This window comes from Cryobacterium sp. Hh38 (assembly GCF_004403235.1).
Lineage (GTDB): Bacteria > Actinomycetota > Actinomycetes > Actinomycetales > Microbacteriaceae > Cryobacterium > Cryobacterium levicorallinum.
The window spans coordinates 1-114469 of record NZ_SOHD01000008.1; the positions used below are offsets into that span (position 1 = coordinate 1).

111 protein-coding genes and 2 pseudogenes (1 of these 113 cut by a window edge) are annotated in these 114469 nt (G+C 65.2%); 88 read left to right on the top strand and 25 right to left on the bottom strand.

Annotated features, from left to right (window positions below; genetic code table 11):
• From E3T41_RS03370 to csrA, 17 genes are all read left to right on the top strand, one after another.
• Window positions 1–709 (top strand): flagellar hook-length control protein FliK (locus E3T41_RS03370; RefSeq protein WP_134477358.1); only part of this gene is annotated, 709 nt, incomplete at its 5' end.
• Window positions 710–724: 15 nt separating this feature from the next.
• Window positions 725–1150 (top strand): flagellar hook assembly protein FlgD, encoded by a 426-nt coding sequence (locus E3T41_RS03375; protein ID WP_134477359.1) that lies wholly within the window; start codon window positions 725–727, stop codon window positions 1148–1150.
• Between the two features lie 56 nt (window positions 1151–1206).
• Window positions 1207–2400 carry a flagellar hook protein FlgE gene (locus tag E3T41_RS03380; RefSeq protein WP_134477361.1) on the top strand — a complete coding sequence of 398 codons (1194 nt, stop codon included), beginning with the start codon at window positions 1207–1209 and terminating at the stop codon, window positions 2398–2400.
• A 297-nt stretch (window positions 2401–2697) separates the two neighbouring features.
• Window positions 2698–3624, top strand: coding sequence for a hypothetical protein (locus E3T41_RS03385; protein WP_134477363.1), 927 nt, complete (start codon window positions 2698–2700; stop codon window positions 3622–3624).
• A gap of 160 nt (window positions 3625–3784) precedes the next feature.
• A complete protein-coding gene (locus E3T41_RS03390) occupies window positions 3785–4018 on the top strand; it encodes a flagellar FlbD family protein (protein WP_092450621.1) in 234 nt (77 codons plus the stop codon).
• Window positions 4018–4887: a motility protein A gene (locus tag E3T41_RS03395; protein ID WP_092450619.1), complete on the top strand. Its 870-nt coding sequence runs from the start codon at window positions 4018–4020 to the stop codon at window positions 4885–4887. The genes E3T41_RS03390 and E3T41_RS03395 overlap by 1 nt, the downstream gene beginning before the upstream one ends.
• Window positions 4884–5771 (top strand): flagellar motor protein MotB, encoded by an 888-nt coding sequence (locus E3T41_RS03400; protein ID WP_092450617.1) that lies wholly within the window; start codon window positions 4884–4886, stop codon window positions 5769–5771. The genes E3T41_RS03395 and E3T41_RS03400 overlap by 4 nt, the downstream gene beginning before the upstream one ends.
• A gap of 44 nt (window positions 5772–5815) precedes the next feature.
• Entirely contained in the window at window positions 5816–6745 is a 930-nt protein-coding gene (locus E3T41_RS03405) for a flagellar motor switch protein FliM (RefSeq protein ID WP_134477365.1), read from the top strand.
• Complete coding sequence (gene fliN / locus E3T41_RS03410) at window positions 6742–7446, top strand: flagellar motor switch protein FliN (protein ID WP_092450613.1); 705 nt, start codon at window positions 6742–6744, stop codon at window positions 7444–7446. The genes E3T41_RS03405 and fliN overlap by 4 nt, the downstream gene beginning before the upstream one ends.
• A gap of 3 nt (window positions 7447–7449) precedes the next feature.
• Window positions 7450–7971 carry a flagellar biosynthetic protein FliO gene (locus E3T41_RS03415; RefSeq protein WP_134477367.1) on the top strand — a complete coding sequence of 174 codons (522 nt, stop codon included), beginning with the start codon at window positions 7450–7452 and terminating at the stop codon, window positions 7969–7971.
• Window positions 7972–8021: 50 nt separating this feature from the next.
• Complete coding sequence (fliP, locus tag E3T41_RS03420; protein ID WP_134477576.1) at window positions 8022–8834, top strand: flagellar type III secretion system pore protein FliP; 813 nt, start codon at window positions 8022–8024, stop codon at window positions 8832–8834.
• Window positions 8831–9106, top strand: a complete 276-nt coding sequence (gene fliQ, locus E3T41_RS03425; protein WP_092450609.1) for a flagellar biosynthesis protein FliQ — start codon at window positions 8831–8833, stop codon at window positions 9104–9106. Before fliP ends, fliQ begins: the two co-directional genes overlap by 4 nt.
• Window positions 9107–9865: a flagellar biosynthetic protein FliR gene (locus E3T41_RS03430; protein WP_092450607.1), complete on the top strand. Its 759-nt coding sequence runs from the start codon at window positions 9107–9109 to the stop codon at window positions 9863–9865. It abuts the gene before it with no gap.
• Window positions 9866–11041 (top strand): flagellar biosynthesis protein FlhB, encoded by a 1176-nt coding sequence (locus E3T41_RS03435; protein ID WP_134477369.1) that lies wholly within the window; start codon window positions 9866–9868, stop codon window positions 11039–11041.
• 1 nt (window position 11042) lies between these two features.
• Complete coding sequence (locus E3T41_RS03440) at window positions 11043–13094, top strand: flagellar biosynthesis protein FlhA (RefSeq protein WP_092450603.1); 2052 nt, start codon at window positions 11043–11045, stop codon at window positions 13092–13094.
• The gene (locus tag E3T41_RS03445; protein ID WP_134477371.1) at window positions 13069–14016 is read left to right on the top strand and encodes a hypothetical protein; all 948 of its coding nucleotides are present in this window, start codon (window positions 13069–13071) and stop codon (window positions 14014–14016) included. Before E3T41_RS03440 ends, E3T41_RS03445 begins: the two co-directional genes overlap by 26 nt.
• Before the next feature lie 16 nt (window positions 14017–14032).
• Window positions 14033–14386 carry a carbon storage regulator CsrA gene (gene csrA, locus E3T41_RS18895; protein WP_134477373.1) on the top strand — a complete coding sequence of 118 codons (354 nt, stop codon included), beginning with the start codon at window positions 14033–14035 and terminating at the stop codon, window positions 14384–14386.
• 16 nt (window positions 14387–14402) lie between these two features.
• Here the strand turns inward: csrA and E3T41_RS03455 are convergent, their stop codons facing one another.
• Genes E3T41_RS03455 through E3T41_RS03485 form a run of 7 tightly spaced genes read right to left on the bottom strand, consistent with a single transcriptional unit; the run spans window position 14403 to window position 19936 of the window.
• Window positions 14403–14780: an RNA-binding S4 domain-containing protein gene (locus E3T41_RS03455; RefSeq protein WP_134477374.1), complete on the bottom strand. Its 378-nt coding sequence runs from the start codon at window positions 14778–14780 to the stop codon at window positions 14403–14405.
• Window positions 14781–14809: 29 nt separating this feature from the next.
• Window positions 14810–15709: a prenyltransferase gene (locus E3T41_RS03460; protein WP_134477376.1), complete on the bottom strand. Its 900-nt coding sequence runs from the start codon at window positions 15707–15709 to the stop codon at window positions 14810–14812.
• On the bottom strand, window positions 15702–16022 hold the full coding sequence (locus tag E3T41_RS03465; protein ID WP_104132870.1) for a lycopene cyclase domain-containing protein: 321 nt from the start codon (window positions 16020–16022) through the stop codon (window positions 15702–15704). The genes E3T41_RS03460 and E3T41_RS03465 overlap by 8 nt, the downstream gene beginning before the upstream one ends.
• Window positions 16019–16342, bottom strand: coding sequence for a lycopene cyclase domain-containing protein (locus E3T41_RS03470; RefSeq protein WP_092450590.1), 324 nt, complete (start codon window positions 16340–16342; stop codon window positions 16019–16021). The genes E3T41_RS03465 and E3T41_RS03470 overlap by 4 nt, the downstream gene beginning before the upstream one ends.
• On the bottom strand, window positions 16339–17985 hold the full coding sequence (crtI, locus tag E3T41_RS03475; protein WP_134477378.1) for a phytoene desaturase family protein: 1647 nt from the start codon (window positions 17983–17985) through the stop codon (window positions 16339–16341). The genes E3T41_RS03470 and crtI overlap by 4 nt, the downstream gene beginning before the upstream one ends.
• On the bottom strand, window positions 17982–18890 hold the full coding sequence (locus tag E3T41_RS03480) for a squalene/phytoene synthase family protein (protein WP_104132868.1): 909 nt from the start codon (window positions 18888–18890) through the stop codon (window positions 17982–17984). Before E3T41_RS03480 ends, crtI begins: the two co-directional genes overlap by 4 nt.
• Complete coding sequence (locus E3T41_RS03485) at window positions 18890–19936, bottom strand: polyprenyl synthetase family protein (RefSeq protein WP_158251660.1); 1047 nt, start codon at window positions 19934–19936, stop codon at window positions 18890–18892. Before E3T41_RS03485 ends, E3T41_RS03480 begins: the two co-directional genes overlap by 1 nt.
• 212 nt (window positions 19937–20148) lie before the next feature.
• Here E3T41_RS03485 and E3T41_RS03490 point away from each other — a divergent pair, with 212 nt between their 5' ends.
• The 7 genes from E3T41_RS03490 to E3T41_RS03520 all read left to right on the top strand — a co-directional run bounded on the left by E3T41_RS03490 (window position 20149) and on the right by E3T41_RS03520 (window position 24834).
• A complete protein-coding gene (locus E3T41_RS03490) occupies window positions 20149–20703 on the top strand; it encodes a MarR family winged helix-turn-helix transcriptional regulator (protein ID WP_092450586.1) in 555 nt (184 codons plus the stop codon).
• Window positions 20704–20757: 54 nt separating this feature from the next.
• On the top strand, window positions 20758–21309 hold the full coding sequence (locus E3T41_RS03495) for an adenine phosphoribosyltransferase (protein WP_092450584.1): 552 nt from the start codon (window positions 20758–20760) through the stop codon (window positions 21307–21309).
• 79 nt (window positions 21310–21388) lie between these two features.
• Entirely contained in the window at window positions 21389–21898 is a 510-nt protein-coding gene (locus E3T41_RS03500; RefSeq protein ID WP_092450581.1) for an NUDIX domain-containing protein, read from the top strand.
• 65 nt (window positions 21899–21963) lie between these two features.
• Complete coding sequence (locus tag E3T41_RS03505; RefSeq protein WP_370256991.1) at window positions 21964–22581, top strand: CDP-alcohol phosphatidyltransferase family protein; 618 nt, start codon at window positions 21964–21966, stop codon at window positions 22579–22581.
• Between the two features lie 220 nt (window positions 22582–22801).
• A complete protein-coding gene (locus E3T41_RS03510) occupies window positions 22802–23236 on the top strand; it encodes an FHA domain-containing protein (RefSeq protein WP_134477580.1) in 435 nt (144 codons plus the stop codon).
• A 29-nt stretch (window positions 23237–23265) separates the two neighbouring features.
• Window positions 23266–23958, top strand: a complete 693-nt coding sequence (locus E3T41_RS03515; RefSeq protein WP_166791490.1) for a MerR family transcriptional regulator — start codon at window positions 23266–23268, stop codon at window positions 23956–23958.
• 324 nt (window positions 23959–24282) lie between these two features.
• On the top strand, window positions 24283–24834 hold the full coding sequence (locus E3T41_RS03520) for a MerR family transcriptional regulator (RefSeq protein ID WP_092450577.1): 552 nt from the start codon (window positions 24283–24285) through the stop codon (window positions 24832–24834).
• 377 nt (window positions 24835–25211) lie between these two features.
• On the opposite strand, the gene E3T41_RS03525 is transcribed toward E3T41_RS03520, so the two are convergent.
• Entirely contained in the window at window positions 25212–26024 is an 813-nt protein-coding gene (locus E3T41_RS03525; RefSeq protein ID WP_134477582.1) for a ParA family protein, read from the bottom strand.
• Between the two features lie 77 nt (window positions 26025–26101).
• On the opposite strand from E3T41_RS03525, the gene E3T41_RS03530 reads away from it, so the two are divergent.
• From E3T41_RS03530 to E3T41_RS03540, 3 genes are all read left to right on the top strand, one after another.
• Window positions 26102–29506 (top strand): pyruvate carboxylase, encoded by a 3405-nt coding sequence (locus tag E3T41_RS03530; protein ID WP_104132866.1) that lies wholly within the window; start codon window positions 26102–26104, stop codon window positions 29504–29506.
• 35 nt (window positions 29507–29541) lie between these two features.
• Complete coding sequence (locus tag E3T41_RS03535; protein ID WP_241991015.1) at window positions 29542–30891, top strand: MinD/ParA family protein; 1350 nt, start codon at window positions 29542–29544, stop codon at window positions 30889–30891.
• A 93-nt stretch (window positions 30892–30984) separates the two neighbouring features.
• Window positions 30985–31476 carry a peptide deformylase gene (locus E3T41_RS03540; protein ID WP_092450571.1) on the top strand — a complete coding sequence of 164 codons (492 nt, stop codon included), beginning with the start codon at window positions 30985–30987 and terminating at the stop codon, window positions 31474–31476.
• Between the two features lie 209 nt (window positions 31477–31685).
• Here E3T41_RS03540 and E3T41_RS03545 read toward each other — a convergent pair whose 3' ends face one another.
• Window positions 31686–33518 (bottom strand): long-chain fatty acid--CoA ligase, encoded by a 1833-nt coding sequence (locus E3T41_RS03545; protein ID WP_092450569.1) that lies wholly within the window; start codon window positions 33516–33518, stop codon window positions 31686–31688.
• A 174-nt stretch (window positions 33519–33692) separates the two neighbouring features.
• Here E3T41_RS03545 and E3T41_RS03550 point away from each other — a divergent pair, with 174 nt between their 5' ends.
• From E3T41_RS03550 to E3T41_RS03560, 3 genes are all read left to right on the top strand, one after another.
• Complete coding sequence (locus E3T41_RS03550) at window positions 33693–34637, top strand: ROK family glucokinase (protein ID WP_092450567.1); 945 nt, start codon at window positions 33693–33695, stop codon at window positions 34635–34637.
• Between the two features lie 142 nt (window positions 34638–34779).
• A complete protein-coding gene (locus E3T41_RS03555; protein ID WP_092450565.1) occupies window positions 34780–35469 on the top strand; it encodes a 1-acyl-sn-glycerol-3-phosphate acyltransferase in 690 nt (229 codons plus the stop codon).
• Between the two features lie 100 nt (window positions 35470–35569).
• Window positions 35570–36940, top strand: a complete 1371-nt coding sequence (locus tag E3T41_RS03560; RefSeq protein ID WP_092450563.1) for a class II 3-deoxy-7-phosphoheptulonate synthase — start codon at window positions 35570–35572, stop codon at window positions 36938–36940.
• Window positions 36941–37022: 82 nt separating this feature from the next.
• Here the strand turns inward: E3T41_RS03560 and pknB are convergent, their stop codons facing one another.
• Both pknB and E3T41_RS03570 read right to left on the bottom strand, forming a co-directional pair.
• On the bottom strand, window positions 37023–39005 hold the full coding sequence (pknB, locus tag E3T41_RS03565) for a Stk1 family PASTA domain-containing Ser/Thr kinase (RefSeq protein WP_092450561.1): 1983 nt from the start codon (window positions 39003–39005) through the stop codon (window positions 37023–37025).
• An 88-nt stretch (window positions 39006–39093) separates the two neighbouring features.
• Window positions 39094–40446, bottom strand: coding sequence for a LysM peptidoglycan-binding domain-containing protein (locus E3T41_RS03570; RefSeq protein WP_134477382.1), 1353 nt, complete (start codon window positions 40444–40446; stop codon window positions 39094–39096).
• A 201-nt stretch (window positions 40447–40647) separates the two neighbouring features.
• Between E3T41_RS03570 and E3T41_RS03575 the strand changes: the two genes are divergently transcribed.
• Window positions 40648–40989, top strand: coding sequence for an Rv2175c family DNA-binding protein (locus tag E3T41_RS03575; protein WP_092450557.1), 342 nt, complete (start codon window positions 40648–40650; stop codon window positions 40987–40989).
• A 90-nt stretch (window positions 40990–41079) separates the two neighbouring features.
• On the opposite strand, the gene E3T41_RS03580 is transcribed toward E3T41_RS03575, so the two are convergent.
• On the bottom strand, window positions 41080–42246 hold the full coding sequence (locus tag E3T41_RS03580) for a polyprenyl synthetase family protein (RefSeq protein ID WP_134477384.1): 1167 nt from the start codon (window positions 42244–42246) through the stop codon (window positions 41080–41082).
• A gap of 120 nt (window positions 42247–42366) precedes the next feature.
• Here E3T41_RS03580 and E3T41_RS03585 point away from each other — a divergent pair, with 120 nt between their 5' ends.
• From E3T41_RS03585 to murC, 12 genes and pseudogenes are all read left to right on the top strand, one after another.
• Window positions 42367–42744 carry a DUF3040 domain-containing protein gene (locus tag E3T41_RS03585; RefSeq protein WP_092450553.1) on the top strand — a complete coding sequence of 126 codons (378 nt, stop codon included), beginning with the start codon at window positions 42367–42369 and terminating at the stop codon, window positions 42742–42744.
• Between the two features lie 307 nt (window positions 42745–43051).
• Window positions 43052–43483 carry a division/cell wall cluster transcriptional repressor MraZ gene (gene mraZ, locus E3T41_RS03590; RefSeq protein ID WP_134477386.1) on the top strand — a complete coding sequence of 144 codons (432 nt, stop codon included), beginning with the start codon at window positions 43052–43054 and terminating at the stop codon, window positions 43481–43483.
• Window positions 43484–43582: 99 nt separating this feature from the next.
• Window positions 43583–44554 carry a 16S rRNA (cytosine(1402)-N(4))-methyltransferase RsmH gene (gene rsmH / locus E3T41_RS03595; RefSeq protein ID WP_092450552.1) on the top strand — a complete coding sequence of 324 codons (972 nt, stop codon included), beginning with the start codon at window positions 43583–43585 and terminating at the stop codon, window positions 44552–44554.
• Window positions 44551–45114, top strand: coding sequence for a hypothetical protein (locus tag E3T41_RS03600; RefSeq protein WP_092450550.1), 564 nt, complete (start codon window positions 44551–44553; stop codon window positions 45112–45114). Before rsmH ends, E3T41_RS03600 begins: the two co-directional genes overlap by 4 nt.
• A 27-nt stretch (window positions 45115–45141) precedes the next feature.
• Window positions 45142–46950, top strand: coding sequence for a penicillin-binding protein 2 (locus E3T41_RS03605; RefSeq protein WP_134477388.1), 1809 nt, complete (start codon window positions 45142–45144; stop codon window positions 46948–46950).
• 15 nt (window positions 46951–46965) lie between these two features.
• Window positions 46966–48510, top strand: a complete 1545-nt coding sequence (locus tag E3T41_RS03610) for a Mur ligase family protein (RefSeq protein WP_134477390.1) — start codon at window positions 46966–46968, stop codon at window positions 48508–48510.
• Window positions 48511–49920, top strand: a complete 1410-nt coding sequence (gene murF / locus E3T41_RS03615) for a UDP-N-acetylmuramoyl-tripeptide--D-alanyl-D-alanine ligase (protein WP_104132860.1) — start codon at window positions 48511–48513, stop codon at window positions 49918–49920.
• Window positions 49917–51008, top strand: a complete 1092-nt coding sequence (gene mraY, locus E3T41_RS03620; RefSeq protein ID WP_092450543.1) for a phospho-N-acetylmuramoyl-pentapeptide-transferase — start codon at window positions 49917–49919, stop codon at window positions 51006–51008. Before murF ends, mraY begins: the two co-directional genes overlap by 4 nt.
• Window positions 51008–52522, top strand: coding sequence for a UDP-N-acetylmuramoyl-L-alanine--D-glutamate ligase (gene murD / locus E3T41_RS03625; protein ID WP_241991016.1), 1515 nt, complete (start codon window positions 51008–51010; stop codon window positions 52520–52522). The genes mraY and murD overlap by 1 nt, the downstream gene beginning before the upstream one ends.
• A gap of 5 nt (window positions 52523–52527) precedes the next feature.
• Window positions 52528–53868, top strand: a complete 1341-nt coding sequence (gene ftsW, locus E3T41_RS03630; protein WP_104132910.1) for a putative lipid II flippase FtsW — start codon at window positions 52528–52530, stop codon at window positions 53866–53868.
• Window positions 53865–54938, top strand: coding sequence for a glycosyltransferase (locus E3T41_RS03635; protein WP_134477394.1), 1074 nt, complete (start codon window positions 53865–53867; stop codon window positions 54936–54938). Before ftsW ends, E3T41_RS03635 begins: the two co-directional genes overlap by 4 nt.
• Before the next feature lie 74 nt (window positions 54939–55012).
• Window positions 55013–56427 (top strand): annotated as a pseudogene (gene murC, locus E3T41_RS03640) (UDP-N-acetylmuramate--L-alanine ligase).
• A gap of 147 nt (window positions 56428–56574) precedes the next feature.
• Here the strand turns inward: murC and E3T41_RS03645 are convergent.
• On the bottom strand, window positions 56575–56850 hold the full coding sequence (locus E3T41_RS03645; protein ID WP_134477396.1) for a hypothetical protein: 276 nt from the start codon (window positions 56848–56850) through the stop codon (window positions 56575–56577).
• Window positions 56851–56968: 118 nt separating this feature from the next.
• On the opposite strand from E3T41_RS03645, the gene E3T41_RS03650 reads away from it, so the two are divergent.
• From E3T41_RS03650 to E3T41_RS03695, 10 genes are all read left to right on the top strand, one after another.
• The gene (locus tag E3T41_RS03650) at window positions 56969–57802 is read left to right on the top strand and encodes an FtsQ-type POTRA domain-containing protein (protein WP_092450530.1); all 834 of its coding nucleotides are present in this window, start codon (window positions 56969–56971) and stop codon (window positions 57800–57802) included.
• A 274-nt stretch (window positions 57803–58076) separates the two neighbouring features.
• Window positions 58077–59279 (top strand): cell division protein FtsZ, encoded by a 1203-nt coding sequence (gene ftsZ / locus E3T41_RS03655; RefSeq protein ID WP_092450528.1) that lies wholly within the window; start codon window positions 58077–58079, stop codon window positions 59277–59279.
• An 84-nt stretch (window positions 59280–59363) separates the two neighbouring features.
• Entirely contained in the window at window positions 59364–60062 is a 699-nt protein-coding gene (locus E3T41_RS03660; RefSeq protein ID WP_092450526.1) for a YggS family pyridoxal phosphate-dependent enzyme, read from the top strand.
• 32 nt (window positions 60063–60094) lie between these two features.
• Window positions 60095–60628, top strand: coding sequence for a cell division protein SepF (locus tag E3T41_RS03665; protein WP_092450524.1), 534 nt, complete (start codon window positions 60095–60097; stop codon window positions 60626–60628).
• 8 nt (window positions 60629–60636) lie between these two features.
• On the top strand, window positions 60637–60930 hold the full coding sequence (locus tag E3T41_RS03670) for a YggT family protein (RefSeq protein ID WP_241977903.1): 294 nt from the start codon (window positions 60637–60639) through the stop codon (window positions 60928–60930).
• A gap of 190 nt (window positions 60931–61120) precedes the next feature.
• Window positions 61121–61741, top strand: a complete 621-nt coding sequence (locus E3T41_RS03675; RefSeq protein WP_092450522.1) for a DivIVA domain-containing protein — start codon at window positions 61121–61123, stop codon at window positions 61739–61741.
• Window positions 61731–62366 (top strand): signal peptidase II, encoded by a 636-nt coding sequence (gene lspA, locus E3T41_RS03680; RefSeq protein WP_092450520.1) that lies wholly within the window; start codon window positions 61731–61733, stop codon window positions 62364–62366. The genes E3T41_RS03675 and lspA overlap by 11 nt, the downstream gene beginning before the upstream one ends.
• The gene (locus E3T41_RS03685; RefSeq protein ID WP_092450518.1) at window positions 62363–63295 is read left to right on the top strand and encodes an RluA family pseudouridine synthase; all 933 of its coding nucleotides are present in this window, start codon (window positions 62363–62365) and stop codon (window positions 63293–63295) included. The genes lspA and E3T41_RS03685 overlap by 4 nt, the downstream gene beginning before the upstream one ends.
• A 142-nt stretch (window positions 63296–63437) precedes the next feature.
• Complete coding sequence (gene dnaE, locus E3T41_RS03690; RefSeq protein WP_233195394.1) at window positions 63438–66905, top strand: DNA polymerase III subunit alpha; 3468 nt, start codon at window positions 63438–63440, stop codon at window positions 66903–66905.
• Window positions 66906–66958: 53 nt separating this feature from the next.
• Window positions 66959–67741, top strand: coding sequence for a 1-acyl-sn-glycerol-3-phosphate acyltransferase (locus tag E3T41_RS03695; RefSeq protein ID WP_092450513.1), 783 nt, complete (start codon window positions 66959–66961; stop codon window positions 67739–67741).
• 80 nt (window positions 67742–67821) lie between these two features.
• Here E3T41_RS03695 and E3T41_RS03700 read toward each other — a convergent pair whose 3' ends face one another.
• Window positions 67822–68391 (bottom strand): flavin reductase family protein, encoded by a 570-nt coding sequence (locus E3T41_RS03700; RefSeq protein WP_092450511.1) that lies wholly within the window; start codon window positions 68389–68391, stop codon window positions 67822–67824.
• Window positions 68392–68512: 121 nt separating this feature from the next.
• On the opposite strand from E3T41_RS03700, the gene hisD reads away from it, so the two are divergent.
• From hisD to E3T41_RS03735, 7 genes are all read left to right on the top strand, one after another.
• The gene (hisD, locus tag E3T41_RS03705) at window positions 68513–69823 is read left to right on the top strand and encodes a histidinol dehydrogenase (protein ID WP_134477398.1); all 1311 of its coding nucleotides are present in this window, start codon (window positions 68513–68515) and stop codon (window positions 69821–69823) included.
• An 88-nt stretch (window positions 69824–69911) separates the two neighbouring features.
• Window positions 69912–70454 carry a transcriptional regulator NrdR gene (nrdR, locus tag E3T41_RS03710; RefSeq protein WP_092450508.1) on the top strand — a complete coding sequence of 181 codons (543 nt, stop codon included), beginning with the start codon at window positions 69912–69914 and terminating at the stop codon, window positions 70452–70454.
• A gap of 19 nt (window positions 70455–70473) precedes the next feature.
• Window positions 70474–71511 (top strand): quinone-dependent dihydroorotate dehydrogenase, encoded by a 1038-nt coding sequence (locus tag E3T41_RS03715; protein ID WP_134477400.1) that lies wholly within the window; start codon window positions 70474–70476, stop codon window positions 71509–71511.
• A gap of 206 nt (window positions 71512–71717) precedes the next feature.
• Window positions 71718–72809, top strand: coding sequence for an ABC transporter substrate-binding protein (locus E3T41_RS03720; RefSeq protein WP_134477401.1), 1092 nt, complete (start codon window positions 71718–71720; stop codon window positions 72807–72809).
• Between the two features lie 149 nt (window positions 72810–72958).
• The gene (locus E3T41_RS03725; RefSeq protein ID WP_134477584.1) at window positions 72959–73771 is read left to right on the top strand and encodes an ABC transporter ATP-binding protein; all 813 of its coding nucleotides are present in this window, start codon (window positions 72959–72961) and stop codon (window positions 73769–73771) included.
• Window positions 73768–74580: an ABC transporter permease gene (locus tag E3T41_RS03730; RefSeq protein WP_241991017.1), complete on the top strand. Its 813-nt coding sequence runs from the start codon at window positions 73768–73770 to the stop codon at window positions 74578–74580. The genes E3T41_RS03725 and E3T41_RS03730 overlap by 4 nt, the downstream gene beginning before the upstream one ends.
• Window positions 74577–75386: an ABC transporter permease gene (locus E3T41_RS03735; RefSeq protein WP_134477403.1), complete on the top strand. Its 810-nt coding sequence runs from the start codon at window positions 74577–74579 to the stop codon at window positions 75384–75386. The genes E3T41_RS03730 and E3T41_RS03735 overlap by 4 nt, the downstream gene beginning before the upstream one ends.
• Before the next feature lie 54 nt (window positions 75387–75440).
• Here the strand turns inward: E3T41_RS03735 and E3T41_RS03740 are convergent, their stop codons facing one another.
• Complete coding sequence (locus E3T41_RS03740; RefSeq protein ID WP_134477586.1) at window positions 75441–76463, bottom strand: App1 family protein; 1023 nt, start codon at window positions 76461–76463, stop codon at window positions 75441–75443.
• A 148-nt stretch (window positions 76464–76611) separates the two neighbouring features.
• Here E3T41_RS03740 and E3T41_RS03745 point away from each other — a divergent pair, with 148 nt between their 5' ends.
• From E3T41_RS03745 to E3T41_RS03765, 5 genes are all read left to right on the top strand, one after another.
• Window positions 76612–77289, top strand: a complete 678-nt coding sequence (locus E3T41_RS03745; protein ID WP_092450497.1) for a TetR/AcrR family transcriptional regulator — start codon at window positions 76612–76614, stop codon at window positions 77287–77289.
• A gap of 200 nt (window positions 77290–77489) precedes the next feature.
• On the top strand, window positions 77490–78422 hold the full coding sequence (locus E3T41_RS03750) for an ABC transporter ATP-binding protein (protein ID WP_092450495.1): 933 nt from the start codon (window positions 77490–77492) through the stop codon (window positions 78420–78422).
• Window positions 78419–79102: an ABC transporter permease gene (locus tag E3T41_RS03755; RefSeq protein WP_092450492.1), complete on the top strand. Its 684-nt coding sequence runs from the start codon at window positions 78419–78421 to the stop codon at window positions 79100–79102. The genes E3T41_RS03750 and E3T41_RS03755 overlap by 4 nt, the downstream gene beginning before the upstream one ends.
• Entirely contained in the window at window positions 79099–79806 is a 708-nt protein-coding gene (locus E3T41_RS03760) for an ABC transporter permease (RefSeq protein WP_092450489.1), read from the top strand. The genes E3T41_RS03755 and E3T41_RS03760 overlap by 4 nt, the downstream gene beginning before the upstream one ends.
• A 29-nt stretch (window positions 79807–79835) precedes the next feature.
• Entirely contained in the window at window positions 79836–80762 is a 927-nt protein-coding gene (locus E3T41_RS03765) for an ABC transporter substrate-binding protein (protein ID WP_092450733.1), read from the top strand.
• Between the two features lie 64 nt (window positions 80763–80826).
• Here E3T41_RS03765 and E3T41_RS03770 read toward each other — a convergent pair whose 3' ends face one another.
• Window positions 80827–81777, bottom strand: a complete 951-nt coding sequence (locus E3T41_RS03770; protein WP_233195384.1) for a M56 family metallopeptidase — start codon at window positions 81775–81777, stop codon at window positions 80827–80829.
• A gap of 27 nt (window positions 81778–81804) precedes the next feature.
• Window positions 81805–82191, bottom strand: a complete 387-nt coding sequence (locus E3T41_RS03775; protein WP_092450731.1) for a BlaI/MecI/CopY family transcriptional regulator — start codon at window positions 82189–82191, stop codon at window positions 81805–81807.
• Window positions 82192–82359: 168 nt separating this feature from the next.
• Between E3T41_RS03775 and E3T41_RS03780 the strand changes: the two genes are divergently transcribed.
• The 4 genes from E3T41_RS03780 to cydC all read left to right on the top strand — a co-directional run bounded on the left by E3T41_RS03780 (window position 82360) and on the right by cydC (window position 88228).
• Window positions 82360–83772 (top strand): cytochrome ubiquinol oxidase subunit I, encoded by a 1413-nt coding sequence (locus E3T41_RS03780; protein WP_134471699.1) that lies wholly within the window; start codon window positions 82360–82362, stop codon window positions 83770–83772.
• Between the two features lie 22 nt (window positions 83773–83794).
• The gene (gene cydB, locus E3T41_RS03785; RefSeq protein ID WP_134477405.1) at window positions 83795–84799 is read left to right on the top strand and encodes a cytochrome d ubiquinol oxidase subunit II; all 1005 of its coding nucleotides are present in this window, start codon (window positions 83795–83797) and stop codon (window positions 84797–84799) included.
• Between the two features lie 65 nt (window positions 84800–84864).
• Window positions 84865–86535: a thiol reductant ABC exporter subunit CydD gene (gene cydD, locus E3T41_RS03790; protein ID WP_134477407.1), complete on the top strand. Its 1671-nt coding sequence runs from the start codon at window positions 84865–84867 to the stop codon at window positions 86533–86535.
• On the top strand, window positions 86528–88228 hold the full coding sequence (gene cydC / locus E3T41_RS03795) for a thiol reductant ABC exporter subunit CydC (protein ID WP_134477409.1): 1701 nt from the start codon (window positions 86528–86530) through the stop codon (window positions 88226–88228). Before cydD ends, cydC begins: the two co-directional genes overlap by 8 nt.
• On the opposite strand, the gene E3T41_RS03800 is transcribed toward cydC, so the two are convergent.
• Window positions 88216–88851, bottom strand: coding sequence for a DedA family protein (locus E3T41_RS03800; protein ID WP_092450475.1), 636 nt, complete (start codon window positions 88849–88851; stop codon window positions 88216–88218). The two genes, cydC and E3T41_RS03800, sit on opposite strands and share 13 nt — an antisense overlap.
• A 200-nt stretch (window positions 88852–89051) precedes the next feature.
• Between E3T41_RS03800 and leuS the strand changes: the two genes are divergently transcribed.
• The 4 genes from leuS (at window position 89052) to holA (ending at window position 96135) form a co-directional block, all read left to right on the top strand.
• Complete coding sequence (gene leuS, locus E3T41_RS03805) at window positions 89052–91637, top strand: leucine--tRNA ligase (protein WP_370257013.1); 2586 nt, start codon at window positions 89052–89054, stop codon at window positions 91635–91637.
• 137 nt (window positions 91638–91774) lie between these two features.
• The gene (locus E3T41_RS03810; RefSeq protein WP_134477411.1) at window positions 91775–92467 is read left to right on the top strand and encodes a helix-hairpin-helix domain-containing protein; all 693 of its coding nucleotides are present in this window, start codon (window positions 91775–91777) and stop codon (window positions 92465–92467) included.
• Window positions 92464–95040 (top strand): ComEC/Rec2 family competence protein, encoded by a 2577-nt coding sequence (locus E3T41_RS03815; RefSeq protein WP_134477413.1) that lies wholly within the window; start codon window positions 92464–92466, stop codon window positions 95038–95040. Before E3T41_RS03810 ends, E3T41_RS03815 begins: the two co-directional genes overlap by 4 nt.
• Before the next feature lie 39 nt (window positions 95041–95079).
• Entirely contained in the window at window positions 95080–96135 is a 1056-nt protein-coding gene (gene holA, locus E3T41_RS03820) for a DNA polymerase III subunit delta (protein ID WP_241978839.1), read from the top strand.
• Window positions 96136–96398: 263 nt separating this feature from the next.
• Here holA and rpsT read toward each other — a convergent pair whose 3' ends face one another.
• Window positions 96399–96662, bottom strand: a complete 264-nt coding sequence (gene rpsT, locus E3T41_RS03825; RefSeq protein WP_092448491.1) for a 30S ribosomal protein S20 — start codon at window positions 96660–96662, stop codon at window positions 96399–96401.
• A gap of 380 nt (window positions 96663–97042) precedes the next feature.
• The gene (locus E3T41_RS03830; RefSeq protein WP_092448492.1) at window positions 97043–97771 is read right to left on the bottom strand and encodes an alpha/beta fold hydrolase; all 729 of its coding nucleotides are present in this window, start codon (window positions 97769–97771) and stop codon (window positions 97043–97045) included.
• A gap of 50 nt (window positions 97772–97821) precedes the next feature.
• Here E3T41_RS03830 and E3T41_RS03835 point away from each other — a divergent pair.
• Window positions 97822–98746 (top strand): annotated as a pseudogene (locus tag E3T41_RS03835) (amidohydrolase family protein).
• Between the two features lie 89 nt (window positions 98747–98835).
• On the opposite strand, the gene E3T41_RS03845 reads toward E3T41_RS03835, so the two are convergent.
• Entirely contained in the window at window positions 98836–99057 is a 222-nt protein-coding gene (locus E3T41_RS03845) for a TraY domain-containing protein (protein ID WP_092448494.1), read from the bottom strand.
• A 102-nt stretch (window positions 99058–99159) separates the two neighbouring features.
• Between E3T41_RS03845 and lepA the strand changes: the two genes are divergently transcribed.
• Genes lepA through hemW form a run of 3 tightly spaced genes read left to right on the top strand, consistent with a single transcriptional unit; the run spans window position 99160 to window position 102910 of the window.
• Window positions 99160–101010 (top strand): translation elongation factor 4, encoded by a 1851-nt coding sequence (gene lepA, locus E3T41_RS03850; protein WP_092448495.1) that lies wholly within the window; start codon window positions 99160–99162, stop codon window positions 101008–101010.
• Window positions 101011–101015: 5 nt separating this feature from the next.
• A complete protein-coding gene (locus tag E3T41_RS03855; protein ID WP_092448496.1) occupies window positions 101016–101666 on the top strand; it encodes a DUF1990 family protein in 651 nt (216 codons plus the stop codon).
• A 20-nt stretch (window positions 101667–101686) separates the two neighbouring features.
• Window positions 101687–102910 (top strand): radical SAM family heme chaperone HemW, encoded by a 1224-nt coding sequence (gene hemW, locus E3T41_RS03860; protein ID WP_134477415.1) that lies wholly within the window; start codon window positions 101687–101689, stop codon window positions 102908–102910.
• Between the two features lie 9 nt (window positions 102911–102919).
• Here hemW and E3T41_RS03865 read toward each other — a convergent pair whose 3' ends face one another.
• Both E3T41_RS03865 and E3T41_RS03870 read right to left on the bottom strand, forming a co-directional pair.
• Window positions 102920–103327: a DUF4870 domain-containing protein gene (locus E3T41_RS03865; RefSeq protein WP_241991018.1), complete on the bottom strand. Its 408-nt coding sequence runs from the start codon at window positions 103325–103327 to the stop codon at window positions 102920–102922.
• A 171-nt stretch (window positions 103328–103498) separates the two neighbouring features.
• A complete protein-coding gene (locus E3T41_RS03870) occupies window positions 103499–103972 on the bottom strand; it encodes a DUF4870 domain-containing protein (protein ID WP_134477417.1) in 474 nt (157 codons plus the stop codon).
• A gap of 238 nt (window positions 103973–104210) precedes the next feature.
• Between E3T41_RS03870 and hrcA the strand changes: the two genes are divergently transcribed.
• The 8 genes from hrcA to era all read left to right on the top strand — a co-directional run bounded on the left by hrcA (window position 104211) and on the right by era (window position 111366).
• Window positions 104211–105230 carry a heat-inducible transcriptional repressor HrcA gene (gene hrcA, locus E3T41_RS03875; protein WP_092448499.1) on the top strand — a complete coding sequence of 340 codons (1020 nt, stop codon included), beginning with the start codon at window positions 104211–104213 and terminating at the stop codon, window positions 105228–105230.
• A gap of 83 nt (window positions 105231–105313) precedes the next feature.
• On the top strand, window positions 105314–106417 hold the full coding sequence (gene dnaJ, locus E3T41_RS03880; RefSeq protein WP_092448500.1) for a molecular chaperone DnaJ: 1104 nt from the start codon (window positions 105314–105316) through the stop codon (window positions 106415–106417).
• A gap of 1 nt (window position 106418) precedes the next feature.
• Window positions 106419–107159 carry a 16S rRNA (uracil(1498)-N(3))-methyltransferase gene (locus E3T41_RS03885; protein WP_092448501.1) on the top strand — a complete coding sequence of 247 codons (741 nt, stop codon included), beginning with the start codon at window positions 106419–106421 and terminating at the stop codon, window positions 107157–107159.
• A gap of 51 nt (window positions 107160–107210) precedes the next feature.
• A complete protein-coding gene (locus E3T41_RS03890) occupies window positions 107211–107588 on the top strand; it encodes an HIT domain-containing protein (RefSeq protein WP_134477418.1) in 378 nt (125 codons plus the stop codon).
• 55 nt (window positions 107589–107643) lie between these two features.
• Entirely contained in the window at window positions 107644–108660 is a 1017-nt protein-coding gene (locus tag E3T41_RS03895) for a PhoH family protein (protein WP_092448503.1), read from the top strand.
• A complete protein-coding gene (gene ybeY / locus E3T41_RS03900; RefSeq protein WP_092448504.1) occupies window positions 108657–109121 on the top strand; it encodes an rRNA maturation RNase YbeY in 465 nt (154 codons plus the stop codon). Before E3T41_RS03895 ends, ybeY begins: the two co-directional genes overlap by 4 nt.
• The gene (locus E3T41_RS03905; protein ID WP_170851536.1) at window positions 109121–110452 is read left to right on the top strand and encodes a hemolysin family protein; all 1332 of its coding nucleotides are present in this window, start codon (window positions 109121–109123) and stop codon (window positions 110450–110452) included. Before ybeY ends, E3T41_RS03905 begins: the two co-directional genes overlap by 1 nt.
• Window positions 110449–111366, top strand: coding sequence for a GTPase Era (gene era, locus E3T41_RS03910; RefSeq protein WP_092448506.1), 918 nt, complete (start codon window positions 110449–110451; stop codon window positions 111364–111366). The genes E3T41_RS03905 and era overlap by 4 nt, the downstream gene beginning before the upstream one ends.
• 181 nt (window positions 111367–111547) lie before the next feature.
• Here the strand turns inward: era and E3T41_RS03915 are convergent, their stop codons facing one another.
• Complete coding sequence (locus E3T41_RS03915) at window positions 111548–112072, bottom strand: HNH endonuclease signature motif containing protein (RefSeq protein ID WP_370257020.1); 525 nt, start codon at window positions 112070–112072, stop codon at window positions 111548–111550.
• Between the two features lie 586 nt (window positions 112073–112658).
• Entirely contained in the window at window positions 112659–113108 is a 450-nt protein-coding gene (locus E3T41_RS03920; RefSeq protein ID WP_134477422.1) for a hypothetical protein, read from the bottom strand.
• 417 nt (window positions 113109–113525) lie between these two features.
• Here E3T41_RS03920 and E3T41_RS03925 point away from each other — a divergent pair, with 417 nt between their 5' ends.
• The 3 genes in view from E3T41_RS03925 to E3T41_RS03935 are tightly spaced (each overlapping or abutting the next) and all read left to right on the top strand, a layout consistent with a single transcriptional unit that may run on beyond the window.
• Entirely contained in the window at window positions 113526–114002 is a 477-nt protein-coding gene (locus tag E3T41_RS03925; RefSeq protein WP_134477424.1) for a DUF2975 domain-containing protein, read from the top strand.
• Window positions 114002–114241 (top strand): helix-turn-helix transcriptional regulator, encoded by a 240-nt coding sequence (locus E3T41_RS03930; protein WP_092448510.1) that lies wholly within the window; start codon window positions 114002–114004, stop codon window positions 114239–114241. The genes E3T41_RS03925 and E3T41_RS03930 overlap by 1 nt, the downstream gene beginning before the upstream one ends.
• Window positions 114238–114469: the 5' end (the start) of an SCO7613 C-terminal domain-containing membrane protein gene (locus E3T41_RS03935; protein ID WP_134477426.1), read on the top strand. It continues 3545 nt past the right edge of the window; the window shows 232 of its 3777 coding nt (coding positions 1–232); it begins with the start codon at window positions 114238–114240; its stop codon lies off the right edge, out of view. The genes E3T41_RS03930 and E3T41_RS03935 overlap by 4 nt, the downstream gene beginning before the upstream one ends.

A 114469-nucleotide genomic window follows, 5' to 3' on the forward strand; every position in this document is an offset into this window, starting at 1 on the left:
GTCCTCGGGCAGCGCCGCCGCCGCAGTCATCGCGCCGACCGCATCGGGCGCGCCCGCAGGGGCGGCCGGAGCGCAGGCACCGAACGCTGCCGCCGCTGCGGCAGCCACGTTCCTGACAGCCGTAGCAAACGAAGCCGGTCGCGGCCCGAAGCTCGGCGCCGTGCGCATCGTCACAACGGATGCCGCGGCTCCGTCCCCGACGCCCGGCCTCGCCGCGCCGACCGTACCCGCGGCCAGCCTGACGCCGGTCGCGGCACCCGCGCCCGTCGCATCCGCTGTGCCGGTGCCTTTGGCCGCGCAGATCGCCAAGCCACTGTTCTCGCTGGCCAATGTGGCACCCGGCCAGCACACGCTGACCATCACCGTGAACCCTGACAACCTCGGCCCGGTCACCGTGCGTGCTCACGTATCGCCCGAAAATATTCGGGTGGAGCTGTTCGCTCCCACCGATCTGGCCCGCGAAGCACTGCGCGCCATCATGCCCGACCTGCGCCGCGACCTGGCCGGCGGGGGACTGAGTGCGCAACTCGATCTCTCGTCGCAGAACCAGGCGGGGGATCTGGCCGGAGATTCGCCGGGCACCAAGCAGCCCCGGCCCGAGCAATCGCCCAGAAACCTGCTGGCGCGCGAGCCCGACATTCCTAACGGCGAGCAACCGCTTCTCCCCTTCACATTCGGATCCGCGTCGACCATCGACGTAATGGCTTAGAAAGAGAGACCAACCATGCCAGTAGACGCAGTAGCAGCCACAACCGCCGGGTTGTATTCCGGCGCGAGCACCCGTACTCCGAGCCAGTCGATGGACTCGGAGGTGTTCATGAATCTGCTGGTCACCCAGCTGCAGAACCAGGACCCCTCCTCGCCGATGGACACCAACCAGATGATCGCCCAGACCACCCAGCTGGCGATGATGGAGAAAATCACCGAGATGGCCACGGCCAGCCAGGAGAGCTTCTCGCTGCAGATGCGCTCATCCGCCGCCGCGCTCGTCGGCCAAACCGTCACCTACACGATGTATGACGGCACCGAGGCTACCGGAATCGCTTCCTCTGTCTCGTTCAAGGACGCGGTTCCGCAGGTCACGATCGGCGGCAAGTCGATCGCCCTTGACGCTGTCTCCGGGGTCACCAGGGCCGCTTCCTCCTCCTAACTTCGCTCCACCCCCACTTTTTTATCCTCGTTCGCTTTCTTGAAAGGCACATTCTCATGCTTCGTTCTCTCTACTCCGGCATCTCTGGTCTTCGTTCGCACCAGGCCATGCTCGACGTGACCGGCAACAACATCGCCAACGTCAACACCACCGGTTTCAAGGCCTCGGCCGCTCAGTTTCAGGACACGCTCTCGCAGCTGACTTCCGGCGCCGGCGCTCCGCAGGGCGAGGTCGGTGGCACCAACCCGGCCCAGATCGGGCTCGGCGTGCAGGTTGCGGGCATCTCCACGAACTTCTCCCAGGGTTCCTCGCAGGCCACCGGCAAGTCCACCGACCTGCTGATCTCCGGCGACGGACTGTTCATCACCAAGATGGGCGGCGAAACCCTCTACACACGCGCCGGCTCGTTCGACTTCGACTCCGCCGGCCGCCTGGTCACGCCCGACGGTTCCATCGTGCAGGGCTGGGGCGCGAACAACGGCGTTGTCGCCGACGGCGGCCCGACGAGCAATATCACGCTGCCGGTCGGTGCGATCATCGGGGCGACCCCTACGACCACTGCGGCATTCGGCGGTAACCTGCCGTCCGATGCTGAAGACGGCACGGTCCTGACGCGCGACTTCACGGTCTACGACGAGCTTGGTGCTACTAGCACCGTGACGCTTACGTTCACGCGTTCACTCGGGGCCGCATCTGATCCGACGGACGGCTGGAAAGTTTCTGATGGAGCCGACTACTCGGCAACCCTAACGTCGTCCACCACCGAAGCTGGCACGTTTGACGTCACGGGGGGCACCATGAAGATCGGCGACGTCGCCATCGACTTGGGCAACATCGAGGGCTACGCCGGCATCACCAGCGTTGCCGGTGCTGCGGACGACGGCAACGCCGCCGGAACGCTCAACTCCTACACGCTGAGTGCCGACGGAACACTGGTCGGGCTGTTCAGCAACGGTGAGCAGCTCGCCATCGGTCGTATCGCCCTCGCCAACTTCGTCAACCCGGGCGGACTGGAGAAGGCCGGCGGCTCGGCCTACCGCGCCACGTTCAACTCGGGAGACCCGACCATCGGTACCGCAGGCACCGTTGGACTCGGCTCGCTCTCGAGCGGCGCCCTCGAAATGTCGAACGTCGACCTGTCGCAGGAGTTCACCAACCTCATCGTCGCGCAGCGTGGCTTCCAGGCCAACGCCCGCATCATCACCACCTCCGACGAGGTCCTGCAGGAGCTCACCAACCTGAAGCGATAACCCCGCCTCCGGCGGCCCAAAAGGGGCACCGTCCCAATTCTGACGGGTGCCCCTCCCTTTTCCCCTGCCCTCAGTCTCAGTGGACAAGATTGTGGGGTCCTGGCCCGCTCGCACCCCACAATCTTGTCCACTCAACTGTGGGCCCTGGGACCTGGGGCTGCCCAGGCTGTCGCCGTCGCGTACTCAGTGGACAACTTCGGGCGGTTCCGGACCGCGCGCACCCCACAAAGTTGTCCACTCAGCCCAAGCCTGTGCATAACCTCAACGGGCGAGCACGGGATGCGTCATCCTCTTGTCGTGACCGAACGCCGCAACCTCCCGCCGCACCTGCAAACCCACCCCTTTTCCGTGGCTCGCGGCATGGAAAACGGGCTCTCCACCGGGCGCATGCGCGCCAGCGACCTGGCCCGCCCATTCTGGGGCGTGCGCACACCGGCATCCGTTTCGCTGATCGTGCGCACCCGGTGCTCCGCCCTCGCCACACGTATGCCGGTGGGCAGCTTCTTCAGTCACGACACGGCAGCCCTGCTGCTGGGTGCACCGCTCCCGGTCCATCGCTCCGGCGTTTCCACCTCCCTGCACGTGGGTGTTCCGCTGCCCGGCCGCGCCGTGCGGCTGAACGGCGTCACCGGACACTCCTTGGCAGTGCACGACACCGACCTGATCGACTGGTTCGGCCTCAGCATCACGAGCCCGGCACGCACTTGGTGCGATCTCGCTGACACCCTGAACCTGCGCCAGCTGGTCGCGGTGGGCGACTTTCTGATCCACTGGGAATCGCCCCTGGCCACCTTCGACGAACTCGCCCGCGCCGTCGACGGCCATCGGCGCGGAAAGCTGCTCCTGCACAAGGCTCTCCTGCTGCTGAGCGACCGCGCCGAATCCTCGCCGGAGTCTGAGCTGCGGGTCGTCGTGGTGACGAACGGTCTGCCGCGCCCACTGGTCAACGAGAACGTCTTCTCCGCCTCCGGACGGTTCCTGGCGCGCGCGGACCTGTACTTCAAGGACTACGGCGAGCTCCTCGAGTATGAGGGCGACCAACATCGAACCGACCAGCTGCAGTGGCGCCGAGATCTCACCCGCACCGCCGACCTGGAGTCCGAGGGGTTTCACGTGACGCGAGTCAATGCCGAGGACCTGCGACACGAGGCTGCGCTCGTGGCGCGGATCGCCCGCAACCTGCACCGTCGCGGGTGGCTCGGGTCTCCCCGAGCCGTTCAGTAGACGACTTCGGTGGGTGATCGGGGGCGCGCACCCACCGAAGATGTCCGCTGAACGGATGCTGCGGGACACGGCACCTAAGCAATCTAACGCCAGCAGCGCAATGACCGACAGTAGCCGTTGACACCTCGTCTGGGGGGTGTCAAAAACCAGGGAAGAGCTCATGATCGTACTCACGCGGCTGAATGAGAGCCACTTTGCGATCAATCCCGACCTGATCGAACGCATCCACGCCAACCCGGATACGACGCTCGTCATGGTTGATGGTGCCAACTTCATCGTGACCGAATCCATGGACGAAGTCATCGAAAAGATCGCGAGCTATCGGGCTCACGTCATTGCCCTCGCCTATGACCCGACGGCCAGTGACCTGCCGCGGGGCCCACGGGCCATCTAGTGGATCCTGCAACACTGATCGGTATCGCGCTGGCCTTCGGCTCGCTCGTTGCCATGATCACCCTCGAGCACGCGTCGGTGATGTCCATTCTTCTTCCCGCCCCGATGATCCTTGTCTTTGGAGCGACCATCGCCGTCGGTATCGCTGGCGGAACGGTGCGAGACAGCATCACCGCATTCAAGGCGCTCCCCGGAGCGTTTCGAGGCAAGACCATACCGCCGGTGCAGGTTATCGACCAGGTGGTCGGCATCGCCGAGACCGCCCGCAAATCGGGTCTGCTAGCCCTCGAGCAGGAAGCCGACAACGTGTCGGACCCGTTTTTGCGTGGCGCCCTGCAGAGCATTGCCGATGGCACCGACGGTGACGAGCTGCGCATGCAGCTCGAAGACGAAATCGCCACCAAGGCTAGATCTGGGCGAAGCGCCTCGAAGTTCTTTACGAGCCTCGGCGGCTACGCCCCGACCGTCGGCATCGTCGGTACCGTCGTGTCGCTGACTCACGTGCTGGAGAACCTGTCCACCCCCGAGACCCTCGGACCAATGATCGCCACCGCGTTCGTCGCCACCCTGTGGGGCTTGCTCTCGGCCAACTTCCTCTGGCTTCCCATTGGCGCGCGGTTGCGCCGCCTGTCGGACATCGAAATCGACCGCCTCACGCTCCTGATGGAGGGAGTTCTCGCCGTGCAAGCCGGCAGTCAGCCGCGTCTGCTCGGCGAACGCCTGCGTGCCATGGTTCCGCTCGAAGACCTGCCCAAGGGTGAGGCGAAGGCGAAAGCTGCTGGAGCGGCGGGCGAGGTGCCCGCCGGCAAAATCAAAACGAAGTCCAAGGGCAAGAAGTCCGCGGCTGAAGACAACGCCGAAGCAGCATGAGCGCGCGCGGACGTAGACGCAAGAGCCACGACGACGAGCCCGAGTTCCACGACGAGCGGTGGATGGCCTCGTACATGGACATGGTCACCGTACTGATGTGTATGTTCATCGTGCTGTTTGCCATGTCAACGGTCGACCAGGGCAAGTTTGAAAAGCTCGCCAATTCGCTCGCCACCGGTTTCGGCGCCGTCGAGGTCGGCAGCATCGACACCGCTGAAGGCGTCGTCGTCCCCGCCGAAATGATCGACGACGTGGCCGAGGGGTTCATCGACAAGACCCTCACCGATGCCCAACAGGCCGTGGCTGAGGTTGCCTCATTGAAAGCGACCGAAGAAAGCATCAATGCCAACCTGTCGGCCGCCGGTATGGCTGAGCGGGTGGAATTCTTTATCGACGAGCGTGGGCTGACCATGGGGCTGGTCGGAACAGACTCCTTCTTCGCCCCGGACAGCACCGCGCTTAGCGCCGTTGCCGTGGCCGTGCTGGATGCTGCCGCACCGGCCATCGTCCACTCCGCACTACAGATATCCGTCGAAGGCCATGCCGACAAGCACGGACAGTCGGCGACCTTCGCCACCGACTGGGAGCTCTCCTCCGGGCGGGCAACCCAGGTGCTTCGGCGTCTGGTAGAGCAGGGTGGCGTCGATCCCGCCCTTATCGGCGCCGTCGGCTACGGGTCGGCCCGGCCGGTGTCCCAGGGAAGCAGTCTCTCGGAGATGGCCCAGAACCGTCGCGTCGATATTGTGCTGCTCTCCACCCTGCCCGATAGCGTGCGAGATCTGATTCCCGCGGCCGTCGATGGCACGTTGTCGCAGGACACCAGCGAAACCTCGACGGATGCCGGCGAAACGGAAGACAACGCTCCCGCCACATCAGGGCATTAGGCAGCATAAACGACCTTTCCTCAACTTCTAACATTTCAACGCCCATGACCGATAGTGCAAACGTGACGGTCCAGGAACAGATTCAAACAGGTGCGCCCATTAAGGCGGTGAAGTCGGTGGAGTTGTATGACTTCCGCCGGCCGACGACATTGGCGCGCGATCATGCCCGCGTCCTTGAACTCGCCTTCGAGACATTTGCCCGCCAGTGGGGCACTCAGATCACCGCGCGGGTTCGTGCGCTCTGCACGATCACCTGTGATCAGGTGCTGATGCAGACCTACGACGAATATGCCGGATCGCTTCCGCCCAAGACGGCCATGGTGCTCTGCACGATCTCCGCTCTGGAGGCCAAGTCGGTCATACAGCTGCCGACGGTGACCGGACTGACCTGGGTGAACCACATGCTCGGCGGCAACGGTTCTCAGGTGATTCCGGCCGGGCGCAACTTCACCCCGATCGAACTCGCACTCATGCGCCAGATGATGACCGAGGCGCTCGAAGATCTGCGCTACTCGTTCGGCCCGCTGCTGGTCAATGACTTCACCGTCGATGGCATCCAGTACAACTCGCAGTTCGCTCAGGCTGCGGCCCCGGCTGACCTGATGATCGTCGCGACCTTTTCGATTCGCATCGAACGCAACACGACGACCGCGACACTGGCCATCCCCGCCGCGGCACTCATGCCGCAGCTTGGAGAGGCCAACCCCATGCGCATCACCACGAACTCGGCCGAATACCTGCAGGCACAGCTCGCTGCCGTTCCGGTCGATGTTGCACTGCGGCTGACCCCGGCCCGAGTGTTGCCCAGCAGAATTCTCTCCCTCATGGTCGGCGACGTGCTCCCCATCCCGCACCCCAAGCATCGCCCGCTTGATCTCGCCGTCGGAGACCAGGCCCTGGCCCGGGCTGCCGTCGGAGCCAACGGCTCCCGCCTCGCCTGCATCGTCATCGACACCGAAGAAAGCACCCCATGATCTCCAACCAGTCAGTCTCCGAAGCCGCCGTCGACGCACTCCTGCGCGTTCTTCCCACGGCCGTGCCCCTGCACGCCACCGCGCACAGTGGCAGCGCAGCACTGACCGCCCGGTTCGGCTCCAGCGTGGTTGCTTCCTTCGTCGGGTCCAGCTCCGCCGATTTGGCCGTCGTGCTCATGGATGCGTCCTCGCTCGACGCCGCGTCCGGCGCAGCCCCGTCACTCGTCTCCAGCCAGGACGTGCTGCGGCCCGCTCTGGAAAATGCGGCGAGCGTGCTCGGCATCGGTGTGCTCGGCGATTCCCGCGTCGAAGACGCCTCTACCCTCTTTCTCGCCGACGACACCCAGGTGTTCGAGCTCAGCGCCGGCGGCGTCGTGACCGGCTGGTTCGCGATTCGTCTGCGCTCCAACGGCACCATCAGCGGGGGATCGGCCACGATCAATAAGGCCGTTCTCGGCAACCTCGGTCGCATTAACAACGTCGAAATGACCCTGACCGTGGAGATCGGCCGCACTCGCATGGCCGTTCGCGACGTGCTCTCGCTCGAACCCGGCGCCGTCATCGAACTCGACCGTTCCGCCGGCGCCCCCGCCGATATTCTGCTCAATGGCCGTCTCATCGCCCACGGCGAAATCGTCGTTGTCGACCAGGACTACGCCGTACGCATCACCCAGATTCTCGACGTCGTCGAAGGCCTCTAGTACATGGATACCCTCATCGTCGCCCTGCGGGTCGTCCTCTCGCTCGGCGTGGTGTTCGGGTTGCTCTGGTACCTGCAGCGCCGCCTGGTCCAGGGTGGTCGGGCCAAGCTCTCAGCAAACCTCGTCACAGTGGTCGGCCGCGCCAACGTCGGCCAGAAGGCATCCGTTGTCGTCGTCGACGTTGACGGCCAGCGACTCATTCTCGGCGTCACCGAGCACGCCGTCAGCGTGCTGCACGGCAGCCCGGCCTCCATCGACGATACCGGTGAAGCGGATGCCGTCGCCACACTCACCGACACCACCACCGTCCCAGCCCAGTCATCAGCCCAAGCCTCCGCCGCCATTTTTGCCCGATCCCTCGACTCGGCCGCGTCGGACGACACCCTCGCGCCGACCCTCGCATTCCGCCCGCGCCGCAAGGGCACGCCGGCACCGAAAACCACACCGCCCTCCCGCCTGGCCGGCTCGATCCTGTCCCCGGCCACCTGGACCCAGACCGCCGCCGCCCTTCGGAACGGCCGGTGAGCACCGTACTCCCGCGGTCGACCAACCCTGGCAACGTCGCGCGCGTCGGCATCCTGATTCTCTTCGTGATCGTGCTCACGGCCGTCTTCCTCTGGCTGGGCGCTCACGCCTCCCACGCCGTGACGGTCGACCCGACCGATCCGACCGAGCCCACCGACCCGACCAACCCCAACGACAGCGGCGGTGGCGGTGGCGGCCTGAGCGTCGACATCAACGGTCCCAACGGCGCGCCGTCCTCGGCCATCGTCACGCTGCTCGGAATCACGTTGCTCTCGGTGGCCCCGGCGTTGCTGCTCATGATGACGAGTTTCACCAAGATATTCGTCGTGCTCGCGATGACCCGCAACGCGCTGGCCCTGCCGTCGATTCCGCCGAACCAGGTGCTCGCCGGACTGGCCCTGTTCCTGTCGCTGTTCATCATGTCGCCGGTGCTCACCGACATTAACAGTGTCGCTCTGCAGCCCTACCTCGACGGCACCATGACCTTCACCGACGCCCTCAACCTCGGCTCCGAGCCGCTGCGTCAATTCATGATGGCCAACACCCGCGGTGAAGACCTCGCGCTGATGACCCGGGCAGCCGATCAGCCGAATCCGGACAGCCCCGACGATGTGACGCTGTTGACGCTCATCCCGGCGTTCATGATCTCCGAGCTGCGCGCCGCCTTCATTATCGGCTTCGTCATCTTCATCCCGTTCCTGGTCATCGACATCGTGGTCTCGGCCGCTCTCATGTCCATGGGCATGATGATGCTCCCGCCGGTCATGATCTCGCTGCCCTTCAAAATTTTGCTGTTCATTCTCGTCGACGGTTGGGGACTCATCATCACCTCGCTCATCGGCAGTTACCAGATGGTCATATGAATACCAACGCGGTTCTCGACATCGGCCTGCAGGCCCTCATTCTCGCCGCCAAGCTCTCGGCACCGATGCTCATCACGGCCCTCGTCGTCGGCTTTGCCATCTCGCTGCTGCAGTCGATCACCCAGATTCAGGAAGTCACGCTCTCCTTCGTGCCCAAGGCCATTGCGGTCGCCTTCGCGCTGCTGATCTGCGGGCACTGGATGATTTCCGAGTCCGTGGCCTTCACCAATCAGATGTTCGAGAAGATCCCCTCCCTCCTCGGCGGTGGCTGAGTGGAATTCGTTCTCAACTACGCCTGGATCGAAGCGGTCATGCTGTCCGGTGTGCGCATGGTGGCGTTCATCGTCATCGCGCCGCCGTTCTCCTACAACGCCATTCCGCTCCGTATTAAAGGCATGCTCGCGGTCGCGTTCGCCCTGGCCATGTCGCCGCGCGTCGCCGATGGCTACGTGTCGCAAAATACGGCGGGGTTCATGGGCGCCCTCGTGCTCGAAATCGTGGTCGGCGCGCTGCTCGGCTTTCTGGTCTACCTCGTCTTCGCTGCCGTGCAGTCCGCCGGAGGCCTGATCGACATGTTCAGTGGATTCCAGATGGCCCAGGGCTTCGACCCACAGTCCATGGTCAACGGCGCCCAGTTCACCCGGTTGTTCCAGATGACCGCCCTCGCCCTCATGTTCGCCTCCGGCGCCTACCAGCTCATTATCGGCGGCCTCGCCCGCAGCTTCACCGCCATTCCGCTCGGCGGCGGCATCGACTTCGCTGACCCCGCGCAGGCGCTCATCGCCGCCGTCACCCAAATGTTCCTCGCGTCCGTGCAGATCGCCGGCCCGCTGCTCGTCGTGCTTTTTCTAGCGGATGCAGGCCTCGGCTTGCTCACTCGCGTCGCCCCGGCCCTCAACGCCTTCGCCCTCGGTTTTCCCCTCAAGATTCTCATCACCCTCACTCTCGCGGCGACCGTATTCGTCGCCCTTCCGCAGATCGTGTCCTCGCTCACCGGCGAGGCGCTCGATGCACTCATGGGGGTGCAATAAATGGCTGAGGATTCCGGCGAAAAGACCGAACTAGCCACCCCGAAGCGCATGAAGGAGGTGCGTGAGAAGGGCCAGCTCTCCAAATCCCAGGACATCACGGCCTGGCTCGGCGTCGGCGCGGCAGCCCTCATGCTGCCCACCACGATCGAGCGGGGCGCGGCTGCGGGCACCGACCAGATGTTCATGATCGGTACCCTCACCGCCAGCCCGGACACCGATGTTGCGGTGGAGGCGCTCGGTAACGGGCTGGTCTCGATGGCCGAGGTGCTGACCCCGTTCTTCGTGGTGGTCCTGGTGGTAGTGCTCGGCGGAGCGGCGCTGCAGGGCGGCATCCACTTTAAGAAGTTCACGGGAAAATACGAGCAGTTCAACGTCATCACCGGCATGAAGCGGGTTTTCGGCGGCCAGGCACTATGGGAAGGCGTTAAGGTTCTGGCCAAGACCGCCGTCGTTGGCTTCGTGCTGTACATGGTCATTCAGGGTCTCATGCCGGTGCTGATGACTGCGGGCGGACTCCCTGTGTCGGAGCTTATGATCGCGGCGACGGGCGGCGCGGCAGCACTCCTGCAGGCCGCCGTCGTGGCCGGTCTCGTGCTCGCCGCCGCCGACGTCTTCGTGGTCATGCGGCGCAACCGCAAGAAAACCCGCATGTCCAAGAAAGAGGTCAAGGATGAGAACAAAGCCGCCGAGGGTGACCCGCTGATCAAATCCCAGCGCCGGTCTCGTCAGATCATGATGAGCCGCAACCGCATGATTTCTGCGGTAGCGGATGCCGATGTCGTGTTGGTCAATCCGACTCACGTCGCCGTCGCGCTCAAGTACGAACCGGGCCGGTCAGCGCCGCGGGTCATCGCCAAGGGACTCGGCCACGTGGCCGCCCGCATTCGTGAGCAGGCCGACACCGACCGGGTGCCGATCGTGCAGGACATTCCCCTGGCCCGAGCCCTGCACGCGGCCTGCGAGATCGGCGAGGAGATTCCCGCCGATATGTACAACGCCGTGGCCCGGGTCCTCGCCTTCGTGATGGCCCTGAAAGCCCGCGGCAGTACCGGGGCCGGCGTGCACACCATGTCCTCGCCGTTCGGCGGCGCCCGCCCGATGCCCTCAAGCCAAACCCAGACCACCCAAACCCAGACCACCCAGACCACCCAGAACCAGACAGCCGGAGGCCGTTGACGTGAATAAGAACCTCGCAAAGCTCGCCGTTCCGGTCGGCGTGGTCGGCATCATTTTGCTGCTGGTCGTCCCCATTCCGGCGATCATGCTCGACATACTCATCATCGTCAATATCATGCTGGGCCTGGTCACCCTGCTTACGACCATGTTCGTCAAGAAGCCCCTGGAATTCTCCGTCTTCCCATCGCTGTTGCTGGTGGCGACCCTGTTTCGACTCGGTCTCAACGTCGCATCCACTCGTCTGGTGCTCGGCGACGGCTACGCCGGGCAGGTTATCGAGGCCTTCGGTCACGTCGCCGTCGGCGGCTCGATCATCATCGGATCGGTCATCTTTCTCATCCTCGTGGTCATCCAGTTCGTCGTGGTTACCAAGGGTGCCGAGCGCGTGGCCGAGGTGGGCGCCCGATTCACCCTCGATGCCATGCCCGGCAAGCAGATGGCGATCGACGCCGACCTCAGTGCCGGCCTGATCACCGACGCCGAGGCCAAGGCCCGCCGCGCCGAGGTCTCCGCCGAAGCCGATTTCTACGGCGCCATGGACGGTGCGTCGAAGTTCGTCAAGGGTGACGCCATCGCCGGCCTCATCATCATCATCATCAACCTGGTCGGTGGCATCGCCATCGGCATGTTGCAGCGCGGCATGGAAATCGGCGACGCGTTGAACACCTACGCGTTGCTCACCATCGGTGACGGCCTGGTCACCCAGATTCCCGCACTCCTGATGGCCGTCTCCACCGGTATGATCGTGACCCGGTCCAATGCGGAGACCGACATCGGGTCGACGGCATCCGCTCAGCTGACGCAGTCGCGCGTGGCCCTGGTCATCGCCGGCGGCGCTGCCATTCTGATGGCGATCATTCCTGGCATGCCGGTGCTGCCGTTCCTGATCGTCGGTGGAACCCTCATCGTGGTGGCGCAACGGCTGAAGGTTCGTGAGGCGAGTAACGTCGCCACCGCCGCCGCGAGTGAAGCGGCGGAGAAGAGCGTGGCCAAGACCGACACGACCGAGGACCTGATCGAGCAGATGCGGGTGCACGCGTTGGAGATCATGCTCGCCCCCGACCTCGTCGATATTGTCTCGGGCGCCTCGGACGACCTGCTCGCCCGGGTGCGCGGACTGCGGCGCAAAATCGCCATGGATCTCGGTGTCGTCGTGCCGCCGGTGCGCACCAGGGACAGCGTCGACCTGCCGTCGTCGACCTATGTCATTCGCATCGCCGGCGTCGAATACGGCCGCGGAATCGCCCCGGCCGGCAAGGTACTCGCGCTCGGTGACTTTCTCGACACCCTGCCCGGCACAGAAACCGTGGAGCCTGTCTTTGGACTGGCCGGCAAATGGGTGCCGAGCGAGATGCGGCACAGCGCCGAGATGACCGGCGCCACCGTGATCGACCGGGTGTCCGTCGTGGTGACCCATCTGTCCTCGATCATCACGATCAACGCGGCCCGGCTACTCACCCGCGAAGATGTGCGGGTACTCACCGACGGCGTCAAGCAGGTCAACCCCTCATCGGTCGACGATCTGATTCCCGGCCTGCTGTCCCTCGCCGAGGTGCAGCGGGTACTCCAGGGACTGCTGATCGAGCAGATCCCGATCAACGACCTGCCCCGCATCTACGAGGCCCTGTCCCTGCGCGCGAAAACTTCGAATGACCCGGAAGGTTTGATCGAGGCGGCGCGCATGGCTCTCGGACCGGCGCTGACCGCGCAGTACCTCGATGGCTCCGTACTGCGTGTGATCATGATCGAGCCGGCCCTGGAGCAGAGCATGCTCGAGGGGATGCGTCCCTCCGATCAGGGAACCCAGATTCTGATGGACCCGGCCCGAATCGAAGCGGTGCTCTCCTCGGTGCGAGCGTCGGTCGCCACGGTCGAAGCGAGTGGACTGTCGGCCGTGCTGGTCTGTGCTCCGGCACTGCGCCCGGCCATCCGCCGGCTGGTCTCGACCCAGACCGGCGGACTTCCGGTGCTGTCCTACCAGGAAGTCACCTCCGCGAACGTCACCATTGAGACGGTAGGTGTGGTTCGTGGAACCGACTCGATTTCTGCTTAGGGGACCGACCCTGCGCGAGGTGCAGGAGCGGGTCCTGCTCGTGCACGGTCGGCACGCGGTCATTATCGCGGCCGAACGGGTGACCGTCGGCGGCATCCGCGGCTTCTTCGCACGCCAACACTATGAAGTCACCGTCGAGGTGCCCGCGCCGGAGTCGCAACGACGCGCGGCCCATTCCGGGCTCGACCTGAACAAACGCCTCGGAATCGCCGCGCTGCTGGACGACGCCGACGATGCCGAATACGAAATTGCCCGCACCGCTCCGCAGCTGTCAACGGCTTCGGACGGCTTCGCGGCCCTCATGGACGAGCTGACGTTTGCGACGACGCTGCCTTCAGGGCTGCCGGCCGGCGCCGGGTACGAGGGCGGCGGGGCCCCGTCAACGTCCGGCCCCAGCCGGGTCAGCACCCTCGCGGTTCCCGCGCCGCTCACCCGGCCGGGAGACCTCGTACTGATTCTTGGTCTTGGCGAGGACCCGGTCACCATTGCGCGACTGATGCAGCGGCTCGCCGGGGGTGGTGACGTGTTCACCAGCGGTACCGTCGTCGGTGCCGATCGAGTGGATGACCGGCGCAGCGCCCGCGCGGCCCGTGCCCGCGGGGTCGAAACGGGCTGCAGCGCCTTTATCGCCTTCGGCATCGACCCGGCCTCCGACGCGGAGGCCCGTGCGGCCGACCTCGAGGCGATCGGCGCCGACCAGATCTGGGTTGTCGTGGATGCCGGGCGCAAGAGCGAGGACAGCACGCGCTGGGTGAACATGGTCAACGCGGTCGTTCCGATCGACGCGGTCGCGGCCATCGGCCGACACTTCACGACCTCACCGACCTCCGTTGAATCGTTCGGGCTTCCGGTGGAATGGATGGACGGCCGCGTAGCCGCGCCGCCGAGTGGGCGACGGGCGGCACGTCCGGGGCAGGCCTAAAGGATAGGCTGGAACAATGCTGGTCCTGACACGCAAACCCGGGGAGAAAATCCTCATCGGTGACGACATCGTCGTCACCGTGCTCGACGCGCGCGGAGACAGCGTGCGCATCGGAATCGACGCCCCGCGCGGGGTGAAGATTCAGCGTGACGAGGTGCTGCGCGCGGTCATCGAGGCCAACATGGCGGCGAGCCACGTCGACGAGAACGCCGAAGCCCGCATTAAACGGTCGCTCGGCATGCTCGCTGCCCTGCAATCGGCGCAGTCACATCAGTCCCAGGCCGAGGCGCGGCCCAAGCCGCCGCAATCCCCGGCCGTGCCAGCAGCGGCCGCAGTACCCGTGGCAGCCCAGCCGCCCGCGCAGCCATAGCCGTCGCCCCTGCGGGTCACTCGGTGATGTGCCCGCGCAGCTCGTCGATTTCCCGGCGCTCGCGCTTGGTCGGCCGCCCGGCGCCGCGCTCTCGCATCGGCACCAGCGCGACCTCCTCGCGCGGCGGCGGTGGGGGAGTGTGGTCGACGTAACACTCGGCGGCGAGCGAGGCCCCGACCCGCTTGACCACGAGGCGCGACACGATCAGCACCCGGTCGAATCCGGCCGTGCGCACGCGTACCTCGTCGCCGATATGCAGCGCCTGCGCGGCCTTGGCCTTGTCACCGTTGACCTTGACGTGCCCAGCGCGGCAGGCGGTCGTGGCCATGGACCGCGTCTTGAACAGGCGAACGCCCCAGCTCCAGCTGTCGACCCGGGCAGAAGTAAGCTCCATCACACGACTCTAGCTGGCCTCGGCCTGCGTCACGCGGCCAGACGGATGGAGTAGAGCAGCAGCAGGGTCACGAGAAATCCGCTCAGAAAATTGAGCCGGAGAAAGCGCTTCCAGCCTCGGTTTGCGCGGCCCGACTCGGCATCGCTGACCGTCCAAAACGGCCGAACCGCGAGAATATACGGCACGACGAGCAGAGCGGCCAGCGGCCCGGGCCACGGTGTGAACATCATGAGCAGGCCGGCCAGGGCCCAGAAGGTGATCGCGAGGCGCACCGTCGGCCAGGCGCCGAGCGCCGTCGCGATCGACGCGATTCCGGCGTGGCGATCGGGTTCAACGTCCTGCACGGCGCCGAAGGCATGGCTGGCCATGCCCCATAGAAAAAACGCCGCGAGCAGGGCCAGCAGTCCAGGGGTGATCGTGGCGCCGGCCACGACGAGGCCGTAGGCGGCCGGGCTAACGAAGTGCGTGCTCGAGGTGATCGAGTCCAGAATGGGACGTTCCTTGAACCGCAGTCCGCGCACCGAGTAGGCGACGACGGCGAACAGGCTCCCAGCCAGGACGACCCATGACAACGGATGCTCCGCCCCCGCCAGCACCAGCATCGCCGCCCCCACAAGCCCCACGTTCACGACGCCGGCGCCGATCACCAGGTGGTGCAGAGCGGGATGCAGCAGAGCCCCCTCCGCGCCGCCCTTCCGAGGATTGCGCAGATCGGACTCGTAGTCGAAGACATCGTTGATGCCGTACATCAGCAGGTTGTACGGAATGAGAAAGAACAGGGTGCCAACGATCAGCAGTGCATCGATGCGTCCGGTGGTCACGACATAGGCCGCGGCGAAGGGAAAAGCCGTATTGATCCAGCTGAGGGGCCGGGACGACAGCACCACCTGGCGGGTCTTCCATGACACCGTGCCGAGCTGCTCAGTCATCCGTTCGTCCTATCTTGGTACGGCCCAGGAGAACCCACAGTGCGGGCAGCAGAATCGCCGCGGCGAGTGGGTAGGCAAAATCTTCGATCGGAGCGAGACCGACGAACAGACCCGAAATATGCGCCGGGTCGTAGCTGAACAGTCCAGCCCCGATCATCAGGTTATCGAAAACGGCCGTGAGTAGCAGGGTCAAGGCGAGGGCCAGCGTGACGGACACCACGAATCGGCGGGAAATCAACTGGCGCGCGAGCGCCATCGTGGCAATCGTGGCGGCCACGGCCAGAAAGATCGTATTCAGGATGAGATAGGTCATGCTCGGGTTTGCCGGTGCAGCACGAGCTGGGCCCCCCGTACCAGGATCATGGTGAGATAGCAGAGAAAGGTGAGAAAGACGAGCTCCTCGAGCGGTAGCTCCGGCGCCAGCTGCAGCCCGGTCATCAGGGTGGTTTCCCCGCGGTAGAAGATGCCCAGGCCGATTCCGAACAGGTCCCAGGTCAGAAAGAACAGCACGCCGATGCCGACCACGAGCGCGGCTCGAACCGGCGAGTGCCAGAAGAACAGACCAAAGCGCCAGTCCAGAACGACCATGCCGCCGAGCGAGACCAGCAGGGTGAGCAGGTACAGCAGGGTCACGATTGCTGCGGCGCAGACTTCACCGGGTCTCCGGCAGCCCCGTTCAAGTGAGTCGGACGTGCGGGCAACGGTTCGGCGAGCGGTCCCGTGGTCGTGTCGTGGCGCATCCGCTTAAGCAAAATCTCGGCGCTGATCAGGCACATAGGCAGCCCAATACCGGGAATGGTTGTACCGCCGGCGTAGTACAGTCCCGAGATTTTCTTCGACATGTTCGAACCGCGCAGAAAGGCGCTCTGCCGCAGGGTGTGCGCGGGGCCGAGGGCGCCGCCCTTCCAACTGTTCAGGTCAGCGGCGAAGTCGGCCGGACCGACGGTGCGGCGCACCACGATCCGGTCGGCCAAGTCGGGGATACCGGCCCAGCGGGAGACCTGCTCGATGGCGGCATCCGCGATCAGCTCGATCGTCCGCGAGCCGGCACCGTTGACACCACCGTGGCCAAGGGTCACGTCGGGCGGCACCGGCACCAGCACGAACAGGTTGCTGCTTCCAGCCGGCGCCACCGACTTATCCGTGGCGCTCGGCATGCAGACGTAGAGCGAGGCCGGTGACGGCACCGAGGGGCGCTTGCCGAAAATCTGCCCAAAGTTCTTACCCCAGTCCGTGGTGAAGAACAGTGAGTGGTGCTGCAGCTGGGAGATTTCCCCGGTCACGCCGAGCATGACCAGCACGGCCCCGGGGCCCGAGACGCGCTTGTCCCACCAGCGCTGGGGATAGGTTTGCAGTTCGGCCGGCACCAGCTCGGTCTCCGTGTGGTGCAGGTCCGCCGACGACACGACCGTGTCGGCGTGCAGATACTGCAGCTGGTCTTCGGCGTCCAGGTAGCTCACCCCGGCGATGGCCTTCTGATCGCTGACCCGAATCGCGGTGACCCGTGCGCCGGTGACAAGCTGCACACCCTCGGCGCGAGCGAGGGCGGAGATGCTGTCGATCAGGGTTCCGAAACCGCCCTGCGGGTAAAGCACGCCGTCGGCCAGATCGAGATGGCTCATGAGGTGGTACATCGACGGCGTCAGGTTCGGCGCCGACCCGAGAAAGACCGCCGGGTAGCCGAGGATCTGCCGCAGTCGGGGGTCGCTGACAAAGCCGGCCACGAACTTGTCCAGTGGTTGCAGCAGCAGACGGGCCAGCCGTCCGAGCCGCCGCAGCACGTCGGGCACTAAAAACGGGCAAAACGATTCGTAGCTGGAGTACAGAAAACGCTGCACGGCCAGGTCGTAGGTCTCGGCGGCCGAGTCGAGATAACGGCGAAGCGCCGCCCCGGCCCCCGGCTGCAGCTGCTCAAATAAGCGGATGTTGGCGGCCCGGTCAGCGAGAATATCCACCGGGGCCTTGTCCCCTTCAAAGTGCACCCGATAGCCCGGGTCCAGCTTGACGAGGTCGAGTTGTTCGGCTGCGGAGGTGCCGAGCAGGCGGTAGAAGTGCTCGAATACCTCGGGCATGAGATACCACGATGGGCCGGTGTCGAAGCGAAAGCCGCCGGTGTTCCACACGCCGGCCCGCCCGCCGAGCTCGGAACGGGCCTCGAGCAGGGTCACCTCATGGCCCTCGCGGGCGAGCAGGGCTGCACTCGCGAGGCCGGCGATACCGCCGCCGATCACGATCGTGCGGATACGTCCGGTGCCGGTGGTTCCTGGGCCGGTCATCGCTTCCACGCGCCGGGTCCGAAGGTAGCGGTCAGAGCAATCACGAATTTTTCTCCATCCGGCACCCGAACGCGGGAGCGCAGTAATCGATCGGCCGGTGTCGACCGTAGTCGATTCGACAGGCGGGTGAACAGGCCCTGCGCTGCGGCCACGGCCCGGCGGCAGCTGGCGGGCAGCAGGGGCAGCACGGCGCTGGCGATCTCGAGGTCGGCATCAATGTCTTCGAGGATCGCATTTTTCTGCGGGTCGCTGAGGTTCAGCGGGTCGATTCCCGGAAAGTAGTTGCGGCCGAGCACCTCACGATCGCAGGACAGGTCGCGCAGAAAATTGATCTTCTGAAAGGCCGCGCCCAGGTGGCGGGCACCGTCTTCGAGCACACTGACTTCGGCGGCGGTGCGGGGTGAGTGCTGCAGAAAGCAGCGTAGGCACATGAGCCCGATCACCTCGGCCGAGCCGTAAATATATTCGGCGACGCCCTCGGCGGTGAATGGTTCCGGGTCGAGGTCCCGGCGCATCGACGCAAAGAATGGGGCGATCAGACTGGAGTCGATGCCCGTCTGGCGGGCCGTTGCAGCAAAGGCGTGCACTACCAGGTTCGTACTGTAGCCGCGTACGATCGCCCGCTCGGTCTCGAGTTCGAGCTCGTCGAGCAGGTGCCGCTGTTCCTCGATGGAGACACCGGCCTCGGCGGCGGCGCCGTCCACGATCTCGTCGGCGATGCGCACGAGGGCATAGATGGTGCGCACCGGCGTGCGCACCTGGGCGTCGAGCAGCCGGGTGGCCAGTCCGAACGAGGTGGAATAGTGCCCGATGACGGTCGTCGAGCTCGCCCGGGCCGTCTCGGCGTACTTGTTCAGGTTGGTGGTCGTGCTGCCGGTTTGAACCGCGGCCCGAAACGGGCCCATCAGCGTGACCGATTCACGGCGGCTTCGGCGAGTTCAATCAGGCTGGCGCGCAGTTCCGCCGGAATGATCGCCGGGTCGAGGGCCTCCACCGCCAGTCGGGAGTGGTCGTAGGCCAGGCCTTCGGCCGCTTCCTTCGCTCCGCACGCGCGCAGGTATTCCCTGGCGCGTTCCGCTTCGTCGTCATTCAGGTCGACCTTGCCGAGATAGGGAGCGATCAGTGACCAGCTGGCGGTGCTGCCGGCGTGGGCGATCAGGGCGGTCTGCTTTCCCTCGCGCAGGTCGGCCGTCACGCTCTTGCCGGTTTTCAGTGGATCGCCGAAGACGCCGAGCAGGTCATCGGTCAGTTGGAACGCCACTCCAACGAGCCGTCCGTAGCGGCCGAGAACGCTAATCGCATCGGCCCCGGCCCCGGCCAGTACCGCTCCGGCCTGCAATGGGGCTTCGAAGGAATACACGGCGGTCTTATTCTCGAGGGTGGTGATGACCTCGGCCACCGTGAGCGGATGCCGCGCCGAACTGTTGGTGACGTCGGCCAGCTCCCCGGCTGCCGAGACGAAAACCGCCCGGTCGAGCAGGTCGAGCAGGCGCAGCCGGGTGGGCACATCGACCGGTAGTTTCGCCAGCGCGCGGTGTGCCTCACTCAGGGCGAGATCGCCCGCGAGGATTGCCGCCGCCGCAGCCCAAACCCCGGCTTGGTCGGCTGCTGCACCGTGGGCGAGCGCGCGGTCACTGAAGCGACCGGCAATGTTGGCCACTCCGCGGCGGGTCAGATCGCGGTCGATGACGTCGTCATGGATGAGGAAGGCCGTGTGCAGCAGCTCGAAGCTCACTGCGACCGGAGCGACGAGGCCCTGATCGCGCCCGCCGAAACCGGCATACGCTGCCAGGACCAGGGCGGGGCGCACGCGCTTGCCGCCACTGCTGGCCTGGGCCAGGGAATCCCAGAGGGCGACGTAGTGCTCGCCGTAGTCGCTCGCCCGCAGCCGTGCGGCAGCGAAGAATCGAGCCAGCTCGATTTCTACTCCGGCCGGAACCGTGTCAAGCATGAACACGGTCCACGTGCTGTACTTGTGCCGGCAGTGTTGGCGGCGACCCGTTGGGCTGGGGTGCTGCTCCGTCGTGCGTGTGATCATCAACCAGCAGAATTTCGTGTTCATACAGCGCGTTGGCGGTGTGCACGTAATCTCCTTTTTAGGTCAACCCGATCAGTACACGAATAACTAACCAGGTTAGCGACTCTTCACGTTAGCATGGTCATATGATCCAAGATGAGCGTAACCCCCTGCAACAGGGGGCGTACTGGTATGACCCTGAGAAACATGGTGTTTCTTTCGCCATCGAGGTCTTGCGTGCCGTGCGTCGCTTTCGCGTAGCCGATGCCGCCATGCGTCATCGTGCGCAGGCCGAGATGAACGTCAACGAGACCGATCTGATGGCGCTGCGTCATCTCATCGCCTGCGAGCGGCAGGACCGGGTCGCCAGCCCGAAGGATCTCAGCGAATTCTTGAACATCTCCTCGGCGGCCACGGCAAAACTTCTCGCGAGATTGTCGGCATCCGGTCATATTCGCCGCGAGGTTAACCCGGCAGACGGGCGCGCGCAGCGGCTGTTCGCCACGCAGTCGTCGCACGACGAGATGCGCGACTCGCTTGCTGCCACTCACGAGCAGATGATGCGGGTCGTCCTCGAGCTCACCGGCGACCAGCAGATCGCTGTCGTGCATTTTCTTGATTCGATGTGCGCGATAGCTACGGTGCCGCACGCTCCGAAGGTACCGGCCGATGAGCTGGCTCCGGAGCGCTCGGAATCCTGACCCTGGCCATTCTTCCCGCATACGGTTGCGGGCAACGCAGCTTAAGATGAATCAGTGACTCAACTCTCTGCTCCCACTTCGCCGTCCTCCGCCGCCAGCCACGTCGAAGCACTTCTGGCCTCCTACCCCGATTTTCCCCAGCCCGGCATCGTGTTCCGCGATCTGAACCCGGTCTTCGCCGATGCCCTCGCCTTCCGCGCGATCGTCGATGACCTGGCCGACCAGCACCGCGGCCAGTTCGATGCCGTGGCCGGCATCGAGGCGCGCGGCTTTCTGCTGGCGGCCGCCGTCGGGTACGCAGCGCAGGCATCCGTTCTGGCCGTGCGCAAGGGCGGCAAACTGCCCGGCACTGTGCTGACCGAAGAATATGACCTTGAGTACGGCTCGGCACGCCTGGAACTCGAGGTCGGCCAGCTGCCCGCAGGTACCCGCGTCTTGATTCTCGACGACGTGTTGGCAACGGGTGGCACCATCGCTGCCACGAGCCGGCTGATCGAACGGGCCGGCTACACCGTCTCCGGTGTCGGCGTCGTGCTCGAACTGACCGATCTGCACGGTCGCGAACGTCTGGGCACAGCCCCGATGCACGCCATCATGTCGCTCTAGGGACCGAAAATCCACCGATTGCGGCAATTCGCCGGCCGCCTGAATTCTTTTTGGGGTCGCAGACGGGCATGCTTAGAGCATGACTGACGGTTCTAGCGTGTCTGGTGCGGCTGCGGCCGGTGTGCCTCGTCCTGGCGTGGATCGAGATAGCGGCGACGCCTGGGTTTACAGTCCGGACGGCCGCAAATATTGGGGCCGATTCGGGGCGGCCGGTCTGCTCGTGCATCATCCCGACCGTGGGGTGTTGCTGCAGCATCGCGCGGTATGGAGCCATTTTGGTGATACCTGGGGACTACCCGGTGGCGCCCGTCACGAGAACGAAACCGCGTTCGACGCGGCGCTGCGCGAAGCGCGGGAAGAAGCGGGCGTCCCGGCCCACCTCGTGACTTTGAAATTCACGTCGCGATTCGAGCTGGGATTCTGGTCGTACACGACCGTCGTTGTCGAGGCCACCGAGGTGTTCGAGCCGGTCATCAGCGATCTGGAGAGCATTGCCCTGCGGTGGGTGCCCGCCGACGGGGTGGACCTGCTCGCGCTGCATCCCGGTTTCGCTGCCAGTTGGCCGGCGCTGCAGGCGAGACTGGGCTGACCGAACCGCCGGGCGTGGAGCGCATTGCCGTGCGGTTCCGGTCGGGCGCTCGATAGAATGCGTATGTGACAGGCCCAGTGAACGCCACGGTGAGCGATCGGGTATTCAACCTGCCCAACATGCTGAGTTTTCTGCGTCTCCTGCTCGTGCCGGTGTTCCTGGTGCTGCTGGCTCTGGGGGAGGATGCCTGGGCGCTCGTCGTGCTCAGCATCTCCAGTTTCACGGACTGGCTGGATGGCTTTCTGGCCCGCCGTTGGAACCAGATCACCCGCCTCGGTCAGTTATTGGATCCGGCCGCCGATCGCCTCTATATCTTCGCTGCGCTGATCGGCCTGGCCTGGCGCGACCTCGTACCGTGGTGGATCGTGCTCGTCGTGGTGGGGCGCGATTTGTTTCTGCTGGCTCTGGGAATCGTCCTCGCGAACTTCGGTTTCGGACCGCTCCCGGTGCACCAACTGGGCAAGGCCGCTACCTTCTGCCTGTTCTACGCCCTGCCGATGCTCATGCTGGGGCAGGCATTTCCGCAGCTGGAATGGTGGTCGCAGCCGGTGGGGTGGGCCTTCGGAATCTGGGGCGCTTTTCTATACTGGTGGGCCGGCATTATCTACGCCATTGAAGCGATGCGAGTGATTCGACTACCGAGGGTCTCCGAGGGTGTATCTTCCGATACGCTGGAGCGATAGGAGGTGCATGATGGTCGATCTTTCCGGTAGGAATAATTCCGAGGAGCAGAACGAGCACGTGCCCGCAGATCAGCCAGAGAACCCGACGACAGGCGAAGCAATGCCCAGCAAGGCGCAGTCCACCCCAGCATCGTCCAACGCGGTGTCGTCCAACGGCTCAGTGCCCACCGGCTCAGTGCCCATCGACGCCGTGTCCGGCGAAGCGACGACGGTGCACGACATGCTCAGCACCGATACGACCATGAACTTCAGCCAGGAGTTCGCCGTCCAGATCGCGTCGATCGACTCCAACGTGACCGCAGAGGAACAGGAGTCGATCGCAGCGTTGCCGTCGGGCTCTGCGCTCATGGTGGTGCGGCGTGGCCCCAATGCCGGCGCCCGCTTTCTGCTGGACGCCGATCTCACGAGTGTCGGCCGGCACCCCAACGCGGACATCTTTCTCGACGATGTCACCGTGTCCCGCCGTCACGCCGAATTTCTGCGCAACGGCACCGCGTTCACCGTCAAAGACCTCGGCTCGCTCAACGGCACGTACTACGAGGGGGAGCGCATCGAAACCGCGCGCCTCACCGACGGTACGGAGGTGCAGGTCGGTAAATTCCGCCTGACCTTCTACGCCTCCCGCCTTGACCTCGCCCACGCGGCGAGCGAATAGTGGCGGCAAGCGCCGCTCAGGCCCGGCCCGTGTCGGCGGCGAAGGCCCAGTCCCCGGGCTCGGCGCCGTTGCTGAGCATTGGCCAGGTTCTGGCACGCCTCACGCCGGAATTCGCTGATCTCACCCCGTCCAAGCTGCGTTTTCTCGAGGAGCAGGGTCTGGTCTCGCCGGCTCGCACTGAATCGGGCTATCGCAAGTTCTGTACGGGCGACGTGGATCGGTTACGGCTGATTTTGTCGATGCAGCGCGATCACTACCTGCCGTTGAAAGTTATCCGTTCTTATTTGGACGATCTGGACGCCGGTCTCTCTCCGGTGCTGCCGGGCGGAACGACCCCGGGGTCGTCGATGCTCGGCACCGTACGACGGCTCTCCCGGGAAGACCTCCTGCGCGAAGCGGGAGCATCGGCGACCCTGCTGCACGATGCCGTTTCGGCGTCGATCATCCTGCCCGCGGATTACTACGGCGATGGGGCACTGAACGTGCTGCGTGCCCTCGTGGAGCTGCAGCGCAGCGGCATCGAACCGCGCCACCTGCGTGGCTTCCGTGGGGCCGCTGAACGTGAGCTGGGTCTGATTGAGAGTGCCCTGGTGCCCCTGGCTCGGCGTAAAGACGCCTCGAGCCGGGCAAAGGCTGCCGAAATGGCGGTAGAAATCGCCGGTCAGCTCGAAGTGATTCGGGGCAGCCTGATTCGCTCAGCTCTGGGTCGACTGACCAAGTAGGTCGTAGACTGATTCAAGCACAAACCGTCGTGAAGTCGGGTGACGCCGTCGCAACGGGTGTCTTAGTCGGTGCCTGGCGCCGACACGCCAAACCGTTGGCGCGAATGTCAGGCACTTAGGCACCCGACCTCGGTACCGTAGCTAGATCGATCCACAGCAGGACGTCGTCGCATCACCAGCTGCAAGGCGCAAACCTTCAGCACTAGTTTTCTCATTAATCCTTTTGCACCACGTATCTTTTGCACCAGTTCCACACCACAGTGAATCAGGGCGCCACCGCCAGCTGAATCACCGCACCACGTAAACCCCCGAGAGGCAACCCATATGAGTGAGCTCAAGCCTGACGCTGACGCTTCGCGTTACTCGTTAGGACTGCTGTTCACCGATGGCATGCCCGAGCTCGATGAGAACTCCGGCTACCGCGGCGCTGTCGCTGCGCGTGCCGCTGGTATCAGCTATCGCCAGCTCGACTACTGGGCCCGCACCGGCTTGGTCGAGCCCACTGTGCGTGGGGCGGCCGGATCCGGCTCCCAGCGCCTCTACGGCTTTCGAGACATCCTCGTGCTCAAACTCGTCAAACGCCTGCTCGACACCGGAATCTCACTGCAGCAGATTCGCACCGCGGTCAACCAGCTGCGCGAATCGGGAATCAGCGATCTCGCCCAGACCACTCTCATGAGCGATGGCGCGAGTGTCTACCTCTGCACCTCCAACGACGAGGTCATCGATCTGGTCAGCCGTGGCCAGGGCGTCTTCGGCATCGCCGTTGGCAAGGTGCTGCGTGAGGTCGAGACCAGCCTGGTCGAGCTCGACATGCAGCCCGTCGACCCCGCCGACGAGTTGGCAGCCCGTCGCACAACCCGCAAAATCTCCTAGCAGCGCCCTCCGCGAGCGCCCACCCACAAACCCGCAGACACGGTCGGGTCGGTCGATGGTGATTTCGAGCTCGATCAGCGGATGGGGACGAGCGCAGGCACTGACGGGTCGGTCAGGCCGGTAGGGCAAGCCTGCAGTCGAAGTACTTGGTCACGCTGCGAAGCAGCCGTGACCCGCGTCGGGCGCGCCCATCCCGAAGTCGATGCGGGGGGCGGTTGTCTGCGGGGTGCGAGTTTCGCCGTTTCGGATTCCACCGGAGCAACGGCGATGTCTGAGCCGATCAGCAGATGACTGCACCCGCATCGCCCACCCAAAATCTTGTAAATCCAAAAAGCCGCGGTTCGAACTCAGCGACCTCGCAGGAGCCGAGTTTCGAACTAGTGCGCGGGAACCTCGGCGTACTCGCCGATGCGCGCCGTGCGCAGCACCCGGTCGAGCAGCTGGTCGAAGTAGCCGGCCATTTCGAGGGCACTGTCACCCGGCCAGATGTGCAGCGGCTTCGCAGCCCCCTGCGCCTGCTGCAGCGAGGTGCGCTCGGGCAGCTGCGGGCTGAGCACGAGCGGCCCGAACATGTCGCGCAGCTCCTTGATCCGGAACTGGTGCTCGAGCGACGCCGTGCGGGCCCGGTTCACGATGATTCCGAGCGGCTGCAGCCGCGGACTCAGCCCACGGCGAATTTCTTCGATCGCGCGCAGCGCCCGGTCGGCCGCTGCGACCGAGAACAGGCCGGGCTCGGTCACAACCGCAACCCGGTCGCTCGCAGCCCACGCTGTGCGCGTGAGAGCGTTGAGCGAGGGCGCACAGTCGATGAGTACGAGCTCATAGTCCTTCTCGATCGTCGAGAGTGCTTCCTCGAGTTTCCAGATATCACGGATGCTCGGGTGCGGCCCGTCGAAATTGATGGCCGAGGGGCTGCCGATCATGATGTCAATCGTGCCTGGGCGATTCCGCGTCCAACCGCTGGGCGCAATGGCGGCCCGAACGGTTTTTTCCTTCGGCGAGCTGAGCACATCGGCGACATTGAGGTGACCGGCAACCTGAATGTCCATTCCGGTGGAAACATCGGACTGCGGATCGAGATCTACGACCAGTGTCCGCACGCCGCGGGCGAAGGCTGCAGAAGCCAGACCAAGGGTCACCGTGGTCTTTCCTACGCCTCCTTTGAGGGAGCTAACGCTGAGTACGTGCATGAGTAGCAAGGTTACCTTCACTAGTGTTAGAGAACCTAACCGTTAGCTGTGCGCCCGGCTGCCCTCGAAAGGCTTGCATGTTTGAGAAAATCCTTGTTGCCAACCGCGGAGAGATTGCGATCCGTGCCATGCGCGCGGCGTACGAGCTCGGAGCCAAGACCGTGGCTGTGTTTCCGTTTGAGGATCGGAATTCTTTGCACCGCTTAAAAGCGGATGAGGCGTATCAGATCGGCGAGGCCGGGCATCCGGTTCGCGCGTATCTCGACGTGAGTGAAATCATCCGCGTGGCGAAGGAATGCGGCGCCGACGCCATCTACCCCGGCTACGGTTTTCTGTCGGAGAACCCCGAGCTGGCCGATGCGGCCGCCGCTGCCGGCATTACGTTCATCGGCCCGGGCGCCGACGTGCTCGAAATGGCCGGCAACAAGGTCACCGCGAAGGAGCACGCCATAGCGGCCGGCGTTCCCGTGCTGAAGTCGACGCAGCCGTCGACCGATGTTGAGCTGCTGATCAGCCAGGCCGACGAGATCGGTTTTCCCATCTTCGCCAAGGCCGTCGCCGGTGGTGGCGGGCGTGGCATGCGTCGCGTTGCTAAGAAGAGCGAGCTGCGTGGAGCGCTCGAAGAGGCCATGCGTGAGGCCAACAGCGCTTTCGGCGACGCCACGATGTTCCTTGAAGCTGCGGTGCTTCGGCCCCGGCACATCGAGGTGCAGATTTTGGCGGATGCGTCCGGCGAGACGGTGCACCTGTTCGAACGCGACTGCTCGGTGCAGCGTCGGCACCAGAAGGTCATCGAGATCGCTCCGGCGCCGAACCTGAGCGATGAGATTCGGGTGCAGCTCTACGCCGACGCGATCAAGTTCGCCCGCTCGATCGGCTACGTCAACGCCGGCACGGTCGAGTTTCTGCTCGACACCGTCGGCGAACGCGCTGGGCAGCACGTGTTCATCGAGATGAACCCGCGCATCCAGGTGGAACACACCGTCACCGAGGAGGTCACCGATGTTGACCTGGTGCAGGCGCAGATCCGCATCGCGGCGGGGGAGACCCTCGAAGAGATCGGCCTGACCCAGGGCGAGATCCGTCTGCGCGGTGCCGCCCTGCAGTGCCGCATCACCACCGAAGACCCCGCCGCCGGGTTCCGACCCGACACCGGCAAGATCACCACCTATCGCTCTCCCGGTGGCGCCGGCATCCGCTTGGACGGTGGCACGATCAACCCGGGCGCCCAGATCAGCCCACACTTCGACTCGATGCTCGCCAAGCTCACCTGCCGCGGCCGCGACTACGCCGCCGCCGTCGTGCGGTCCAAGCGCGCGCTCGCGGAGTTCCGCATTCGGGGCGTCTCCACCAATATTTCGTTCCTGCAGGCCGTGCTCGACGACCCCGACTTCGCCGCCGGTGACCTGAGCACCTCGTTCATCGACGAGCGTCCGGAGCTGCTGCGCGGCCGGGAGTCCAAGGACCGCGGCACCAAGATTCTCAATTGGCTGGCCGACGTCACCGTCAATCAACCCAACGGCGCGCCGCCCACCACGGTGCACCCGCGCGACAAACTGCCACAGCTCGACATCACGCAGCCGGCCCCGGACGGCTCACGCCAGAAGCTGCAGCTGCTCGGCCCAACCAAGTTCGCCGCCGACCTGCGTGGCCAGACTGCACTCGCTGTCACCGACACGACGTTCCGGGATGCCCACCAGTCGCTGCTCGCGACGCGGGTGCGCACCAAGGACCTCGTCGCTGTCGCCCCGTATGTGGCCCGGCTGACGCCGCAGTTGCTGTCGGTCGAAGCGTGGGGCGGTGCCACCTACGACGTGGCACTGCGTTTTCTTGGCGAGGACCCGTGGGAACGCCTTGCGAGCCTGCGCGAAGCCCTGCCGAACATTAACCTGCAGATGCTTCTGCGCGGCCGCAACACCGTCGGCTACACCCCGTATCCGACGGAGGTGACCGACGCGTTCGTGCGGGAGGCCACCGCCACCGGTGTGGACATCTTCCGCATCTTCGACGCCCTCAACGACGTGTCGCAGATGCGTCCGGCGATCGACGCTGTGCTGAACACCGGTACCGCCCTGGCCGAGGTCGCCGTCTGCTACACCGGCGATCTGCTCGACCCGGCCGAGAATCTCTACACCCTCGACTACTACCTGCGCCTGGCCGAGCAGATCGTCGCCAGCGGCGCGCACGTGATCGGCATCAAGGACATGGCCGGGCTGCTCCGTCCGAGCGCCGCCGAGAAGCTCGTTAGCGCGTTCCGTGAACGGTTCGACCTGCCCGTGCACGTGCACACCCATGACACCCCGGGCGGCCAGCTCGCGACGCTGCTCGCCGCGGCGCGAGCGGGTGCGGACGCCGTGGACGTGGCATCCGCTCCGATGGCCGGCACGACCAGCCAGCCGTCGGCATCCTCTCTCGTCGCCGCCCTCGCCCATACCGAACGCGACACCGGCATTTCGCTCAAGGCCACGACCGACCTCGAGCCGTACTGGGAAGCCGTGCGCACCCTGTACCGCCCGTTCGAATCGGGCCTGTCCGCCCCGACCGGCCGGGTATACTCGCATGAAATTCCGGGCGGGCAGCTGTCGAACCTGCGCACCCAGGCCGTTGCCCTCGGCCTGGCCGACCACTTCGAACTGATCGAAGACATGTACACCGCCGCGAACACCATCCTCGGCCGGGTGCCCAAGGTCACCCCGTCGTCGAAGGTCGTCGGTGACCTCGCCCTCTACCTCGCCGCGGTGAAGGCCGACCCGGCCGACTTCGAGCAAAACCCGGACAAGTACGACGTGCCGGACTCCGTGATCGGATTCATGGCCGGCGAACTCGGCGAGCTGCCCGGCGGCTGGCCGGAGCCCTTCCGTACCAAGGTGCTCGCTGGACGCAACGTGCGCGTCGGCGTCACCGAGATCACCGCGGGGGAGCGCGCCGCGCTCGAAGCCACGAGCGCCGAACGTCGCTCGATGCTCAACCAACTGCTGTTCCCGGCGCCGACCCGCCAGTTCGAACAGGTCAAGGAGACCTACGGTGACCTCTCGGTCATCGACACGCTCGATTACCTCTACGGCCTGCATCAGGGCCAGGAACACGCCGTCGAGATTGAAAAGGGCGTTCGCCTCTACGTCGGCCTCGAAGCCATCGGTGAAGCCGACGAGAAGGGCATGCGCACCGTCATGACCATCCTCAACGGCCAGCTGCGCCCCGTCTTCGTGCGCGACACCAGCATTACGGTGCAGACTAAAATCGCTGAGAAAGCGGATGCCAACCAGCCCGGCCAGATCGCCGCGCCCTTCTCCGGCGTGGTCACCCTGCAGATCGAAGAAGGCGCCCAGGTCGAAGCCGGCCAGAGCGTCGCGTCGATCGAAGCCATGAAAATGGAAGCCGCGATCACCTCGCCGATCGCCGGAACCATCGAGCGGGTCGCCATCCCGCTCACCCAGCAGGTCGATGCCGGCGATCTGCTCGTGGTGGTGCGTCCACGCTAAGATTAGGGCCGTTATCGATCAGTTGAGGATGTGCCGTGCCAGACAAACGTACTGACGACCAGAGCGCGCCCACGCGCCCCGTGTCGGCCACCGCCAAACGAACCCGGGACGAGCATCGCGGTACCGATGACCGCGGTGCGGAGTACCACAGCGAGCTGCCACCGCACACGATCGACAACCTCGCAGCCTCCCTGCCCGAGAGTTTGAGCGTTCCCATCGACGTGCCCGCCGCTCCGCGGCGGGCCGTCGCCGCGGGGGGACTGAGCACCTCCGTCGAAAACACCCGCGCCCTGCCGACCCCGGCCACCCACACCGTCGAAATCAACACGCCGGCCCCGGCCAGGGCGGCTGGCGCCAGTTCCGCCATCGAATCGCTTTCCAGAACGGATGCCGCAGCGTCGGTTCGGCGCGATCGCATCCGCTCCGAAAACAGCTCAGCCCCCGAGTCGGCGGCCATGCTGACCTCGGATCGCCTGCTCACTGTGAACCGCAAGACCCGCAAGGCGCCGCAGGGCGCCTGGCCGGAATTCATCTACGCGCTCTCGCTGCACCTGGTCAATCTCGGCGACTCGCCCAAGGTGCGCGCCTACAAGGAGATGGATGAGCGCATTCGTCGCAAGTTCGAAGGCGGCACCCGGTTCGTGCCGATCCTCACCCGCAAGGGCGGCGTCGGCAAGACCACCGTCACGACGCTGCTCGGCATGGCGCTGGCCGACGCTCGAGACGACCGCATCATCGCGATCGACGCCAACCCCGACCGCGGAACGCTCTCCGAACGCGTGAGCAAGCAGACCCGCTCGACCGTGCGCGATGTCGTCTCGAAGGCCGCATCGATCGGCAACTTCACCGATTTCTCCACGCTCGTCTCGCGCGATGAAACCCGCCTCGACATTCTTGCTTCGGACACCGACCCGCTGCTCTCCGAAGCCTTCGATGAGAACGACTACAACGTCGTCGCCGACCTGGCCGCGCGTTACTACTCGATCGCCCTCACCGACTGCGGCACCGGCATTGTGCACTCGGTCATGCGCGCCACCTTACAGCGGGCCGACTCAATCGTCATCGTCTCTGGAGGGAGCGTCGACGAGGCGCGTTTGGCCTCCGAGACCCTGACCTGGCTCGAAGCGAACGGCTACGGCGACCTCGTACGCAACGCGATCGTCGCGCTCAACACGGCCACGCAGGGCACCAACCTGGTGCGCCTCGAAGAGATCGAGTCGCACTTCCGCTCGCGGGTGCGAGAAATCGTGCGCATTCCCTATGACCCCCAGCTCGCCGCCGGCAGCGTCGTGTCCTACAAGGACCTCAGGCCGATCACTCGGCTGGCTGCGCGCACCCTGGCGGAGCTCGTCGTCGAGGGTCTCCCTGCCGACCGCAGCGCCTAACCCGACCCGCCCAGGGGATACGCTGAATCCGCTTGAACCAGTCGTGCCCTCCTGCTCAATCTGCCTCATCCGCTCACCCCGAGGAGTGTCCCCGTGCCCGAACGTCAGATCCGTCTCTTCGGGGATCCGGTGCTGAAGACCGTCTCCGACCCCATCGACGGAATCGACGACCGCGTTCGCGGCCTCGTGCGCGACCTGGTCGACAGCGTGCGCCTACCCGGCCGGGCGGGCGTCGCCGCCTCCCAGATCGGTGTCAACCTGCGCGCCTTCAGCTACAACGTCGACGGCGACATCGGCTACATCCTCAACCCCACCGTCGTCGAACTCTCCGGCGAACCCGACTTGGTGGACGAGGGCTGCCTGTCCGTTCCGGGCCTCTGGTACCCCACCAAGCGCTACCCCTTCGCCCGGGTGACCGGAATCGACCTCGACAATAACCCGGTCGAGCTCTCCGGCACCGGAATTATGGCCCAGGCGCTGCAGCACGAGACCGATCACCTCGATGGCTTTCTCTACATCGACCGTCTCGACAAGGAAAACCGGCGAGCCGCGATGAGGGAAATCCGCGAGTCCAGCTGGTTCTAGCCCCGCACCCCCGCGTACTGACCGGAGCGTGAACGCTCGGCGCTGACCCGGCATGGGCGAAGCCTCATGCCGCGTGACATGAGGGAACGGGGAAATGTTCGGCGGGGTTGCGAGTTCAAGGTTTGAGCGAGGAGCGGAGGGCTTTCCCGGGCCCGACCCGCCAGAAACCGCACTGAGCCCGACCCACGCGGACCGGGCCCAAGCTCGCCCTACTCCCGCAGCGAAATCCCTTCAGTCACCGGCGCGTTCGAATACATCGTGTCGATCTCCTGAGCGAAGTCGCGCAGAATGATGTTGCGTTTGATGCTCATCTTCGGCGTCAGGTGCCCGCTGTCCTCGGTGAGCTCGACCGAAAGCAGCGTGAACTTGCGAATCGATTCCGCCCGCGACACACCCTCATTGGCATGGTCGACCGCGCGCTGAATTTCGGCGAGCACGGTTTTATTGACGGATGCCTGTTCCAGCGTCATTCCGGCATCCTCTTGATGGTTGTTCAGCCAGACCGGCAGCATGTCGGGGTCGAGGGTGATGAGCGCTCCGATGAAGGGCTTCTGGTCACCGACGACGATCACCTGTCCGACCAACGGGTTCGCCCGGATCGGGTCTTCGAGGGCGGCCGGAGCGACGTTCTTGCCGCCGGCCGTGACGATGATCTCCTTCTTGCGCCCGGTTATGGTGAGAAAGCCGTCGGCGTCGAAGTCGCCGATGTCGCCCGTTTTGAGCCAGCCGTCGTCGAAGGTGTCTGCCGTGGCCTGCGGGTTCTTCCAGTATTCCTTGAAGACGTTGACGCCCTTGACTTCGATCTCACCGTCGTCCATGACGCGCACTGAAACGCCGGGCAGGGGCGGTCCGACCGTGCCGATTTTGGCCTGAGTGGCCAGGCCAACGTTGGCGGGGGCGGTCGTTTCGGTCAGGCCGTAACCCTCGAGAATGACGATGCCGAGGCTCTTGAAGAAGTGGCCGAGGTGGGCGCCGAGCGGGGCCGAGCCGGAGACCGCCCAGACGACCTTTCCGCCCATGGCAGCGCGCAGCTTGCTGTAGACCAGCTTGTCGAACAGGGCGAACTTGATCTTCATGCCGAGCGGAATCGACGTTCCCGCCTGTACGAGCTTGGAATGCTCGACCGCGACGTGGGCTGCGGAATCGAAGATCTTGCCTTTGCCACCGGCCACGGCCTTCTGCTGGGCCGAGTTGTAGACCTTTTCAAACACCCGCGGCACGGCGAGCAGAAAGGTCGGTTGAAAGCTGCCCAGCGCTGCCAGGAGGGTTTTGGTGTCGGCCTGGTGCCCCACGCGCACCCCGGCGTGCACGCACAGCACCGAAATGAAGCGCGCGAAGACGTGGGCGGTCGTGATGAAGAGGAGGGTTGAGGCGCCCTCCGGGTGCACCAACACCTCTTTGAGTGCGACCGCTGCATTGCGGCTGGTCTCGAGGAAGTTCGCGTGGGTGAGCACGCAGCCCTTGGGCTTGCCGGTCGAGCCGGACGTGTAGATCAGGGTGGCCATGTCATCGCCGACAGCGAGGTTGCGGCGGCGTTCGATTTCGGCGTCGGTGATGTCAACGCCACCGGCTACGAGCTTGTCGAGGTCCCCGAGATCGATCTGCCACACGGAACCAATGGAGGCGAGTTCTGGATGAACTTCATCGAATCGGGCGAAATGATCGGCGGTCTCGACGATGACGGACGTGGCGCCCGAGTCGCTGAGGTTCCACTGCACCTGGCTGGGGGAGCTGGTCTCGTAGACCGGAACCAGAATCGCCCCGGCAAACCAGACCGCGAAGTCGATCAGGGTCCACTCGTAGCGCGTCTTGCAGATCAATCCAATCTTGTCACCTGGCTCAATGCCGGCGGCGACGAGGCCCTTGGCCAGCGCGACGACCTGGGCGTGGAATTCCTTCGTGGTGACGGGAAGCCACTGGCCGTTTCGCGGCAGAGAGAACAGAACGAGGTCTGGAGTCGCAGCGAGGCGGTCCATCAGGAGGTCGGTGATGTTGGCGCCAGGATCGGCGGGAACAACGGCGGGCATATCAAACTGTTTCACGGCAACTCCTTTGGTACCGGCTGAACGTGCCAACTGCCCAGCGCCTAAGAATTCTTAGGGTGAGCGGGTGTTTCGTCCAGCGGCAAACTGGTTTACTACACTCTAGAGGGTGTCCTGCACAGCCGCCCGGCTGACAGGCACCGCTTCCCGAATGCCCCAAACGAAAGGTGCCCCGTGCACGCCATAGGTATCGATATCGGGGGCACCAAGATCGCCGGAGCGCTCGTCGACGAAGCGGGCACGATCATCCGCTCTGAGCGCACGCCGACCACCCCCGGCAACCCGCGCGAAATTGAAGACGCCGTCGTGGCCATGATTCAGAGCCTGTCCGAGGGCGAGAACATCGTCGCTGCCGGTGTTGCAGCGGCCGGGTTCATCGATTCTGCCCAGTCGACCGTGTATTACGCGCCGAACATCAGTTGGCGTAACGAACCGTTCCGCGACAAGCTCGAGGCGCGCCTGGACCTGCCCATCATCATCGAGAACGACGCCAATGCCGCCGGCTGGGCCGAATTTCGCTTCGGCGCCGGACGCGCCTACACCGACATGGTCACCCTCACGATCGGCACAGGGGTGGGCGGTGCGATCGTGACCAACAACGCACTGTTTCGCGGTGGATTCGGCGCGGGCGCTGAACTCGGCCACCTACGCGTCGTTCCCGACGGTTTGGCCTGCGGCTGTGGCGCTCACGGTTGCCTCGAGCAGTACGGCTCCGGCCGGGCACTGCTGCGCATCGCCAATGATTTTGCGGATGCCGGCGGCATCGGCCTCGGTTTGGCTGCTGCCCGCGAGCGGCGCGGCAAACTTACCGGCAAAGAGGTCGGACGGCTAATTCAGGACGGCGACGGTGGAGCCCTCGCTGCGCTGCGCCAGCTCGGCGGCGCGCTCGGGCAAGGCTGTGCGAGTCTGGGCGCTGTGCTCGACCCGCAGGTCTTCGTGTTCGGCGGGGGAGTCGCCGCCGCCGGCGAGCTGCTCCTCGAGCCGATCCGGGCGGCCTACCTCGAACACCTTCCGGCCCGCGGGTATCACCCGGAGGCCGAGTTCGCCATCGCCCAGCTCGTCAACGACGCCGGCGTCGTCGGTGCGGCAGACCTAGCCCGACTGCACGCCGTGCGCTGAGTGGGCGTCGAGCGGGCGCTCAGCAGGCCTGGCGCGCGGGTGTGGAAGACCGCGGCGGTGACCGGTCTGGTCTGGCCGCGCGCGGCATCCGCTTGGATAGCGCAGGCGGACTAAGCTTTCCCAGCAGGATGAAGGAGTGCGAATGTTCTATTGGATCATGAAGAACATCGTCATCGGCCCGCTGCTGCTCTCGCTGTTTCGCCCCTGGATCATCGGTCTGGACCACATTCCGAAGACCGGCCCGGTCATTCTGGCCAGCAACCACCTGTCGTTTATCGACTCGGTTTTTCTGCCGCTCGTCGTGCCGCGCCGCGTGGCTTTCCTGGCCAAAAGCGACTATTTCACCGGCAAGGGGCTCAAGGGCTGGGCAACGCGGCAGTTTTTGACCGCGGCCGGGCAGCTGCCGATTGACCGCTCCGGCGGCAAGGCCTCCGAAGATTCGCTCAATACCGGCTTGCGTGTCCTGCGGGATGGCCGAATTCTCGGCATCTACCCAGAGGGCACCCGCAGCCCGGACGCCCGCCTGTATCGGGGACGCACCGGTGTGGCACGCATGGTGCTCGAGTCGGGCGTCACGGTCATTCCGGTCGCCATGATCGACACCGAGAAGGCCATGCCCACCGGAACTCGTATTCCCCGGGTGCGCCGAATCGGAATCGTGATCGGCAAACCGCTCGATTTTTCTCGGTTCGAGGGCATGGAGGGCGACCGGTTCGTGCTGCGCAGCGTCACCGATGAGCTCATGTACGAGCTGCGGCAGCTGAGCACGCAGGAGTACGTGGACGTCTACGCATCCTCCGTCAAAGAGAAGCGGGCCAGTCTTTCGCGATAGGCTGCCAGAAGTGCTGTCTGCGCCGTGCGCGTTGCAGCACCTCATCCATTTCGTAGCCGGCGCGCGTTACCGGTCCAGCAGAGAAAACAGGAACTATCCCGTGGTAGACCCCACCGAGCCCATTGTTGCCGCAGAAGCCTCTGTCATCACGGGTCTCGACCACTGGCGCACCCTACCGATCAAGCAGCAGCCGACTTGGCCGGACGCCGACAAGGTGGCCGCGGCATCCGCCGAATTGGCGACCCAACCGCCGCTGGTCTTTGCCGGTGAGGTCGACATTTTGCGTGACCGGCTCGCGCAGGCCGCCGGCGGGCAGGGATTTTTGCTGCAGGGCGGCGACTGTGCCGAAACGTTCAGCGGCGCCACCGCCGACCAGATCCGGAATCGGGTGAAGACCGTGCTGCAGATGGCGGTCGTACTCACCTACGGCGCATCGATGCCCGTGATCAAGATGGGGCGGATGGCTGGCCAGTTCGCCAAGCCGCGCTCGAGCGACTTCGAAACCCGCGGTGACGTGACCCTGCCCGCCTACCGCGGTGACATCGTCAACGGCTACCCGTTCACCCCCGAATCGCGCGAAGCCGACCCCGACCGGCTCGTCAAGGCGTACCACACGGCAGCATCCACTCTCAATCTCATTCGCGCATTCACCCAGGGTGGCTTCGCCGATCTACGGCAGGTGCACAGCTGGAACCAGGGCTTCGCCAAGAACCCGGCCAACCAGCGCTACGAGGGCCTGGCCAAGGACATCGACCGCGCAATTAAATTCATGATCGCCTGTGGCGCCGACTTCGAAGCCATGCGGCGCACCGAGTTCTACACCAGCCACGAAGGCCTGTTGATGGACTACGAGCGCCCGATGACGCGCATCGACTCCCGCACCGGCACGCCATACAACACCTCGGCCCACTTCATCTGGATCGGGGAACGCACCCGCGATCTCGACGGCGCCCACGTCGACTTCCTCTCCCGGGTGCGCAACCCGATCGGGGTCAAGCTCGGCCCGACCACGTCGGCCGACGACATGCTGCGCCTGGTCGACAAGCTCGACCCGAACCGGGAGCCTGGCCGCCTCACCTTCATCACTCGCATGGGGGCCGGCAAGGTGCGCGATGCCCTACCGCCGCTGCTTGAGGCGATCAAGGCGAGCGAGGCGACGCCGCTCTGGGTGACCGACCCGATGCACGGCAACGGTGTCACCACCCCGACCGGCTACAAGACGCGTCGGTTCGACGATGTCGTCGACGAAGTCAAGGGCTTCTTCGAGGCCCACCGCGCCGTCGGAACCCACCCCGGTGGAATCCACGTCGAACTCACCGGCGACGACGTCACCGAGTGCCTCGGCGGCTCCGAGCACATCGATGAGGCCGCTCTGGCGACCCGCTATGAGTCGCTCTGCGACCCGCGCCTGAACCACATGCAGTCGCTCGAGCTTGCCTTCCTGGTGGCCGAGGAGCTAGCCGCTCGCTAGCCTCTTCTTATCGACCGGGCCCGGGCCCGGAAAGCGGGCCCATGATCAATCGTGGGCCCGCTTTCACAAGGTGGGCCCAGGATTAGCCGAACGGGTTCGTCGGCTTGAGCGATATCGTGCTGCCCTTGGGCAATGACGTGCCAGCCGTTGGATCTGTCGACGCTACCTGAATAAGCGACGAGTAGAGCGGTGCATCCGCACCGGGGTTGTAGGCAAGTTTGAAGCCGAGGGCGGTCAGGGCACCTTTGCCGTCACTCCAGGACATACCCACGACGTTGGGCACGATGACCGGCTCGGGGCCGCGTGAGATTACGAGGGTGAGCGTGGCGCCCTCGCGAATCGTGCCCTCGGGAACCTGCGCGGTGATGACGTCGCCCTCGGCCACGGTGTCGCTGTAGGTCTGCTCGCCCGAGACGACGAGCAAGTTCTTTCCGACCAGAATATCGGTGGCCTCGGCCACGGTCTTGCCGTCGACGTTTGGAATCGCCCCGAGCGACACGACGAGGTTCACGGTCAGGCCTTCGAAATACTCGCCACCGGCCGAGACATCGGCACCGTCGGTTTCCTTGCTCGCGGCCACGACGGTGCTCTCGGGCACGTCACCGTTGAAGACCGGGTCGATGCTGCCGACCACGGCATTCAAATCGGTGATCAGAGCGGATGCCGCCTCCTGCGTAACTCCGGCCAGCGTGGGCAGCGTGATCGGTTGCAGGCCCTGGGAGACGATGACCGTGACCGGACTGTCCTGGGGCACCCGGCTGCCGGCATCCGGATCGGTGCCGATAACGGTCCCCTCGGCGACCGTGGCGCTGAAGGCACCACCGAGCTGGGGCTGGAGGCCGAGTTCAATTAATTCAGCCGAGGCTGTTTCGGGGGAGGCCGACGCGAAATCGGGGAGCATCACGTCGGAGCCCGGGCCAGAGCCAAAGTACCAGCCGGTGCCGCCGAGAGCCGCAGCGAGGAGAACGACGAGGGCGAACAGCCAGAATCCGCGGCGTTTGCGCTTGTCGGCCTTCTTGCCCAGCAGTTCGCCGCTGTCGGGCGGTCCCACCGGGCCGGTGCCGACCGGGTGAATGCCGAGCAGGGTCGCGGCGGGCGGTTTGGTGGGAGCGAGCTTGGGACCGAAAACCTGGGTTTCGGCATCCGCCAGAGCGTTGGCGCCGGTGCGCAGGCTCGCGGGCAGCACCATGGTCGATTGCAGGGCCAGCTCCTGGGTGCCGCCACGCACGAGTGCGCTGACATCGTGCAGTTGGTCGAGCATGACCCGGGCGTCGCGGGGACGATCTTCTGGATCGCGGGCGGTGGCCCAGAGCACGAGTTCATCGAGTTCGCGGGGAATTGAGTCGACCTTGGTGCTCGGCATCGGCACGGTGTCATTGGCGTGCTGATAGGCGATCTGCATCGGGGCTTCACCCACGTAGGGCTGCTCACCGGTCAGCATCTCGAATGTCATGATGCCGAGGGCGTAGATGTCGCTGCGGGCATCGGCGACGCCGCGGGTGACAAGTTCGGGGGAGAGGTAGGCGATGGTGCCGAGCAGGGCCTGACCGGTGGCCGTGTTGTTGTTGACGGCGCGAGCCAGGCCGAAGTCGCTGATCTTAATGCGACCGTCGTCGGCCAGCAAGACATTCTCGGGTTTGACGTCGCGGTGCACGATGCCGGCCTTGTGGGCGGCGGCGAGCCCGCTGAGCACGGCTTCGAGAATGTCGAGGGTTTGTTCGGGGGTGAGCCGGCCGTAATCCTTGAGCAGGTCGCGCAGGGTGATGCCGGGCAGGTATTCCATGACCAGGTAGGCCATATCGGCGTCCTGGCCCTGGTCGAAGACGTTCACGACGTTCGGGTGTGCGAGCCGGGCAGCCGAGCGGGCTTCCTGAATGAAGCGGATTTTGAAGGCGCTGTCGTCGGCCAGATGGCCGTGCATGATCTTGATCGCGACGCGACGTTCCAGCCGCAAATCGGTGGCCAGGTAGACCGTGGCCATGCCGCCGCGCGCGATTCGCGAGCGCACCTGATACCGGCCGTCGATAAGACGGCCAATCATCGGGTCGGTCGAGGGAACGCTCACTCCTTGATTCTAGGTAATAGGGTGGCGACCCCGGCGCGCGGCGCGCAGGGTTCGCCGGGGAAACACCCGGTCGGGGCGCTGAATTCGGTCAACCGATTTCGACGAGCCAGGCCTGCGCCGATGTTTCCCACTTCGCGTAGTAGTCGGGATAGGCTGAAATCTGCACTGCCTGGGCGGCCTGGGTGACGGTCATCGACTCCCAGCCGGGGATGTCGAGCAGACCGCGCGTGATGTCGGGGTTGGGGTTGGACGCGCCGCCGAAGAAGGCCAGGCTGGCCCGTACCGGGTCTATGACCTGTTCCGGGGTGCCCCAGCCGGCGCTCGGGCGCTGTTGGAACAGCCCGAGGGAATCCCGGTCGCCATAGTCGACATTGCGCAGCCCCGACTCCTGGGCGGCGGCGGCCAGCGCGATCACCAGACCGGCATTGTTCACGCCCGCGCCGCGCCCCGTCGCCACGATGGTTCGGGCGTTCTGGCGCATTTCGGCGGTCATCGGCGTGACGATGCCAGCGGTGGCGCGAGTGATTGAGGCCGCCGGGGCCACGGTCACGGGCAGGGTCAGAACCTGCCCGGGGTAGATGATGCTCGACCAGCCGAGTCCGTTGGCGTCGAGCACGGCCTGCACGCTCACCCCGGCCGCATCAGCGACCGCGGTGATGGTCTCGCCCGAGGCGATCGTGTGGGTGGCGGCGGCAACCGCAACCGCCGGCGCGACGTACACGACGGCCTCCATCGCGCCAGCAGCGGCCAGCAGCACGACCTGGCCGGGGTAGATCACGCTGCTGCCGTTGAGGCCGTTGGCTCCAAGCAGGTCGGCGGTCTTTAGCCCGTGTGTGGCTGCAATGCCGCTGATCGTGTCGCCGCTCTGCACGACATAATTCGTCGAGACCGGTGCAGCGGATGCGGCCGGCGCCGCCGCCTGAGTCAGGGTCAAGACCTGGCCTGGAAAGATCAGGGCCCGGGAATCGAGACCGTTCAGTGCCAGCACGGCCGCCGTCGACAGACCGAACCGGCCAGCGATACCACTGATGGTGTCGCCGTCTACGACGGAGTACTGCGCCGGTGCGATCTGCACGGTGGCAGCGACCGACGTGGGAACGGCGGCGAGAACCGGTGTGGACTGGGCGAGCTTGGCTTTCAGTGGCTTCTTGGCGAGCGCCTGGGCTTCGGCGGGGGCTGCGAGGTTGAGGCTGATGGCCAGGGTGCCGACCAGCACAATGGGCACAGTGAGCAGGGCCTGGCGGGACCGCAGGTCTGCGGCCTTCTTCACCCGACGCTTCGTTCCGCTGGCAACAGGAGTGCTGGCACGATCAACAGCGCTCACCTCAGCAATGCTCAGTTCAATACCGGCGTGTGCAGCGCCAGTCTGCGGAACGGTGGCGCGCGGTGCGGCCGGCGCCGCGGCATCTGTCTTAGTTTGTGTTTTCGCCCTAGTCGACATGGTGCTCCATTTCATTGTGTGCATCACGCTCGATGTAGACATCAAGTTCGCAGCAACGGCTGCTGTGCAGCAATCCCCACCCTGAGGTTTTCATAAATATGAGAAGGAGTCAATTGACACGGAGCCGCGAATTGGCACTGATCACGATAAAAAGCTCCACAAGGTTTTGTACCGGCCCCAAAATCATGGGAAGCTACCAACGTGAGTGATCTGTCTTCAGAGCCCGAGTGGCTTACTATTCCTGCCCTTGTCAACCTCCTCGGAATGAGCCAGAGCCGCGTGCGGCACCTCATCGACGACAAATACCTGCTGGCTATCCGTCGGGACAACGTCGTGTCGGTTCCCTCCCTGTTTCTGCGTGACGGAGCTCCCGTTCCGGAACTGCGCGGCACGCTGTTCGTGCTGGCCGATGACGGCTTCACCGACATGCAGGCCATGACTTGGCTGCTCGAGGTCGACGACAGCCTCGGCGTTGCTCCGATCGAAGCCCTCCGCGCCGGACGCAAGGCCGAGGTGCGCCGCGTCGCCCAGGCGCTCGCCTAAGCGCCTTCGGTCCGGCCCGCCAGCGACCGGCGTGCGGCGCAAAATGACCTCACGATAAAACGGATGCGCCGATCACGACGGCTGCGCCGGTCAGTATGCCCGACGTGTCACGCGATCGGTCAGATCGAGCAGGGTCTGCCGGGCCGTGGCGGTGATCGGTGCGGTTTCCAGTGAGTTCAGCGCTTCTGCGACCTGGGCGGCGATCAAAGTTTCGACCCGCTCGACCGCGCCGCTGGCCGTGATGAGCTCCTGAAGGGCGCGAATCTGCGCCTGATCGAGCGTCGGGTCGCCGAGCTGGGCATCCAGTGCCTGTCGATCCCGGTCGTTTAGCCGCTCCCGAGCCAGCGCGATCAGCACGGTGCGCTTGCCCTCGGTCAGGTCGTCCCCGCTTGGTTTTCCGGTCACCGCGGCATCGCCGAACACCCCGAGCAGGTCATCGCGCAACTGATAAGCCATTCCGAGCGGCAGGCCGAAGGCCCGCAGTGAGCTGAGCTGGTCGGCCGACGCTCCGGCAAGCGCGGCCCCGATCACGAGCGGAGCCTGCACGCTGTACTTGGCTGACTTGTAGACGATGACCCGCAGGGCACGGTCGAGCAGCTGCGATTCGGGCTGAGCCAGCCAGGCGCGTTCCTCGAGAATGTCGAGGTATTGCCCGGCCGTGACCTCGGTGCGCATGTGATTGAACTCAAGCCGAGCGCGCCGGGCCGACGGTCGGTCGGCGACCGCATCGAGTCCTTCGTCGAGCAGCTCGTCACTCCATCCGAGGAGCAGGTCGCCGAGCAGAATCGCCGATGCCCGTCCGAACGTGACCGGACCGCCGGACCAGCCCGCATTCTTGTGCAAACTTTCGAACAGTTTGTGGGCGCTCGGCGCCCCGCGTCGGGTGTCCGAGTTGTCAATAATGTCGTCGTGCACGAGCGCGGCGGCATGAAAAATTTCCAGGGCGCTGGCCGCCGAGACGACCGCCTCGAGCGGTACCGGGGCAGTGGATGCCGCGCCTCGCCGGCCGGCTGCGGCCGCCGGTGTTTTCGCCCCCGACTGGCCCGCATCTGGGCGCGTATCGGCCGCACGGACGCTCTGCGCGCCCCAGTAACAAAACTGGGCTCGAAACCGCTTTCCACCGCTGAGAAACTGCCGTGAGAAGTCTGTTAGAGGCGTCAGATCGGAGCTGATCAGAGTCACAATTGTTTCGCGGGACATGAGGAACTCGTCGATGCGCGATTGAACCAAGTCGATCAGGCGTTTGCTTTCAGGCACTCGTATAGCCTAGCCACCATGGCGGGGTTAGAATTGAGTAGTTCGACCTTACCCGGTTCGAATTTTGCAGTTCAAATTTTTCAACCCACCCGCTCGATCCCGTAACTGGAAGGGAATGAGATGCCGCTTTCGGAACAGGAGCAGCGACTCCTTGAAGAGATGGAGCGCAGCCTCTATCACAACGATGCCGACTTCGTCGCCAGCGTTGGTGCTTCGCGACTCCGCCCGAACTATCGTTCCATCGCCATCGGTGTACTCCTCGCCGTCGCGGGCATTGTCGCGCTCATTCTGGGCGTAGCCATTGCACAGCTCTGGCTCGGCATTCTCGGCTTCATTGTGATGTTCGGTGGCGTTCTCGTCGCCGTCTCGCCCGGCAAAGCCATCCGTGGTGTTCCCGGACCGTCCGCACCCGGTCGTCGACCGGCGCAGGCCAAGTCCAACCAGGGGCTGATGGATCGCCTGAACGACCGCTGGGACCGCCGTCAAGACGGTCAGTAGCGCGAATGGACCGTAACGCGAACGGCCAATAGTCACCTGAGCTGATTCCTCCACCGGGTTTCCAGAACTCAAGAATTTGCAGCCCCAAAGGGCCGATCATCCGATCGGCCCTTTTTTTGTGCCCAAAAACCAGCAATAGACATCCATTTTCAATGAGTGTGCTCCCTTTTCCTCCACAGCAAGTTACTAATGAATTCGGGGCAGTTTGCTGATTAAGTTCGGAAACAGGTCAGAATTCTTCGACAAGTGGTTGAAGGTGGAGTAAAGTGGAGGCAGACCTGAATCTGGCCGGAAGAAAGGGGTACGCGTGTTCCTTGGCACGTACGCCCCCCGGCTCGACGAAAAAGGTCGAATCATTCTTCCCGCGAAATTTCGGGAGGAACTCTCCACCGGCGTGGTGATGACGCGCGGGCAGGAACACTGCATCTACGTGTTCAGCACCCGCGAATTCGAAACGCTCCACGACAAGATTCGCCAGGCCCCGGTCACGAGCAAGCAAGCTCGCGACTACCTCCGGGTGTTCCTGTCCGGAGCGAGTTCCGAAACGCCGGACAAACAAAACCGCGTCACCATCCCCGGCAATCTCCGCAGCTATGCGGGGCTCGACCGGGAACTGACCGTCATCGGCGCTGGCAGCCGAGTCGAGATTTGGGACAGCGAAGCGTGGGCCACATACCTCGCCGAGCAGGAAACCTCGTACGCCAACACGACGGAGGAGGTGATTCCGGGACTCTTATAGCCCCTGGCGCCTGACTCCTCGCCGTTTTTGCCCTGACACACTTCCCCGGTGCCAGGACGAAATGGAGGGGAATCAGGCCTCACGGACTTTCCCGGCATTATGGCCAGCAACGACATTCCCAGCAATAAAATCCACACCCCGGTACTGCTCGAACGCTGCGTCGAGCTGCTTGCCCCCGCGCTCGAACAACCCGGAGCCGTGCTCGTCGACGCGACGCTGGGAATGGGCGGTCACGCCGAAGCGATCCTGTCCCGTTTTCCGGGGCTCACGCTCGTCGGCCTCGACCGCGACACCGAGGCCCTCGCCATCGCCGAGGAACGACTCAAGGGATTCGGCGACCGGGTCCACCTCGTGCACACCGTCTATGACGGCATCGGCGAAGCCCTCGACGGGCTCGGCATCACCGAGGTCGCCGGCGTCTTGTTCGACCTCGGCGTCTCCAGCCTGCAGATCGACCGGGTCGAACGCGGCTTTTCCTACTCGAAGGATGCCCCGCTCGATATGCGCATGGACGGCACCGCCGGCCTGACAGCCGCGAGCATCCTCGCCGATTACAGCGAACGCGACCTCAAGCGCATCTTTCAGGACTACGGCGAAGAGAAACTGTCCGCCCGCTACGCCAAGGCCATCGTCGAAGCTCGCGAAACGACTCCCTTCGTGCGGTCGGCACAGCTCGTCGACGTGATCACGAAGGCGACCCCGGTCGTCGTTCAGCGGCAGGGCCACCCGGCCAAACGAGTTTTCCAGGCGCTCCGCATCGAGGTCAACCAGGAGCTCGCCGTGCTCGAGCGGGCCATTCCCGCAGCGCTCGAGCGCGTGCAGGTCGGTGGGCGCATCGTCGTTATGGCGTACCAGTCGCTCGAAGACCGCATCGTCAAACGGGCCCTCGCCGCGGCATCCGGTTCAACCGCCCCCGCCGGCCTGCCGGTGGAACTCCCCGAACACAAACCGCTCTTCACCCTGCTGCTGCGCGGAGCCGAACTGGCATCCGACGAGGAGAAGGCCATCAACCCCCGCGCGACGCCGGTTCGGCTGCGCGCTGCTGAACGACTGAGAAGGGCCGCCGCATGAGCGACAACCTTGCACGCGTATCGTTTGCGGTCGAACGTGAAAAGTTCGAGACGCCGGAGCGTCGCCCCTTTCGCATCGTCTCGTCGAACCCGAGACGCCGGGCGCGCCCGCGCATCTTCTATGCCCTCACCGCGGTGGCCGGCATGGCTGCGATCATCGTCGCCCAGCTGCTCCTGAGCGTGGGCATCTCCCAGGGAGCCTACGAGATCTCCAGCCTTCAGTCGAGCCAGTCCGAACTCGGCCGCACGGCCGCGGGCGTCAGCGAAGACCTCGTGCGGGTATCCTCGCCGCAAAGCCTCGCCGCCAACGCCGAGGGACTCGGCATGGTCACCAACTCCAACCCCGTCTACCTGCGCCTGTCCGACGGCGCTGTTTTGGGCGCTCCGGCCTCGGCGTCGGGTTCGCAGGCCGGGGCGGCCAGCCTCGTTCCGAATGCCCTGCTGACCGGCAGCGCCCTGCTGTCGCAGCTGCCCGACGACGCCGCGGCGACAACGGGCGCTGTCGCGATCACGAGTGCTCCGGTAGTTCCTGCAGGACTCGCGGCGCCCACTACCCGATAGTTTCTCCGTGTCGACCATGATGGGCAGATGAGCGTGCGCAACAGCAGTGCCCGAACCAACCCGACCAACACCCGGTCCAGTCGTCGACGCACCTTTTTCACCATCGTCGTGCTGTTCGCCGTCATCGGCGTGTTCGTGGTGCGGCTCGTCGATATTCAGGTGGTGCAGGCCGATTCGCTCACCAAGGACTCCGTGGGAAACCGTTCGGTCGGCCAGGTGATCTATGGCTCGCGCGGCGAGATCGTCGACGGGAACGGTGTGGTGCTTGCCGGAACGGTCATGCGCTACAACATCACCATGTCGCCGGTCAACGCCACCCCCTTCAAACGCACGGTCGACGGAAAAAAGGTCGAGGTCTCGGTGGCCGAGGCGGCCGCCGAAATCGGTGCCGCCACCGGGCAGACCGGTGACGCCATTCTGCTGACCATTTCCACCGCCCTCGAGGCCAACGCCAAGGCGAATTTCGCCTACATCGCCCAGAAGGTCGACGTCGACGTGCTACGCGCAGTGCAGGAGCTGCACATTCCGTGGACGTACTCCGAGAACAGCCCGAGCCGGGTCTACCCGAACGGAGCCGTCGCCGGCAATCTGCTCGGCTTTCTGTCGGGGGAGGGAGTGCCGCAAGCCGGCCTCGAATCCGGGCAGGACGCCTGCCTGGCCTCCACCAACGGTTCGGAAACCTATGAAAAGGGAGCCGACGGCGTGCGCATCCCGGGTAGCAGCGTCACGAGCACCGAGGCCGTTGACGGCGGCGACGTCGTCACCACCATCGACTCTGACCTGCAATGGTTCGTGCAGCAGACCCTTGCCGCTCGGGCGCAAGAGACCGGAGCCGCCTGGGCGAACGCGGTCGTGCAGGACGCCAAGACCGGCAAACTTCTCGCCGTCGCCGACTACCCCTCGGTCGACCCGAACAATGTGGGCGGTACCGAAAACCCCGACGATCGCGGATCCCGGGCCTTTACCCAGTCTTTCGAACCGGGGTCGACCTTCAAAGCGCTCACCGCGGCATCCGTTCTCGATGCCGGCGTTGCCACACTCGATACCGGCGTCGTCTCGCCCTACCGCTACCTGCCCTCCAACGGCGCCAATATCAATGACAGCCACTCGCACCCCGACCAGAACATGACCCTCACCGGGGTGCTGATCGACTCGAGCAACACCGGCATGTCCAAGTTCGGCGAGATGCTCACCAATCAGCAGCGCTACGACTATATGAAGGCCTTCGGAGTGGGCACCGCCACGGAGACCGGATTCCCGCGCGAAGACGGCGGCATTCTGCACCCCGCCGACGAATGGGACAACCAAACCAGCTACGCGACCATGTTCGGGCAGGGCCTGACCACGAGCGCCCTTCAGATCGCCAGCATCTACCAGACCATCGCCAACGACGGCGTGCGCATGCCGGTGCAGCTGGTGGAGGGCTGCCGGCAGGCCGACGGCACGCTGACCAATGTGCCCGATGCCGCCGGCACCCGGGTGCTCTCCGAAAGCGCGGCGAACGACACGAGCGACGTGCTCGAGATGGTATATCAGAAGAGCTGGGTGAACAGTAAGTGGAACATTCCGGGCTATCGCGTCGCCGCTAAGACCGGCACCGCCCAGATGCCCGACGGGCACGGTGGGTACTCTAACGGGTACCTCGTTTCGGTTTCCGGGTTCGCCCCGGCCGACGATCCACAGTACGTAGTCTCGGTCAGCATCGCCGATCCTGTTAAACTGAACACATCTGCCGCACCGGCTCCGGTCTTCCAGGAGATCATGAGCCAGGTTTTGAAAAAGTACCGGGCGGTTCCCTCCGGGGCGAGTGCGCCCGATCTTCCGTCCACCTGGTAAGAAAGCGAGCCCTGCGTGTCTGAATTGGCGCCGTCGGCTCTCCGTCCCGAGCATCCCGTTCCGCGGTCGTTGTCGGGATTGGTTGCCGAATTTGATCTAGAACTACGTGGAGACATCGACGGTCTTGAAGTCACCGGGGTGAGTCTGAGCTCCCGCACGGTGCAGCCCGGTGACCTCTACGTCGGCGTACCCGGAGCGCACCTGCACGGAGCCACCTTCGCCGCCGCCTCAGCAGAGGCCGGTGCCGTGGCTATCCTGACCGACCAGGCCGGGGCGCTGCTGGCCGCGGGCAGCGGGCTCCCCGTGCTCGTCACCCCGGACGCCCGCGCAGCGCTCGGCGCCGTGTCCGGGTGGATCTACCGCACCGCCGACAACCCGGCGACCCTGTTCGCGGTGACCGGCACGAACGGCAAGACCAGCGTGGTCTACCTGCTCTTCGGCATCCTAAACCAGCTCGGCATCGTCTCCGGGCTGACCTCCACCGCCGAGCGCCGCATCGGTGACCTCGCCGTGACCAGTGCGCTGACCACCCCGGAGGCGAGCGAACTGCACGCCCTGCTCGCCCGCATGAACGAGGCCGAGGTGCGCGCGGTCGGCATCGAGGTGTCGGCCCAGGCGCTCAGCCGCTACCGGGTCGACGGGCTGGTCTTCGACGTCGCCGCGTTCACCAACCTCAGCCACGACCACCTCGATGACTACGCGGCGATGGACGACTACTTTCAGGCCAAGCTCGAGCTGTTCCAGCCCGACCGCTCGCACCGCGGCGTCGTCACCGTTGACACCGACTGGGGCCGGCGCATCGCCGACGAATGCCGCATCCCGGTCACGACGATCACTAATCATACGGACATTGACGCCGACTGGCGCATGACCGTGGTCGGTGAAACCGCCAGCCACACCGATTTCGTGCTCGACGGGCCGGACGGCCGGCGCCTGCGCACCCGGGTTCCCCTGCTCGGCTGGTACATGGCTGCGAACGCCGCCCTCGCCATCGTCATGCTGGTCGAATCCGGCTTTGACCTCGAGGCGATTCAGCACACCCTCGACCGCGACGGCGGCATCGTCGCTTACATTCCCGGCCGGGCCGAGCGCATCTCCGGCGACCGGGGCCCGCTCGTCTACATCGACTACGGGCACAGTCCGGACGCCTTCCTCAATACCCTCGCGGCCCTGCGCAAATTCACCCCCGGCAAGCTGATCATGCTGTTCGGCGCTGACGGTGACCGTGACACCACGAAACGCGCCGATATGGGCGCGATCGCTGCCCGGGGCAGCGATATCGTGGTCGTGACCGACTTCCACCCGCGCTACGAAGATGCCGCGAGCATCCGTGCTGTCTTGCTTGACGCAGCGCGCGCGGCCGTTCCCGACGGCGAGTTCTACGAGGTGGCCAACCCTCGTGCGGCATTCCGCACGGCGTTGTCACTGGCACACGAAGGAGACACCATTCTGTATGCCGGCCCAGGCCATGAGGACTACCACGAGGTACAAGGCAAGAAACTGCCCTACTCCGCCCGAGAGGATGCTCGCGAAGCGCTGCGTTCGGCAGGGTGGCTGTAAATGATTGCCCTCTCCCTGACCGAGATCACCGAGGCCGTCAACGGTGCGCTGCACTTGGCCGGTCCGGCCGAAGCCGCTGACCAGATCAACGGCTCGGTCCAGACCGACTCCCGCCTGATCGAGCCAGGCTCCATCTTCGTTGCCAAGCCCGGCGCGGTGACCGACGGCCACCTGTTCGCGCCGGTCGCCGCCGAGCGCGGTGCCGCCCTATTGATCGTCGAGCGAACGCTCGACCTGCCGGTCACCCAGATCGTCGTCGCTGATGCCGTGGCCGCGCTCGGCGCCCTCGCCGCGGCCGTGGTCGCCCGGGTACGCGCGGCCGGAACGCTCAAGGTTGTCGCCGTCACCGGCTCGAACGGCAAGACCACCACCAAGAACCTGCTGCGCAGCATGCTCGAACGGGTCGGCCCGACCGTCGCCCCGCGTGGATCCTTCAATAACCAGGTCGGCGCGCCGATGACCATGCTCGAGGTCACGGCCGAGACTCGTTTTCTCGTGATCGAGATGGGCGCCAGCAGCGAAGGTGCGATCGCGCACCTGGTGCGCCTGGCCCGGCCCGACGTGGGGATCGTGCTTTCCGTCGGCCTCGCCCACGCCGGCGAGTTCGGCGATCTTGATGCCACCGTTCGCGCCAAATCCGAGATGGTCACCGACCTGCTGGAAACGGATGTCGCGGTGCTGAATGCAGACGATCCGCGCGTCGCGCAGATGGCCGCGCTCACCCCGGCCCGCATCGTGCGCTTCGGCGAGTACGGTCAGGTCGACGTGCGCGCGAGCGCCCTGCACGGAAGCCGCACCGGCACAACGTTCACCCTGCACCTCGCCGGCGGGCAGAGCGCTCCGGTCGTGTTCCGGGTGCTCGGCGAACACCACGTTATGAACGCCCTCGCCGCTGCCGCCGCCGCTGAAGTACTCGGGGTCTCGCTGCCCGACATCGTCGCCGCGCTCGAGGCCACGACCCGGGCTGAACGCTGGCGCATGGAGGTTCTCGGCGGCAAGGACGATGTCACCGTCATCAACGACGCCTACAACGCAAGCCCCGACTCGATGAGCGCCGCGCTCAAGACTCTCGCCCAGATCGGTACCCCCGGAAAGCGCACCATCGCCGTGCTCGGCGAAATGGCCGAACTGGGCGAACTGGCCGGTGAGGAGCACGATCGTATCGGCCTGCTCGCCGTGCGCCTCAATATCTCGCAGGTGATCGTGGTCGGGCGAGGTGCCCGCCGCATGCATATCAGCACCATCAACGAGGGGTCCTGGGACGGTGAGTCTGCCTATGTCGACACGCCGGATGAGGCCTTCGAACTGGTGCGCAGCTCAGTGAATCCGGGCGATACCGTGCTCGTCAAGTCATCCAACTCCGCGGGTCTGCGGTTCCTCGGCGATCGACTGGGAGACTTGTTCTCGTGAGAGTCCTGCTACTTTCCGGCGCGTTTTCACTCGCCTTCACCCTGTTTCTGACGCCGCTGTTCATTCGGCTGTTCAAGAAGTTCGGCTGGGGCCAGTTCATTCGCGACGATGGGCCGAAGAGCCACCACGCCAAGCGCGGCACCGCCACCATGGGCGGAATCATCATCATCCTGGGTGTGTTGATCAGCTATTTCACCGCCATGCTGATCGAGCAACGACCGTTCACCCCCTCGCCGCTGCTCGTGCTGTTCATGATGGTCGGCCTCGGACTGGTCGGGTTTCTCGACGACTTTCTGAAGACCCGCAACCAGCGCAGTCTCGGCCTCGGCGGCTGGTCCAAGGTGCTCGGGCAGGTCATCGTCGCCGGTGCCTTCGGCGTGCTGTCGCTGCAATTCGTCGACCGCAACGGTCAGACCCCCGCCTCGACGAGCGTTTCCTTCATTCGGGACCTGCCGCTTGACTTTATGAAACTGGGCACGTTCATCGGCATCGCCGTGTTCCTGCTCTGGATCTGCCTGATCGTGGCCGCGACCTCGAACGGAGTGAACGTCACCGACGGTCTCGATGGCCTCGCCACCGGAGCATCCATTTTCGCCATTGGATCCTTCGTCGTGATCGGGTTCTGGCAGTCCAACCAGAGCTGCTTCGGAGGAGCGGATGCCGCCGACCAGTACAAGTGCTACCTCGGCCCCGACTCCTTCGACCTCGCCATCGTCGCCGCAACCATCGTCGGCGGCCTGATCGGGTTTCTCTGGTGGAACACCTCACCGGCCAAGATCTTTCTCGGCGACACCGGCTCGCTCGCCCTCGGCGGGGCGCTGGCCGCCCTCGCCATTCTCAGCCGTACCGAACTGCTCCTCGTGCTCATCGGTGGCCTGTTCGTGATGGAAGCCGGCTCGGTCATCGTGCAACGCGCGTACTTCAAGATCACCCACGGTAAACGCATCTTCCTGATGAGTCCGGTCCATCATCACTTTGAGCTCAAGGGCTGGGCCGAAGTCACGGTTGTCGTGCGGTTCTGGATCATCGGCGGCCTGCTCGTCGCCGCCGGTGTCGGCTCGTTCTACCTCGAATGGCTGTCGCAATAGTGAACTCTAAAACCCCCGCTGCCGGCGACCGCCTGAACGGGCTGGTCAGCTGGCACGCCGACTGGCGAGGCCTGCGCGTCGCCGTGCTCGGTCTCGGCGTGACCGGCTTTGCCGCCGCCGATACCCTCGCGGAACTGGGCGCAGACGTGCTCGTGCTCGCCTCGCCGGGCGCCGACGAACGCTTCGACCTGCTTGCGGTGCTCGGGGTGCCGTTCGTGCAGGCTGACCTGCGTCAGGTGCCGGCTGAGCTGGCGGCGCAGCTACCGGAATTGATCATCGTCTCGCCGGGATTTCACCCAGATCATCCCCTGCTGCTCTGGGCGGTGGAGCACAACGTGCCGGTCTGGGGCGACATCGAGTTGGCCTGGCGGCTTCGCGACAAGGTCGGCACTCCGGCCGAGTGGTTGCTCGTCACCGGCACCAACGGCAAGACCACCACGGTGCAGCTGACCGCCACGATGCTTGCCGCGCACGGCAGCCGGGTCGCCCCCTGCGGCAATATTGGCGTGCCCGTACTTGACGCCATTCGTGACCCGCAGGGCTGGGACGTGCTCGTCGTCGAACTGTCGAGCTACCAACTGCACCACCTGCCCGCAAACGGCCCGGGCGCCCTACGTCCCTGGGCCAGCCTCTGCCTCAACATCGCCGATGATCACCTTGACTGGCACGGCTCCGCTGCGGCCTACCGCGCGGCCAAGGCGAAGGTGTACCTGAACACGGCGGTGGCCTGCGTCTACAACACAGCGGATGCCGCGACCCTCGCGATGGTGCAGGACGCCGACGTGCAGGACGGCGCCCGCGCGATCGGTTTCGGTCTCGGCGTGCCAGGACCGAGCGAATTAGGGATCGTCGACGGCATCGTCTGCGACCGGGCCTTTCTCGAGGACCGCTTCGAACGGGCCCTGGAACTGACCACCGTGCCGCACCTCGTCGCGGCCGGGCTCGGCGCCCCGCACGTGATCATGGACGTGCTCGCCGCGAGCTCCCTGGCCCGGTCGTTCGGGGTCGAGCCGGCGACCATCCACCGCGCGCTCGAAACCTTCCACCTCGACGCACACCGCATCGAAACGGTCGCGATCGCCGACGATGTGGAGTGGATCGACGATTCCAAAGCCACCAACCCGCACGCCGCCGATGCCTCGCTGGCGGCCTATGAGTCAGTCGTGTGGGTGGTCGGCGGGCTGCTCAAGGGCGTCGACATCGCCGAGCTCGTGCAGAAGCACATCGGCCGACTCCGCGGCGCCGTCATCATCGGCGTCGACCGGGTGGCAGTCCGCGAAGCATTCGCGCGACACGCCCCCGACCTGACCGTGTTTGAGATTGACGCGAACGACACTGTATCCAACGGAGGCGAACCGGTGATGACGGCTGCGGTGCGGCTGGCAGCCTCGATCGCGCAGGCCGGCGACACCGTTCTGCTCGCACCGGCCGCCGCATCGATGGATCAGTTCGAGAGCTATGCCGAACGCGGCCGGCTTTTCAATCAGGCAGTACACGACTTCTTGGGCAGGTGACGCGGATGGTACAGGTGCCTCGCAACCCCGCCTCTCGCCCGGCCGGGCAGAACCCGGACAGCACGGGTGCCGCACCCGGAAAACGCCCCAATCCGGGGGCGCGCCCCGGGCGCCCGGCGCGGATTCCCGAACAGGCGGCGGCGGGCGGCGCACAGGTCCGAATCAATCTCGGTCGGGTGTTCAAGGCCGAGGGCGGCAACTACTTTCTGCTGCTCGGCACCACCCTGTTCCTGGTGGTTTTCGGTCTCATCATGGTGCTGTCGTCGTCGTCGGTCGATTCCTTTCTGGCCGATATGGGCTTCTTCGGCGGGATCCTGCGCCAGGGTATGTTCGCTCTGATCGGCATTCCGCTCATGCTCGTCGTGAGCCGGCTGCCGCTCGCTTTTTGGCGTCGCGTGGCCTGGCCGGCGATGCTGATCACCTGCTTCTTTCAGTTTCTGGTCGTGGCCACCGGCCTTGGCGTCGGCACCGGCGGCAACACCAACTGGCTGAACATCTTCGGCATTCAGTTTCAGCCGTCCGAGGGCATCAAGGTTGCCCTGGTCATCTGGCTCGGCGTGATCCTCTCAAAGAAGCAGCACCAGCTGCACGACTGGAAGCACGTGTTCATTCCAGTCTTCGGGGTCGGCGGCGGCGCAGCATTTCTCGTCATGCTCGGCGGTGACCTCGGAACCACGATGATCATGGCCGGCATTCTGTTCGGTGCGCTGTTCTTCGCCGGCGTCAAACTGCGCTTGCTCGCGGTACCGCTGCTGGTCGGCGTCGGCGCAGCGGTTGTGCTGGCCATCGCGAGCCCCAACCGGTTGACTCGCATCACGAGCTTTCTCAACGAGGGCTGCACGGAGCTGGTCGGGGAGATCTCCTCGAGTTGCTGGCAGCCGCTGCACGGCACCTGGGCCCTCGCTAACGGCGGAATCTTGGGCGTCGGGCTCGGAAACTCCAAGGCCAAATGGTCCTGGCTGCCGGCCGCCGACAACGACTACATCTTCGCCATCATTGGCGAAGAACTCGGCCTGATCGGCTGCATCGTCGTCCTCGGCATGTTCATTCTGCTGGCCTTCGCCTTTTTGCGCATTATGCGCGCGGCCACGACCGTGCAGGCCAAGGTCTCCACCGCCGCCGCCATGGTTTGGATCATTGGACAGGCCTTCGTCAATATCGGCGTGGTTCTCGGCGTGTTCCCCGTGTTGGGTGTACCGCTGCCGCTCATCTCGGCCGGAGGTACCGCCCTGCTCACCACCCTCGTCGCGATCGGCATCGTGCTCTCCTTCGCCCGCGGCGACCGCTCGAGCGACGCCGAGAGCGCCTTTCACGACCCCAACCTTATCGAGGCTGACCGAGCATGACTACCTACCTTCTGGCGGGCGGCGGCACCGCCGGCCACGTCAACCCCCTGCTCGCCGTCGCCGACCGCATTCGCGCCAGCGAAGCGGATGCCACGGTGTTGGTTCTCGGCACCGCCGAAGGTCTCGAGGCGCGCCTGGTTCCGGCCCGCGGCTACGAACTCATCGTCGTTCCCCGGGTGCCGTTTCCGCGCCGGCCGAACTGGGCGGCCCTGGCCTTTCTGCCACGCTTCCGCGCGGCCGTGCGCGGAGTGGCCGCGGTCATTCGCTCTCGCAAGGTCGACGTGGTCGTGGGCTTCGGCGGGTATGTCTCCACGCCGGCCTACCTCGCGGCCCGGCGTGCGGGGGTGCCGATTGTCATCCACGAGGCCAACGCCAAGCCGGGCCTGGCCAACAAACTCGGCGCCCGCCTGACCGAGTACGTCGGTGTCGCTTTCGCCGGCACCCCGATTCGGCACGCCCGCTTCGTCGGAATGCCGCTCCGGCCCGAAATCGAACAGCTCGACCGATCGGCCGTTCGCGCCGAGGCCGTCGCGTTCTTCTCGCTCGAGGCCGATCGTCCCGTGCTGCTGGTCACCGGGGGATCGCTCGGCGCGCGCAAGCTCAACGCGACCATTCTGGCCTCGGCGCCCGCGCTCGTGGCCGCCGGATGGCAGGTGCTGCACATCACCGGGTCCAATTCCGAGATCGTCGACCCCGGCGTGCCGAACTACCACCTGGTCGCCTACTGCGATCGCATGGACCTGGCCCTCGCCACAGCCGATTGCGCCGTGACCCGGGCGGGAGCGGCGACGGTCAGCGAACTCTGCGCGCTCGGCATTCCGGCCGTATACGTGCCGTATCCGGTCGGCAACGGCGAGCAGCGCTTTAATGCCGCGCCGGTGCTGGCCGTCGGCGGCGGTGTGCTGATCGATGACGCGGACTTCGTGCCGGCCTGGGTTCGCAGCGAGCTGGTGACCATGTTGGGTGACCGGCCGAAGCTGGCGAAGATGGGGCGGGGGGCGGCATCCGTCGGTGTGCTGGACGGCACTGCCCGCATGCTCGACCTGGTGCACGGGGCGCTCACGACCTGAGTGTCGGGCGGCACGCGTAACGTAGTGCCCGCACCAACTGTTTTATTTGCTTCGATCGAGAAGAGCGCACCACCGTGATCAAACCAGACCTCACCCTGACCATTCCCGAGAACCTCGGACGTGTGCACTTCGTGGGCATCGGAGGCTCCGGAATGAGCGGAATCGCCCGCCTGTTCCTGAACCAGGGCTATACGGTCACCGGCTCCGACGCCAAGGATTCGCCCAACGTGCAGGCGCTGCGGGAACTCGGTGCGAACGTGTTCATCGGTCACGATGCGGCCAATGTCGGCGCGGCCGACACCCTCGTCGTCACCGGCGCGCTCTGGCAGGACAACCCAGAATACGTGCTCGCCAATGAGCGCGGCCTGCCGGTGCTGCACCGCGCGCAGGCCCTCGCCTGGCTCATTCGCGAGCACCGCCTCGTTTCCGTCGCGGGCGCCCATGGCAAGACCACCTCAACCGGAATGATCGTCACCGCGCTGCTCGGCCTCGGCCAGGACCCGAGCTTCGTCAACGGCGGCGTGATCGAATCCCTCGGCGTGAGTTCCGCCAGCGGAGCCGACGACCTGTTCGTGGTCGAAGCCGACGAATCCGACGGCTCCTTCCTGCTGTACCACACGGCGGTAGCCCTGATCACAAACGTCGACCCCGACCACCTCGACCACTACGGCTCGCTCGAAGCGTTCGAGGCCGCGTTCGTCCAGTTCAGCACCAAGGCCAGCGAGCTCGTCGTCATCTCCTCCGACGATGTCGGCGCCGTGCGGGTCACCGCAACGATCACCGCCGGCCGGACCGAAGCGGATGCCGCCGCGCGCGTGATCACGTTCGGCGAGCACCCCGAGTCCACCGTTCGCGTGCACTCCATCACCACGACCGGTCCGGTGAGCTTCAGCGTCGCCTGGCAGGGTCAGGATTACAGCGCCACCCTGCGCATTCCCGGCAAGCACAACGCCATCAACGCCGCCGGCGCCTTCGCCGTGCTGGTCGGGCTCGGCTTCGAACCTGCGGCGAGCCTCGACGCGATCGCCGGCTTCGGCGGCACTCAACGCCGGTTCGAACTGCACGGCACCGTCGGCGGCGTCAGCGTCTACGATGATTACGCCCACCACCCGACCGAGGTCGCCGCAGCCCTCGCGGCCGCGCGCACCGTCGTGGGGGAGGGCCGCATCATCGCGGTGCACCAACCGCACCTGTACAGTCGCACCCGCCTGTTCGCCCAGGAATTCGCCGACGTGCTCGAGAACTTTGCCGATNCGTGCTCGCGGTGTACGGCGCCCGCGAAGACCCGGAGCCTGGCGTGACCGGAGCGCTCGTGTCCGAGCGGTTCCGCGAACCGTCGCACGTCGCTTACGTGCCGGACTGGCAGGATGCCGCTGATTACCTCGCCAGCATCGCCCGCGAGGGCGACTTCGTGGTCACCCTTGGCTGTGGTGACGTGAACCGCATCGTTCCCCAGCTGCTCGCCGCACTCGAACAGGCACGCGGATGAGGTGGCGGTGAGGCGGCCGGCCGGCTTCGAGCGCCCGGCCAAGGCGACCCCGACCCCAGCGGCGAAACCGACTCGGGTTCAGTCGGACACTCCGTCGACCGCTCAGCCCACTCCAGCGGCGAAACCGGCTCGCTCAAAGTCGTCGGCTCAGGCGACTCCAGCGGCGAAGCCCTCGCGTGCCCGGCCGCAGACGGAGCCGAACCAGAAATCCGACGGCCCGACCGGCGCCGCCGCGGGTTCGGTGACGGCCCCGAAGGCGTTCCCCCGGGGAGGCACCGGCGGGAAGAGCGGGTCGCATGACCCCTCGACGGTGTCGTCGACACCGTTCGTAAAGCCGTCCTCGAAGCCGCTGCTCCAGAACTCCTCGACACCGTCCGCAAGGTCTTTCGATGGCTCCGACACGACGACGGAGCCGATAGCCATCCCGGGGGCCGGGGCATCCGGTCCACCGGTTTCAGCAGACCTGAGCGAGCCTGTCACCGCGGCAGACCTGGCCGCACTCACGACCCCCAGGTCAACGACGGGCGCAGCAACCTCGGCGATGCCCGTGACCCGGCGGACGTCGACGACGGCCGCGCCAGCCGGGCTGCCGAGCGGCGGAACCGCGGGGGTCCGCGCAGCACGGTCGGTCTTGCGGGCAGCTCAACGCGCCCGCAAACGCTTCGAACGCGCGGAGGTGCGTCGGTTCACCGGGCGTACCCGGCGCCGTCGTATCGCCTGGATTGTCGGGGGCGGCAGCGTCGCTCTCGCCTTTGGTCTCATCATCGGCGCCGCCTACTCGCCGCTCATGGCGCTGCGCACGATCGAGGTCGTCGGCACCAGCCGGATTCCCGCTGGCGACGTCGCGGCCGCCCTCGCCGACCAGCTCGGCACTCCGTTGCCGCTCCTCGACGCGGACGAGGTCAAGACCGAACTCTCCCAGTTCAAGCTCATTCAAAGTTATGTCACCGAGAGCCGCCCGCCGGGCACGGTAGTGGTGCGGGTCATCGAACGGGTTCCGGTGGGCGTCCTCGCTGGTGCGACCGGCTTTGACCTCGTCGATGCCGCTGGCGTCGTTGTGGAAACAACGCCGGAGCGCGCCGTCGGCTACCCGCTCATCGAAGCTCCGGATGGCGTCGACAGCGCCGGATTCACCGCCGCTGCCGCCGTGCTCGCCGTATTGCCCGAAAGTATCCGCACGCAATTGGATTCCGTCACCGCCGTCACCACGGATGACGTTACGCTCAGCCTGCTCGGCGGCGAACGGGTGGTCTGGGGCAGCGCGGAGAAGTCGGAGTACAAGGCCGTCGTGCTCGCCGCTCTGCTGGTCGGCCACCCGGCCGGCACGGTCAACGAGTACGACGTCTCCTCGCCCGACAGCGCCGTGCTGCGCTAGTTCGCCGTGAGCCCACCGCGACCGACTTGGGTGGCCGCTACGGTAACCGCAGCAGCGGCCATCGTTGGCGCATGAGGCGCAAAATAGACGGCCAAGCGGCTCGTAAGGAGCCGTGCGGAGGGTCGCGGCAACGGATTCTGCGTGTACTTCGCGACACGCGGGCGTGCCTCCCCGTTCGCGCGCCTCGCCCGCATACTTTCGTAATCAGGAATTGCATACTCAGCATAACTTTAAACCTCGACTAGAGGTTTAGGGTTCCACCCGGAGGCCGGACGTGTCAAACAATCAAAATTATCTAGCCGTCATCAAGGTTGTCGGCATCGGCGGTGGTGGCGTCAACGCCGTCAACCGCATGATCGAACTGGGCCTCCGCGGTGTCGAGTTCATCGCCATCAATACGGATGCCCAGGCTCTGCTCATGAGCGACGCCGACGTCAAGCTCGACGTCGGTCGTGACCTCACCCGCGGCCTCGGTGCCGGCGCGGACCCCGAGGTGGGTCGCCGCGCCGCCGAGGATCACGCCGAAGAGATCGAGGAAGCCCTCGCCGGGGCCGACATGGTCTTCGTCACCGCTGGCGAGGGTGGTGGCACCGGAACCGGTGGCGCCCCCGTCGTCGCCCGCATCGCCAAGTCGATTGGTGCCCTCACCATCGGTGTCGTCACCAAGCCGTTCGGCTTCGAGGGCAAGCGTCGTCAGGCTCAGGCCGAGACCGGCGTTGCCTCGCTCAAGAACGAGGTCGACACCCTTATCGTCGTGCCCAACGATCGCCTGCTCGAGATCAGCGACCGCGGCATCAGCATGCTCGAGGCCTTCGCGACCGCCGACCAGGTGCTCCTCGCCGGTGTGCAGGGCATCACCGACCTGATCACCACCCCCGGCCTGATCAACCTCGACTTCGCCGACGTCAAGTCGGTCATGCAGGGCGCAGGATCCGCACTCATGGGTATCGGCTCCGCTCGCGGCGCCGACCGTGCCATCAAGGCTGCCGAACTGGCGGTGGCCTCGCCGTTGCTTGAGGCCTCGATCGATGGCGCGCATGGCGTGCTGCTGTCGATCCAGGGTGGCTCCAACCTTGGAATCTTCGAGATCAATGATGCGGCCCGCCTCGTGCAGGAAGCAGTGCACCCCGAAGCGAACATCATCTTCGGTGCCGTCATCGATGACACCCTCGGCGACGAGGTACGAGTCACTGTTATCGCCGCCGGCTTTGATGGCGGCGAGCCCGGCGCCAAGGCGGTCGAGGTGCGGCGTGCCGACCTCGTTGCTGCCGGCATCGCGGCCGGTGCCGGTACGGCAGCCGGAGCGGCATTCGCTGGAGCAGCCGGCGCGCCGGCCACCGACTCGGGCAGCTACAGCGATGGCGAGCTTGCGGCCTCAGTCTGGGGTGGTTCCGACTCCGCGAACGGCGTCACCGTGGCCGACCCGGCCTTCGAAGAAGAAGCCGACGACCTGGACATCCCGGACTTCCTCAAGTAGGACGAGATCCCTCCCGGGGCCGACTGAGTCGGCCCCGGTATCGTGCCTTAATCGCCTGAAACGAAACGAAACGAAACGAACATCATGAGCATGGTATCTCCAGGCGCGGCACCGGTCGATCTGGCCACCCGTCTCGAAACCGTGCGCGCTGGTGTGACCGACGCCGCCCGCGAGGCCGGTCGCGATGCGGCCGAGGTCACGACGATCGTCGTCACCAAGTTTCATCCGGTGTCGCTGATCGAAGCGTTGTACGCCCTCGGGGTGCGCCACGTGGGGGAGAATCGACACCAGGAGGCGCAGTCCAAGGCCGCTGAGCTCGCCGAGCTCGACCTGACCTGGCATTTTGTCGGACAGGTGCAGGGCAAGAAGGCGCGCCAGGTGCGCGCCTACGCCGACGTCATCCACTCGGTTGATCGGGACTCGCTTGTGGCCGCACTCGCCTCGGGGGAATCGACCATCGATTGCTTCATTCAGGTCAATTTAACGGATGATGCGGCTCGCGGAGGCGTGGATCCCGCGAACCTGCCGGCCCTGGTCGACACCGTTCTCGCCGCGCCCGGCGTGCACCTGCTGGGGCTCATGGCCGTTGCGCCGCTGGCGGAGGAACCACGCCGCGCGTTTGCGCGCGTGCGCGAGCTCAGTGTGCAGATTTGCAGCCAGGCCCCCGCGGCCACGGCGCTGTCGATGGGTATGAGCCAGGACTACGCCGCCGCCGTGCTCGAAGGGGCGACACACCTAAGAATTGGCACCGCAATCACCGGTAATCGTCCGGCGTTCAGTTAATCTCGAAGAAGCAAACCAACACGGAGGTCGACATGTCCAACCCGCTCAAGAAAACCATGGTCTACCTGGGTCTGGCAGACGAAGAGCTGGAGTACCAGGCGCCCGCCGGCGCCCAAGGTGCTGCCAACACGAACCACGTGAGCGCTGTGCCGGCCCGTGGGCACGACAACACGCCCCACGGTACCGCCGCGCACTCCAGCGCAGCCCAGAACACCGCCGGTCGTGCACCGGTCACCCCCCTGCGCAAGACTTCGACCCCCCAGAATGTGGTTGCGTCCGAAATGAATGAAATTCTCACCGTTCACCCGCGCGCTTACAAGGACGCCCAGGTCATCGCCGAATCCTTCCGTGACGGCATCCCGGTCATTATCAACCTGTCGCAGATGAGCGACGGCGACGCTCGCCGCCTCATTGACTTCGCCAGCGGCCTGTCTCAGGGACTGTACGGCAAGATCGAGCGGGTCACCGCCAAGGTCTTCCTGCTGTCGCCGTCCCACGTCGTCGTCTCCGGCGACAGCACGACCGAAGAGGGCGCTGAGGACGGCTCCTTCTTCGCGCAAGGCTAAACTGAACTGTGACTGGTATACCGATTCTCGGGAATCTCTTCTACTTCCTGTTCTTTATGTACTTTCTCGTGCTGTGGGGTCGATTCATCATCGACCTCGTGCGCGGCGTGAATCGTTCGTGGCGGCCGCAGGGCTTCTTGCTCGTGCTGGTGGAGCTCGTCTACACGCTGACCGATCCGCCGGTGCAGTTCTTTCGAAAACTGGTACCGCCGCTTCGGATCGGTCCCATCGCGTTGGATTTCGGTTTCACACTCACGATGCTGTGCTGCATCGTGGGCATGTCTCTGTCGGGCTTACTGTAAATAGCCCCACCGGGGCATGTATCCTTGTCCGATGATGGTTCGCCGTGAGCCCATACTCGCTCGTCGGCAGCTCGGGTTGTTCCTAGGACCCAGTCATTCAACTGCTCAAGTCATTCATATGCTCGAAACAATCAATTGCTCGAGTAAGTCAAATGTTCGCAACAAATATTAGTTTTGAGGGTGAAAAGCCATGGCGCTAACTCCGGAAGATGTAGTCAATAAAAGGTTCCAGTCGACCAAGTTCCGCGAGGGATACGACCAGGATGAGGTCGATGACTTCCTCGATGAGGTCGTCGTCGAACTGCGTCGCCTGACCAAGGAAAACGAAGAACTGCGCGGCGGGGCCGGCTCCGAAGCTGCCCCCGCAGTCGAGTCCGCTCCGGTTGCCGCAGTGGTCGCCGAACCGGTTGCCGTCGCTGCCCCCGTGGCCGCGGCTGCGCCGATCGTACCGACGCCGATCGACGAGACCGCCGGCACGACCAACCTGCTGCAGCTGGCTCGCCGCCTGCACGAGGAACACGTCAAGGAAGGCGCCGAGAAGCGCGATGCCCTGATCGCTGAAGGTCACGCCACCGCCGCTCGCGTCATCGCCGAAGCCGAGACACAGCAGCGCGTTCAGCTGCAGAAGCTCGACCTGGAGCGCACGGCGCTCGAGGGCAAGATCGATGGCCTGCGCACGTTCGAGCGTGAGTACCGCCTCAAGCTCAAGAGCTACATCGAGGGTCAGCTGAACGACCTCGACGCGAGCTCGGTCGACTCGCCGTCGTCCGACTCGAGCTCGAAGCCCAGCTTCCAGGGCTTTGGAGCCTAGGGCCCGAACGAAGAAGCGTTCGCGAGCGCTTATCGTTCTAGCCCTCGTCGCGCTCGGCGTTTACGCGCTCGATCAAATCAGTAAGTACCTCGTCGTCGCGTCGATGACGGAGGGCTCCGTCATCCGGGTTCTGAACGATGTGCTGCAACTGCACTTCGTTCGGAACCCGGGTGCCGCGTTCTCCCTCGCGAGCGGATCCACCTGGATCTTTTCGATCATCGCCGCGGCCGTCGTGGTGTTCATTATCTGGTTCGCCCGGCGCATCCGCTCGCTCGCCTGGGGACTCGTCTTCGGCCTGCTGCTGGGCGGTGTGCTCGGCAACCTGACCGATCGCCTGCTGCGCGAGCCCGGTTTCGGGCTCGGCCACGTCATCGACTTCATCTCAACGCCCTGGATGCTGCCGGCGATCTACAACGTGGCCGACATGGCCATCGTGACCAGCATGGCCATGTTCATGATCCTGACCATCCGCGGCATCGGCCTCGATGGCAACAAGGTCGTGGCCGAAAGCAAGAAGACTGCGTCAACCTTGAAACAAACGGATGCTGTGACTCCAGAAACACCCACCACCGCACCAACCGCAGCTGCACCGGCCGAGACACCGACCACCGAGCCGCGCCCATGACCGGCAGCTCTGAGAGTCGCTCCCTGCCCCTGCCCGACGGGCTGGAGGGCGTGCGCGTTGACGCCGGTTTGGCCAAGCTGTTCGGATTCTCCCGCAGCTTCGCCGCCGAGGTCTCCGAAGCCGGCGGCGTCGTGGTCGACGGCACCGTCGTCGGCAAGTCCGACCGGCTGCGAGCCGGAGCCTGGATCGAAGTCACCTGGCAGCCCAAGCAGCCGCTGCGCATCATCCCCATCGCCGTACCCGACCTGACGATCGTGCACGACGACGAGAGCATCGTCGTCATTAACAAGCCCGCCGGGGTCGCCGCGCACGCGAGCGTCGGCTGGACCGGGCCGACCGTTCCGGGCGCCCTCGCGGCGGCTGGATTCCGCATCGCGACCTCCGGCGCGGCGGAACGCGCCGGCATCGTGCACCGCCTCGACGTCGGCACCAGCGGGCTCATGGTCGTGGCCAAGTCGGAGACGGCCTACACGGCGCTCAAGAAGGCCTTCCATGACCGCGAGGTGCAGAAGATCTACCACACCGTCGTGCAGGGTCATCCCGACCCGCTGACCGGAACGATCGACGCCCCGATCGGTCGCCACCCGCGGTCGGACTGGAAGTTCGCGGTCATGGCCGATGGCAAGCCATCGATCACCCACTATGAGACCCTCGAAGCTTTCCCCTACGGTTCCCTGCTCGAGGTGCACCTGGAGACGGGGCGCACCCACCAGATTCGGGTGCACATGACGGCCCAGCGGCATCCGTGTGTCGGCGACGCCATGTACGGCGCCGATCCATCGATCACCGCCCGGCTCGGCCTGAAACGGCAATGGCTGCACGCCAAGCAGCTGGCCTTCACCCACCCGGACAGTCACGAATGGGTCACCTACAACGCCGACTACCCGGCCGACCTCTCGCACGCCCTCGGCGTGCTGCGCGGAGATTAGCCGCAGCATCCGCTCGCCCAGAATCAAGCGAGGCGATCGACCCCATCGAACACCGTTCCATCAACTGCTCGGAGCAATCGTGAGTAACCCGGCCAGCGCGACCGACTCGTTCGTGCATCTGCACGTGCACAGTGAATATTCCATGCTCGACGGAGCGGCCCGGGTGAAACCCCTGATCAAGGCTGCCGTCGACGAGGGGATGCCGGCGGTCGCGATCACCGACCACGGCAACGTGTTCGGTGCATTCGACTTCTGGAAGAGCGCGACCGATGCCGGCATTAAGCCGATCATCGGCACCGAGGCGTACATCACGCCCGGCACCGATCGGCGGGACAAGACCCGGGTGCGCTGGGGCACGAGCGGCCAAAACCGGGACGACGTCGGTGGCGCTGGTTCGTACACCCACATGACGCTGCTCTCCGAAAACACCGAGGGCATGCACAACCTGTTCCGACTCTCTTCGAAGGCGAGCCTCGAGGGCTACTACTTCAAACCGCGCATGGACCGCGAGCTGCTCAGCCAGTTCTCCAAGGGACTGATCGGCACCACCGGCTGCGTCGGTGGCGAGGTTCAGACCCGGCTGCGCCTCGGTCAGTATGAGGAGGCAAAGAAGGCCGCCGGCGACTTTCAGGACATCTTCGGCAAAGAGAATTTCTTCTGCGAGATCATGGACCACGGCATCGACATCGAACGCCGCACTATGACCGACCTGCTCAAGCTGGCCAAGGAACTTGACCTTCCGCTGCTGGCCACCAACGACTTGCACTACACCCACGCGCACGATGCGACAGCCCACGCAGCGCTGCTCTGCGTACAGTCGGCATCCACTTTGGACGACCCGAACCGGTTCAAGTTCGACTCTAACGAGTTCTACCTGAAGACCGCGGCGCAGATGCGGCATATGTTTCGGGACCACCCCGAATCCTGCGACAACACGCTGCTCATCGCCGAGCGCTGCGAGGTGGAATTCAACACCAAAGCCAACTACATGCCCCGCTTTCCCTGCCCGGAGGGCGAGAACGAGGAAAGCTGGTTCATCAAGGAGAACGAGATCGGGTTGGCCAAACGCTACCCGAAGGGCATCCCCGATGACGTGCGCAAGCGCGCGGACTACGAAATCGGCATCATCGTGCAGATGGGCTTTCCCGGCTACTTTCTCGTCGTCGCCGACTTCATCATGTGGTCCAAGCAGCAGGGCATCCGCGTCGGTCCCGGTCGCGGCTCGGGCGCCGGCTCGATGGTCGCCTACGCGATGGGCATCACCGACCTCGACCCGCTCGTGCACGGACTCATCTTCGAACGGTTCCTCAACCCCGACCGCGTCTCCATGCCCGACTTCGACGTCGACTTCGACGAGCGTCGCCGCGGTGAGGTCATCAAGTACGTCACCGAGAAGTACGGCGAGGAACGCGTCGCCCAGATCGTCACCTACGGCACGATCAAGGCCAAGCAGGCCCTGAAAGACGCCTCGCGCGTGCTCGGCTTTCCGTTCGGAATGGGCGACAAACTCACCAAGGCCATGCCGCCGGCCATCATGGGCAAAGACGTGCCGCTGACTGGCATGTTCGATAAGGACCACCCGCGCTACCGCGAAGCGGCTGATTTTCGGGCCGTGATTGAAAGCGATCCAGAGGCCCGCACCGTCTTCGACACCGCGCTCGGCCTGGAAAACCTCAAACGCCAGTGGGGTGTGCACGCGGCCGGAGTGATCATGTCGAGCGACCCCCTGATCGACATTATTCCGATCATGAAGCGTGAAGCGGATGGCCAGGTCGTCACGCAGTTCGATTACCCGGCTTCCGAAGCCCTCGGACTGATCAAGATGGACTTTTTGGGGCTGCGCAACCTCACCATTATCGACGACACCCTCGACAATATCGCCGTGAACCGCGGCCACCGGCCCGTACTCGAAGACCTCGGCCTCGAAGACCCCGCCGCCTACGAACTGCTCGCCCGCGGCGACACGCTCGGTGTGTTCCAGCTCGACGGCGGCCCGATGCGGGCCCTGTTGCGGCTCATGAAACCCGACAACTTCGAGGACATCTCGGCCGTCATCGCGCTGTACCGCCCAGGGCCCATGGGCGCCAACTCGCACACCAACTACGCGCTGCGCAAAACCGGCGTGCAGGAAATCATCCCGATTCACAAGGAGCTCGAAGAGCCCCTCAAGGACGTCATCGGCACCACCTACGGCCTGATCGTGTACCAGGAGCAGGTTATGTCGATCGCGCAGGTGCTCGCTGGCTTCACGCTCGGTGAAGCCGATCTGTTGCGCCGGGCCATGGGTAAGAAAAAGAAGTCCGAGCTGGACAAGCAGTTCGAGGGCTTCTCCAAGGGCATGCAAGACCGCGGCTATTCCATGGATGCCGTCACCACGGTCTGGAATATTCTGCTGCCGTTCTCCGACTATGCCTTCAACAAGGCGCACTCGGCCGCGTACGGCGTGCTCTCCTATTGGACCGCCTACCTCAAGGCCGTCTACCCGGCCGAGTACATGGCGGCCCTGCTCACGAGCGTCGGCGACTCCCGGGACAAGCTCGCGCTGTACCTCAACGAGTGCCGTCGCATGGGCATCCAGGTGCTAGCGCCCGACGTGAACGAGTCGATCGGATTCTTTGCGGCGGTGGGTACGGACATCCGTTTTGGTCTGGGTGCTGTGCGTAACGTCGGTTTCAACGTGGTGGAGGCCATTCGCGGCGCCCGCGAGGAGAAGGGGCGCTTCGAATCGTTCCACGACTTTCTGCGCAAGGTGCCGCTGCCGGTGGCCAATAAGCGCACGATTGAATCATTGGTCAAGGCCGGGGCGTTCGACTCGCTCGGCGCCACCCGTCGGGGCATGGTCGAGATTCACGAGTCGGCCGTCGAGTCGGCCGTCAAGATCAAGCGTGAAGAGAGCAACGGCAATATCGGGTTTGACTTTGACAGCCTGTTCGACGAGCCGCAGGACACCGAACAGGTGCCAGACCGGCCGGAGTGGAGCAAGAAAGAGAAACTCGCCTACGAACGTGACATGCTCGGACTGTACGTGTCCGACCATCCGCTCGCCGGGCTGGAGATACCGCTCGCCAAGCACGCCAGCACCACGATCGCCGACCTGATCGCGTCGGAGTCGACAGAGGACGGCGACACGGTGACCGTGGCTGGCCTGATTACGAGCGTGCAGCATCGCATCGCGAAGAAGTCGGGCAACCAGTACGGCATGATTCAGGTCGAGGACTTCGGCGGCGAGATCACCGCGATGTTCATGGGCAAGGCCTATCTGGAGTTCGCGCCGGAGCTGATCAGCGACTCGGTCGTCGTGGTGCGCGGTCGGGTAAGCCTGCGCGACGACGGCATGAACCTGCACGCCTTCAGCGTGTTCCAGCCCGAACTCGGCCAAGGTTCGGACCAGAGCATGGTCGCGATCACGGTGGGGGAGGCGCGGGCGACGACCGACACGGTGAGCGCGCTCGGCGAGATTCTCCAGCGCCACGCCGGCGACGCCGAGGTGCGCCTCAAACTGGTCAAGGGTGATGTGGCGCGGGTGTTCGAGTTGCCGCACCGGGTGAAGGTGAGCGCGGACCTGTTCGGCGAGCTGAAGAGCATCCTCGGGCCCAACTGCCTGACCTGACCCGGTTCACTGGGCTGCAGATGACTGACAGGATGCCCGCTTAGGCTGGATACATGCACAAGCGAGAGCCGATCTACTCGACCGCTATCAGCGCCGGACGCGCCCTGTTCGGCGTGCTCCGGGTACGCCAGAACGTGACCGGGCTGGAACAACTGCCCGCCACCGGCGGCGCCGTGCTCGCGATCACCCACTTCGGCTACCTGGACTTCGCCCTGGTCGAGTGGGTCACCTGGCTGCACAATCGCCGACACATCCGCTTCATGGCCAAGAAGGGCGCCTTCGACCAGCCGCTGGTTGGGCGGCTGCTGCGTGGTATGAAGCACATCTCCGTCGATATGGAGAGCGGCGGCGAGGCTTATGGGCAGGCCGTGACCGCGCTCCGCGAGGGCGAATTGCTCGGCGTGTTTCCCGAGGGCGGCGTCAACGCCTCGTTCACGGTGCGCCAGCTGAAGACCGGCGCGGTGCGCATGGCCCAGGCCGCGAACGTACCGATCATCCCGGTGGCCGTGTGGGGTGGTCATCGCCTGATGACCAAGAACCACCGCTCGACGCTGCGGGAACGGGTCGGCGTTCCGGTCAGCATCCGCTTCGGCACGCCGTTTCAAACGGATACTGCCGGCCAAGACGGTGACGCAGCGGTCGCCACCCTTCGGCTCCACGCGGCCCTGCAGTCCCTGGTCGATGCCGTGCAGTCGGAGTATGCGGTGCCGGGCTCTGGCCAGTGGTGGCAGCCCGCGCACCTCGGCGGAACCGCGCCGACCCCGGCCGAGGCTGCCATTGTCGAAGCCGAACGTCGTCGTCGCAAAGCCGCCGCAAAGTTAGCCGCCCAGAAGTAGCAGCGCGGCTCGACCAGGCCCGGACCAAGGGTGCCCGCGCTGGCGGGTACGGCCGCTACCCACAGGGCACCATGGCCGCTTTAGACGGCGGCGCCCGGTACTCGGTAGGTGCGCTCGTGGTAGAGCAGGGCCTCATCGTCGGTGCCCATGCCGCCGCCCTCGATCTGCACCACCACCACGGCGTTATTGTGCACCGATACCCGTTCGACAATTCGGCCGATCATCCAGCTGGTCACCCCGGTCAACACGGGAAGCCCATAGGGCCCCGGCTCCCAGTGGTCACCGACGAAGCGTTCGGTATTTGGGCCGGCCAGTTTCTCGGCAATCGCCCGGTTCTGGGCCCCGAGCATGTGGATGACCACGCGCTCGGCCACAGCAATCGCAGCCCAGGAGCTGGCCGACCGGGCCATATTGAAGGTCGCCAGCGGCGGAACGGCCGAGAGTGAGGCGAGGGAGGTGGCGGTGAAGCCGACCGGACTACCGTCGGGCGCGAGCGTCGTGACTGCGGCGACCCCGGCGGCATGACGGCGGAACGCGTGCTTGAATGCCGCCAGGTCATCGGGAGCATTCGGGTCAGCTGCAAGTGGCGGGCCGGCGGGCAGAGTAATAGCGGCTTCACTAATGACTTGGGGTTCAACGTTGCTTTGCATACTCAACCAACAATCTGTTTCACCTTCAGCCTATTCCCGGGCACGGAGTGTCACGGCGTGTTCGGCAGTCCGAGCTGCTGCGCCGGTCGGCGCGCAGCGTTCACGGATAGGCTGGGACACGATGATCCAGACTATTGACCTTCGCGGCACAGAGCCGACCCCCGCCGACCTCCTGGCGTCCGTACCCCGCGCGCTGACCAGTGTCGCCGTCGCCGCCGATATCGCTGCCGAGCTCATTGCCGACGTGCGCGAGCGCGGCGAGGCTGCCCTGCTCGACCAGGCTGAACGTCTCGACCGGGTGCGCCCCGAGCAGGTGCGCGTTCCGGCCAGCCACATTGCCGACGCCATCGCCGGGCTCGACCCGGCCGTGCGCACCGCCATCACCGAGACCATCCGCCGGGTTCGCCTGGCCAGCGCCGCCCAGGTGCCCCCGCACGTGACCACCACGATCGAGGCCGGCGCCACCGTCACTCAACGCTGGCAGCCGGTGAACCGGGTCGGCCTCTACGTTCCCGGCGGCAAGGCGGTCTATCCGTCCAGCGTCGTGATGAACGTCGTACCGGCGCAGGTCTCCGGCGTGCGCTCGATCGCGCTCGCATCGCCGCCGCAAAGCCACTTCGACGGCCGCGTGCACCCGACCATCCTCGCCGTCGCCTCGCTCCTTGGCGTCGATGAGATCTACGCCATGGGCGGCGCGGGCGCGATCGGCGCCCTCGCCTACGGCGTCGAAGACATCGGCCTCGACCCGGTGCAGATCGTCACCGGACCGGGCAACGTCTACGTTGCCGCCGCCAAACGCCTCATTCGCGGCCAGGCTGGGATCGATTCCGAAGCTGGCCCCACCGATATTCTCGTGATAGCGGATGCCGCCGCCGACCCGCTGCTCGTCGCCGCCGACCTGGTCAGCCAGGCCGAGCACGACGAGCTCGCCGCGGCGGTGCTCGTGACCGACTCGTTTGACCTCGCCGAGGCCGTGGCGGCGCGCCTCGCCGTGCTGGCAGCATCCACTACCCACAGCGAACGGGTTCGTGCTGCGCTCGGCGGCCGCCAGTCGGCGATCGTGCTCGTCGACAACCTGCAGATCGCGGCCGCGTTCAGCAACGTCTTCGGGCCGGAACACCTCGAAATTCAGACCGGCGACCCCGATGCCGTGCTGGCCGAGATTGAAAACGCCGGAGCAATCTTTCTTGGCCCGTATTCGCCGGTCAGCCTCGGCGACTACGTCGCCGGATCCAACCACGTGCTGCCCACCGGGGGACAGGCGCGGTTCTCATCCGCACTCGGCGCCTACACGTTTCTCCGGCCGCAGCAGGTCGTTCGCTACAGCCGCGAAGCCTTGCAGGGCGTCGCCGGTCACATTGCGGCGCTCTCCAACGCCGAGGCGCTCCCCGCGCACGGCGACGCCGTGACCGCGCGGTTCGCTCCCCAGTAGGCCCCGTCGCGCGAGAGCGGCCTGCTCTCGCGGAGCAGCGGAGCAGCGGAGCAGCGGGGGAGGCCGGGACCGGTAGACTGGCAGCACAATGTTTTGCCCGTTCTGTCGTCACCCCGATTCCCGAGTCATCGACTCGCGCACGAGCGACGACGGCCTTTCGATTCGTCGTCGTCGTCAGTGCCCCGAATGCGGTCGCCGCTTCAGTACCACCGAAACAGCGAGCCTGAACATTATCAAGCGCAGTGGCGTGGTCGAGCCGTTCAGCCGCGAGAAGATCGTCACCGGCGTGCGCAAGGCCTGCCAAGGCAGACCGGTCACCGACTCCGACCTGGCCATGCTCGCCCAGAAGGTTGAAGAGACGATTCGGCAGACCGGAGCGGCACAGATCGAGGCCAACGACATCGGCCTGGCCATCCTCCCGCCGCTACGCGACCTCGACGAGGTCGCGTACTTGCGCTTCGCGAGTGTGTATCAGAGCTTTGATTCTCTCGACGACTTCGAAAGCGCCATCGCGCAGCTGCGCACGGAGCACAAGGCCGCTCAGGCCAGCAAACGAGCGCAACCAGCGGATGCTGCCGGCGCCGCGGCCGCGTCAGCGGAGTCCACGTCCACCAGTTCCACTAAACCGTAGGCGTAAGGTCCAGGGCGCGATGTATCCACTTTTCTTCAAATTCGTGCTCACCAGGATGGACCCCGAGCGCGCCCACCACCTCGCGTTCATCGTCATCCGTCACCTGCCGAGCCTCGGAATCGGCCGCCTCGTGCACCGTTTCACCCGGCCGCGCACCGACCTCGGCGTCGACACCCTCGGCCTGCACTTCGACTCACCGTTCGGCGTCGCCGCCGGGTTCGACAAAGACGGCGAGGCCGTCATCGGACTCGGCCAGCTCGGATTCGGGCACGTCGAGGTCGGCACCCTCACCGCGCTCGCCCAGCCCGGCAACCCGACCCCGCGACTCTTTCGGTTGGTGGCCGACCGCGCCGTCATTAACCGCATGGGCTTCAACAACCACGGCGCCGCGGCCGCTGTCGATCGACTCGCTCGCGTGCGTGCCGTGCCGGGGCGCCCCGTGCTCGGCATCAACATCGGCAAGAGCCGTGTCACCGCCGTCGAGAATGCGACGGCCGACTACCTACAGAGCGCTAAAACCCTCGCCGCTCTCGCCGACTATCTCGTCGTCAACGTCAGCTCGCCCAACACTCCAGGCCTGCGCGGCCTGCAAGAGCTTGACCAGCTCGCCCCGCTTCTGACCGCGGTCAAACAGGCTGCCGGCGATACCCCGCTGCTCGTGAAGATCGCCCCCGATCTGGCGGATGCCGAGGTCGCCCGCATCGCCAGCCTCGCCGTCGAACTGGGCCTCGACGGAATCATCGCCACCAACACCACGATTGCCCGCACCGGCTTGAAAACGGATGCGGCGACCGTTGACGCAGCCGGAGCCGGCGGCCTGTCTGGCGCCCCGCTGGGGGCCCGCTCCCTCGCCATCCTGCACCAGATTCGCGCTGTCGTGCCGGCCGGGTTCTGTGTCATCTCGGTTGGCGGCGTCGACACGGCAGCCCAGGTCGCCGAGCGTCTCGCCGCCGGAGCCACCCTCGTGCAGGGCTACACCGCGTTCCTCTACCGCGGTCCGCTCTGGGCTCGCCAGATCAACCGCGGCCTCGACCGCCTGCTGGCGCCGACGGGCTGAGCGGCCGGGCCGGGCCAGTGCGGCGTAGAACCGGGCTGGCGGAGGCAACCCTTCTTTTTTAGACATCCGTTCGAAACAAAGTCGAACTCGAATCGATATCTGCCCCGCCTAAACTGCGATTTCTGGTGCTGTTCTGCCCAGGAAATTCATGATCCACAGCGTCTGTACCACCGCAGCGCCCTTGCACCCTCGAGAGGAATCCCGCAATGACACCATCCAGAGGCTTTTCCACCCATAATCGAGCGGTTGTCCGGGTGGTCAAGGGCGTCGTCGCCGCCGCCGTGCTGGCCTTGGCACTGACGGCCTGCGCGGGCAGCGATACCCCGGATGCCGCGGGTACGGCCGTGGAGGGTGCCTCCTTCGGTGACGCGAGCATCCAGTTCAGCTGGATCAAGAACGCCGAGTTCATGGGCGAATACCTCGCCGATCAGAACGGTTACTTCGCCGAGGCCGGTTTCGATGCCGTGGACATGATCGAGGGTCCGGCGTCCATTGAAGCTGCCGTCATCTCGGGCAACGTCGACGTCGGCATCGGCAACGCCATCTCCACCGGAACGATCATCGCCAACGAGGGCGCTCCGCTGAAGATCATCGGCGCCACGTACCAGAAGAACCCGTTCACGATTCTTTCGCTCGCCGACAAGGGCAATATCGCCGGTCTCGACGACCTGAAGGGCAAGACCATCGGCGTACAGGCGAGCAACCTGAGCCTGTGGGAAGCCTTCCTCGAAATCAACGACATCGACGAGAATTCCCTGACCACCCTTCCGGTGCAGTACGACCCGACCCCGCTGTTCAACGGTGAGGTCGACGGTTGGTTCTCCTACCTGACCAACGAGTCCATCGACGCCGAGCTCCTCGGGCTCGACCCGGTCAACCTGCCGCTGGCCGACTTCGGCCTGCCGTTCGTCGCCGAAACCCTCACCGTGACCGACGACGCGATCAAGAACGACCGGGAGAAGCTCAAGGCCCTGCTGGTCGCCGAGATCCGTGGCTGGACCGACGCTATCAACGACCCGGCCGCCGCGGCGAAACTCACCGTCGACACCTACGGGCCGACCTTCGATCTCACCATCGAGAAGGAAACCCGCCAGGCCGAGATTCAGTCCACCGGCCTCGTGGTGAGCGCAGACACCCTGACCAACGGGCTGTTCACGATCAGCTCTGAGCTGCAACAGCAGAGCATCGACACGCTCGAAGCGACCGGCCTGACGATCACGGCGAGCCAGTTGTTCGATCTCACCTTGCTCGCCGAGGTCTACGCCGAGAACCCCGACCTGCTCGCGTACAGCAAGTAGCAGCCCGGTCGGCCCGCTTGCGGGGCGCGTCAGTCTTCCGCAAGCCGGTCTGACCGGAACGTAAAATGGGCACCGGACGAGAACCAATCGCTGCAGCCGCTAAGGAGTAAGAAGACGTGAGTAGTACTGATGCCGGTGTTCGTGATTCAGTGGTCCGCGCCGAGGCGGAGGCGGCCGCTTCGGGAACCGGCCTGCATATCTCCCAGTTGCACAAGGTCTTCGCCGCCGGGCGCAAAAAGGTCGTCGCCCTCGACAATGCCAACCTGCACACCGACAAGGGCAGTTTTCTCTCCCTGCTCGGGCCGTCCGGGTGTGGAAAATCCACCATTCTGCGCATCCTCGCCGGGCTCGAGCAGCCAACGAGCGGCACGACCAGGGTAGACGGCAAGAGCCCGCAGGAGCTGCGTGGCGGGCACCAGCTCGGCATCGCCTTCCAGGATTCCGCCCTCCTGCCCTGGCGCAGCGTGCGCTCGAATATCCGTCTGCCGTTCGAAGTAGCGCGCATTCCCGTCGACGATGCCTACATCGACGAACTGATTGCCCTCGTCGGACTGCAGGGCTTTGAGAAGGCCAAGCCCGCGCAGCTCTCCGGCGGCATGAAGCAGCGCGTGTCCATCGCCCGGTCGCTTGTACTCAAACCCTCGGTGCTGCTACTCGACGAACCCTTCGGGGCCCTGGACGACATGACCAGGCAGCGTCTCAACCTTGAGCTGCTGCGCATCTGGACCCAGAAGCCGGCCACCACGCTCATGGTCACCCACGGCATCGCCGAGGCGATCTTCCTCTCCGACCACGTCGCGGTAATGAGCGCACGTCCCGGTCGGGTCAAGGAAGTCATCGACATCGACCTGCCCCGGCCCCGGTTGCCGGAGATGATGCGTTCGCCCGAGTTTCACTCCCTGCACGACCGTGCATCCGACCTGCTGTTTAGCGATGCCGCCGTGCAGGGCGACGACCAGTGATTCGAAGTTCGCTGCGCGCCCTGCCCGCCTGGGCGACTGGGCTGATCGGGGTCGCCGGCGTTGTCGCACTGTGGTGGATCAGCGCCGTCACTGTCTTGGCCGAGGTCGGCTCGATGCCGGGCGGCGCGGTGCCGACCCCGCTCGATGTGCTCCACCAACTGCTCAGCGATGGGCCGGCCTTCTACCTGCCGCACGTCAGCGTCACCGTGCTCGAAGCGCTCATCGGCTTCGCCTGGGGCAACGGGCTCGCCCTGGCCCTCGCCGGCCTCGTGCTGCTACTGCCGCGTATCGAGAAGATCGCCATGCAGATCGCCGTGATCACCTACTGCATCCCGATCGTCGCCATCGGCCCGATCGCCTACATCGTGATCGGCGCGCCGAGCGCCGGCGACCCGGCGGGAACGGCGGTTTTTCTCGCGGCCATATCCGTGTTCTTCACGACCGTGATCGGTTCCCTGGTCGGTCTCAAGGCAGCGGATGCCGCGAGCCTCGACCTCATCACCGTGTACGGCGGCAGCAGATTCACGCAGCTGCGCAAGGTGCGCCTGATCGCGGGGCTGCCCAGTGTGCTGACGGCGCTGCAGATCGCCGCGCCGGCCGCCTTCATCGGGGCGATCCTGGGGGAGTACCTCGGCGGGGTCAGCCGCGGCCTCGGCATCGCCATGCTCGTGGCCGGTTCAACGGCCAACGTCGACCGGGTGTGGAGCCTCGCGCTCGTCGCAGGAGTCACCGCGGGGCTCGGCTACGCGATTTTCGCCGTCATAGTGCGTTTCGCCACGCCGTGGACGACCGGACGGAGCAGTCGATGAGCTTCGCACGAGTCGCAGTCACGACCGTACTGCGCGGACTGCTGACCGGGCTCGTCACCCTCATTCTCGTGCTGCTCGCCTGGCAGGCACTGCTCCTCGTGCTGGACATTTCGCCCTTCCTCGCCAAAGGACCCCTCGACGTCTGGACCTGGCTCGTTACCGTTCCCGAGGCCGCCGATAATCGGGCCCTCATTCTGGGCAACCTCGTGGTGACCCTGAGCGACGCCTTTCTCGGGTTCGTCGCCGGGCTCACCTGTGCCCTGCTGCTCGCGGTCGTGTTCACCCTGTCGCGGGGTATCGAGCATGCCCTCATGCCCATCGCCCTGCTGCTGCGGTCGGTGCCGCTAGTGGCCCTCGTGCCGATCATCAGCCTCATCACCGGGCGCGGACTCACCACCGCGGTCGTGATGGGTGCCATCGTCGTTCTGTTCCCCGCCCTCGTGAACATCGCCTTCGGTCTGCGGTCCTCCTCACCACAGATCAGCGATGTGATCACGGTCTACGGCGGCAGCGCCGTCACGACCCTGCGCAAGGTGGCATTGCCGAGCTCCCTGCCCTCGTTCTTCGCCGCGGTGAAGATCTCGGTGCCCGGCGCTATCACCGGGGCACTCTTGGCCGAGTGGTTGACCACCGGCCAGGGCCTCGGCAACTCGATCGTCGCCGCTGTCGCCAAGGTGCAGAATTCCGAGGTGTGGGCCTCGGTCGTGGTGATCACCATCGTCTCGCTCGCCCTCTACGGCCTGGCCCAGGTCGTCGAGAACCTGGTGCTGCGCCGCGTGAGCATGGAGCAGAGCACCGCGGGGTAACCCAACGCGATCACAATCGCTGGTTGTGTCAAAGCCGCTCAGATCAGGCCGGGCTCAAATCAGGCCGTGCTCGGCCAACTGGCTGGACAGGCTGGACCCATCGGGGCCGTACACCCAAGGGGCATCAGGGCCGCCCTCGATGAGCACGGCGTCGCGGGAACGGCCGCCGGCGAGCACGGCCTCGCTCGCAGAGAGCTGGCGAATGGCCACGGCGGCGACGCTTCCGGGGTAGTCGCGTTGAAAGTCGCTGTAGATGGCTTCGTCGTGCTGGCCGTCGTCACCGATCAGAATCCAGCGGATTTGCGGAAACTGTTCGGCGAGCCGCCGCAGGTTGTCGCGTTTGTGGGCACTCCCGCTGCGGAACCAGCGGTCGTGCGTCGGGCCCCAGTCTGTCAGGAGCAGTGCCCCAGCCGGGTACAGGTTGCGGGAGAGAAAACGGGACAGGGTCGGTGCCACGTTCCAGGCTCCGGTCGAGAGATAGATGACCGGAGCACCCGGGGTGAACGACGCGAGCCGTTCCAGAAAGACCGCCATCCCTGGGGTCGGCACCCGGGCATGCTCGTCGAGCACAAACGTGTTCCAGGCTGCCAGTAGGGGGCGGGGGAGGGTTGTGACCATGACGGTGTCGTCGACATCAGAAACGACACCGTAGCCGACCGTTGGGGCAACGATGAAGATGGGGGCGTGCTGAACGTCGGAGAATTCGGTGTGCAGTCGGGCGACGTGCCATCCCGGGGGCAATGACACGGGCACCACGGTGTCGACGACCCCGCCCCGGTCGGCCTGCACGTGATGGGTCTGGCCATCGATCTCGATCGTGACCGTGACGTCATTGACCGGAACGCTTGTGAAGCTGCGCCAGCCTCGAATTCCGGCGTCGCGGCCATCCGCTCTCGGACGTTTTTGCCGTTTTTCCGGCTTGTCCGGCTTGGCCAGCAGAACGCGGCAGAGAATGCGCACCCACCCGGTGGAGCCATAGCCGGAGTACGGAATAACGGTCGGTCGGTAGCCGCGGCGACGGGCGGAGTGTTCCCGCCGATCGTGCAGCCAATCCTCGATCCGGGCGGCACGGTGCATGATGCGCACGGGACTGGTCGCGTTCGGCGTGTTGTCTCGGGACTCTGGCACTCCCTCATTCTGCCATGCTTGCTGTGCATCCCCCGATCAGAGATGTATAAATGGGGTTTTACCCCGTATGATGTTGACTTATCTTCAAGGGGGATAAATGCCGCTTAATGGCCTATTGGGTGAAGACGCTGGCGCCGCACCACAGCAGGTGCGCGCTGAGCCGATTCAGCAGCGCAGCGCAGCACGGTTGTCCGGTTTGCTCGATGCCGCAGCTGCGGTCGTGGACGAGGTCGGTTTCGACCGCATCACGACGGCGATGATCGCTGAGCGTGCCGGTGCGTCGATCGGTACGGTCTACCGCTATTACCCCGACCGGGTGGCTGTTCTGCACGCCCTGCACGAGCGTGCCGTCGTGCGTTTTCGGCAGCGCGTCGTCGACGAGCTCGGTGCAAGCACCCTTACCACCTGGTGGGACGCTGTCGACTGTGTCGTCACGGCCTTCGTCGGTCTGTACCGTTCAGAGCCCGGCTTTCGCATCGTCAACTTCGATGACCGAGACGGTGCTCCGGCAGCGGATGCCGCGGCCGACGTTGATTTCTTCGCCCGCCGCCTGGCTGATGTGCTCGTGAACGAGTTCAATCTGCCCGCCGGCCCGGAGCTCATCTTTCGCCTCGAAGTCGCCGTCGAAATGGCCGACGCACTATTGGCACGTGCTTTCCACAGCGAGCCGCTCGGTGAAGAACGGTTTATCGCCGAGTGTCGGCTGGTGCTGCGCGAGTACCTCGACCGCTATTACAGCCCGCGGGCGCTCAGCCTCCTCGCCGCTGCGTCGTAGCCTCTGCTCGTCATAGCGGCTCTGCGTCGATCTGCCGATGCATTGCTCGGTAGGGTGGTCGGAATTTGAGGCAGTGGGTTGCCTGTTCGCTCCGGGATGAATTCTTTTTGCGCAATCTGTTTTGCCTGTCGCGTAGAAAAGTGGTTGGGTTAGCATCTGGTTTGTCTGACCCGACTTGATGCGAGGAGCGAGCCACCACGATGATTGAATTCCACTCGGTGACCAAACGGTTCCCCGACGGCACGGTTGCCGTCGATGGCTTCAGCCTCGTGCTGCCCTCACGCAAAACCACCGTTCTGGTCGGAACCTCGGGGTCAGGAAAGACAACGCTGCTGCGCATGATCAACCGGATGGTCGACCCGACGAGCGGGTCTATCGAGATTGACGGGGCCGATATAGGCACACTCGAACCGGTCAAACTGCGGCGTGGGATCGGCTACGTCATGCAGAACTCGGGGCTGCTTCCCCATCGCAAGGTCATCGACAACGTCGCCACCGTGCCGATGCTATCGGGGATTCCCAAGAAGAGAGCCCGCACCGAGGCTCTGCAGTTACTCGACACGGTCGGTCTTGATCGATCGCTTGCCAACCGGTACCCGAGTCAGCTCTCCGGCGGCCAGCAGCAACGAGTCGGAGTGGCGCGCGGCCTCGCGGTCAATCCCAACATTCTGCTCATGGATGAGCCCTTCGGCGCCGTTGACCCCATTGTGCGGGCGGAACTGCAGCAGGAGTTGCTGCGCCTGCAGCGGGAACTCGGAAAAACGGTCGTGTTTGTGACGCATGACATTGACGAGGCCTTTTTGCTCGGCGACCAGGTGGTGATCCTGCGTACCGGCGGGCTGATCGCCCAGGTGGGGTCCCCGGCGGAGATCCTGGCCAATCCGGCAGACGATTTTGTGGCCACCTTTGTCGGTGCAGATCGCGGCAAACGCGTGCTGCACCTCGAGTCCCACTCGGACGGCGACGTGCTTGTCGACGCCGATGGACGGCTCGCCGGCGTACTCGCGGGTGGAACGTCCCCGAGTGCCGCCGCTGGAGCAAAGGCCGCGCCCGAAGAAAAGGCCGCCCCCGAAGTAAAGGCCGGCCCGTTCGCGGGATCGGGTGCCCCGGCGCAGGGTGGGGATCCCCGGTGACCTGGATATGGTCAAACCTGGACCTCATCTGGGATCGCACTCTCGATCACGTCGTGCTGAGCGTTCCGCCCATCATCCTCAGTTTTCTCCTGGCTGTTCCCCTCGGCTGGCTGGCATACCGCTTCCGCGTTGGGCGCGGCATCATTCTCTCGGGCGTAGGCCTGCTGTACGCCGTACCCTCGCTCCCACTCTTCATTGTGCTTCCTTTCATCGTGGGAACGACCGTTCGTTCGCCTCTCAATCTCATCATCGCCCTGACGCTCTACGGTGTGGCGCTCATGGTGCGAGTGGTGGCCGATGGTCTCGCCTCCGTCGACCGGAACGTTCGACAGTCCGCGATGGCGGTGGGCTTCTCCGAGTGGACCCAGTTCTGGCGGGTGGAGTTTCCACTCGCGGGTCCGGTCCTGCTGGCCGGGTTGCGGGTCGTCGCAGTGAGTACGGTCAGTCTCGCTACGGTGGGCGCTGTCATTGGTGCCCAGAGCCTGGGCAGTCTGTTCACCGACGGTTTTCAGCGTGGCATCCAGGCGGAAATCATTGCCGGGATTATCGCCACGGTCGTACTCGCCCTGGCACTGGATGGGGCTCTCGTTCTTCTCGGTCGCCTTCTCATGCCGTGGACGAGATCTGCGCCATCGGCGGCGCGCGCGCCGATGCGCTCTGACAAGGAGGCGGTGGCATGAACTTCTTTGCAGATGCAGTCGCGTGGCTGTTCGATCCGACCAACTATGTGGGATCGAATGCCATCGGCATCCGGGTATTGGAACACCTGGGCTTTACTTTGCTCACACTTGTCTTTGCGTCCGTCATCGCCATACCGCTGGGCTTCTTCATTGGACACACCGGACGCGGGCGTGGCTTGGCTGTCGGAACTGCAGGCGCTTTCCGTTCCATTCCGACCCTGGGGTTGCTCACGCTTGTCGCTCTGTCGGTGGGAATCGGTCTGACCGCACCCTACGCGGCCCTCACGGTGCTCGCGATCCCACCCATTCTCGCGGGGGCATACACCGGCTTTGAAGCGATTGATCGCGCGACCATCGATGCCGCCAGAGCCGTGGGGATGTCGGAGGGGCAGATTGTGCGCAAAGTGGAGCTTCCGCTCAGCCTTCCCCTCTTGATGGGTGGGTTGCGCTCGGCCACGCTGCAAATCGTGGCCACCGCCACACTCGCTGCCTACGTGGCCGACATCGGACTGGGCCGCTTCCTGTTTACGGGGTTGAAAAATCTCGATTATGCGCAGATGCTGGGCGGGTCCATTCTCGTTATTCTGCTCGCGCTGCTGCTTGAGGGCATCTTTACGGTGCTTCAGAAATTGGTTGTTCCCCGCGGAGTTGCGGCCGGACGCCCCACAGACATCTGGGCCGGTTTCACCAAGCTGGCCCGGTGATGGAATTCGCCATCATGAAAGGAAAACGCATGTTCACAGCAAAAAAAGGCCGACTCACGCTCATCAGTGTGGTCGCGGTTGGGGCCGCAGTAGCCCTCGCAGGGTGCGCGTCCGGTGATCCCCTGGGCAGTGGAAGTGGCGCCACAAGCGCTGCCGACACGCTCGTTGTGGGTTCCCAGGACTACTACTCCAATGAGATCATCGCCGAGATCTACTCGCAGGCATTAGAGGCCAACGGTTTCACCGTCGACCGCACGTTCCGGATAGGCCAGCGCGAGGTGTACCTGCCCGAGCTGGAAGCAGGCGGCGTCGATGTATTCCCCGAATACACCGGTAGCCTGCTGCAGGCACTCGAACCGAACGCTGTCGGTGGCACGAGCGACGCGATCTACACCGAGCTTCAAGCGGCGCTTCCCTCCACCCTGCGCGTGCTGGACAAAGCGGCGGCCTCAGACCAGAATTCCTGGACCGTAACCCAAGCCTTCGCGGAAAAATACAACCTAACGGACATTGCGTCACTGAAGAATGTCACCGAACCGCTCATGGTTGGTGGCACCTCTGTGCTGGAGACACGTCCGTATGGGCCGGCCGCCCTCAAGGCGAAGTACGGCATCGAAACCGCCGGTTTCACCCCGATTGAGGATGGTGGTGGCCCGCTGACCGTTAAGGCTCTTGTTGACAACGCTATTCAGCTGACCAATATTTATACGGCAAGCCCCAACATCAAGTCAGACAAGCTCGTGGCGTTGAGCGACCCAGATGGTCTCTTCTTCGCGGACAACGTCGTGCCTTTGGTTTCCGAAAAGGTCACCGACAAGGCCGCGTCGGTACTGAACAAGATCAGTGCTGCCCTCAGCGCTGAGGACCTGGTGAGCCTCAACTCCGAGAGCGTCAATGACCAGAAGTCCGCTGAGGCCATCGCGGCGGCCTGGCTCGAAAAGGCAAACCTCTTCTAGCCGTATCGTTTCACCCAAAACCCTCATAACGTCCCTTCTTGGGCGGTGTGAGGGTTTTGTGCGTCTATGCCCGCAACAGCACGATGGCGGGGGCGAGGGCGAGCGCGATCGCGGTCACGAAGACGGCCATGGTGGCGAGGCGGGACAGGGGAAGAGCCTGGTTCATGAGCCGGTACACCCGCGGAGCGACGAGAGCGCGCTCCGGCGACGAGATCCATGGCTCGTCCGACTCGCCATCCGACGCTGCGGCGAGGACCTCCGGTTGTTGCCCCAGCCCCACGAGCGCGATAGCGGTAGCAAGTGTGCGGTCGTCCACGTCGCGGCGTGCGCGATCGTCCGCGATCATTTCAACCAAGAGCGCCACGGCATTTTCAGCGCGATTGGCGATGGGAAACCAGGGTAGGGCGCTGTGCCAACTCTTGAAGGCCAGTAACACCAGGTGATGCTGCTGAACCAGATGGGCTCGTTCGTGGGCGATCACCGCACGCACCTGGTCGGCGTCGAGCAGGCGGAGCAATCCCTTAGACAGCACCGTCGCGGAATGACCAGCACCGGGAAGGCAATAGGCGACCGGGGCAGGATGGTCGATGACGCGCATTCCCGGTTGGCCGTTCAGAGGATCGCTGAGCAGGGCGATGAGAGTGTAGTGGCGGCGTCGCTGTCGCTCGGCGCGCACGAAAGTGGCGAACAAATTCAACAGCAGGTGAGTGCTGAGCAGAATAGCTGCCCCGAGCGCGAGCACGTGGGTGAAACGCGTATCGGCCGGAAGAGTACCGGACCGCAGGCTGTCGCCGAGGGCGATGACGCTCTGTGGCAGAGCATTACCGAACGGAACAAGACCGTAGAGCAGCAGGGAGCCGATCATCGACATGCCACCGGACAGGGCGATGGCCTGCCAGAGCACGAGGGCGACGTCCGGGGAGCGCGCGGGCCAATCCGACCGGGCCAGCACCAACGGAAAAGGCCAAGCGAGAATCACGGCAATGACGCCAAGCAGGGCGGCGCTGATGATCACGGGTATCGCAGTTAAGGTCTGGCGGAGTTAGAGGTTGTCGGTCGTCGCAACGCCGAGGAGTTGGCGCAGTGTGTCCGCCTCCTGAGGGGTGACGCCTCCAATGAACCGCACGAGGGCCGCTTGGCGGTCCGGCACCTGCCCGAGTACCTCATGCATGAGCTCGGCCGTGTGGGTCGCACGGGTCATAACAGCGGTGTACGTGTGTGGGCGCACGCTGCGGTCGCGGGTGACGAAACCCTTTGTCTCAAGTCGAGACAACACCGTCAGAACGGTTGTGGTCGCCAGTGGCTTCGTGGGCTTGGTCGCAAGACCCGGGCGCATCAAAGAATCCTTGAGATCGTTGGCGGACAACGGTGTGGGGGAGTCCCACAGGACATCCATCAGAAGCCGCTCAAGCACGCCCAAATTTGCCATACGCAGCATCTTACGCGGTCGAACTGTAATTTCTACGTGTCGTAGAAAATTGCTGTCATGCCCAGGTTTCTACACAGCGTAGAAGTGTAGTGTTCTACACAGCGTAGAAGTGTAGTGTTCTACACAGCGTAGAAATTATGCGTGCTGCGAATAAATGCTGGAGGGCATATGAACGAGTGGTTGGATCCGTTACTCCTCTCACGGTGGCAGTTCGGTCTTACGACCGTCTACCATTTCCTCTTCGTGCCTCTCACCATTGGCATGGCCCTCACGGTCGCCATCTTCCAGACGGCGTGGGTGCGCACCGACAAGGCCAAGTACTTGCAGCTGACGCACTTCTTCGGCAAAATCTTTCTGATCAACTTCGCCATGGGCGTCGTGACGGGAATCGTGCAGGAGTTTCAGTTCGGTATGAACTGGTCGGATTACTCGCGCTTCGTCGGTGACGTGTTCGGGGCCCCGCTCGCGTTCGAGGGCATCCTTGCCTTCTTCCTCGAGGCGACGTTCATCGGCCTGTGGATCTTTGGCTGGGACAAACTGCCGAAGAAGGTGCATCTCGCCACCATATGGCTCACCGTGATGGGCAGCATCACGTCGGCTTACTTCATCCTCGCGGCCAACGCCTTCATGCAGAACCCGATCGCGTATACCATCAACGCGGAGAAGGGCCGGGCCGAGCTGACTAGCATCGGGGAACTGCTCACCAACCCGATCGCACTGGCGGCGTTCCCGCACACCATCTTCGCGTGTTTCATGGTGTCGGCAGGCCTGATCATTTCGGTGGCGGCCTGGCATCTGGCACGTAACCAGCATTTTGAGACCATGCGCCCAGCTCTCAAATTCGGTCTGTGGATGATGGTCCTGGCCGGCATTGGTACAACTCTCGCCGGCGACCAGCTCAGCCTCGTGATGGGTGAGGTGCAGCCGATGAAAATGGCAGCCGCCGAGGCGCTTTACCACACGGCCACCGGAGCCAACGCGTCGTTTTCCCTCTTTACACTCGGCACGCCCGACGGTGTGCACGAACTCTTCTCGATCCGCATCCCTTACCTGCTTTCGTTCCTCTCGACCCACACCTTCGACGGCACCGTGCAGGGCATTAACAACTTGCAGGCCCAGTACGTTTCGACGTACGGCCCCGGCGACTACACGCCCACCATCTGGATCACTTATTGGGCGTTCCGCTGGATGATCGCTCTCGGTCTCGTACACATGCTCGTGGCCGTCGTTGGGCTGTTTCTCACCCGCAAGGGACGGATGCCGAAGCAGAATTGGGTATGGAAGCTCGCTATTTGGAGCTTCCCCGCTTCGCTACTCGCGATGACGGTCGGCTGGGTATTCACCGAAATGGGCCGCCAGCCGTGGCTCGTGTTTGGTCTGCTGAGAACGCAGGACGGCGTTTCACCCGGCGTGACCGGCGTGGAAATTCTCATCTCCCTGATCGCCTTCACGGTGCTCTACGGCATTCTCGTGGTGGTCGAGTTCAAACTCATCCTGAAAGCCGTTCAGAAGGGGCCGGACGATGCTCCGGTTCTCGACGCCGAGTCCGGCGAAGTCAAGCACACCGCCACGGTCTATTAAGACGGGTCTAGGGGAATACAAAATGGATCTCACAATTCTTTGGTTCTGGATCATCGCTGTCATGTTCGTTGGGTACTTCGTGCTCGATGGATTCGATTTTGGGGTCGGCATGTCTCTTCCATTCCTGGGCCGGGACGACACCGATCGCCGCGTTCTCATCAACACCATCGGTCCGGTTTGGGACCTTAACGAGACCTGGGTGATCGTGGCTGGGGCGTCGTTGTTCGCGGCGTTCCCCGAATGGTACGCAACGATGTTCAGCGGTTTCTACCTCCCGCTCGTGCTTATTCTGGTCGCCCTGATCGTGCGCGGGGTGTCGTTTGAATACCGGCACCAACGCCCCGAATCTTCGTGGAAGAAATGGTTTGACGGCATGATTATCTTCGGATCGGCCGTTCCGGCATTGCTCTGGGGTGTGGCTTTCGCGAACATCGTGCGCGGCGTGAACCTCGACGTCAACCACAACTACACCGGTACCTTCTTTGACCTACTCAACCCGTATGCCCTGCTCGGTGGGGTCACCACTCTGCTGCTGTTCTTTGCGCACGGTGTGGTCTTCATCTCGCTCAAGACCGAGGGTGACATTAGACTGCGGGCACGCAAGCTCGCCACCAAAGCCGGCATCCTGACGATCGTTGTCGCGGCTACCTTCCTGGTGTGGACAATCTTTGCCTACGGCACCGTGGCATCCGCTCTTCTGGCCGCCGTGGCGGCTGGTGCACTGATCGCATCGTTCCTCGCCAACCTGCGCGGGGCCGAGCGGCTCGCATTCGGCTTGATGGCCGGCGCTATCGGGTTGGTCGTGCTGAGCCTGTTCGCTTCGCTGTTTCCTGAGGTCATGCCGGCGAGTAACGACCCAGCCAACAGCCTGACCATCGCCAACGCCTCCTCGTCGGCGTACACGCTGGGTGTGATGAGCTGGACGGCACTGATCGGAATGCCCGTCATTCTGCTCTATCAGGGTTGGACCTACTGGGTGTTTCGCAAGCGCATTGGTCGGGCCCATATTGAGGTCTCTGTTCACTAGATCGCCCCTGACGAGTACCCCGTTGACCAGCACACCCGTGACACGGGCTGTGGGAGAATAAGGCAGTGCGCCCCCTGGATCCTCGCCTTCTTCGTTATGCCTCAGCGGCGCGCCGGTTTCTTCTCATTGGCGCGCTGCTCGGGTTCGCACAAACCCTCGTTGTCGTCGCCTTCGCGTGGTTTCTTACCCGAGCAATCACCCTCCTGGTGGCGGGGGAGCCCCTCACTGAGATCGTACCCACGCTGGTCGCCCTAGCCGCGGTCATTGTGCTCCGGTCTCTGCTGATCTGGTTGCTGGAAGTCGCGGCCAACCGCGGTGCGGCGCAGGTAAAGAGTCAACTGCGCGCCAAGGTCATGGCCAAGCTCGCCGAGCGCGGCCCAGACTGGGTCGCCTCGCAGCAGAGTGCACGCCTGGCGACCGTTGTCACGACCGGCCTCGACGCACTCGACAACTACTTCGCGCGGTATCTGCCGCAGCTGTTGCTGACCGCGATCGCTACGCCGATTCTGATCGCGGTAATGCTCTGGCAAGACCTGCCCAGCGGCCTCACCGTCATCATCGTGATTCCGCTCATCCCCGTGTTCATGATTCTCATCGGCCGGGTCACCCAGTCGGTACAGCAGGACCAGTGGCAGGCACTGCAACGCCTCTCCACCGGGTTTCTCGACGTGGTCGGCGGCCTCGGCACCCTCAAGATCTACGGCCGGGAACGCCGTCAGTTTGATCGCATCCGTTCCATCACCGAGCAGTACCGCACCCGAACAATTAAGGTACTGCGGGTATCCTTTCTGAGCGGCTTCGTGATCGAACTGGCCGCAAGTCTCTCGGTCGCTCTCGTCGCCGTGTCGATTGGACTGCGGCTCATCGACGGCGAGCTGCTGCTCGGCGTCGGGCTGTTCGTCCTGCTGCTGGCCCCCGAGGCGTTTCTGCCGGTGCGCCAGGTCGGAGCGCAATTTCACGCCGCGGCCGACGGCCTGGCCGCTGCCGAAGAGCTGTTCGCGATTCTCGACGACGACTTCAATAAAGCGGATGCCCCGGCGCCGGTCGATCCTGCGGCTGCGCCGGTCGCGCTGGGAGGCCTCGGTGCCGGCAAGCTGCGCCTGGTCGACGTGTCTATTCGGCGCGGCGACACCGTCGTGATCGACCGGATGGACGCCGAATTCGCCTCCGGGCAAATTAGCGTGCTGCGCGGCGTGAGCGGAGTCGGCAAGTCCACCCTCGTCGCCGCCCTGCTCGGCTTCGTACCCCTGACCGGTGCAGTGACGCTCGGCGGCGTTGCCGTGGCAGCCGGGCCGAGTCGGCCGTGGTTGGCCTGGGCCGGCCAGCGACCCGGCCTGGTCCGGGGAACGGTGGCCGAGAATGTGGCGCTGGGAGCGGCATCCGCTGGCCAGGGCACGCCCACCGGGACTCTGGTCGCTCAGGCCCTCGACTGGGCGGGGGCCGCTGAGGTTTCACCGGCCACGGTGCTCGGGGTCAACGGCGACGGGCTTTCGGGCGGGCAGGCGCAGCGCGTCGCCGCCGCGCGGGCGATCTACCGGGCCCTCGCGACCGAGTGCCAGGTCGTGATTCTGGACGAACCCAGCTCGGCGCTCGACGTCGACGCCGAGGCCGGCCTGCTCGCCGGGCTGCGCCGACTGGCCGATCAGGGCCGCGTCGTGATCGTGGTCAGCCACCGGCCGGGCGTCCTGGCCGCAGCTGACCATATGATTGAGCTGCAGGAGCTGATTCATGTCTGACCGGACGCCGACCCCGGCCGCGCGCGACGTACTGCGGCTCGCCCAGCCGCGCCCGCGCTGGTTCGCTCCAGGCCTGCTGGCCGGCGTGACGAGCGCCGTCATGGCGGTGGCGCTGCTGGCCTGCTCGGCCTGGCTCATTACCCGCGCCGCCGAAATGCCGTCCCTGGCCTATCTGGGCATGGCCGTCGTCGGCGTGCGTGCCTTCGCCATCTTTCGGTCCGTGTTTCGCTACCTGGAGCGCCTGACCAGCCACGATGCCGCATTCCGGCAACTCGCCGAACTACGCCTGGGCATCTTTCGTCGTATCGTTCCGGTCGCCCCGGCCGGCCTGGCCCAGACCGGGCGCGGCGATCTGCTCACCCGCCTCGTGCGCGACGTCGATGACCTGCAGGACCTGCCGCTGCGGGTTGTGCAACCGCTGCTGGTCGCGGGAATCACCGCCCTGCTCAGCGTGATCGGCATCTGGCTGATCGTGCCGGCCGCCGGCCTCACCCTGCTCGTCTGCCTGCTGTTGGCCGGAGTGCTCGGCACCCTTTTCTCCGGCAGCCTGGCCGCCCGGGCGGAGCGGGAGCTCGCACCGCTCCGCGGCACCCTTGCCGATGAGGTGCTCGAAATCGTGGAGAACCTCGACGTGCTCACCGCCTTCGACGCCCTCAAGCCGCGTCTCGCCGCGCTCGCCCGCACCGATGAGCGCCTGCGCCGGGCCACCCTGCGCCGCTCGGTCGGAGTGGGCGTGCAATCGGCCGTCGTTGCGATGTTTGCCGGTGCGGCAACGCTGGGCGCGCTCTACTTCGGCATACCCGCGCTCGATGGCGGCGGCGGACTCCTCAGCCCGGACCTGCTCGGCCCGACCCTCATCGTCGCCGTGCTCGTGCCGCTGGCCGTATTCGAGGTGTTCGGAATGATTCCGCTCGCCGCCTCGGCCTGGCGCCAGGTGCGGGTGAGCGCGCGGCGCGTCGCCGAGGTTGTTCCGGCTTCGCCACCGGCTGAGATTCCCGTCGATGTACCGAACCTCCGGCCGTGGCGGGCAACCCCGGTCATGCTCGAACTGACCGACCTGGGTGCCAGCTGGCCCGGCCAGACCGAACAGGGCGTGGCCGGTGTGACCCTTCGGCTCGCGCCGGGGGACCGGGTGCACCTGGCCGGACCGAGTGGTGCCGGCAAGACCACCCTCGCGCAGGCCCTGGTGCGGTTTCTTGACTACACCGGTTCCTACCGTCTGAACGGGGTCGAAGCCCGCCTGCTCGCTCAGACCGACGTGCGGCGGGTGGTCGGACTGTGCGAGCAGCGCCCGTGGTTATTTGACGACAGCATCCGTCAAAATCTGCTGTTTGCCCGCGATACTGCCACCGACGCCGAGTTGTTAGCCGTGCTGGCCCGCGTCGGACTGGCTGAATGGGTCGCAGCGCGCGGCGGCCTCGATGCCCGGGTCGGGGAGCGCGGCGCCCTGGTCTCCGGCGGACAGGCTCAGCGGATTGCCCTGGCCAGGGCCTTGCTGGCCGACTTTCCGGTGCTCATCGTCGACGAACCCACCGCGAACGTCGACAGTGCCCAGGCGGATGCCCTCGTGCGCGACCTGCTGAGAGCTGCGGCCGACGCCCACCGGGCCGTGCTGCTCATCTCCCACACGCCGGTGCCCGACGACCTGGTGACGGCCCGGGTGACCCTGCCAGCCCGGGCTCAGTCCATGTGACGCAGCTCGCGGCGGTGCAGCCATTTCTTGATCAGGAACACCGCGAGTACGAACAGTGCGATCACGCCGACGAACAGGTAGCCGGCGAAGTGCAAGCTGCCGCTGAGCTCGCGGTAGCCGCCGGCCGCCGCCGACCCGACGGTGACATAGGCGAGTGACCAGATAACGCAGGCGGGCACGGTCCAGGCCATGAAGGTGCGGTAGCGCATATGGCTCATTCCAACGGTGACCGGAATGAGGGAGTGCAGCACCGGCAGAAACCGGGAGATGAACACGGCCAAACCACCGCGCCGGTCGAGGTAGTTCTCGGCGCGAATCCAGTTGTGTTCGCCGATGCGGCGGCCCAGCCGGCTTGCACGGATGAACGGTCCGAAGTGGTGGCCGAGCGCGAAGCCGATGCTCTCCCCGCCCAGGGCGCCGACGATCACGGCGAGCACGAGCGTGACAAACTCGACGGGGCCGGAGACCGCCGTGCTGGCGACGATCACTATGGTGTCGCCGGGAACGACCAGGCCGACCAGCACTGAAGTTTCCAGCAGCATACCCAAAAAGGCCAGCAGTGTTCGAACGACCGGGTCGACGCTGGATACGGTGTCGAGGATCCACGTGAGGATGTCATTCATTTCGCTCAGCCTACGTGCTGCGCCTGAATCAACAAGGCCGGGCCCTCTGGCACCCCGGGCGGCCAGCTGCGAAGGCTTCGTGCCTCGTGCGACCTTGGAGTCGCTGCGTCCTAGTAATCTAAAGGGGGGGTACACCGGCGCTTTGTTGTGCGTGCACCTCGTATCAATCATGTCTAACCCCTGCAATGAATGAGAGTCACGTGGTTCACGAGCACGAAAGCGTACGCATCGATTCGAGCGTTGAGAGCGACGAAGAAGTGTATGACTTCGCCGCGATCCAGGCGAAGTGGCAACCCATCTGGGAGGAGCTCGCTCCGTTCAAGACGAGCGGTGAGGGCGACACCCGCCCGCGCAAGTACGTGCTCGATATGTTCCCGTACCCCTCCGGCGACCTGCACATGGGTCACGCCGAGGTCTATGCGCTCGGCGACGTCGTCGCCCGCTACTGGCGCCACCAGGGTTTCAACGTGCTGCACCCGATCGGCTGGGATTCCTTCGGCCTGCCCGCCGAGAACGCCGCCATCAAGCGGGGCATCGACCCGCGCGGCTGGACCTACGACAACATCGCCCAGCAGAAGAAGAGCATGAAGCTCTACGCGACCAGCTTTGACTGGGACCGCGAACTGCATACGAGCGACCCCGAATATTACAAGTGGACCCAGTGGCTGTTCCTGCAGCTGTACAAGAAGGGCCTGGCCTACCGCAAGGACAGCTGGGTCAACTGGGACCCGATCGACCAGACCGTACTCGCCAACGAGCAGGTGCTGGCCGACGGCACGAGCGACCGCAGCGGCGCCGTCGTCGTGAAGAAGAAACTCACCCAGTGGTACTTCAAGATCACCGACTACGCCGACCGTCTGCTGGATGACCTCAATCAGCTCGAGGGCACCTGGCCGGCCAAGGTGCTCAACATGCAGCGTAACTGGATCGGCCGCTCCATCGGAGCGGATGTCGACTTCCAGGTCGAGGGACGCACCGAACGCGTCACCGTGTTCACCACCCGGCCGGACACACTGTTCGGCGCGACGTTCATGGTCGTCGCCCCGGATTGCGACCTCGCCGCTGAACTCGTCGCCGAGGCGACGCCCGAGGTGCAGGAAGCCTTCCAGGATTACCTCGTACAGGTTCAGCGCAGCACCGAGATCGAGCGTCAGGCCACCGACCGGCCCAAGACCGGCGTGTTCATCGGCCGCTACGCGATCAACCCGGTCAACGGGGAACGCCTCCCGATCTGGGCGGCGGACTACGTGCTTGCCGACTACGGCACCGGCGCGATCATGGCCGTGCCGGCCCACGACCAGCGCGACCTCGATTTCGCCCGTGCCTTCGACCTGCCCGTGCGCGTCGTCGTCGACACTAACTCGCCGGCCACCGGCATGATCCCGGTGATCACCCAGGGCATGCTCGACGGCACCGAAGAGCTGCCGGCGCTCGACCCGCTCAGCACCGGCATCGCCCTGGCGGGCGAGGGCCGCCTCATCAACTCCGGTCCGCTCAACGGCCTGAGCAAGATCACCGCGATCAAGCGCATCGTCGAGCAACTCGCCGCCGACGGGCTCGGCCGGTCGGCTAAGAACTATCGTCTGCGCGACTGGCTGGTTTCCCGGCAGCGTTACTGGGGAGCTCCGATCCCGATCATCCACGGCACCGATGGTGCAGAGATCCCGGTTCCCGACGACCAGCTGCCGGTGCTGCTGCCGCCGGCAGAGGGCCTCGATCTGAAGCCGCGGGGAACGTCGCCGCTCGGCGGTGCGACCGACTGGGTCAACGTGCCGAACCCGATCGACGGCACGCCGGCGACCCGCGACGCCGACACCCTGGACACCTTCGTCGACAGCTCCTGGTACTTTCTGCGGTTCCTGAACCCCACGGACGACACCAAGGCCTTCGACCCGAAAGAGGCCGAGAAGTGGGCGCCGGTCGACCAGTACGTTGGCGGCGTCGAGCACGCCATTCTGCACCTGCTGTATGCGCGGTTCATCACGAAGTTCCTCTTCGACGAGGGCTATGTGAGCTTCACCGAGCCGTTCACCGCCCTGCTCAACCAGGGCATGGTGATTCTCGACGGCGCCAAGATGAGCAAGAGCAAGGGCAATTTGGTCTACTTCACCGAGGAGATCGAACGCCACGGCGTTGACGCCGTACGCCTCACGATGGCCTTCGCCGGCCCGCCCGAAGACGACATCGATTGGTCTGACGTTTCCCCGGTCGGCTCGGCCAAGTTCCTGGCCCGCGCCTGGCGCGTCGCCCGCGACGTCACGAGTGCGCCCGATGTGGAGTGGAAGACGGGCGACGTCACCCTGCGCCGGGTCACCCACCGGTTCTTGTCCGACGCACCCGGCCTGGTGGAGTCGTTCAAGTTCAACGTCGTCGTCGCCCGCCTGATGGAGCTCGTCAACGCGACCCGCAAAGTCATCGATACCGGTGCAGGGCCAGCGGATGCCGCCGTGCGCGAAGCCGCCGAAGCCACCGCCATGGCGCTGAACCTGTTCGCCCCCTACGCCGCGGAGGACATGTGGGAGCACCTCGGCTACGAGCCGTGCATCGCCCTCGTGCCGTGGCGCAAGGCCGAGCAGACCCTGCTCGTGCAGGAATCGGTCACCGCGGTAGTCCAGGTCGACGGCAAGATGCGCACCCTCCTCGAGGTATCGCCGAAAATCTCAAGCGAAGACCTGGAGAAGATGGCGCGGGAAGCCGCCGCGGTCATCCGTTCGATCGGTGATCGCGAGATCATCAAGGTGATTGTGCGCGTGCCGAAGCTCGTCTCCTTCGTCACCCGCCCATAGCGGAAGGCAAAATCGGGCCGCGGTCGATCCCTCGCAGGATCGGCCGGGGCCTTCTCCACAGGACCGTCCTGCTTTCTCTGTGCACAGATGGGGCATCCGACCAGAAACGGATGCTTCGCGCGGCCTAGCCTACGAGCATGCAGCCCGACCGGTTCCCCCTCGATCTGGAGCGCCTCGCTCCGGCCGCGCCGGGACGTCCCCGACTGCGAATCGGCGTGGGAGCGGCCGTCGTGCTCCTGCTGCTCGCCCTCGTGGTCGCCGTCATCGTGTCGGCGGTGGGCCAGCAGGCGGGGCAGCGCACGGTCGGCTCGGAAACGCTATCGATCCCCATGGGCGGCAGCCTCGAGCCGTTTGATGCCGGTGAGAGCACAGCGCCGAATGACTCTGCCACGGACGCGATCATCTTCGTGCACGTTCTGGGGGCGGTCGCCCGGCCCGGCCTGTTCGAGTTGCGGGACGGCGCCCGGGTCATGGATGCGATCGCCGCCGCCGGCGGGCTGAGCGCCGAGGCCGACCCTGCCGGGGTTAATCTTGCCCGGGTTGTGAGCGATGGCGAGCAATTGTACGTGCCGCGGCAGGGCGAGGTGTCGCCGGGCGTCCCAGCGGCGGCCGTCTCCGGGGGAGCTGGCGCGCCCGCCGCCAAGGTCAACCTCAACTCGGCGACGCTCGCAGATCTCGACTCCCTGCCCCGCATCGGCCCAACCATGGCACAGCGCATCATCGACTTTCGCACGGCTAACGGGCGATTCACCAGCGTGGACGGCCTGCGCGATGTCACGGGAATCGGCGATAAAACGTTCGAGGCGCTCAAAGACCTCATTACGGTATGAGCCTCGACCTGCGGCTGGCGCTTCCGGCCCTGGCCGCGTGGCTTACTGCAGGGCTGCTGATCGGAGCGCCAGAGGGCGCCTGGTCCATCGCCCTGGTGCTGTGGGCAGCGGCTGGGATGACGGCTGGCATCCTCGTGATGAAACGGATGCCGGCGCATTCCGTCGTGCTGGGGGCCGATGCGCCGCAGCCAGTTCGATCGGCAACCGATCGTGCGAGCGTTGTGCTGGCCAGCGGTCGTGCTGCTGGGCGGGCCGTGGAGCAGAATGCAGCGTCCCGTCGGCGGGGTCGTACTACCCCCGGAACGTCACCTCGGCCGGGTGACCGCTGGCAGACGCTGGGCGGCAGCATCGTGCTCTGCTGTGCGGCGGCGGCTCTTGTCGCCACTGCCGTCGGGGTATGGGCGCCGGTTCGCCTGCCGCCGGAGGTGCGCGCCGCCGCGGAGTCGCACGCGACGCTCACGGTCACGGTCACCGTCTGGTCGGTTCCGGTACCAGCCAAAGCTTTCATCGGCGGCGGTACGTCGGGGCGGGTGCGCTACCGGGCCACGCTCACGCAGTTGGACCTGCTCGGCGAATCGACGAGGGTGTCGACCCCGGTGGTGGTGTTCGCCGAGGCGGCCGGGGGAGGCGACGCACCCGAGATCGGCACCAGCCTGCGCCTGCGGGGCACCCTGCGCCCGACAGATCCGGGCGACGCGGCGGTCGCCTTGCTGTTTGCCACCGACCCCGCTCAGGTAGCCGAGTCTCCGCCCTGGTGGCTGCAGTGGGCGAACGAGCTCCGCGCTCGGTTCGCGGCGGCCGCGACGAGCCTCCCCGGTGACGGGGGAGACCTGCTCCCCGGCCTGGCGATCGGCGACACGAGCGCGGTCAGCCCCGACCTCGATCAAGCCATGAAAACCAGCTCCCTGAGCCACTTGACCGCCGTTTCCGGGGCCAATTGTGCCATCGTTATCGCCGCGATCATGCTGCTCGGCGGCTACCTGCGGCTCGGTCGGAGCTGGCGCATTCTGCTGTCACTGGCGACGCTGCTCGGCTTTACCGTGCTGGTCACACCCGAGCCGAGCGTGCTGCGCTCGGCGGTCATGGCCACCCTCACTCTCGCGTCGATCGGCGCCGGCCGGCCCGGGCGAGGCGTGCCTACCCTGCTCATCGTGGTGATCGGACTGCTCGCGAGCGACCCGTGGCTGGCCCGCAACTACGGCTTTGCGCTGTCCGTGCTCGCGACCGCGGGGCTCCTCATTCTGGCCGGTCCGCTCAGCCGGCTGCTCAGCCAGTGGATGCCGCTGGCCCTGGCCGCCGTCATCGCCATTCCCCTGGCCGCCCAACTAGCCTGCCAGCCCGTGCTCATTCTGTTGAGCCCCAGCCTGCCGCTGTACGGGGTGCCGGCCAACATTCTCGCTGGTCCCGCCGCGCCGGTCGCTACGGTGGTCGGGCTGATCGCCTGCCTGACCCTGCCGGTGCTCTCGGGCGTAGCGTCGGGCCTGCTCGCCCTGGCCTGGCTGCCATCGGCGTGGATCGCCGCCGTGGCCCAGACCACGTCGACGCTGCCGGGCACCCGCCTGCCGTGGCCCGGCGGAGTGCCCGGCGTATTGCTGCTCTCAGTCGTCACCTTGCTCACGCTCGTGGTCGTCCTGCGCGGCCCGGCAGCTCGCCCCGCCCGCTGGCCGGCGGCGGTCCTCGCCGTGCTGCTGGTCGGCTTCGGAGGTTACGCCGGGGCGCTGATCGGCACCGGAATCGGCCGGGCCGCCTCCTTGCCGGCGAACTGGCAGATTGCGGCCTGCGATATTGGGCAGGGCGACGCCGTCGTCGTGCGCGATGGTGATCGGTACGGTCTGGTTGACGTCGGTCCCGACCCGAAACTGCTCGCGAGCTGCCTGGCCACCCTTGGCATCAGTCGCATCAATTTGCTCGTACTTACCCACTACGACCTCGACCATATCGGCGGGGTGGATGCTGTCATCAACAAGGTCGATACCGCCCTGGTCGGGCAGCCGGAGAACGCGCAGGACGAACGCCTGCACGAGCGTCTCGCCGCTGGTGGAGCCGTCGTGCGTCAGACGGCTCGGGGTGATGCCGGCACGCTGGGCGGACTGCGCTGGAACATACTCTGGCCCGTCCGTGGAGCCACGACGATGCAGGCGGGCAACCCGGGAAGCATCACCATTGTGTTCGAAGGGCGGGGCATCCGTTCGATTTTTCTCGGAGATCTCGGCGAGGAATCGCAGAATGCCTTGCGGCGGGTCTCGCCGCCCGGCCGGGTCGACGTCGTGAAGGTCGCCCACCATGGCTCGGCCGATCAGAGCCCCGAGCTGTACGCCGAGTTGCGGGCCCGGGTGGGGCTGATCTCGGTCGGCGCGACAAACACCTACGGGCATCCCACCGACGCGTTGCTCAACGTTCTCGCTTCGGTGAAAACCGTGTCCGTGCGCACCGACCGGGAGGGGATGGCGGTGGTTGCGCCAGGGGACAACGGCACCCTCGTGCTCTGGACGGAGAAGATTACCGACCGCGGGCCGCCCGTGCCGCCGACGGCTGCCCCGGATGCTGCCGGGAGGGTCAGTCGTGCGCGTTAGGCTTGATCGACCACCCGCATGACACCCAAGGAGAGCGCTTTGGCTGCACGACCCGCCACGACCGGCTCCCGCTCCGGCAAGGCAGCCCCCGCCCGCGCGGCCAAGGGCACCGTCATTCCCCAGCTCGGCTGGCACCAGGTGCGTCCGGCACCGATCGTGCTCGTCTCGGGGACCGAAACGTTTCTCGCGGAACGCGCCATCCGTCAGCTCCGCGACTTTCTCAAACTTGAAGATCCCAGCCTTGAAATCAGCGACGTGCAGGCCGACAGCTACGCCCCCGGTGAGCTGCTCACCCTGGCGAGCCCGTCCCTGTTCGGCGAGCCGCGGCTGATTCGGGTCAGCAACGTCGAGAAGTGCAGCGACACCTTTCTCGCCGAGGCGCTCGACTACCTCGAGAACCCGGCCGATGACACCTACGTGGTGCTGCGACACGGCGGGGGAGTACGGGGCAAGAAGCTGCTCGACACCATTCGCAGCGGACTCGGTGGCGCCATCGAGGTGGTCTGTACCGAGCTCAAGAAAGACACCGAGAAGTACGAATTCGCGTCGAACGAGTTCAAGGCGGCCGGCAAACGCGTCACCGCGAGTGCGCTGCGGCAGCTTGTCGCCGCGTTCTCCGACGATCTGGCCGAACTCTCCGCCGCCTGCCAGCAGCTCATCGCAGACGCGACGAGCGAGGTCACCGAAACCACGGTCGATCGTTACTACGGCGGTCGGGTTGAAACCAACGCCTTCAAGGTCGCAGACTGGGCCATCGCCGGCCGCAATGGCGAGGCCCTCGTCACCCTGCGGCACGCTCTCACCTCCGGGGCCGATCCGGTGCCGATCGTCGCGGCCTTCGCTATGAAGATTCGCACCATGGCGAAGGTCTTCGGAGCCCGCGGCGGCTCTGCCCAGCTCGGTGCCCAGTTCGGTCTGGCACCCTGGCAGGTGGAGCGCGCCCAGAAGGACCTGCGCGGCTGGAGCGACGAGGGCCTTGCCCGTTGCATCCTCGTGCTCGCCGAAACGGATGCCGCGGTGAAGGGTGCGGGTCGCGACCCGGTCTACGCTCTCGAGCGCCTCATCGGCGTGATCGCGCGCCGCGGCGAGGGCTAGTGCCACCGGCAACGAGCGGGCCTCGGGGCTGCTGAGCCTGGTTCAACCTGCGCGGTTGACCGCAATACACGCCGAGTAATGGACCACTGCGTTACAGAGTTTGTGGTCAATTCGAGACGCAGGGACAGCGCCACTGCTGACCGGACGGGTTTCCAGGGACACAAAAAGTCCCCGCCGAGGGGCGGGGACTTATGTGCCACGAGGTGCAGCATCCGCTCTAACGAGCCGACGCAGACAGCAGGTGCGGGTGGATCCAGCGTCGATTAGACGAGTGCGCCGACAGCCTTCGCGATGGCGGACTTCTTGTTCGCAGCCTGGTTCTGGTGGATTACACCCTTGCTGACGGCCTTGTCGAGCTTCTTGGAAGCAAAGGCGAGACCGACGACGGCCTTGTCTTTGTCGCCAGCGGCAATTGCGGTACGAGTCGCGCGGATCGCGGACTTGAACTCGCTCTTGACGGCCTTGTTACGCTCCTGGGCCTTCTTGTTGGTGCCAATTCGCTTGATCTGCGACTTGATATTTGCCACGTTTTTTACGCTTTCGTTAGGTTCTAGTACGGACAGCCGCTCAGCGGTAGAGGGCGCTTCTGCGGCGAAAATCGTGCGGGGTGGGACCCAACACGCAAGCCAACCAGTAACGCTACCAGCAATTCGCCCCGCCCCAAAACTCGCCCGGTCGGGGAAACCCTTTTTCGCTCGCGCGAGCGGATGCCGCTGCACCCTCCGTGCGCATGACCGCGCCCGATATGGGTAACCGCGAGGCCGGTTCGTTAGTTGCCGTAGCGCGCACCGGTCTCGGGCGCGCTCACGCGGGTGCGGTGTGCCATGAGTGCATTCGGGCACCCAGATCGGCCGCGGCAAGCGGATGCCGCGGCGAGCGGATGCCGCGGCGAGCGGATGCCGCGGCCTCAGTTCGCCAGCGACACCTGTCCGGCGACCCCCAACAGGATCGCCGTGAAGCGCTCCGGCTGGGCCAGGCTCGACAGATGCGTTGCTCCCGGCACCACGACGACCGTCCCGTTGCGGCAGGCGGAGAGAAAGCGCCGCTCGTTCAGCCGAAAGTGATCGAGGGCACCGTTGACCAGCCAGATCGGGCCGGGATACGCCGCGAGGCTGGCCAGGGGAGTCAGCGTCGAGGTCGCCTGCAGGCCGGAATCCATCACGTCGAGTGCGGCGCCGCCCGCGAGTACATCGCGCGCCCCGGCCGCAGGTAGAAGGAGGCGCGCCAGTCCCTCGTGCAGCCACAAGCCCCGATCGGGTAGGCGGTGAATCATTCGGGCCAGCAGCCGATAGCCCTCGAGCAAAGCGCCCCTGGGAACTGCGCTACAGCCGGCAGCGATCAGCCCGGCTACCCGATCGGGGTGCTCTGCGGCATAGGCGACGGCGTAGTAGCCGCCGAGCGAGAGCCCGACCAGCAGCACACTGCCACCGAGCGCCGCCACCCCGTCGTCGATGGCGGTGAGCGCGGCCGGCACCGTGAACGGCTCCGTCATCCGCTGCCCGTGGCCGGGCAGATCAATCGCGAGAACCCGGTGCCCGGCGGCACGCAGCTTCTTCTCCTGATACCGCCACATCGTGGCCGAGGCACGGATACCGTGAACGAGCAAAATTGGTACGCGTGACTCGGGAATCTCCATGCCCGCGAGCCTAGTCAGCCCCGATCACAGCGCATGCCGAGGCTGGAGCGATGACATCTGCACTCACGACCACGTTGACCGCCATCATCAATGCTCGCGTTGTGCCGGTAATCGGCGAAACGATCGCGAACGGCACCGTGCTGATCGAGAACGGTCGCATCAGCGCTGTCGGCGCCGACCTGACCGTTCCAATCGGCGCGCAGGTCATCGATGCGACCGGCAAGATAGGTGCTGCCCGGCTTCATCGAGGCGCACGGCCACGTGGGCATCCACGAAGCGGCGAATGGATGGGCAGGCAACGACACCAACGAAATGACCGGCCCGAACATGGCTGCTGTCCGTGCCATCGACGCCATCAACATCGATGACGAGGGCTTTCGCGACGCGCTCTCCGGCGGAGTCAGCACGATCGTGGTCAAGCCCGGCTCCGGCAATCCGATCGGCGGCCAGTCGGTTGCAATCAAGAGCTCGGGCGGTCGAACCATCGACGAGCAGGTGATCAGCGACTCGGTGAACATCAAGAGAGCCCGCGGAGAGAACCCGAAGCGGATCTACGGTGAGAAGAAGCAGACCCTGAGCACTCACCTCGGCGTCAGTCTGATCATCCGCCCGGCCGTCGTCGATGCCCGGAACTACGTGCAGGCGCGCGATGCCGCCGCCGAAAAGGGCGATCCCTTTACCCGGGACCTCGGCCAGGAGGCCCTGGCCCGGGTGCTCTCCGGGGAACTCGCCTGGGACCAGCACGTGCACCAGGCCTCCCTGGCCGTGAAGGACGGGCTGCCGGCGCAGACGGCGCTTGAGGCCCTCACGGTCAACCCGGCCGTGATTCTCGGGCTCGACTCCCGGGTCGGATCCCTCACCGTTGGCCTCGACGCCGACGCCGACGCCGTGATCTGGTCTGGCGACCCGCTCGACCTCACCTGCCGCGGTCGCGCGGGTCGTCGAGTTCGAGAATATCGTCCAGGTAGTCCTTGATGCGTCGGAGCGACTGGCGGTCGATTTTACGTGCTGCGCGGTCAAACTCCGGCGTGGTCTCCAGCCGCCAGCGTTTCATGCGCGATGGCTCATAGGCCGAGTTCAGCCCAGAGCTCGGCTGCCGGACGCGTTTCTCTGCCCGACGCCTCCCATGTTCGAATCACCCCGTCGGCCCAGTAACGCTCCTCGAGGTCGTCCAAGTGCGCGTGGATGGCTTCGCGCACGTAAAAGGTCTTGGAGCGACCGGTCTTCGTGGCGAGGGCCTGCAACCGGGCTTCGTCTTCGGGTGAGAGTCTGATCGAAATGGCCATGAAAAAATCCTCTCTGCGATACATGTATTTTATGCGTCGGATATCTCTGATACCAGTGTGGAGACGGTACAACACGGCCGAGCATGGAAGAATAGACGCACTATGTCACCGAGAGCCCTTCACGCGCTGGAACCGGCCGCCACGGCCCCCGAGTTCATCCGCAACTTCTGCATCATTGCCCACATCGACCACGGCAAGTCGACCCTGGCCGACCGGATGCTGCAGATCACCGGCGTCGTCGACGAGCGTTCCATGCGTGCCCAGTACCTGGACCGCATGGACATCGAGCGGGAACGCGGCATCACCATCAAGAGCCAGGCCGTGCGTATGCCGTGGGAAATGGACGGCGTCACCTACGCCCTCAACATGATCGACACCCCCGGCCACGTCGACTTCACCTACGAGGTCTCCCGCAGCCTCGCCGCCTGCGAGGGCGCCATCTTGCTGGTCGACGCTGCCCAGGGCATCGAAGCCCAGACCCTCGCCAACCTCTACCTGGCCCTCGAAAACGACCTCACGATCATTCCGGTGCTCAACAAGATCGACCTGCCGGCCGCCGACCCGGAGAAGTACGCCCGCGAACTCGCGAGTCTCATCGGCGGACGCCCCGAAGACGTGCTGCGTGTCTCCGGCAAGACCGGCGCCGGTGTTGAAGAGCTGCTGAACCTCGCCACGACGATGATTCCGGCGCCGAAGGGTAACCCGGATGCCGCCGCTCGCGCCATGATTTTCGACTCGGTCTACGACAGCTACCGCGGCGTCGTCACCTACGTGCGCATGATCGACGGCCATCTGAAGGCGCACGAAAAAATTCAGATGATGTCGACCAAGGCGACGCACGAGATCCTCGAGATCGGCGTCATCTCGCCCGAACCGGTGGAGAGCAAGGGCCTCAAGGTCGGCGAGGTCGGCTACCTGATCACCGGTGTGAAAGACGTGCGCCAGTCCAAGGTCGGCGACACCATCACGACCGCAGTGCGCCCGGCGACCGACGCCCTGCCCGGCTACGACGAACCGCAGCCCATGGTGTTCTCCGGCCTGTACCCGATCGACGGCAGCGATTATCCGGCGCTGCGCGAAGCACTGGACAAACTCAAGCTGTCTGACGCCAGCCTCGGCTACGAGCCGGAGACATCCGTCGCCCTCGGTTTCGGATTTCGCTGCGGGTTTCTCGGCCTGCTGCACCTCGAGATCATCACCGAACGCCTCGAACGTGAATTCAACATCGACCTCATCACCACGGCGCCGAGCGTGCCCTACGAGGTCACCACCGACGACAAGCGCACCATCACGGTCACCAACCCGAGCGAATACCCCACCGGCAAAATCGCCAAGGTGCTCGAACCCATGGTCAAAGCCGCGATTCTCGCCCCGAAAGACTACGTCGGCGTCATTATGGAGCTCTGCCAGAGTCGCCGTGGCACCCTGCTCGGCATGGAATACCTCGGCGAAGACCGCGTCGAGATTCGCTATTCGATGCCGCTCGGTGAGATCGTGTTCGACTTCTTCGACATGCTCAAGGGCCGCACCGCCGGCTACGCCTCGCTCGACTACGAACCCTCCGGCGAGCAGGAAGCCGACCTAGTCAAGGTCGACATTTTGCTGCAGGGCGAGCAGGTCGACGCGTTTTCCGCCATCGTTCACCGCGACAAGGCCTACGCCTACGGCGCGCTAATGACCGGGCGCCTGCGCAAACTGATTCCGCGCCAGCAGTTCGAGGTGCCCATCCAGGCCGCGATCGGCGCGCACATCATCGCCCGCGAGAGCATCTCGGCGATGCGCAAAGACGTGCTGGCCAAATGCTACGGCGGTGACATCTCGCGCAAGCGCAAGCTGCTGGAGAAGCAGAAAGAGGGCAAGAAACGCATGAAGATGGTCGGCCGGGTCGAAGTTCCCCAGGAAGCCTTCATTGCCGCGCTCAGCGGCGACATCGAGACCAAAGACAAGAAGTAAAGCGGATGCGCAGGGCCACCTTCACCGATGCCGCCGTCAGCTACGCTGCCATCGGCGGTACGCTGGCGCCCGACCTGATGAGCTATCCGCCCAAGGGCTACCGGCCGATGGAGCAGAGCGTCAGGCTCGGCAGTTCGCCGGAACGCTTTGAAGCCGCGACCAAGTTGCTGATGACGTGGGGAATCCAGCGCGGCAGCGGCATGGAGGTGACCGACCTCGAAAACGGAACCGGCGTGCAGTACACCCCGGTGACCTTTCAACCCGACGGCACGCCGGCGGTCGGGCAGCAGCATCCGGTCAATGAAGCGACCTTCGCTGAGGATGGCACCCCGTATATTGCGAACGGTATGACGGCCACACTCAAGATGCGGGTTGGACCGATCGGCTTGACCGCGCCGGTGCGGGTCGTCTACGTGATCGACGAGGCCGCCCGCATCGGGTTTGCCTACGGCACCCTGGCCGGCCACCCGGAGAGTGGTGAGGAATCCTTCATCGTCGAGCACCGCGAGGACGACTCGGTTTGGTTGACGATCCGCTCCTTTTCGCGGCCGAGCACCTGGTATTACCGACTGGCCTGGCCGGTGCTGCGCTTTCAGCAGGCCAAATTCACCAAGTTGTATCTGCGGGCTTTGCACCCCGCGGGTGCGATCAAATAGAACGTACTGGAGCACCACCCATGGCCGGACCCCACCCCATCGGCGACCCGGCACCCGACGACGGCCTTTTGCCGGCCTCGGCAGCCGTCAACGCCGCTGAACGCGATTTCGGCGTCTACCTGCACGTGCCGTTCTGCCGGGTGCGCTGCGGCTACTGCGATTTCAACACCTATACCGCGACCGAACTGCGCGGCGTCAAGCAGAGCGACTACGCCAGCCAAGCGGTGCTCGAGGTTGAGGCCGCTGGGCGCATCCTCACTGCATCGGGCGTGCCCGAACGCCCGGTGGCAACGGTGTTCTTCGGGGGAGGCACACCCACGCTGCTGCCGGTCACCGACCTGACGAAAATGCTCGGCGCCGTGCGCGACCAGTGGGGCTTGACCGACGACGCCGAAGTAACCACCGAGGCGAACCCCGACTCGGTCGATGCCGCCTACCTCGGCGCCCTCGCGGAGGCCGGATTCACCCGGGTTTCCTTCGGCATGCAGTCCGCCGTGCCGCACGTGCTGGCGACCCTGGAACGCACCCACGACCCGGAGCGGGTGCCCCTCGTGGTGGAATGGGCCCGCGCTGCCGGCCTCGACGTGAGCCTCGACCTCATCTACGGCACGCCGGGAGAGTCGCTCGCCGACTGGCGCACCAGCCTCGAACAGGCGCTCAGCCTGCACCCAGACCACCTCAGCGCCTATTCGCTTATCGTCGAAGACGGCACCAAACTCGCGCGGCAGATTCGCCGCGGCGAGATCGCCCCGACCGACGACGACCAACAGGCCGACTTCTATGAACTCGCCGACGAACTGCTTGCCGCCGCCGGCTATGACTGGTACGAGGTCAGCAACTGGGCTACGAGCGACGCGCACCGCTCCCGCCACAACCTCGCCTACTGGACCGGCCAGGACTGGTGGGGCATCGGCCCCGGCGCCCACAGCCACATCGGCGGGGTGCGCTGGTGGAACGTCAAACATCCCGCAGCCTATTCAGAGCGGATGCTCGGCGGCCTGTCCCCGGCCGCCGGTCGCGAAACGCTCGATGCGCCCACCCGCGAACTCGAGCGCATCCTGTTGCAGAGCCGCATCCGCACCGGTATCCCGGTCGCATCGCTGTCCGCGGACGGACGCCGAGAGGTGGCCGGCCTGATCGCCGATGAGCTCGTCAACGCCAAAGCTGCCCTCGCCGGGACCATCGAACTGACCCTGCGCGGACGGCTTCTGGCCGACGCCGTGGTGCGTCGGCTGAGCGACTAAGAGCGTGCGCTAGCTGAAAAATCTGATGGTCAGCGGGTAGGAATACCCTTGGCCGCGGTTGGCCGCGAGTGCGGCGAGGATCGAGAAGATGATGCCGAGCACCCAGGCCACCGGCACAATCAGGTATCCGATCAGGATCGCCGTCAACGCGGTGCCCACCACATAAACGATCATCAGGGTGATCTGAAAGTTCAAAGCCGTCGCACTGTGGGCACGAATGAACGGCCCACGATCGCGCAGCACGAGATAGCCGATGAGTGCGGGAACAAAGGTGAAGAGGATACCGCCGACGTGAATCAGGGTCGCCCACATCTTCTCGTCGGCCGGACTCATCGGCGCCGGCGGGACGCTCTGCGCGTACGGGTTTTGCGGCGGGGTGGATTCATACGGATTTGTGCGTGAATCGTTCTCGGACATGCGGTCTCCTGTTCGAGCGTGGTCGGTTTGGTCGCGGTGGATCTGGCGATGGGTTGCCGACGACATCCAGGGAAGAACCACTGCGTGCAATAGCACTGTGTGGGGTCGGACAAGCCAGGCCAGACCCCTCCAGACTAACCGTCCGAGATGCGTATTGGACCGGGCCGCGCGCTACTTGATCAGGCGAATCGCGACCGGATACCGGTAGTTCTGGCCGTCCTTGGCCTTCAGAAACCCAATGATCGAAAAGATGACTCCGGCCACCCAGAGCAGCCAGGTCAGGCCGATGAGCAGGCCGCCGATTCCGAAGGTTACGATCGCCAGGATGAACGAGACGACATTTATCGCGACGTATCCGATCACGAGGGTGATCTGAAAGTTGAGCGCCTCCTTCGCTTCGGTATTGGTGAGGCGGCCGCGGTCCTTGAAGACCAGCCAAATGATCAGCGACGGAAGAAAGCTCAGGACGCCGCCGAGGTGCGCAAACGAGGCCCATTGTCGGTCGTCGGCCTCCGAGAGTGGGGTTGCGGCTGTAGGGGTGCCGTATGGGCTGCCCGTACCGGGCTGCTGGCCATACGGCGGCTGCCCAGCATTAGGGTCACGGTAGTTGGAATCACCGGGAGGTTGTGCCTGTGGATCGCTCATGATCGTGCCTTTCACTGAATTCCGGGGGGAGCGTATAGCGGTAATTAAACGCTCGGTTCGCGATACTGGCAATGGGTGCGCTCAGCCGGAACACGGCCGGTCGCGATAGTATTGGCAGTCAGTGGATGCGAGTGCCAACGACGTGCCGGCAAACCTGCGTTCCGGTGCGCTTGACGCGCGCCGACCCGGGGCATCCGCTTAATTGAAGCTGGACCGGAAAAAGAGGAAGGCGGGCGAAATGGTTTCCGACCGTGGGCTCGATGTGCTGCGCGTCATCGTGCAGGACTACGTCGCGTCCCGCGAACCCGTCGGCTCCAAATCCATCGTCGACCGGCATTCCTTCGGTGTTTCCGCCGCGACCATTCGCAACGACATGGCCCTGCTCGAAGAAGAAGAGCTCATCGCGGCGCCGCACACCTCCTCGGGGCGCATCCCGACGGATAAGGGGTACCGGGTCTTCGTCGACCACCTGGCCGACCTGCGTCCGCTGACCCCGGCCCAGCGTCAGGCCATTGAAACTTTCCTGGGTCACTCCGCCGACCTCGACGAGGTGCTCGTGCGCAGCGTGCGTTTGCTCTCGCAGCTCACCCACCAGGTCGCGCTCGTGCAATACCCCTCGCTGTCCCGCGCCAGGGTTCGGCACATCGAGTTAGTGCCGCTGACCGAGACGCGCATCCTGTCGGTGCTGATCACCGATTCCGGCGGGGTCGAGCAGCGAGTCATCGACCTGCCGCGAGCATTCGACGAGCAGACGCTCGGCGAACTGCGCGCCCGACTCAACGTCACGGTCGTTGGACTGGGCATGGCCGAGGCGAGCGTTGCCCTCGCCGTGAGCGTCTGGCCGGGATCGCCGGCGCTGCAGCCGATCGTCGACCTGATCACGCGCACCGTCGCCGACCAGGTCGGGGCCAACCGTCAGGAGAAGCTCGTCATGGCCGGGGCCGCAAACCTGGTGCGCACCGAAGACGACTTCTCCGGCAGCATCTATCCGGTACTCGAAGCCATCGAAGAACAGGTCGTGCTGCTGCGGCTGTTCGGCGAGATGGAGACCGACCAGCACGGCGTTTCGGTGAGTATCGGCCGGGAGAATGCGGCCTTCGGCCTACCGGAAGCGAGCGTGCTGACCAGCGGCTATACCGCAGGCGGCAACCTGGCCCGGCTGGGCGTGCTCGGGCCGACCCGCATGGACTATTCCAACAATATGGCGGCCGTACGCGCCGTCGCCCGGTACCTCTCCCGCCTGCTCGGCGAGACCTGAAATCTGTACCATTTAGGCTCTGTGCCATTTAGGCTCTGTGCCATTTCGAACAACCATCATAAAAAAATCAAGGAGAGCCACCTTTGGCTGACCATTACGAAGCGCTTGGCGTTGACCGCGACGCAACCACCGACCAAATCAAGAAGGCGTACCGTCGCCTCGCCCGCGAGCTGCACCCCGACGTGAACCCCGGCGCCGAAGCATCCGAACGGTTCAAGAGCATCACACACGCCTATGACGTGCTGAGCGACGCCAAGCAGCGCCAGAAGTACGACCAGGGCGGCGGCCAGAACGGCGGCTTCGACGGGCAGAACTTCGGCAACTTCGGCGACATCTTCGAGACCTTCTTCGGCGGCGGCGGGAGCAGCCGTGGTCCGCGCTCGCGCCGCGAACGCGGCCAGGACGCTCTGATTCGAGTCGACCTCGACCTCGACGAGGTCATCTTCGGCACGCACCGCGACCTGGAGGTCGACACGGCGATCGTCTGTGAGACCTGCAAGGGCTCCTGTTGCGCGCCCGGCACCGCGCCGATCACCTGCGACATCTGCCACGGCACGGGCAGCATCCAGCGCGCCGTGCGCTCCCTGCTCGGGAACGTGATGACGTCCAGCCCGTGCGGTTCTTGCCGCGGTTACGGCACCATCATCGCCACCCCGTGCATGACCTGCTCCGGTCAGGGCCGCATTCGCGCCCGCCGCACCGTTCCGGTCGACATTCCGGCCGGCGTCGACACCGGCCTGCGCCTGCAGATGCCCGGCAGCGGCGAAGCCGGCCCGGCTGCCGGTCCCAATGGGGACCTGTACCTGGAGATGAAGGTGCGCCATCACGACGTGTTCAGCCGTGACGGCGACGACCTAATGTGCTCGCTCGACGTGCCGATGACCAGTGCGATTCTCGGCACCACCGTGACCGTCAAGGCTCTCGACGGCGACATCGAGGTAGAGATTCGCCCCGGATCGCAGAGCTCCGAGGTACTCACGATCAAGGATCGAGGCATCACTAAGCTGCGCGGCAGTGGCCGCGGCGACCTCAAGGTCGGCATCCACGTGCTCACCCCGACCAAGCTCGACCACAAGGAACGCGACCTGATCGAACAGTTCGCAGCCCGCTACGCGGCTCCGGCGCCGACCCTGAGCCAGTACCAGCAGGGCTTGTTCGCGAAGCTGCGCGACCGGTTCCTCGGCTGACGTGGCACATTTCTACCTGCAAGAAACGCTCCGGGCGGAGCAGTGCCGCCCGGGGCAGGTGGTCACCGTGGACGGCGACGAGGCGCGGCACGCGGTCACGGTGAGCCGGGTGCGCCCCGGGGACCGGCTCCGCCTCGGTAATGGGGCCGGGTTGCTGCTGGAGGGAGCCGTGCTGACGGCGGACGCTTTGCAGTTGACCCTGCGCGTCGATGACGCGAGCGAGACTGCGGCGGCGACGCCGCGCATCCGCTTGGTGCAGGCCCTCGCCAAGGGTGACCGGGACGAACTGGCCATTCAGGCCGCCACCGAACTCGGCGTCGACGGCGTCATCCCGTGGTCCGCAGCCCGCTCCATCACCAAGTGGGAGGGCGCGAAGATCGCCAAAGGCCACGAACGCTGGAGCAGCATCCTGCGTGAGGCCAGCAAACAGTCGATCCGGGCTTGGCTGCCCGATGTCGCCCAGCTGACCAGCACCAAGCAGCTGGCCGTTTTGGCCGCCACGACACGGATGCTGCTGCTCGACCCGACCGCAACCGGTCGCCTCACCGAGGTGGCCGTCCCCACCGACGACCGCGACATTCTGCTCGTCGTCGGCCCCGAGGGCGGAATATCGCCGGCCGAACTGCTCCTGCTTGAGCAGGCCGGCGCGAGCCAGGTACGCCTCGGCGACACCGTGCTGCGCACATCGACCGCGGGGCCAGCCGCCCTCGCAATCCTCAATGCAACTTTGGGTCGCTGGTAGAGCGTGCCGTTGGTAGTGCGTGCCGCTGATAGCGCCGCTTAAGATAGAGGTATGTCTTCTTCCGTCGCCCAACCGACCATTTTCAGCCGCATCATCGCGCGTGAGATTCCGGCGACGATCGTGGCCGAAACCGAGCGCATTATCGCTTTCCTCGACATTGCACCCAAAGCCCCGGTGCACGTTGTCGTCACCACGAAAGACCCTCAGTATCAAAACGTGGTCGAGCTCGCCGCCCGCAATTCCACCCTGCTCGCCGAACTCGTCGCCGTGGCCGAGCAGATCGCGGCCGAACGCACCAACGGACAGTTCCGTCTGGTGTTCAACACCGGGGCGGCTGCCGGCCAGACCGTCTTCCACGTGCACGCGCACGTGCTCGGCAGCCCCGAAGCGTCTGATCAGCTGGGGGAGGACTCGCTTGGCGCCCTCTGATTCTTCTAAAGCTGACTCCAACAGGGAGCTGCGCTTCACCGTTGACGGCGTCGCCATGGTGCGCTTGCTCGGCCCCGAAGACCGCTACCTGAACACCATCGAGGCCGCCTACCCGAAGGTCGACGTGCACGTGCGCGGCAACGACGTGACGCTCGGCGGCTCGGCCGACGACGTCGAGGCCGTGCGTCGCTTGATCGAGGAGCTGCAGCTGGCCCTGCGCACCGGCCACGACCTCGGCGAGACCGAGGTGGCCACCGCGTCACGGATGCTGGCTGCCGACAGTTCCGTGAGCCCATCCGCCCAGCTCGGCGCCCCAATTCTGACCGCCCGTGGCAAGAGTATTCGGGCCAAATCGATCGGCCAGAAAGAGTACATCGACGCGATCGACGACAACACGATCGTGTTCGGCATCGGACCGGCCGGAACCGGCAAGACCTACCTCGCCATGGCGAAGGCGGTGCGTGCCCTGCAGAACAAAGAGGTTGAGCGCATCATCCTGACCCGCCCGGCAGTGGAGGCCGGAGAACGGCTCGGCTTTCTGCCCGGCACGCTCACGGACAAGATCGATCCCTACCTGCGGCCGCTCTACGACGCGCTCGGCGAAATGCTTGACCCCGAACTGATCCCCAAATTGCTCGCGGCCGGCACGATCGAGGTCGCCCCGCTCGCCTACATGCGCGGTCGCACCCTGAACGCAAGCTTCGTCGTGCTCGACGAAGCCCAGAACACGACGCCCGAGCAGATGAAGATGTTCCTGACCCGCCTTGGCTTCGGCTCCAAGATGGTCATCACCGGCGATGTCACCCAGATCGACCTGCCGGCCGGCAGCAGCGGCTTGAAATTGGTGACCCGCGTCCTTGACGGTATCGACGACATCCACTTTTCCTATCTGACCAGTGCCGACGTTGTGCGGCACTCGCTGGTCGGGCGCATCGTCGACGCGTATACCGAGTACGACGCGCAAAAACAGGCCCTCCGCCAGGAGAGCGCCGAAGCGCGCGCATTTGCTACTCAAGGCCCGCAGCGCACCGGCAATGCGCCCGGCCGCAACCCGAAACGGAGTTCCAGTTGAGCATCGAAATCAACAACGAGTCGACCATCCCGGTCGATGAGGCCGCCATTCAGCGCCTCGCTGCCTTCGCGCTCGACACCATGCACGTGCACGCCGACGCCGAACTCGCCATTGTGCTGGTCGACGAGGGTGCCATGGAGCAGCTGCACGTGCAGTGGATGGATGAGCCGGGCCCCACCGACGTTCTGAGCTTTCCGATGGACGAACTACGCCCCGGTACCGAGGAGCAGGAGACCCCGCCCGGATTGCTCGGCGATATCGTGCTCTGCCCGCAGGTCGCCAAGGAGCAGGCTGAAACCGCCGGACACAGCACCCTCGATGAGCTACTGCTACTGACCACGCACGGCGTGCTGCACTTGCTCGGCTTCGACCACGCCGAACCGGCCGAAGAGAAGGAAATGTTCGGCATTCAGCGCGATATTCTCATCGGTTTTGCCATGCAGGAACGACAACGCCCCTGATGCACATCGTGTGGTTTATTTACGCGGCCGTGGTTCTGGTCGTGTTTGCCGGTCTGATGGCCGCCGTCGACGCGGCGATCACGACCCAATCCCGGGCCGATATTGTCGGCCTGGTGCCGACGCGGCGGGCGAAACGGTCGCTCCGCGCGATCGCCGAGGACACCGGCGCGCACCTGAATGCGATTAACTTTATTCGCATTACAGCCGAGACCACGGCGGCGGTCTTGGTGACCCTCGTTTTTGCGACCACCATCGAGGCCCTGTGGCTCGCGCTGGTGCTGTCGGCGCTGATCATGACCTCGGTTTCGTTTGTGCTGGTCGGTGCCAGTCCGCGCAGTGTCGGGCGGGCGCATCCGGTCGCTCTGCTGACGGCCACCGCGTTGCTCGTGCATGTTGCGCGCGTTCTGCTCGGACCGATCGCGAACGCCCTGGTCGCCCTCGGAAACCGCGTCACCCCCGGCCGCACCAAGCTGGCGACCTTCACCTCCGAAGACCAGCTGCTCAGCATGGTCGACGAGGCCACCGAACTCGACGTAATCGAGGAGGACGACCGCGAGCTCATCCACTCAATTTTTGAGTTCAGCGACACTGTCGTGCGGGAGCTCATGATTCCCCGCACCGACATGATCACCATCGACGCCGACGCGAGCATTGACGCGGCCATGGGCCTGTTCCTGAGCAGCGGTACCTCGCGCGTGCCGGTTCGGGGCGGCGAGGTCGACGACGTCGCCGGCATCCTTTACCTGCGCGACGTTGCCCGGCTGGTCTTTGAACGCCCGATCAATGCCCTGCAGCTGACGGTCGCCGAACTCGCACGTCCGGCCGTGTTCGTGCCGGAATCCAAGAAAGCCGACGATATGCTGCGGCAGATGCAGCTTGAGTCCAACCACCTGGCCATGGTCGTTGACGAGTACGGCGGCATCGCCGGACTGGTCACCCTCGAGGATTTGATCGAGGAGCTCGTCGGCGATATCTCGGATGAGTACGACCGCGATGTGGTCGAGTTCGAAGACCTTGGCGATGGGCATTTTCGGGTCAGCGCCCGACTGCCGGTCGACGAGCTCGGGGAACTCTTCGGCCTCGAGCTCGACGACGATGATGTCGACTCGGTCGGTGGTCTTTTGGCCAAGGCGCTCGGGCGACTGCCCGTCGCCGGGTCGGTCGCCTCGGTGAGCGGGTTGAACCTCACCGCCGAACGCACCGAAGGTCGTCGTAAGCGCATCAGCACCGTGCTGGTGGAGCGCGACGACGCGCTGATTGATGCGCAGACCGCATTTCTCACGGGAACGAACCGTAGCACAGTGTCTGATGATGAAGGAGAACGGTCATGACCGCAGCAACACCGGCGCACCCCGCCGATTACCGAGCGGGATTCGTCTCCTTCGTGGGACGCCCCAACGTGGGAAAGTCCACCCTGACGAACGCACTCGTGGGGGAGAAGGTCGCGATCACCTCGTCGAAGCCGCAGACCACCCGCCGCGCTATTCGGGGCATCGTGCACCAGAAGAACGGCCAGCTCATTCTGGTCGACACCCCCGGAATCCACCGCCCGCGCACCCTCCTCGGTGAGCGCCTGAACAGCCTGGTCACGGCGACCCTGGCCGGCGTCGACGTGATCGGCCTGTGCATCCCGGCCAACGAGCCGATCGGCCCGGGAGATAAGTTCATCAACGAGCAACTGGATGCCTTCCCGCGGGCCAAAAAGGTCGCCATCGTCACCAAGATTGATGCATCCTCCAAGACCAACGTCGCCAATCAGCTGCTCGCCGTCTCCCAGCTGCGGGATTGGGAGGCCATTGTTCCGATCTCCTCGACCAGCCGAATCCAGCTCGACACCCTGGCGACCCAACTCCTGCGCCTGCTGCCGCATGCGGATGCCCCGCTCTACCCAGCCGACACCGTCACCGACGAGACCCTCGAGTCGCGCATCTCGGAGTTCATTCGCGAGGCAGCCCTCGAGGGCGTCACCGACGAGCTGCCGCACTCGATCGCCGTGACCATCGACGACATCATCGAGCGTGATGACCAGGAACTGGTTGAGATTTACGCCAACCTGTTCGTCGAACGAGACAGCCAGAAGGGCATCATCATCGGCAAGTCGGGCAGCCGGCTGAAGGATGTCGGTACCCGCGCGCGTAAACAGATCGAACCGCTCGTCGGCAAGCGCGTCTTTCTGTCGCTGCGGGTGAAGATCGCCAAGGAATGGCAGCGCGACCCGAAGCAGCTCGGGCGCCTCGGCTTCTAACGCATCGCGACCGGATCTCGATCGCTCGCAGGCTCGTGCCTCGATCAGCGAGTCTTTCTGGTCGAGGCGCGAGGAACGAGGAACGAGCGATGGAGGCCGAAACCTTATAACGCGCAGCTGGCGGCACCAGGCGCAGGAGACCAGCCAACGCGAAGGGTCAGTTTCGGTAGTCGTCATTTGGTTAGCCCGGTCGCGGGTAGTCCCCCGTGCGCGGGTCGAGCCCGTCGAGACCACCATCCCGTAACTTGCCGCGATCTGCCTGACCAGCCGCGGGGGTAGCCGGCGTCGGAAGGTCAAGCTGTTCGGGTGCCTGCAGGAGCGGGTTCTGGCTGGGCAGGTAGATCAAAGTCTGTTCCGGGTCGATCTCGACCGGGGGTTGCAGCCAGTACTCGCCACCCTGGAGATAGATCTTCCAACGTCGGTTGTGCAGCAACAGGTGATGGTGCGCACAGAGCATTATGGCGAAGTTGATGTTGGAAAGTCCTTGATCAGACCACATGTCGATGTGATGCGCCTCTGTCCACGACGGTGGTTGGTCGCAGCCGGGCCAGCGGCATCCGCCGTCACGCGCGGCGAGGGCCCGGCGTTGCTCGCGGTTGAAGAGACGTTCTTCTCGTCCGACGTTGAGTGGTTGCCCGGACTCACTGAACAAGATGCCGAGGTAGCCGGTGTCACAGAGGTGCCGGTCGATCGTCTCCGCCGACACCGGCGCCGGGTTTCCCTCGAGGTAGCCGAAAACGGGGTGGGAGCTAGCGCGTTCGGTAGAACTTGTGGTTTCAGCGCTCCGCCCGGGGGCCGCCATCCGGCCCGTTCCGCTGCCCGCCAATGTGCCACTCGGCGCCTTGTCGGCGCCCCGAGCGTTCGCAGGGTTTTCGGTGCTATCGCTGCTCCCTGTGCTCCCGGTCGCCTGGGCTTCTGGCGCGGTCGGCGCGGTCGGGGCGACCGGAGCGGGTGCTGTGCTAGTCGGCGCGCCCGACCCGGTTATCGGGCCATCTGCGCGGACAGGGCCAGTGGCTGGTCCCGTTGTGCTTGCAGGGCCAGCGGCCGGGCGGGCTATTGGGTGGGGGATGGTGGTGGGGCGGTCGTGTTTGGTGACGATGATCTGCACGACCGGGCGGCGGCCGCCGAACATGGTGTTCGGGTCGGCGTCAGCGCCGAGTTTGAGCAGCTGGGTGAAGGAATCAGCGGCGATTTGGTCCAGGGTGCGCGGGTCGTCCTTGACGCGCTGACGAGTCCGAGTCGCGGCGGGGCACGGCCGCGGGTAGCGGCGGCAGATCCGGGTGCAACTTCGCCTACGCCGCCGCCCGCGCCGCCGCCCGCGCAGCCTCCCGCTCGGCTTCCGCCACTGCTTCGGCGGCAACCTGCGCGGCCAGCTCAGCCTCCCGGGCAGCATCGGCCGCCCGCCGTTCAGCGGTTTCGGTGTCGTTCATCAGTACGCCCACGGCCAGCAGTTGGCCGGCCTCCATGCGGCTCAGCCCGGTGACGTCTTGCACCATCAGGGTCGGGTTACCAAGCACGTACCGCGCCGCCAACCCCGACTGACCCAACTCCGGCCTGGACCTGCGCGCGATCGTGCCTGCCAGCAACGCCGCGACCGTATTGCTCAGCCACAACAGGTCGGCGATCGGACCACGTGCCGCGAGCACCGCCACATCGGACAGGCCGCCGAACTCGGCACTGGAGCCACCGAGCGCGGCGACAGCGACCGCTACCCGGGTGAGCTCCAGCGCCAGGTTGTTCATAATTCAACCCAACACCCGACCACCGACATTCCCGAGGAAAAATCACGCATAAAAGCACTGAATCGGCGAAAACTCGCAAAGAATACCCAAAGAAATGTTTTAAGGGCCGTTTGATCGCGGTTTTTTTGCCTCACAGGCCGCTCCCGCGCGGCGCTCCCGTACCAGGCTCGCGCGCAGTCCGCCCATGCGGAAGGATTGAACCTACCGGGCAGCCCTGCGGTGGCCGCATCATTCAGGAACAGCGACTTGCGCTCAAAAGCAGCCAGCCTCGTGAACAGAATTTACGATCCGGCATCTCCGACGCCTAGCTGCGACGGATCCCGCAAACGGCCCCGTGCCACAAGTGATCTGTCAACGGTGGGAAATCTATGTATATTGTTTATCGATAGATTTACACCGATAAACGATAGGATTTTCATGCATGGCACGGCGATCATCACCCTGAAAACGCTCATTTTCGCACTGATCGCACTGCTTTTAGCGTGCCAGGTTTTCGTTATTCCAGCGGTCGCGCAGCAGATGGTCGAAAAATCCACCCAACTCGACTACCTCCAGGTGCCCGGGATCGTTGTCACCGTGGCGTTCCTGCTCTGCGTGCAGGTCGCGCTCGTCTGCGTGTGGCGGCTGCTGTCGCTGGTGCGGGCATCCATCATTTTCAGAGTAAACGCATTCAGGTATGTCAATTTCATCCTCGGCATAGTCGCCTTGGCCACCCTCCTCATCCTTGGATCGTTCATCACCCTTGCGGTCGCCGGTGTTGCCTCGCCGTCGGTCATCATGCTGTGCGCGCTCGGAATCGTCATCGGCTCGGGACTCGCTTTGATGATCGTGGTGATGCGCGGGCTCCTGCGTAAGGCATCCAAGCTGGAACAAGACCTGGCGGAAGTGGTCTGATGCCCATCGTCATCAACCTCGACGTCGAACTCGCCAGGAAGAAGATGTCGGTCGCCGACTTTGCCGCCGCAATCGACATCACACCGGCAAACGTTTCTGTGCTCAAAAACGGTCGGGCGAAAGCCGTGCGCTTCTCCACCTTGGATGCGATCTGCCGCGTGCTCGACTGCCAGCCCGGTGACATCTTCATGTGGGTGCCAGAGGATGCGGCCGCCACGACAGCACAAACGGGGGCATGACCGTGCCACGCGCTGTCAAGTCCTGGAATGACGTCGCGATTCGTCACCTACTCGACCGGACGTCGTGCCCCGTCTGCGGGATCGCACTGCCCGATAGCCCGTGCCGCAAATGCGGCGCCGAACTGGTTGGCGCTGCGGCGGCCGAGCTCTGGTCCACCTCCGGGGCGGCTGCTGCGGCGCTCGTCAGGCGGCAGGAGGCACTCGTTCGCGTGGCGCATCCGTCCCGTG

What these genes read in the sequence shown, in the direction of transcription:
- E3T41_RS03375 (WP_134477359.1), top strand. Translation starts at nt 725, where the DNA reads ATGCCAGTAGACGCAGTAGCAGCCACAACCGCCGGGTTGTATTCCGGC.
- E3T41_RS03380 (WP_134477361.1), top strand. Translation starts at nt 1,207, where the DNA reads ATGCTTCGTTCTCTCTACTCCGGCATCTCTGGTCTTCGTTCGCACCAG.
- E3T41_RS03390 (WP_092450621.1), top strand. Translation starts at nt 3,785, where the DNA reads ATGATCGTACTCACGCGGCTGAATGAGAGCCACTTTGCGATCAATCCC.
- E3T41_RS03400 (WP_092450617.1), top strand. Translation starts at nt 4,884, where the DNA reads ATGAGCGCGCGCGGACGTAGACGCAAGAGCCACGACGACGAGCCCGAG.
- E3T41_RS03405 (WP_134477365.1), top strand. Translation starts at nt 5,816, where the DNA reads ATGACCGATAGTGCAAACGTGACGGTCCAGGAACAGATTCAAACAGGT.
- fliN (WP_092450613.1), top strand. Translation starts at nt 6,742, where the DNA reads ATGATCTCCAACCAGTCAGTCTCCGAAGCCGCCGTCGACGCACTCCTG.
- E3T41_RS03415 (WP_134477367.1), top strand. Translation starts at nt 7,450, where the DNA reads ATGGATACCCTCATCGTCGCCCTGCGGGTCGTCCTCTCGCTCGGCGTG.
- fliQ (WP_092450609.1), top strand. Translation starts at nt 8,831, where the DNA reads ATGAATACCAACGCGGTTCTCGACATCGGCCTGCAGGCCCTCATTCTC.
- E3T41_RS03435 (WP_134477369.1), top strand. Translation starts at nt 9,866, where the DNA reads ATGGCTGAGGATTCCGGCGAAAAGACCGAACTAGCCACCCCGAAGCGC.
- csrA (WP_134477373.1), top strand. Translation starts at nt 14,033, where the DNA reads ATGCTGGTCCTGACACGCAAACCCGGGGAGAAAATCCTCATCGGTGAC.
- E3T41_RS03455 (WP_134477374.1), bottom strand. Translation starts at nt 14,780, where the DNA reads ATGGAGCTTACTTCTGCCCGGGTCGACAGCTGGAGCTGGGGCGTTCGC.
- E3T41_RS03460 (WP_134477376.1), bottom strand. Translation starts at nt 15,709, where the DNA reads ATGACTGAGCAGCTCGGCACGGTGTCATGGAAGACCCGCCAGGTGGTG.
- E3T41_RS03465 (WP_104132870.1), bottom strand. Translation starts at nt 16,022, where the DNA reads ATGACCTATCTCATCCTGAATACGATCTTTCTGGCCGTGGCCGCCACG.
- crtI (WP_134477378.1), bottom strand. Translation starts at nt 17,985, where the DNA reads ATGACCGGCCCAGGAACCACCGGCACCGGACGTATCCGCACGATCGTG.
- E3T41_RS03480 (WP_104132868.1), bottom strand. Translation starts at nt 18,890, where the DNA reads ATGGGCCCGTTTCGGGCCGCGGTTCAAACCGGCAGCACGACCACCAAC.
- E3T41_RS03485 (WP_158251660.1), bottom strand. Translation starts at nt 19,936, where the DNA reads ATGCTTGACACGGTTCCGGCCGGAGTAGAAATCGAGCTGGCTCGATTC.
- E3T41_RS03490 (WP_092450586.1), top strand. Translation starts at nt 20,149, where the DNA reads ATGATCCAAGATGAGCGTAACCCCCTGCAACAGGGGGCGTACTGGTAT.
- E3T41_RS03500 (WP_092450581.1), top strand. Translation starts at nt 21,389, where the DNA reads ATGACTGACGGTTCTAGCGTGTCTGGTGCGGCTGCGGCCGGTGTGCCT.
- E3T41_RS03510 (WP_134477580.1), top strand. Translation starts at nt 22,802, where the DNA reads ATGCTCAGCACCGATACGACCATGAACTTCAGCCAGGAGTTCGCCGTC.
- E3T41_RS03520 (WP_092450577.1), top strand. Translation starts at nt 24,283, where the DNA reads ATGAGTGAGCTCAAGCCTGACGCTGACGCTTCGCGTTACTCGTTAGGA.
- E3T41_RS03525 (WP_134477582.1), bottom strand. Translation starts at nt 26,024, where the DNA reads ATGCACGTACTCAGCGTTAGCTCCCTCAAAGGAGGCGTAGGAAAGACC.
- E3T41_RS03530 (WP_104132866.1), top strand. Translation starts at nt 26,102, where the DNA reads ATGTTTGAGAAAATCCTTGTTGCCAACCGCGGAGAGATTGCGATCCGT.
- E3T41_RS03555 (WP_092450565.1), top strand. Translation starts at nt 34,780, where the DNA reads ATGTTCTATTGGATCATGAAGAACATCGTCATCGGCCCGCTGCTGCTC.
- E3T41_RS03570 (WP_134477382.1), bottom strand. Translation starts at nt 40,446, where the DNA reads ATGTCGACTAGGGCGAAAACACAAACTAAGACAGATGCCGCGGCGCCG.
- E3T41_RS03585 (WP_092450553.1), top strand. Translation starts at nt 42,367, where the DNA reads ATGCCGCTTTCGGAACAGGAGCAGCGACTCCTTGAAGAGATGGAGCGC.
- rsmH (WP_092450552.1), top strand. Translation starts at nt 43,583, where the DNA reads ATGGCCAGCAACGACATTCCCAGCAATAAAATCCACACCCCGGTACTG.
- E3T41_RS03600 (WP_092450550.1), top strand. Translation starts at nt 44,551, where the DNA reads ATGAGCGACAACCTTGCACGCGTATCGTTTGCGGTCGAACGTGAAAAG.
- E3T41_RS03605 (WP_134477388.1), top strand. Translation starts at nt 45,142, where the DNA reads ATGAGCGTGCGCAACAGCAGTGCCCGAACCAACCCGACCAACACCCGG.
- murF (WP_104132860.1), top strand. Translation starts at nt 48,511, where the DNA reads ATGATTGCCCTCTCCCTGACCGAGATCACCGAGGCCGTCAACGGTGCG.
- ftsW (WP_104132910.1), top strand. Translation starts at nt 52,528, where the DNA reads ATGGTACAGGTGCCTCGCAACCCCGCCTCTCGCCCGGCCGGGCAGAAC.
- E3T41_RS03635 (WP_134477394.1), top strand. Translation starts at nt 53,865, where the DNA reads ATGACTACCTACCTTCTGGCGGGCGGCGGCACCGCCGGCCACGTCAAC.
- E3T41_RS03645 (WP_134477396.1), bottom strand. Translation starts at nt 56,850, where the DNA reads ATGGCTATCGGCTCCGTCGTCGTGTCGGAGCCATCGAAAGACCTTGCG.
- E3T41_RS03650 (WP_092450530.1), top strand. Translation starts at nt 56,969, where the DNA reads ATGCCCGTGACCCGGCGGACGTCGACGACGGCCGCGCCAGCCGGGCTG.
- E3T41_RS03660 (WP_092450526.1), top strand. Translation starts at nt 59,364, where the DNA reads ATGAGCATGGTATCTCCAGGCGCGGCACCGGTCGATCTGGCCACCCGT.
- E3T41_RS03665 (WP_092450524.1), top strand. Translation starts at nt 60,095, where the DNA reads ATGTCCAACCCGCTCAAGAAAACCATGGTCTACCTGGGTCTGGCAGAC.
- E3T41_RS03675 (WP_092450522.1), top strand. Translation starts at nt 61,121, where the DNA reads ATGGCGCTAACTCCGGAAGATGTAGTCAATAAAAGGTTCCAGTCGACC.
- E3T41_RS03685 (WP_092450518.1), top strand. Translation starts at nt 62,363, where the DNA reads ATGACCGGCAGCTCTGAGAGTCGCTCCCTGCCCCTGCCCGACGGGCTG.
- dnaE (WP_233195394.1), top strand. Translation starts at nt 63,438, where the DNA reads ATGCTCGACGGAGCGGCCCGGGTGAAACCCCTGATCAAGGCTGCCGTC.
- E3T41_RS03695 (WP_092450513.1), top strand. Translation starts at nt 66,959, where the DNA reads ATGCACAAGCGAGAGCCGATCTACTCGACCGCTATCAGCGCCGGACGC.
- E3T41_RS03700 (WP_092450511.1), bottom strand. Translation starts at nt 68,391, where the DNA reads ATGCAAAGCAACGTTGAACCCCAAGTCATTAGTGAAGCCGCTATTACT.
- hisD (WP_134477398.1), top strand. Translation starts at nt 68,513, where the DNA reads ATGATCCAGACTATTGACCTTCGCGGCACAGAGCCGACCCCCGCCGAC.
- nrdR (WP_092450508.1), top strand. Translation starts at nt 69,912, where the DNA reads ATGTTTTGCCCGTTCTGTCGTCACCCCGATTCCCGAGTCATCGACTCG.
- E3T41_RS03715 (WP_134477400.1), top strand. Translation starts at nt 70,474, where the DNA reads ATGTATCCACTTTTCTTCAAATTCGTGCTCACCAGGATGGACCCCGAG.
- E3T41_RS03720 (WP_134477401.1), top strand. Translation starts at nt 71,718, where the DNA reads ATGACACCATCCAGAGGCTTTTCCACCCATAATCGAGCGGTTGTCCGG.
- E3T41_RS03735 (WP_134477403.1), top strand. Translation starts at nt 74,577, where the DNA reads ATGAGCTTCGCACGAGTCGCAGTCACGACCGTACTGCGCGGACTGCTG.
- E3T41_RS03740 (WP_134477586.1), bottom strand. Translation starts at nt 76,463, where the DNA reads ATGCACCGTGCCGCCCGGATCGAGGATTGGCTGCACGATCGGCGGGAA.
- E3T41_RS03745 (WP_092450497.1), top strand. Translation starts at nt 76,612, where the DNA reads ATGCCGCTTAATGGCCTATTGGGTGAAGACGCTGGCGCCGCACCACAG.
- E3T41_RS03750 (WP_092450495.1), top strand. Translation starts at nt 77,490, where the DNA reads ATGATTGAATTCCACTCGGTGACCAAACGGTTCCCCGACGGCACGGTT.
- E3T41_RS03760 (WP_092450489.1), top strand. Translation starts at nt 79,099, where the DNA reads ATGAACTTCTTTGCAGATGCAGTCGCGTGGCTGTTCGATCCGACCAAC.
- E3T41_RS03765 (WP_092450733.1), top strand. Translation starts at nt 79,836, where the DNA reads ATGTTCACAGCAAAAAAAGGCCGACTCACGCTCATCAGTGTGGTCGCG.
- E3T41_RS03775 (WP_092450731.1), bottom strand. Translation starts at nt 82,191, where the DNA reads ATGGCAAATTTGGGCGTGCTTGAGCGGCTTCTGATGGATGTCCTGTGG.
- E3T41_RS03780 (WP_134471699.1), top strand. Translation starts at nt 82,360, where the DNA reads ATGAACGAGTGGTTGGATCCGTTACTCCTCTCACGGTGGCAGTTCGGT.
- cydB (WP_134477405.1), top strand. Translation starts at nt 83,795, where the DNA reads ATGGATCTCACAATTCTTTGGTTCTGGATCATCGCTGTCATGTTCGTT.
- cydC (WP_134477409.1), top strand. Translation starts at nt 86,528, where the DNA reads ATGTCTGACCGGACGCCGACCCCGGCCGCGCGCGACGTACTGCGGCTC.
- E3T41_RS03800 (WP_092450475.1), bottom strand. Translation starts at nt 88,851, where the DNA reads ATGAATGACATCCTCACGTGGATCCTCGACACCGTATCCAGCGTCGAC.
- E3T41_RS03810 (WP_134477411.1), top strand. Translation starts at nt 91,775, where the DNA reads ATGCAGCCCGACCGGTTCCCCCTCGATCTGGAGCGCCTCGCTCCGGCC.
- E3T41_RS03815 (WP_134477413.1), top strand. Translation starts at nt 92,464, where the DNA reads ATGAGCCTCGACCTGCGGCTGGCGCTTCCGGCCCTGGCCGCGTGGCTT.
- E3T41_RS03830 (WP_092448492.1), bottom strand. Translation starts at nt 97,771, where the DNA reads ATGGAGATTCCCGAGTCACGCGTACCAATTTTGCTCGTTCACGGTATC.
- E3T41_RS03845 (WP_092448494.1), bottom strand. Translation starts at nt 99,057, where the DNA reads ATGGCCATTTCGATCAGACTCTCACCCGAAGACGAAGCCCGGTTGCAG.
- lepA (WP_092448495.1), top strand. Translation starts at nt 99,160, where the DNA reads ATGTCACCGAGAGCCCTTCACGCGCTGGAACCGGCCGCCACGGCCCCC.
- E3T41_RS03855 (WP_092448496.1), top strand. Translation starts at nt 101,016, where the DNA reads ATGCGCAGGGCCACCTTCACCGATGCCGCCGTCAGCTACGCTGCCATC.
- hemW (WP_134477415.1), top strand. Translation starts at nt 101,687, where the DNA reads ATGGCCGGACCCCACCCCATCGGCGACCCGGCACCCGACGACGGCCTT.
- E3T41_RS03865 (WP_241991018.1), bottom strand. Translation starts at nt 103,327, where the DNA reads ATGTCCGAGAACGATTCACGCACAAATCCGTATGAATCCACCCCGCCG.
- E3T41_RS03870 (WP_134477417.1), bottom strand. Translation starts at nt 103,972, where the DNA reads ATGAGCGATCCACAGGCACAACCTCCCGGTGATTCCAACTACCGTGAC.
- hrcA (WP_092448499.1), top strand. Translation starts at nt 104,211, where the DNA reads ATGGTTTCCGACCGTGGGCTCGATGTGCTGCGCGTCATCGTGCAGGAC.
- E3T41_RS03890 (WP_134477418.1), top strand. Translation starts at nt 107,211, where the DNA reads ATGTCTTCTTCCGTCGCCCAACCGACCATTTTCAGCCGCATCATCGCG.
- E3T41_RS03895 (WP_092448503.1), top strand. Translation starts at nt 107,644, where the DNA reads ATGGTGCGCTTGCTCGGCCCCGAAGACCGCTACCTGAACACCATCGAG.
- E3T41_RS03905 (WP_170851536.1), top strand. Translation starts at nt 109,121, where the DNA reads ATGCACATCGTGTGGTTTATTTACGCGGCCGTGGTTCTGGTCGTGTTT.
- era (WP_092448506.1), top strand. Translation starts at nt 110,449, where the DNA reads ATGACCGCAGCAACACCGGCGCACCCCGCCGATTACCGAGCGGGATTC.
- E3T41_RS03920 (WP_134477422.1), bottom strand. Translation starts at nt 113,108, where the DNA reads ATGAACAACCTGGCGCTGGAGCTCACCCGGGTAGCGGTCGCTGTCGCC.
- E3T41_RS03925 (WP_134477424.1), top strand. Translation starts at nt 113,526, where the DNA reads ATGCATGGCACGGCGATCATCACCCTGAAAACGCTCATTTTCGCACTG.
- E3T41_RS03930 (WP_092448510.1), top strand. Translation starts at nt 114,002, where the DNA reads ATGCCCATCGTCATCAACCTCGACGTCGAACTCGCCAGGAAGAAGATG.